The sequence below is a fragment of the Arthrobacter sp. H35-D1 genome (assembly GCF_030063185.1).
In the GTDB taxonomy this organism is placed as follows: Bacteria; Actinomycetota; Actinomycetes; order Actinomycetales; family Micrococcaceae; genus Specibacter.
The window spans coordinates 446534-561876 of record NZ_JASISP010000001.1 but is presented as its reverse complement, the minus strand read 5'-3'; the positions used below and the strand labels follow the sequence as shown (position 1 = coordinate 561876).

Annotated in this window: 88 protein-coding genes, 3 tRNA genes, 1 rRNA gene and 1 pseudogene (1 of these 93 cut by a window edge); 52 read left to right on the top strand and 41 right to left on the bottom strand. The window is 60.1% G+C overall.

The window, feature by feature from the left end:
* The 3 genes from QMG25_RS02540 to QMG25_RS02530 all read left to right on the top strand — a co-directional run.
* Positions 1 to 80 carry the final stretch of an HAD family hydrolase gene (locus QMG25_RS02540; protein ID WP_283457002.1) on the top strand. Its footprint begins 727 nt before the window's first position, so the window shows 80 of its 807 coding nt (coding positions 728–807); its start codon lies off the left edge, out of view; its stop codon occupies positions 78 to 80.
* A 165-nt stretch (positions 81 to 245) separates the two neighbouring features.
* Positions 246 to 1391, top strand: a complete 1146-nt coding sequence (locus tag QMG25_RS02535) for a GmrSD restriction endonuclease domain-containing protein (protein WP_283456999.1) — start codon at positions 246 to 248, stop codon at positions 1389 to 1391.
* Positions 1392 to 1456: 65 nt separating this feature from the next.
* Positions 1457 to 1864 carry a hypothetical protein gene (locus QMG25_RS02530; RefSeq protein ID WP_283456998.1) on the top strand — a complete coding sequence of 136 codons (408 nt, stop codon included), beginning with the start codon at positions 1457 to 1459 and terminating at the stop codon, positions 1862 to 1864.
* 281 nt (positions 1865 to 2145) lie between these two features.
* Here the strand turns inward: QMG25_RS02530 and QMG25_RS02525 are convergent, their stop codons facing one another.
* Positions 2146 to 3351: a MalY/PatB family protein gene (locus tag QMG25_RS02525; protein WP_283456996.1), complete on the bottom strand. Its 1206-nt coding sequence runs from the start codon at positions 3349 to 3351 to the stop codon at positions 2146 to 2148.
* A 115-nt stretch (positions 3352 to 3466) separates the two neighbouring features.
* Between QMG25_RS02525 and QMG25_RS02520 the strand changes: the two genes are divergently transcribed.
* Complete coding sequence (locus tag QMG25_RS02520; RefSeq protein WP_283456994.1) at positions 3467 to 4819, top strand: MFS transporter; 1353 nt, start codon at positions 3467 to 3469, stop codon at positions 4817 to 4819.
* A 224-nt stretch (positions 4820 to 5043) separates the two neighbouring features.
* Here QMG25_RS02520 and QMG25_RS02515 read toward each other — a convergent pair whose 3' ends face one another.
* The gene (locus tag QMG25_RS02515) at positions 5044 to 6750 is read right to left on the bottom strand and encodes an IS1634 family transposase (RefSeq protein ID WP_283456992.1); all 1707 of its coding nucleotides are present in this window, start codon (positions 6748 to 6750) and stop codon (positions 5044 to 5046) included.
* Between the two features lie 146 nt (positions 6751 to 6896).
* Here QMG25_RS02515 and QMG25_RS02510 point away from each other — a divergent pair.
* The 4 genes and pseudogenes from QMG25_RS02510 to QMG25_RS02495 form a co-directional block, all read left to right on the top strand.
* A pseudogene (locus QMG25_RS02510) lies at positions 6897 to 7070 on the top strand (transposase family protein); the annotation flags it as partial.
* A gap of 177 nt (positions 7071 to 7247) precedes the next feature.
* Positions 7248 to 8153: a helix-turn-helix domain-containing protein gene (locus tag QMG25_RS02505; protein ID WP_283457366.1), complete on the top strand. Its 906-nt coding sequence runs from the start codon at positions 7248 to 7250 to the stop codon at positions 8151 to 8153.
* Between the two features lie 65 nt (positions 8154 to 8218).
* Entirely contained in the window at positions 8219 to 9259 is a 1041-nt protein-coding gene (locus QMG25_RS02500) for an NAD(P)-dependent alcohol dehydrogenase (protein WP_283456990.1), read from the top strand.
* A gap of 780 nt (positions 9260 to 10039) precedes the next feature.
* On the top strand, positions 10040 to 10741 hold the full coding sequence (locus QMG25_RS02495) for a type 1 glutamine amidotransferase domain-containing protein (protein WP_283456988.1): 702 nt from the start codon (positions 10040 to 10042) through the stop codon (positions 10739 to 10741).
* Between the two features lie 759 nt (positions 10742 to 11500).
* Here the strand turns inward: QMG25_RS02495 and QMG25_RS02490 are convergent.
* Positions 11501 to 12391, bottom strand: a complete 891-nt coding sequence (locus QMG25_RS02490; protein WP_283456985.1) for a LysR family transcriptional regulator — start codon at positions 12389 to 12391, stop codon at positions 11501 to 11503.
* A gap of 81 nt (positions 12392 to 12472) precedes the next feature.
* Here QMG25_RS02490 and QMG25_RS02485 point away from each other — a divergent pair, with 81 nt between their 5' ends.
* A complete protein-coding gene (locus QMG25_RS02485) occupies positions 12473 to 13735 on the top strand; it encodes an MFS transporter (protein ID WP_283456983.1) in 1263 nt (420 codons plus the stop codon).
* 573 nt (positions 13736 to 14308) lie between these two features.
* Positions 14309 to 15682, top strand: coding sequence for an IS1182 family transposase (locus QMG25_RS02480; RefSeq protein ID WP_502866337.1), 1374 nt, complete (start codon positions 14309 to 14311; stop codon positions 15680 to 15682).
* A 318-nt stretch (positions 15683 to 16000) separates the two neighbouring features.
* On the opposite strand, the gene QMG25_RS02475 is transcribed toward QMG25_RS02480, so the two are convergent.
* Positions 16001 to 17119: a DUF2855 family protein gene (locus QMG25_RS02475; RefSeq protein WP_283456979.1), complete on the bottom strand. Its 1119-nt coding sequence runs from the start codon at positions 17117 to 17119 to the stop codon at positions 16001 to 16003.
* 202 nt (positions 17120 to 17321) lie between these two features.
* On the opposite strand from QMG25_RS02475, the gene QMG25_RS20475 reads away from it, so the two are divergent.
* Entirely contained in the window at positions 17322 to 17699 is a 378-nt protein-coding gene (locus tag QMG25_RS20475) for a pyridoxamine 5'-phosphate oxidase family protein (protein ID WP_502866336.1), read from the top strand.
* 269 nt (positions 17700 to 17968) lie between these two features.
* On the opposite strand, the gene QMG25_RS02470 is transcribed toward QMG25_RS20475, so the two are convergent.
* Positions 17969 to 19444 carry a TIGR01777 family oxidoreductase gene (locus QMG25_RS02470; RefSeq protein WP_283456978.1) on the bottom strand — a complete coding sequence of 492 codons (1476 nt, stop codon included), beginning with the start codon at positions 19442 to 19444 and terminating at the stop codon, positions 17969 to 17971.
* Positions 19445 to 19554: 110 nt separating this feature from the next.
* Between QMG25_RS02470 and QMG25_RS02465 the strand changes: the two genes are divergently transcribed.
* Complete coding sequence (locus QMG25_RS02465) at positions 19555 to 23253, top strand: TM0106 family RecB-like putative nuclease (RefSeq protein WP_283457365.1); 3699 nt, start codon at positions 19555 to 19557, stop codon at positions 23251 to 23253.
* Positions 23254 to 23260: 7 nt separating this feature from the next.
* Complete coding sequence (locus tag QMG25_RS02460) at positions 23261 to 23911, top strand: DUF1345 domain-containing protein (protein ID WP_283456975.1); 651 nt, start codon at positions 23261 to 23263, stop codon at positions 23909 to 23911.
* A gap of 8 nt (positions 23912 to 23919) precedes the next feature.
* Here the strand turns inward: QMG25_RS02460 and QMG25_RS02455 are convergent, their stop codons facing one another.
* Genes QMG25_RS02455 through QMG25_RS02435 form a run of 5 tightly spaced genes read right to left on the bottom strand, consistent with a single transcriptional unit; the run spans position 23920 to position 29163 of the window.
* A complete protein-coding gene (locus tag QMG25_RS02455) occupies positions 23920 to 25233 on the bottom strand; it encodes a M18 family aminopeptidase (protein ID WP_283456973.1) in 1314 nt (437 codons plus the stop codon).
* A gap of 22 nt (positions 25234 to 25255) precedes the next feature.
* Complete coding sequence (locus QMG25_RS02450; protein WP_502866327.1) at positions 25256 to 25954, bottom strand: response regulator; 699 nt, start codon at positions 25952 to 25954, stop codon at positions 25256 to 25258.
* A gap of 22 nt (positions 25955 to 25976) precedes the next feature.
* Positions 25977 to 27263, bottom strand: coding sequence for a sensor histidine kinase (locus QMG25_RS02445; protein ID WP_283456971.1), 1287 nt, complete (start codon positions 27261 to 27263; stop codon positions 25977 to 25979).
* 35 nt (positions 27264 to 27298) lie between these two features.
* The gene (locus QMG25_RS02440) at positions 27299 to 28213 is read right to left on the bottom strand and encodes an ABC transporter permease (protein WP_283456969.1); all 915 of its coding nucleotides are present in this window, start codon (positions 28211 to 28213) and stop codon (positions 27299 to 27301) included.
* Entirely contained in the window at positions 28210 to 29163 is a 954-nt protein-coding gene (locus tag QMG25_RS02435) for an ABC transporter ATP-binding protein (RefSeq protein ID WP_283456967.1), read from the bottom strand. Before QMG25_RS02435 ends, QMG25_RS02440 begins: the two co-directional genes overlap by 4 nt.
* Positions 29164 to 29393: 230 nt before the next feature.
* Between QMG25_RS02435 and QMG25_RS02430 the strand changes: the two genes are divergently transcribed.
* Positions 29394 to 29852, top strand: a complete 459-nt coding sequence (locus QMG25_RS02430; RefSeq protein ID WP_283456965.1) for a hypothetical protein — start codon at positions 29394 to 29396, stop codon at positions 29850 to 29852.
* A gap of 58 nt (positions 29853 to 29910) precedes the next feature.
* On the opposite strand, the gene QMG25_RS02425 is transcribed toward QMG25_RS02430, so the two are convergent.
* The 3 genes from QMG25_RS02425 to QMG25_RS02415 are packed head-to-tail and all read right to left on the bottom strand — an operon-like array spanning position 29911 to position 32648.
* A complete protein-coding gene (locus QMG25_RS02425) occupies positions 29911 to 31230 on the bottom strand; it encodes an MFS transporter (RefSeq protein ID WP_349307100.1) in 1320 nt (439 codons plus the stop codon).
* Positions 31190 to 31882: a phosphonatase-like hydrolase gene (locus QMG25_RS02420; protein WP_283456961.1), complete on the bottom strand. Its 693-nt coding sequence runs from the start codon at positions 31880 to 31882 to the stop codon at positions 31190 to 31192. Before QMG25_RS02420 ends, QMG25_RS02425 begins: the two co-directional genes overlap by 41 nt.
* 13 nt (positions 31883 to 31895) lie before the next feature.
* On the bottom strand, positions 31896 to 32648 hold the full coding sequence (locus tag QMG25_RS02415; RefSeq protein ID WP_283456959.1) for a GntR family transcriptional regulator: 753 nt from the start codon (positions 32646 to 32648) through the stop codon (positions 31896 to 31898).
* Between the two features lie 165 nt (positions 32649 to 32813).
* On the opposite strand from QMG25_RS02415, the gene QMG25_RS02410 reads away from it, so the two are divergent.
* The 5 genes from QMG25_RS02410 (at position 32814) to QMG25_RS02390 (ending at position 38104) form a co-directional block, all read left to right on the top strand.
* The gene (locus tag QMG25_RS02410; protein ID WP_283456956.1) at positions 32814 to 33992 is read left to right on the top strand and encodes a TIGR03364 family FAD-dependent oxidoreductase; all 1179 of its coding nucleotides are present in this window, start codon (positions 32814 to 32816) and stop codon (positions 33990 to 33992) included.
* A 10-nt stretch (positions 33993 to 34002) separates the two neighbouring features.
* Positions 34003 to 35052, top strand: a complete 1050-nt coding sequence (locus QMG25_RS02405; RefSeq protein ID WP_283456954.1) for a 2-aminoethylphosphonate ABC transporter substrate-binding protein — start codon at positions 34003 to 34005, stop codon at positions 35050 to 35052.
* 181 nt (positions 35053 to 35233) lie between these two features.
* Positions 35234 to 36424: an ABC transporter ATP-binding protein gene (locus QMG25_RS02400; protein ID WP_283456952.1), complete on the top strand. Its 1191-nt coding sequence runs from the start codon at positions 35234 to 35236 to the stop codon at positions 36422 to 36424.
* The gene (locus QMG25_RS02395) at positions 36421 to 37317 is read left to right on the top strand and encodes a 2-aminoethylphosphonate ABC transporter permease subunit (protein WP_283456951.1); all 897 of its coding nucleotides are present in this window, start codon (positions 36421 to 36423) and stop codon (positions 37315 to 37317) included. Before QMG25_RS02400 ends, QMG25_RS02395 begins: the two co-directional genes overlap by 4 nt.
* Positions 37301 to 38104, top strand: coding sequence for an ABC transporter permease (locus tag QMG25_RS02390; protein ID WP_283456949.1), 804 nt, complete (start codon positions 37301 to 37303; stop codon positions 38102 to 38104). Before QMG25_RS02395 ends, QMG25_RS02390 begins: the two co-directional genes overlap by 17 nt.
* 89 nt (positions 38105 to 38193) lie before the next feature.
* On the opposite strand, the gene QMG25_RS02385 is transcribed toward QMG25_RS02390, so the two are convergent.
* The 5 genes from QMG25_RS02385 to QMG25_RS02365 form a co-directional block, all read right to left on the bottom strand.
* Complete coding sequence (locus tag QMG25_RS02385; RefSeq protein ID WP_283456947.1) at positions 38194 to 39876, bottom strand: ABC-F family ATP-binding cassette domain-containing protein; 1683 nt, start codon at positions 39874 to 39876, stop codon at positions 38194 to 38196.
* Between the two features lie 614 nt (positions 39877 to 40490).
* Positions 40491 to 45455: an NPCBM/NEW2 domain-containing protein gene (locus QMG25_RS02380; RefSeq protein ID WP_283456945.1), complete on the bottom strand. Its 4965-nt coding sequence runs from the start codon at positions 45453 to 45455 to the stop codon at positions 40491 to 40493.
* Positions 45456 to 46001: 546 nt separating this feature from the next.
* Positions 46002 to 47219, bottom strand: coding sequence for a C40 family peptidase (locus QMG25_RS02375; protein ID WP_283456944.1), 1218 nt, complete (start codon positions 47217 to 47219; stop codon positions 46002 to 46004).
* A 197-nt stretch (positions 47220 to 47416) separates the two neighbouring features.
* Entirely contained in the window at positions 47417 to 48067 is a 651-nt protein-coding gene (locus QMG25_RS02370; protein WP_283456942.1) for a response regulator, read from the bottom strand.
* Positions 48064 to 49353, bottom strand: coding sequence for a sensor histidine kinase (locus QMG25_RS02365; protein ID WP_283456940.1), 1290 nt, complete (start codon positions 49351 to 49353; stop codon positions 48064 to 48066). Before QMG25_RS02365 ends, QMG25_RS02370 begins: the two co-directional genes overlap by 4 nt.
* A gap of 186 nt (positions 49354 to 49539) precedes the next feature.
* Between QMG25_RS02365 and QMG25_RS02360 the strand changes: the two genes are divergently transcribed.
* From QMG25_RS02360 to QMG25_RS02350, 3 genes are all read left to right on the top strand, one after another.
* Positions 49540 to 50670, top strand: a complete 1131-nt coding sequence (locus tag QMG25_RS02360; RefSeq protein ID WP_283456938.1) for an ABC transporter permease — start codon at positions 49540 to 49542, stop codon at positions 50668 to 50670.
* A gap of 151 nt (positions 50671 to 50821) precedes the next feature.
* Positions 50822 to 51526 (top strand): ABC transporter ATP-binding protein, encoded by a 705-nt coding sequence (locus tag QMG25_RS02355; protein WP_283456937.1) that lies wholly within the window; start codon positions 50822 to 50824, stop codon positions 51524 to 51526.
* A gap of 121 nt (positions 51527 to 51647) precedes the next feature.
* Positions 51648 to 52031: an META domain-containing protein gene (locus tag QMG25_RS02350; RefSeq protein ID WP_283456935.1), complete on the top strand. Its 384-nt coding sequence runs from the start codon at positions 51648 to 51650 to the stop codon at positions 52029 to 52031.
* A 90-nt stretch (positions 52032 to 52121) separates the two neighbouring features.
* On the opposite strand, the gene QMG25_RS02345 is transcribed toward QMG25_RS02350, so the two are convergent.
* The 4 genes from QMG25_RS02345 to QMG25_RS02330 form a co-directional block, all read right to left on the bottom strand.
* Positions 52122 to 53570: a phytoene desaturase family protein gene (locus QMG25_RS02345; RefSeq protein ID WP_283456933.1), complete on the bottom strand. Its 1449-nt coding sequence runs from the start codon at positions 53568 to 53570 to the stop codon at positions 52122 to 52124.
* Position 53571: 1 nt separating this feature from the next.
* Positions 53572 to 55071, bottom strand: coding sequence for a glycosyltransferase 87 family protein (locus QMG25_RS02340; protein ID WP_283456931.1), 1500 nt, complete (start codon positions 55069 to 55071; stop codon positions 53572 to 53574).
* A 53-nt stretch (positions 55072 to 55124) separates the two neighbouring features.
* Positions 55125 to 55748: a histidine phosphatase family protein gene (locus tag QMG25_RS02335; protein ID WP_283456929.1), complete on the bottom strand. Its 624-nt coding sequence runs from the start codon at positions 55746 to 55748 to the stop codon at positions 55125 to 55127.
* Between the two features lie 66 nt (positions 55749 to 55814).
* Complete coding sequence (locus tag QMG25_RS02330; protein ID WP_283456927.1) at positions 55815 to 57308, bottom strand: CCA tRNA nucleotidyltransferase; 1494 nt, start codon at positions 57306 to 57308, stop codon at positions 55815 to 55817.
* Positions 57309 to 57435: 127 nt separating this feature from the next.
* Here QMG25_RS02330 and QMG25_RS02325 point away from each other — a divergent pair, with 127 nt between their 5' ends.
* From QMG25_RS02325 to trxA, 5 genes are all read left to right on the top strand, one after another.
* Positions 57436 to 57975, top strand: coding sequence for an NUDIX hydrolase (locus QMG25_RS02325; RefSeq protein ID WP_283456925.1), 540 nt, complete (start codon positions 57436 to 57438; stop codon positions 57973 to 57975).
* Positions 57976 to 58046: 71 nt separating this feature from the next.
* Complete coding sequence (gene murJ, locus QMG25_RS02320; RefSeq protein ID WP_283456923.1) at positions 58047 to 59897, top strand: murein biosynthesis integral membrane protein MurJ; 1851 nt, start codon at positions 58047 to 58049, stop codon at positions 59895 to 59897.
* A 171-nt stretch (positions 59898 to 60068) separates the two neighbouring features.
* Entirely contained in the window at positions 60069 to 61544 is a 1476-nt protein-coding gene (locus tag QMG25_RS02315) for a hypothetical protein (protein ID WP_283456921.1), read from the top strand.
* 126 nt (positions 61545 to 61670) lie between these two features.
* Positions 61671 to 62627, top strand: coding sequence for a thioredoxin-disulfide reductase (trxB, locus tag QMG25_RS02310; RefSeq protein ID WP_283456920.1), 957 nt, complete (start codon positions 61671 to 61673; stop codon positions 62625 to 62627).
* Positions 62628 to 62643: 16 nt separating this feature from the next.
* The gene (trxA, locus tag QMG25_RS02305) at positions 62644 to 62970 is read left to right on the top strand and encodes a thioredoxin (RefSeq protein WP_283456918.1); all 327 of its coding nucleotides are present in this window, start codon (positions 62644 to 62646) and stop codon (positions 62968 to 62970) included.
* A gap of 201 nt (positions 62971 to 63171) precedes the next feature.
* Here the strand turns inward: trxA and QMG25_RS02300 are convergent, their stop codons facing one another.
* Positions 63172 to 63348 (bottom strand): hypothetical protein, encoded by a 177-nt coding sequence (locus QMG25_RS02300; protein WP_283456917.1) that lies wholly within the window; start codon positions 63346 to 63348, stop codon positions 63172 to 63174.
* 518 nt (positions 63349 to 63866) lie between these two features.
* Between QMG25_RS02300 and QMG25_RS02295 the strand changes: the two genes are divergently transcribed.
* Positions 63867 to 66047, top strand: a complete 2181-nt coding sequence (locus QMG25_RS02295; RefSeq protein WP_283456916.1) for an HNH endonuclease signature motif containing protein — start codon at positions 63867 to 63869, stop codon at positions 66045 to 66047.
* A 4627-nt stretch (positions 66048 to 70674) separates the two neighbouring features.
* Here the strand turns inward: QMG25_RS02295 and QMG25_RS02290 are convergent.
* The 8 genes from QMG25_RS02290 to rpmH form a co-directional block, all read right to left on the bottom strand.
* A complete protein-coding gene (locus tag QMG25_RS02290) occupies positions 70675 to 71706 on the bottom strand; it encodes a ParB/RepB/Spo0J family partition protein (protein WP_283456915.1) in 1032 nt (343 codons plus the stop codon).
* A gap of 87 nt (positions 71707 to 71793) precedes the next feature.
* Positions 71794 to 72849: a ParA family protein gene (locus tag QMG25_RS02285; RefSeq protein WP_283456913.1), complete on the bottom strand. Its 1056-nt coding sequence runs from the start codon at positions 72847 to 72849 to the stop codon at positions 71794 to 71796.
* A 74-nt stretch (positions 72850 to 72923) separates the two neighbouring features.
* Complete coding sequence (rsmG, locus tag QMG25_RS02280; RefSeq protein ID WP_283456911.1) at positions 72924 to 73562, bottom strand: 16S rRNA (guanine(527)-N(7))-methyltransferase RsmG; 639 nt, start codon at positions 73560 to 73562, stop codon at positions 72924 to 72926.
* Between the two features lie 85 nt (positions 73563 to 73647).
* Positions 73648 to 74175, bottom strand: coding sequence for a Jag family protein (locus tag QMG25_RS02275; RefSeq protein WP_283456908.1), 528 nt, complete (start codon positions 74173 to 74175; stop codon positions 73648 to 73650).
* Positions 74175 to 75140, bottom strand: a complete 966-nt coding sequence (gene yidC, locus QMG25_RS02270) for a membrane protein insertase YidC (protein WP_283456907.1) — start codon at positions 75138 to 75140, stop codon at positions 74175 to 74177. The genes QMG25_RS02275 and yidC overlap by 1 nt, the downstream gene beginning before the upstream one ends.
* A gap of 18 nt (positions 75141 to 75158) precedes the next feature.
* Positions 75159 to 75554: a membrane protein insertion efficiency factor YidD gene (gene yidD / locus QMG25_RS02265; RefSeq protein WP_283456905.1), complete on the bottom strand. Its 396-nt coding sequence runs from the start codon at positions 75552 to 75554 to the stop codon at positions 75159 to 75161.
* Entirely contained in the window at positions 75551 to 75976 is a 426-nt protein-coding gene (gene rnpA / locus QMG25_RS02260; RefSeq protein ID WP_283456903.1) for a ribonuclease P protein component, read from the bottom strand. Before rnpA ends, yidD begins: the two co-directional genes overlap by 4 nt.
* 55 nt (positions 75977 to 76031) lie before the next feature.
* On the bottom strand, positions 76032 to 76169 hold the full coding sequence (gene rpmH / locus QMG25_RS02255) for a 50S ribosomal protein L34 (RefSeq protein WP_283456901.1): 138 nt from the start codon (positions 76167 to 76169) through the stop codon (positions 76032 to 76034).
* Between the two features lie 567 nt (positions 76170 to 76736).
* On the opposite strand from rpmH, the gene dnaA reads away from it, so the two are divergent.
* The 12 genes from dnaA to QMG25_RS02195 all read left to right on the top strand — a co-directional run bounded on the left by dnaA (position 76737) and on the right by QMG25_RS02195 (position 89788).
* Positions 76737 to 78266 (top strand): chromosomal replication initiator protein DnaA, encoded by a 1530-nt coding sequence (dnaA, locus tag QMG25_RS02250; RefSeq protein ID WP_283456899.1) that lies wholly within the window; start codon positions 76737 to 76739, stop codon positions 78264 to 78266.
* 458 nt (positions 78267 to 78724) lie between these two features.
* Positions 78725 to 79849 carry a DNA polymerase III subunit beta gene (gene dnaN / locus QMG25_RS02245; protein ID WP_283456897.1) on the top strand — a complete coding sequence of 375 codons (1125 nt, stop codon included), beginning with the start codon at positions 78725 to 78727 and terminating at the stop codon, positions 79847 to 79849.
* Positions 79850 to 79920: 71 nt separating this feature from the next.
* Positions 79921 to 80808 carry a phosphogluconate dehydrogenase (NAD(+)-dependent, decarboxylating) gene (gene gnd / locus QMG25_RS02240; protein ID WP_283456895.1) on the top strand — a complete coding sequence of 296 codons (888 nt, stop codon included), beginning with the start codon at positions 79921 to 79923 and terminating at the stop codon, positions 80806 to 80808.
* A gap of 21 nt (positions 80809 to 80829) precedes the next feature.
* Positions 80830 to 82059: a DNA replication/repair protein RecF gene (gene recF, locus QMG25_RS02235; RefSeq protein WP_283456892.1), complete on the top strand. Its 1230-nt coding sequence runs from the start codon at positions 80830 to 80832 to the stop codon at positions 82057 to 82059.
* Positions 82052 to 82642, top strand: coding sequence for a DciA family protein (locus tag QMG25_RS02230; protein WP_283456890.1), 591 nt, complete (start codon positions 82052 to 82054; stop codon positions 82640 to 82642). Before recF ends, QMG25_RS02230 begins: the two co-directional genes overlap by 8 nt.
* A gap of 327 nt (positions 82643 to 82969) precedes the next feature.
* Positions 82970 to 85066 carry a DNA topoisomerase (ATP-hydrolyzing) subunit B gene (gyrB, locus tag QMG25_RS02225; RefSeq protein ID WP_283456888.1) on the top strand — a complete coding sequence of 699 codons (2097 nt, stop codon included), beginning with the start codon at positions 82970 to 82972 and terminating at the stop codon, positions 85064 to 85066.
* Positions 85067 to 85135: 69 nt separating this feature from the next.
* On the top strand, positions 85136 to 87781 hold the full coding sequence (gyrA, locus tag QMG25_RS02220; protein WP_283456886.1) for a DNA gyrase subunit A: 2646 nt from the start codon (positions 85136 to 85138) through the stop codon (positions 87779 to 87781).
* Complete coding sequence (locus QMG25_RS02215) at positions 87778 to 88341, top strand: DUF3566 domain-containing protein (RefSeq protein ID WP_283456884.1); 564 nt, start codon at positions 87778 to 87780, stop codon at positions 88339 to 88341. The genes gyrA and QMG25_RS02215 overlap by 4 nt, the downstream gene beginning before the upstream one ends.
* Positions 88342 to 88480: 139 nt before the next feature.
* Positions 88481 to 88554 (top strand) — tRNA-Ile (locus tag QMG25_RS02210).
* A gap of 37 nt (positions 88555 to 88591) precedes the next feature.
* Positions 88592 to 88711, top strand: coding sequence for a DLW-39 family protein (locus tag QMG25_RS02205; protein ID WP_283456882.1), 120 nt, complete (start codon positions 88592 to 88594; stop codon positions 88709 to 88711).
* Positions 88712 to 88751: 40 nt separating this feature from the next.
* Positions 88752 to 88827, top strand: a tRNA-Ala gene (locus QMG25_RS02200).
* A gap of 94 nt (positions 88828 to 88921) precedes the next feature.
* Entirely contained in the window at positions 88922 to 89788 is an 867-nt protein-coding gene (locus tag QMG25_RS02195) for a DMT family transporter (protein ID WP_283456880.1), read from the top strand.
* A 129-nt stretch (positions 89789 to 89917) separates the two neighbouring features.
* Here QMG25_RS02195 and QMG25_RS02190 read toward each other — a convergent pair whose 3' ends face one another.
* Positions 89918 to 90898 carry a hypothetical protein gene (locus tag QMG25_RS02190; RefSeq protein WP_283456878.1) on the bottom strand — a complete coding sequence of 327 codons (981 nt, stop codon included), beginning with the start codon at positions 90896 to 90898 and terminating at the stop codon, positions 89918 to 89920.
* 110 nt (positions 90899 to 91008) lie between these two features.
* Here QMG25_RS02190 and QMG25_RS02185 point away from each other — a divergent pair, with 110 nt between their 5' ends.
* Both QMG25_RS02185 and QMG25_RS02180 read left to right on the top strand, forming a co-directional pair.
* Entirely contained in the window at positions 91009 to 91551 is a 543-nt protein-coding gene (locus QMG25_RS02185; protein ID WP_283456876.1) for a peptidylprolyl isomerase, read from the top strand.
* Positions 91552 to 91895: 344 nt separating this feature from the next.
* The gene (locus tag QMG25_RS02180) at positions 91896 to 92507 is read left to right on the top strand and encodes a rhomboid family intramembrane serine protease (RefSeq protein ID WP_349307099.1); all 612 of its coding nucleotides are present in this window, start codon (positions 91896 to 91898) and stop codon (positions 92505 to 92507) included.
* A gap of 122 nt (positions 92508 to 92629) precedes the next feature.
* On the opposite strand, the gene QMG25_RS02175 is transcribed toward QMG25_RS02180, so the two are convergent.
* Positions 92630 to 93181, bottom strand: coding sequence for a flavin reductase family protein (locus QMG25_RS02175; RefSeq protein WP_283456873.1), 552 nt, complete (start codon positions 93179 to 93181; stop codon positions 92630 to 92632).
* Positions 93182 to 93651: 470 nt separating this feature from the next.
* Between QMG25_RS02175 and QMG25_RS02170 the strand changes: the two genes are divergently transcribed.
* The 3 genes from QMG25_RS02170 (at position 93652) to QMG25_RS02160 (ending at position 97779) form a co-directional block, all read left to right on the top strand.
* Positions 93652 to 94194 (top strand): GrpB family protein, encoded by a 543-nt coding sequence (locus tag QMG25_RS02170; protein WP_283456871.1) that lies wholly within the window; start codon positions 93652 to 93654, stop codon positions 94192 to 94194.
* Positions 94195 to 94429: 235 nt separating this feature from the next.
* Entirely contained in the window at positions 94430 to 97102 is a 2673-nt protein-coding gene (locus QMG25_RS02165; protein WP_283456869.1) for a LuxR C-terminal-related transcriptional regulator, read from the top strand.
* A gap of 398 nt (positions 97103 to 97500) precedes the next feature.
* On the top strand, positions 97501 to 97779 hold the full coding sequence (locus tag QMG25_RS02160) for a hypothetical protein (RefSeq protein WP_283456867.1): 279 nt from the start codon (positions 97501 to 97503) through the stop codon (positions 97777 to 97779).
* Here the strand turns inward: QMG25_RS02160 and QMG25_RS02155 are convergent.
* Positions 97776 to 98030 carry a cell division protein CrgA gene (locus QMG25_RS02155; protein WP_283456865.1) on the bottom strand — a complete coding sequence of 85 codons (255 nt, stop codon included), beginning with the start codon at positions 98028 to 98030 and terminating at the stop codon, positions 97776 to 97778. The two genes, QMG25_RS02160 and QMG25_RS02155, sit on opposite strands and share 4 nt — an antisense overlap.
* A gap of 156 nt (positions 98031 to 98186) precedes the next feature.
* Between QMG25_RS02155 and QMG25_RS02150 the strand changes: the two genes are divergently transcribed.
* Positions 98187 to 99071 carry a class E sortase gene (locus tag QMG25_RS02150; protein WP_283456863.1) on the top strand — a complete coding sequence of 295 codons (885 nt, stop codon included), beginning with the start codon at positions 98187 to 98189 and terminating at the stop codon, positions 99069 to 99071.
* A gap of 168 nt (positions 99072 to 99239) precedes the next feature.
* On the top strand, positions 99240 to 99878 hold the full coding sequence (locus tag QMG25_RS02145; protein WP_283456861.1) for an anthranilate synthase component II: 639 nt from the start codon (positions 99240 to 99242) through the stop codon (positions 99876 to 99878).
* Between the two features lie 36 nt (positions 99879 to 99914).
* Here QMG25_RS02145 and pknB read toward each other — a convergent pair whose 3' ends face one another.
* The 7 genes from pknB to QMG25_RS02110 all read right to left on the bottom strand — a co-directional run bounded on the left by pknB (position 99915) and on the right by QMG25_RS02110 (position 109648).
* Positions 99915 to 101861 carry a Stk1 family PASTA domain-containing Ser/Thr kinase gene (gene pknB, locus QMG25_RS02140; RefSeq protein ID WP_283456859.1) on the bottom strand — a complete coding sequence of 649 codons (1947 nt, stop codon included), beginning with the start codon at positions 101859 to 101861 and terminating at the stop codon, positions 99915 to 99917.
* A 70-nt stretch (positions 101862 to 101931) separates the two neighbouring features.
* Entirely contained in the window at positions 101932 to 103749 is a 1818-nt protein-coding gene (locus tag QMG25_RS02135; RefSeq protein ID WP_283456857.1) for a protein kinase domain-containing protein, read from the bottom strand.
* Entirely contained in the window at positions 103746 to 105200 is a 1455-nt protein-coding gene (locus QMG25_RS02130; RefSeq protein WP_283456855.1) for a penicillin-binding transpeptidase domain-containing protein, read from the bottom strand. Before QMG25_RS02130 ends, QMG25_RS02135 begins: the two co-directional genes overlap by 4 nt.
* Complete coding sequence (locus tag QMG25_RS02125; protein WP_283456853.1) at positions 105197 to 106591, bottom strand: FtsW/RodA/SpoVE family cell cycle protein; 1395 nt, start codon at positions 106589 to 106591, stop codon at positions 105197 to 105199. The genes QMG25_RS02130 and QMG25_RS02125 overlap by 4 nt, the downstream gene beginning before the upstream one ends.
* The gene (locus QMG25_RS02120; RefSeq protein WP_283457363.1) at positions 106588 to 108345 is read right to left on the bottom strand and encodes a PP2C family protein-serine/threonine phosphatase; all 1758 of its coding nucleotides are present in this window, start codon (positions 108343 to 108345) and stop codon (positions 106588 to 106590) included. The genes QMG25_RS02125 and QMG25_RS02120 overlap by 4 nt, the downstream gene beginning before the upstream one ends.
* A gap of 2 nt (positions 108346 to 108347) precedes the next feature.
* The gene (locus tag QMG25_RS02115; protein ID WP_283456851.1) at positions 108348 to 108833 is read right to left on the bottom strand and encodes an FHA domain-containing protein FhaB/FipA; all 486 of its coding nucleotides are present in this window, start codon (positions 108831 to 108833) and stop codon (positions 108348 to 108350) included.
* The gene (locus QMG25_RS02110) at positions 108830 to 109648 is read right to left on the bottom strand and encodes an FHA domain-containing protein (protein ID WP_283456849.1); all 819 of its coding nucleotides are present in this window, start codon (positions 109646 to 109648) and stop codon (positions 108830 to 108832) included. The genes QMG25_RS02115 and QMG25_RS02110 overlap by 4 nt, the downstream gene beginning before the upstream one ends.
* A 444-nt stretch (positions 109649 to 110092) precedes the next feature.
* Here QMG25_RS02110 and QMG25_RS02105 point away from each other — a divergent pair.
* From QMG25_RS02105 to QMG25_RS02085, 5 genes are all read left to right on the top strand, one after another.
* Positions 110093 to 110175, top strand: a tRNA-Leu gene (locus QMG25_RS02105).
* A 1668-nt stretch (positions 110176 to 111843) separates the two neighbouring features.
* Positions 111844 to 112095, top strand: coding sequence for a hypothetical protein (locus QMG25_RS02100; protein ID WP_283456847.1), 252 nt, complete (start codon positions 111844 to 111846; stop codon positions 112093 to 112095).
* A gap of 286 nt (positions 112096 to 112381) precedes the next feature.
* On the top strand, positions 112382 to 112537 hold the full coding sequence (locus QMG25_RS02095; RefSeq protein ID WP_283456845.1) for a hypothetical protein: 156 nt from the start codon (positions 112382 to 112384) through the stop codon (positions 112535 to 112537).
* Between the two features lie 164 nt (positions 112538 to 112701).
* The gene (locus QMG25_RS02090; protein ID WP_283456843.1) at positions 112702 to 113076 is read left to right on the top strand and encodes a phage holin family protein; all 375 of its coding nucleotides are present in this window, start codon (positions 112702 to 112704) and stop codon (positions 113074 to 113076) included.
* A gap of 473 nt (positions 113077 to 113549) precedes the next feature.
* A 16S ribosomal RNA gene (locus QMG25_RS02085) occupies positions 113550 to 115082 on the top strand.
* The last annotated feature ends 261 nt before the right edge of the window (positions 115083 to 115343 follow it).

Below are 115343 nucleotides of genomic sequence, written 5' to 3'. Positions count from 1 at the left end.
CCCATCTTCGCCTCACCTCGGTGCGCGGGGTCATGGCGGGCGAAGAAATCCTGCGCCGCATCCTGGCCGAGATCCGCTGAGAGGACCGCACCCGGGTTGAGCCCCGGCACACAGCTGTCTTGATGCATCGGGTACTCAACTTATGCGCCGGATTCGCTGTCGGATGATAGAAGGATTGGTCAGCGCAGGGGCCCTCTCCCGCCGTCACCGCTTGTCAGTGGCTGGCGATAGGCTGGAAGCTCACCATGAACCGCTATCCCGGGGAGATCTCCGTCTTGTCGCCTGCTCGCAGCACCCGCTCTTTCGGAGCCACCGATTTCATCATGGCAACAGTGTTTGCCTCCGTCCTTGTGGCGACCACGGCGTGCGGTGGCGCCCCGGCACCCGAGGCGGCTCCGGCGTCGGACCTGGCCACGCACACTAGTGCACCAAGCAGTCCCGCACCAACGCCAAGCCCCACGGTTGCCATCATGGCACCCGTGGACGGCGATGACGCTTCCGACGCTGATGGCGCCGACCTGGCCGCGAACGCGCAGTCCCCTGTGGCGGACAAGGCGCTGGAGGTCCTGAAGACCATTCCCGTCAAGGGCAGGGCACCCAAAACGGGGTACAGCCGCGAAGAGTTCGGCCCGGCATGGTCGGACGTGGACCGCAACGGCTGCGACACTCGCAATGACATCCTGGAGCGCGACCTGACGGCGAAGACGTTCAAGCCGGGCACCCGCGATTGCGTGGTGCTGACCGGGGTGCTGTCGGATCCCTACACGGCCGGCACCATCTCATTTGTGCGCGGCCCCGACAGCGCAAAGGTCCAGATCGACCACGTCGTGGCGCTGAACGACGCCTGGCAAAAGGGAGCCCAACAGCTGGCGCCGGATCGACGCAAGGCCTTTGCCAACGATCCGCTGAACTTGTTGGCCGTTGACGGTCCCAGCAACCAAAGGAAGGGCGCCGGCGATGCCGCCACGTGGCTGCCGCCGAACAAGGCCTACCGTTGCGAGTATGTGGCCCGGCAGGTCGCGGTCAAGGCCGACTACGAGCTGTGGGTGACCCAGGCAGAACATGACGCCATGGCCACGGTCCTCGGGAACTGCGCGGGTGTTGACGTGCCAAGCGAGCAGATACCTCCCGCGGCCGAGCCCAAGCAGCCAGCTGTTGTGCCGCCTGCTGCCCCAGTGCCCGCGGAAGCAGCGGATGATGCCGCGCCGCAGCCGGCACAGCCGGCACCACCAGCTGCTCCCCCTGCTCCGGTGGTTCAGCCGCCGGCAACTGATGTCTTCTACCAAAACTGCTCAGCCGTTCGGGCCGCGGGGGCGGCCCCCATTCGCGCGGGCCAGCCCGGCTTCGAGCCCAAGTTCGACCGCGACGGCGACGGGGTTGGCTGCGAATAGCGCCATGGCGCACTGGCTCGGACTTCGCCCCTTCCAACTGACTCGGCTATCGCTAACATTGAAGTGTGGGCTTTCATAGCGACCAACCTTTGGTCCCAGCAGTGTGGCAACGCCATGACACGGAGATCTTGCCGTTGTGGCGGGAACGGCTCTGCGCGGCAATGGGACCGACGGCAGCGAGCCGCTACGCCGCCGGGCTCTTTTTTGAAGACCGTCGCAGGCCTATTGCCCAGTGGTTCAACCCGGCCTTGAACGCGGCGTTGTTGGTGGGCATTGAAACGTCGGCAGAATGGCCGGTCCAGCGCTTTGGGTTGTTCTATGCCGCTGCCGACGGCGGGGTGATCAAGGTCCGCACCACCACGCACGAGTGGTACACCCGAACCCCGAAGCAGTCCCCCACCGAAGAGGAATCCTTCGCCGCGGCCATCATTTCCGCCGAGTCGTTTCTGCAGGTGGAGATGGATTTCATCTAGCACTCCTGCTCCACGCCGCCCGCGTCACCGCGTCTCGCCCGCATGCCCGCGACTGAGCCGCGAGCCAGCGGTTGGGCAACCGCGGGCTCGCGGCCAAGACGCGGTTTCCAGCAATATGGTGCACGGCGGGCGCAACGCAGAAGCGGCCAAGGCGCGGTCTCGAGAACTATGGTGCGGGCAGGCAAGGTGCAGGCGCGGTCTCGGAACGGGGCCTGCGGTTGCGGCGCGATCTCGACCCACACCACGCGCCACGACTCGCGGCGCAACCGCACCGGCAGGGGTCATCCCGCCAGCGACGCACCCATTTGTTCCACGATCCGGCGCAGAATCGGTGCGGGAGTGGCAAAGTTCAGCCGCACCCAGCCGGCTCCGACATCGCCGCACAAACCGCCTTCGGTCAGCGTGACCCGGGCGTGTTCGGCGAAGAATTCAGTGGGCGTGCCAGCAAAATCCCCGAAATCAAGTTCCGTGCAATCGATGAACGCCAAATACGTTCCCTCGGGCATCACCCAGCGGGCCTGCGGCAGGTGCTCCTGCAGCAGGCCCTCGAGCAGCCTCCGGTTGCCGTCCAGGTAGTCAATCACCCCATCAAGCCACGGCGTCCCCTCCGTGTAGGCGGCAATGTTCGCCACGACCCCCAGAGTGCTGGCGCTGTGCTCAGCAGCGGTTCCCTCCACGGACCACAACTCATAATCTGCGGCATTGGAAAAGATGATTTGTGCCGCCTTGAGCCCGGCCAGGTTCCAGGCCTTCGACGCGGATGTGGCCGTCACGGTGTGCCGGGCGGCGGCGTCGCTGACCGAAGCGTACGGAACGTGGGTGGCGCCGTCGTACACCAATGGCGCATGGATCTCATCGGAAAACACCCTGGCCCCGCTCACCTCCACAATGGCGCTGAGCCGCAGCAGTTCCCGGCGTGTGTACACCTTCCCAATCGGATTGTGCGGATTGCACAGCACCAGCAGATCGCCGGCTGCGAGTGACGCTTCCAGGGCGTCGAAGTCAAGCTCCCAGGACGCTTCTGCGCGGATCATGGGGACCTGCACAAGTTCGCGCCCGTACGCAGCCGGGAGCGTGATGAAGGGCATGTACGCCGGGGTCGGGACAACCATGCGCCCGTGACCGGGGGTGAAATGCTTGACCGTGGCTTCCAAGGCGCTGAGGACGTCGGCTACGGGACGGATCCACTCGGCGGGGATATCCCAGCCGTGGCGCGTTGCCAGAAAGTCCCGGCACGCCTGCCCCAGGGCCTGGACCAGATGGCCGGGCAGGTACCCCACCTGCGCGGTGGCCACCGAATCGCGCAGCCGCTCGGCGACGGGGCCGGCCAGGCCAAAGTCCATCTCGGCCACCCAGGCTGGCAGCTGCCCGGGGAAGGCAGACCACTTCAAACTGCCCGTGGCGCGCAAATCCGTCTCCGTCACGGTGTCAAAGGTAGCTGTCCCGGGAAAATTGCCCTGGAGAGTTTGTATGTGTTCGATTGCCATGCTCGGGTGCTCCTCTGTCAGACTGGTGACGTCTGCTTCCACCTTAAGCCACTCCCACGGGACGGCCGTCGGCGCAGTTTCCACGCCATGAATCTGCCACTCTTAGGACTTTCCAATGAGCACCGCCTCTCTCCAACGCCGCAACCAAACCGTGCTTGTGGCGGGCCAGCTGTTGTCGGGGGTGGGCGTGGCCTCGGGCATTGCCGTGGGAGGCATCCTGGCGGCCGAGCTGGCAGGCACGACGGCGGCATCCGGTTTTGTGCAAACGGCGTCCGCCTTGGGTGCCGGGCTGGTGGCCGTCCCGCTGGCGAACTTGGCCGTCCGGGCGGGCCGGCGCTGGGCGCTGAGCACCGGGTTGGTCCTGGGTGCCGTGGGTGCTGCCCTAGTTTTGCTTGCAGCGAGCCTTGGTCAGTTCTGGCTCATGGCCGCTGGCATGCTGTTCTTTGGTTCGGCGACGGCGGCGGGCCTGCAAGCGCGGTACGCAGCGGTCGACGGCGCCTCCCCTGCCACCGCCGGCCGGGCCATGGCAATCGTCATTTGGGCGACGACTGTCGGCTCGGTGGCCGGCCCCAACCTCTCCGAACCAGGCCGTTTGTTGGGCATCCGGCTGGACATGGTGCCGTTGGCTGGTCCCTTCGTGTTCTCGCTCATTGCCTTTCTCACCGCTGCCCTGGTCATCGCCGTGTTCTTTCTGGCCCCTCCGGCGCAACCACACGCCGTGGGTGCGCCCGGGGAAGCTTCCGCGGACGCGTCCGTGGAAACGATAGTTGAAACGACGGGCCTGCCCGGCGGGGTGGCCCCCGTGCACCCCCAAAGACCCGCCAAACCCGCCAAGCGGCACGGTGCCTGGCAGGCCCTGCGCCTTGCCAGCCACAATCCGCACGCACTCTTCGCCTTGGTCGCGGTCACTGGCGGGCACGCGATCATGGTGGGCGTCATGGTCATGACCCCTGTCGCCATGAATGAGCATGGCCACGCACTGGAGATGATCGGCATTGTCATCAGCCTGCACATTTTGGGCATGTATGCGGCCAGCCCGATGTTTGGTTGGCTTGTGGACAAGCTGGGCAGCGTGCCCGTCGTATTCATCGGCTACGGCATTTTCCTGGCGGCCATCACCATTGGCGCTATCGTCTCGGACAGCAGCGACCCCCTGCCCATGTCCATTGCCTTGAGCACGCTGGGCTTGGGCTGGTCGGCGTGCCTGATCGGCGGCTCGTCCCTGCTCAACGAGTCGGCACCAGACCACCTGCGCGTCCCCCTCCAAGGCGCCAATGACATGATGATGAACTTCGGGGCCGCCGGCCTGGCTGCCTTGGCCGGCCCCGTCCTGGCCGTGGGCGGCTTCTTCTGGGTCAACATGATGGCCCTGGCCGTGCTGGTCGTCATGGTGTTTTTTGGCCTGCGTGCCGTGCGTCCGACGCACGAAGCCGCCACGCCCGAAAGCGTCACCGGCAGGGTCGGATAGCTGGGGCCGGCCGGCACCGGGACCCGGATCTTTTTGGCAACTGAACGGTCCGGAGCTTCCGGTCACCGGTGAAACGCGCCGACCTGCCGCGATGCACTGGCTCAGGTAACCGGAATTCTCAATGTCGTGTCACTTCCCTGCTAGCGGGAGTTTCCTGGCCAAGTGCTTCGAGACTTGTATCGGTGCAGCTCAGAGGTGCCTTTTTATGTCTGGGGGTGTATGACCTAACTTTTCTTGGGCGCCCATTTTGTGAGGTTGAAGACGGCGGTGAGCTTGTCTTGGGTTGCGGTGGTTTCGGTGAGCATGCGCCGGATTTTGGGACGTCCTCCGGTGGAGGGATAGATCATCACGGTTTCCTGGATCCCGGCGAGCTGGTCCAGGAGTTCACGCACGGAGAGGTGTTCCCCTGCGTGTTCGGCTTCGCGGCGCATGAGGTGCGCGATTTGCAGGGCTAGCACGCAGGTGAAGGTGTGCACCCGGATGTTGTGCTCGGTCCAGTGGTGCATGGGTGAGAACGAGACCACGTGGGGGTCCTTGAGTTGGCGGAACCCGAATTCGGCATCGGATTGGGAGCGGTAGGCGGCGACCACGTCCGCGATCGGCCAGTGTTCCTGGGTGGTGACCAGGACCCGCTTGCCAAACACCTCGTCCTCGAGTTCCTCTTTCGCTGTATCGGTGACGATGACGGTGAGTTTGTGGGTGGCCGGGGTGTCCCCGGTCAGTTCGCAAACCAGGACGCGGCGTAGCCAGGAATCGCGGGTGATCGCCTTGATGTGCTCGGTGAGCTGATCGGTGGTGCGCCGGGTCTTGCCGCGGGCCAGGGACTCGGTGAGCTCGGCGAGTTTCGCCTGGGCCTTGGCCAGGGTTTGGGCGAACCCGGCGACCTGCGCGGCGTGCAGGGTGGGTGAGTGGGTGAGGATGACCCGGCGCTCGGTGCCGTAAACCACCCGCCGGGTCTCAACCGCGGTAAGACCGGCAAACCGTTCCTTGTCCACGATGGTGCGGTCGGCGGCGGGGAGTTGGAGCAGGTCCGCGACATGGGAGGGCGGGATGGAACAGACGAACGCGAGGCCGGTGTCGGTGACGCGGGTGAAGTTGGTTGCCGAGTTCTGCCCGGCGTCAAAGACCACAGTCACCTCCGGCTTCTCACCGGTCCCGGTCGTTTCGGCGAGTTTGCGGTGCCGGGCGCCGAGTTCATCGATCATGAGGGGAAACTGGGTGACGTCAGGCTTGTTCCCCGGGTAGGTATGGGCGAGCAGGGGAATCCCTCCGTCACGGGTGATCACCAGGCCCAGGCCAACCAGGGAAGGCACGGTGCGCTTTTGCTTGGCCTTGCCGCGTTGGGCAATCGGGGCGTTCTCGTTGGCCGAATCAATGTAGGTGGCGAAGTTCGCCATGTCCAGCGCCAGGGCCGAGACATCGAGGTTGAATTCGCTGATCATCGCCACCGCGATGCGTTCCTCGACCTCCGCGAGCTGTTTCAGGGACAGGGCGTGCATCGCGTCCCAGAATTTGCGGTGGTCCAACACGGAGGCGGGGATCTTGGCGAACCTGTCCGCCGCCGTGGTCTTCCACCAGTCGGCGAACCCGAGCTTGGAAGTTGGCGCCACGACCCGGTTCAACGCGGCCAACGCCAGGTAGGTGCCCACCGACGCGCCAGCGTCCGCCCGCCGCGCGCCAGCCACCTCGTCAATGATCCCGGCCACGTCCAGGCGGGCCAGGACGCTCCAGGCCGCGGCACTGTCCCCGAACCCCAGATGCCGGGTTTTCGCCGGAAGCGTCGCAGATTCCTTGGCGTCCAGGAGCTTTTCGATGTCCTCAGCAGTACCCAGATAACGTTCCGAGACCATCTTCGGCTTCCCGTCCACCCGCGCCATCTCCCGCAGGTACCAATAGGGTTTCCCGCTGATCATCTTCTTGTACAAAGCCATGCTCAAATCATACTTTAGGTCATACATATTTAGGATACAAGAAGGCTCCAACACGCCGGAACTTCCGCGGAAGATTCTCGATCGGGGCTCTCAAAAGCGGAATAGCCGGCTCTGAGGTATTCATCTGACCGGACTAAACTAGAGGCGTGGATGAATTCCGGCCTCGGGCCGGCATCGATTACCCTCGCTCGCTCGGAGCGTTCCGGTCCTGGTTTGCAACCGATGCCGCTTGCCTGGATTATTTGGATTGGCTGCGTTGGCCCGATGGCTTCGTTTGCCCGCGCTGCTCGCAGTCTGGCGGGTGGTCGTTGGGAGACGGAGACCTGCTCTTTGCTCGCTTCCAATCCCAGCGTGGCGGCAGTTCCCTGACCGTGTCCGGGGATCCGCTTGCATGCGAGCCCCGGGGCTCCAGATTTTCCTGCCACTATCCGTGTTCCCGCTCACAGACCCTGACAGGGCCTCCCACAGAACCGGACGGTGGACGTAACGTAGTTGCTATGAACAACCGCAGCGAGATTCGTGAGTTCCTTGCCTCCCGGCGGGCGAAGCTGACACCACAACAAGTAGGGTTGCCAACTTTTGGCGGAATCCGGCGAGTCCCCGGGCTGCGCCGCGAAGAAGTATCTATGTTGGCGGGCGTGAGTGTTGAGTACTACACCCGAATGGAGCGAGGCAGCTTGGCAGGAGCCTCCGATTCCGTCTTGGACTCCATCTCCCGCGCTCTGCGGCTCAACGAGGCTGAACACCAGCACCTGCTCAACCTTGCCCGGACCGCAGGCCCCGCAAGTCGTACGCGGCGCCAGCCCGCCAAGGAAATAGACGCCAGTATCCAGCACATCCTCGACGGCATGGTGGGGATCCCTGCGTTCGTGCAGAACGGACATCTGGACGTTGTCGCGGTCAACGACCTCGGACGCGCCTTGTATTCCGAGGCTTACAAAGACCAGACGCACCAGCTCAACTACGCCCGGTTCGTCTTCTTCAATCCCCGCTCACAATCCCTGTATACGGACTGGGACCAGGCCGCCGACACGGTGGTGGCAATGCTGCATGCGGAAGCCGGACGAGACCCCTTTGACCGGTCTCTGACGGATCTAGTGGGAGAGCTATCCACTCGAAGTGACGAATTCCGCAGGCGCTGGGCCCAACACGATGTCCGTCACCACCGAAGCGGGGCCAAAACCATCCGCCACCCAGCGGTGGGAGACCTTGAGCTGAATTTCAACGCGCTGGAGCTCGCAGCTACCCCAGGCCTGACGATGTTCGCCTACAGTGCCGAGCCTGGGTCCTCCTCTGCTGACGGCCTGCGGCTACTGGCCAGTTGGGCCGCAACCAACAAGGCCGCACAGCTACACCACGGCGTCGAGGCTGAACCCACTGTCAAGGATGCCCTGCGGCGTTAGCCGAGCGCGCATCCACTTACATATCCCCCCACATCGATTCCTTCCCATCAACACAGGAGTAAATTATGTCTACAGTCAAGGCTTACGCAGCACCATCGGCCACCGAAGATCTCATTCCTACGACCATTGAACGCCGGGACGTCGGCGCTCATGACGTATTGATCGACATCAAGTTCGCCGGTATTTGCCATTCCGACATCCATACCGTTCGCGGCGACTGGGGCCCGCAGCAGTACCCGCTGGCCCCCGGTCACGAGATCGCTGGCATCGTCACCGAAGTTGGCTCGGATGTCACCAAGCACAAGGTCGGGGACCGTGTAGGGGTTGGTTGCATGGTCAACTCCTGCGGCGAATGTGCCAACTGCCAGGCCGGCGAAGAGCAGTACTGCCTCAAGGGCAACACCGGAACCTACGGCGCAATGGACCGCGACGGAACCATCACCCAGGGTGGCTACTCAAGCCATGTTGTCGTGACCGAGGACTTCGTAGTGAACATCCCGGACGGCTTGGGGCTCGACGTCGCCGCGCCGCTGCTATGCGCCGGCATCACCACGTTCTCCCCCCTGCATCACTGGGGTGCGGGCCCCGGCAAGAACGTCGCCGTCGTTGGCTTGGGTGGGCTCGGCCACATGGCCGTGAAGATCGCTCACGCCATGGGTGCAACCGTCACCGTCCTTTCTCAGTCGCTGAAGAAGAAGGAAGACGGCCTGCGTCTGGGCGCCGATCAATACTACGCCACCAGTGATGAGAACACGTTTTCGGATCTTGCCGGAAGCTTCGACCTGATCATCAACACCGTCAGCGCCGTCATCGACATCAACGCCTTCCTCCAGCTGCTCAAGCTCGACGGCGCACTAGTCAGCGTGGGTGCCCCTGCCGAGCCTCTGCCCGTGCAGGCGTTCTCCTTGATCGGGGCACGGCGCACGTTCGCCGGCTCGGCGATCGGCGGCATCAAGGAAACGCAGGAAATGCTCAATTTCTGCGCCGAGCACGGCATCGGTGCCGAGATCGAGGTCATCCCTGCCAGCAAGATTAATGAGGCATACGAGCGCGTCTTGGCATCCGATGTCCGCTACCGCTTCGTCATTGACACCGCCACCCTCTAAGACAAGGTGAACAGGGCAGGGACCACAACGTGCATGAGTAGGTCCCTGCCTGTTCCTTCGGACGGGCTAGTCCACGGTTACTGCCCCGCCACTATTTAGCGCGGATGACGGCATCCGAAAAAGGAACAGATCAGTACGCTCATGTACAAGATGCGGACTCGATTGACGGCGAAGCGTTCCTGGCCGCGAATTCTCCGCGGCCAGACTGCCTCGACCCAACGGTAGTCCCAGAGAACTGCTAGACATGTTGCCGAATCTGCTGCACAAGTGCAGGCCCGAAGGCTGAGCCCTCTGGCTGGCCAATGTTGCCGAACTGAATATGTGCGTGACGTTCCTCAGAGTCTCCACGACGCAGAACCACACTGAGCTTTCTGACCACGGCTCTGACGTTGTAGCGGAGATGGCACCAAGAGCGGTATGGGCTGCATACTCGAGGCAAGGTGCATGCCCCGATCTAGTTAGCCGGGCAGTTTGCGTGAGGTCGTCGATAAGACATTATGGACGACGACGACGCAGCTCGCCCTAGCATGCCTGCCACGCCGCAGTCACACAATAAATGCCAGTCATCGGCATCGGCTCGGTACGGCGACCAAAAAGAAAATATGGCCACCCGCGAGTTGGAACACGCCCCTCCAGCTACGCGGACCACGCGGTCACCCGTTTGGCCCCGCGACCGCATTATCATACGGTTCCCGGTATTCACATACTGCGGAATACTCTTGCCCATCATTTACCCCACCACAACAGACCGCCGGAAGCGACGGCTGATAGGAGAACAACATGGCAAAGATCCTCATGGTCGTTTCGGCCGCAGATTCACTCACGATGCGCGATGGTAGCAAGCACCCTACCGGCTACTGGGCCGAAGAGCTGGTAGCCTCCCACCACACCTTGATTAACGCCGGGCATACCGTGGATATCGCCACTCCGGGCGGAGTGAAGCCCACTGTCGATCAGGTCAGTCTGGCCGTTGAGTCGGCCGGGAGCATTGAAAATGCGGATCGCTTCCGCGCCTACATCGCAGCCATCGACGACGAACTATCCCACCCACTGGTATTGGCCGACGTCACGGTCGCCGACTACGAAGCCGTCGTTATGCCTGGCGGCCACGGACCCATGGCGGATCTCGCCACGGATTCGGATCTGGGCAAGATCCTCATCGAATCCGACAAGGCCGGTCGCATCATTGCTCCGTTCTGCCACGCTCCCGCCGGCCTGCTCAGCGCCATCGACGAAGAGGGCAAATTCGCCTTCGCGGGCCGCAACCTCACGGTCTTTACCGACGAGGAGGAATTGAACGGCGGCACCGGCCCCAACACACCTTGGTTCGTCGAAACGGTCCTGCGGGACAAGGGAGCCATTGTGGAATCCGGGCCGGCATGGAACAGCCACGTGATCCGCGACCGCAACCTCATCACCGGCCAGAACCCCCAGTCCAGCGAGGATGTAGCTAAAGAAGTCATCGCAGCTCTGGCTGAGTAGTCCGGTTTACCGAGTCTCACCTCATGGGCGGTTGCTCCAGCCTGCGGCTGATAGGAGCCACCACAGCCTTAGAGCCAAGGAGGGTCTTGCCCGATACGTCGCCGCTATCCGACGCCTGGATGTACTGCCCACGCACGTTGCCTACACAGCGCGTGGCTGAGTGAGGACAAGAGGGCCTCTGGGTGAGGTGGTGCTTGCGAGAGCGATCACGACCACCCGGAGGTCTCCTTCATGTCACACGTAAAGACCATTCGATGAGGGTCCACGTCAGCATCAAAAATTCTGGGCGTATCTTTAGACACCGACGGGCAGCCGGACACATACCGTGGAGCTGGCATCACAAAAAATCAGGCTGGAAGCAAAACGATGTCCAGACCACCCCCAAAGCACTAGGATGCGGTCGATGCCTACTTATATCTGGCCGACACTGTCTCGCGGACCACTCCAGCACACCCTCATTTATCACCCCCAAAAATGATAGTGAACGGGTCTCGGTGCCGCGGGTGGGCGCCGTGGCACACTTAAGGGTCCGCACTTGCCGCTGCGATCCAGGAGACCTCTGCGGCGGGTACTTTCCGTGCCAGAGTTGTGGTTCACATTGCCTTGAATGCATACGTCCCTGCCCTAGCCAGGGGCGACTCGGAACGACCGTCACCGTCATCTTTGACGCTATTCGAAGCGGTTTGAGCCGTGGCTCGTTTTCTGGCTTCGCTATCAACTTCCAGTGATTCTGGTCGGTATGCGGCCGCATGCTTCCCCCTAGTCGATCTCGCTCCGGGTCTGGCGCAATTCATCGATGAGGACCTGCTCGGCGGCTGTGGGTTGACGGGTCCTGGCGCGGGCCACCTGAATGTGCCACACCAGCGGAGTCTGGATGGCGCGAATGCCTTGCCCGTGACCATTTTCTAGTGCTGAGGCAGGCATGAAGGCGACACCCAGCCCTGCCCGAACTAAGTCCAAGGCCATGGTGACGGACACTACCTCGGTATGAACGCTGCGGCTCAGTCCCGCCGCAGCGAAAGCTGTGTCCACGGTGGCCCGAATACCCCAGCCTTCGGGAAAGTCGACGAAAGATCCATCGGCAATCTCGGACAGGCTCACGCGCTTCCTGCCAGCGAGTCGGTGGGAATCGGGGCACACAAAAACAATGCCTTCAGTATGCAGCGAGAAAAGCTCGACGCCGGGCGTTGCCCCCTCGGGAACAGACACCAAAGCCAGGTCCAAGGTGCCTGAGCGGATATCGGCAAGGCTGCTACGAGTTCCTAGGACGGTTTGGCGGAGCTTGATGACGATGGCCGGGAAATCGCGGCGGACCGTCTGCATTATCCGCAGCAGGTCAACGTTCCCGGTATGAGCCAACGTGCCCAGAGTCACGGTTCCGCGCACAGTGCCACGGATGTCATCAACGGCGTCCCTCGCAGCCTGGACGTCGGCAAGTATGGTGCGGGCGCGCGGGAGCAATGCCTCCCCCGCAGGAGCAAGGCGGATGGTGCGGCCCTGCCGAATGAACAACTCCGAGCCGAGCTCGTGCTCAAGCTGGCGGATGCCCGCCGAAACTGCGGACTGGACGATGTTGATCCTTCGGGCGGCGCCGGTAAAGCTCATCGACTCAGACACCGCTATGAAATACTCGATCTGAAAAAGCTGCATCCATCTATTATCGCCAACGGCGATGGGTATTAGCACTAATTAGCGTTGGACGCGATCTACATTGCAGCCGATACTTGATGAATGCCGCAAACCTCAACCATGCCCGCCCTCCACGCGAACACCCAGCAGCAAGCGCATCAGCGCCGGCACGGGCGCGGGTTCTGGATCGTCACCTTCGTCTTCATGATCACGATGGCTTTCGCCGCAGCACCGGCCCCCCTTTACGTCCTTTATCAGCAGCGAAGCGGATTCAGCGCCCTCACCATCACCTTCATCTTTGCCGCCTATGCCGTCGGCGTGGTCGTCAGCCTGTTTCTGGCAGGGCACATTTCAGACCGATTTGGCCGTCGCAGAGTGATTGCCCCGGCCATCCTTCTCAACGTCGTGGCGGCATTGCTTTTCATGGTTTGGCCTGATCTTCCGGGTCTGCTTCTGGCACGCTTCATCTCAGGCCTGGGCATCGGCATGCTGACGGCCACCGCCACCGCCCACATGACGGAGCTCCACAGCGCCGCGCACCCCGGCGCCGGGTCCCGGCGCGCGGAGGTCGTCTCGACCGCCGCAAACATTGGCGGGCTCGGCCTTGGCCCGCTCATTACTGGCTTCCTAGCCGAGTATGCGCCGCTCCCCCTCTACACTCCTTATGTGGTCTTCGCATTTCTATTACTGTCGGGACTACTGCTTATCGTGACGGTCCCAGAAACAGTCAACAAGGTCGAAGAAAACTGGGTGTACCGGCCGCAGCGAGTGGTGGTTCCCCCGGCCGCCCGCGGACAGTACGCGGGCGCGGCCATGATGGCATTCGTCGGCTTCGCCATGTTCGGCTTCTTCACCTCGCTGGCACCTTCGTTCGTTTCCGGGCAGCTAGGCATCAAGTCCCACGTGGCGGCTGGCGTCTTGGCATTCGTAGTCTTCGCAGCCTCTGCAGCGTTCCAGATGTTTTCCGCCCACTGGGCACGGACCATGCAACTCGTTGTCGGGCTGAGCCTCTTGGTCGCCGGATTGATCCTCGTCATTGTGTCCATCACCGATTCGTCACTGCCGTTGCTGATCGCCGGTGGACTTTTCGCCGGATCGGGCGTAGGCGTAACGTTCAAGTCGGCTATTGGCACTGCCATCGCCGTATCCGCTCCGGAAGCCCGTGGAGAGGCTCTGGCTGGGCTATTCCTCTTTGCCTACATTGGGATGGCTCTGCCCGTCGTACTACTGGGGCTGATCCTGCAGTCGACGCCCCTGGCCACTGCCGTCATCGAGTTCGGTGTGTTCATGCTGGCGCTGATTGCAGTTACCGCAGTCACGCTGGCCCGCACACAGCGCAGTACTCATGAGAACACGAACGACTAAATACCTAGAGTTGGCAAGGTCTAGTGGTCGAGGCGAGCCTTGACACGGTTCTTGCCACGGCTACGGCACGGTGCTTCGTAACGTAACTCGACGCCGAAAGCGCTAAGTAGCTCCGAGACTGTGTGGCCCACTTTCACTGCGATGCTTCGTAGCTTCGGTTTCTTTAATGCGATGTCCCCTCGGGTTAGTGATACTTCCACATCAAGGAATTGTGATGGGCCGGCGGATCCAACGTTGCCGGGGCCTCTTCTAAGCGTTGGTCTTCTCACTGCCATCCCCATCTCAGTGGCAGATCCCCGGATCCATGGTTGGTTCCGGGACACGAAGCCATGCAGTGACGGCTAGACCGACCATTCTCTGGTCCTCGTCTAGTGTGTGGGTCAATAGTCGGGAATGGCAATGACCCGATAATGCTTTAAAACGCCGGTGGATTAGCAGGGATTCCGTGCCAGTGCTGGGATAATTGGGGGTATGGATACTTTTTCTTCCCACCTGTCTGATGGTCTTTTTGATGCTGGGTTGGTCGAGCGGGTGGAGGCCCCGGCTGATGGTCGGATGGATGCCAATGGTGGGGTGAGGAAGCGGTTCAAGGATTTTGAGCCGGATGCGGTGATGTTGGTGCCGCCGTCTTTGGAGGAGTGGCTGCCTGAAGGGCATTTGGCCCGGTTCATTGCCGAATTGGTGGAGAACGAACTCGATCTGACTTTCTTCTATAAGTCGTATGCGAAGGCGAAGGGCCAGCCTCCGTATGATCCGCGGTTGATGTTGCGGGTCCTGATTTACGGGTACTGCACCGGGGTTCGTTCCTCCCGTGCGATTGAGCGGGCTTGTACTGACATGGTCTCCTTTAGGTGGTTGTCGGCGCAGCAGGGACCGGACTTCCGCTCCATCGGGCGCTTTCGCGAACGCCACCTGGCGGCGTTCGCGAACGTGTTCTTGCAGGCCTTGGAACTGTGCCAGGCCGCGGGCATGGTGAAGCTGGGGAAAGTCGCCCTGGACGGGACGAAGGTGCGGGCGAATGCTTCCAAGCACAAGGCGATGTCCTATGCGAGGATGAGCGAGAAGCAGAAGGTGTTGGCCCAGGAAATCAGTGACTTGATGGCCGAAGCCAAAACCGTCGATGCCAATGAGGACGCGAAGTTCGGGCCGGGCACGCGTGGGGATGAGTTGCCGGTGGAACTGGCCAACCGGCGGGCACGGGCCGCAGCGATGGCCGCCGCCAAGGCCTCGATTGAGGAAGAAGCCGCGGCGAAGGCACGTACGGACGCTGAGGAGAAGGCCACCAAGCGCGGGGACGATGATGATGACATCACCGCTGCCGGGGACAAGGCCGCTGCAGAAGCAGAACCGAAACCCACGGCGCAGCGGAACTTCACCGATCCGGACGCGCGGATCATGAAGCGCGCCGATGGCTCGTTTTCCTACAACTACAACGGCCAGGCCGCCGTTGACGGGTACCGGCAGGTCATTGTGGCCGCGGAGATGAATCAGGGCACCAATGACTACGGGCAACTGGTTCCCATGGTTGAACAAACACTTCAGAACCTGGGCCAGATGCCCCGGCAGTGGCTGGCGGATACCGGGTACTGCTCGACAGCGAACCTCGACCACGCCCGGGAACTGGAGACCGTGCATGGCACGGAGTTCTTCATTTCCACCGGGCGCATGAAGCACTCGACCCCGATCCCGGAATCGCCGCGGGGCAGGATCCCGGCCACCACGACCGTGGTCGGGCGGATGGCCCGAAAGCTGAAAACCAAGCCGGGGAAGAAAGCCTACGCCAGACGCAAAGCGATCGTGGAACCGGTCTTCGGACAAATCCACACCCGGCAAGGCAAACACTTACTGCTGCGCGGGCTGGAGAAAGCACAGCTTGAATGGAAACTGCTCGCTGCCTGCCACAACCTCATGAAACTCCGCAGCTACCGGGCAGAAACGGCCACATAGGCCGAAGCCAGGGAAGGAGCTGCACTACACAAAGGCCCCGCCAACGCCCCGAGAGGAGTCGTAACAGGGCCTGGAGCCCTCTTTGACCGCTCCTGGCCGGCAGTTAGACCAAAACCGTCAAATCCAACAAAAATTCCTGCCCACACCACCCCACCCTTCAAAACGCTACTGACCCACACACCTAGTGGACAGTTGACGCCCCAGACGTGCTATTTACGGGCCAAGTCCAAACTCAGCCTGGATTCGGGTTTTTGGTTCAACTGTGGTGAGCCGGGACACCGGCTTTTATTGCCGTGCCGTCCAGGCCCTACATCGGGCCTAGGGCGCCACAACAATCGCATGGCCGGGAGTCAGTGATCCATCCCGAACCATGGCATATTTCGCAGCCAAGCCCTCAAGTCCCTGCACGGATTCGATCGTGAGCCAGTCTCGGCTCTCGGCAAAGGATCTCAGCAGAAAATCCTGGGTTACCCGGTCAAATTCCGCAGCCCCCCACTGCTTCATCCGTTCCTGGATGACGCCGGGGACGAAGAACATCTCGCTGCGCTCACGGATGATGTCCTGCCCACCACTGGCCTCGTCCCAGTGGGTCAGGCCCACGTTGATCGAGTGCAGCATCGCTTCGCCGAGGTGGTGGTGCACTCGTCCGAGCACTGCCCCGCTACCTGCCATGTCGACCACCACGCTGGGCCGTTGGGAAAGCGTGCTCTCGATCTCGTCGTAGGTCACAACCTGATCATAGAGACCGAGCCCGATGACGAAGTCGCGGTTCTTCGGCGCAGTGATCCCAACGGTCTTCGGGGAACTCTGATCCCGCTTCAGCGCACTGGCAAGGCCGAGGCCGGTCTTGGAGGACGCCGATACGATAACAACCTGCTCCGCAGAGAACCATGCCGCTTCCCGCAGGGCCTCCCAGAGCGCCCAAGCGGTCGTCTGCAACGGGTTCAGTAACATTCGCAGATCGTCGTCGCCCGGATCGTAGCCCGGTTCCTGCAACACCCGCTGGTAGGTGTTGTAGGTGGGCGGAAGATCTGCCCGATGTGCAGACGCGTCCACAAGGGGGCTCTGTGCCGATCGTGAGGCGTCGGGGTGCATCACGAGATGCGTTGCCGGCGGGAAGTAGCCGAACAGTCGCTCCCCCACCTCGAGATTGGCGCATCGAGACTCAACCACATCTGCGAACCCCCACACCGGCATCACGCCCCACTCGTGGTCGCCCTCATCACCGTCATCTGGCCCATGGGCGGCGGTAAAGAACTGCCAGTAGCCCAAGCGATCGCCCAGCACCACGTAGGTGATGTTGTTGGAGGACAGGCCGAACCGGTCGACTCGCACCAGGGCATCGCCCTCACCCATGCTCGCCGCATAGTCCGCCGGAGTCACATCGATGAGCCGAGTGCGTGCCGGGTCAGTCTTGCTGATCTGAAACTGGGTCATGGGGCACACTCTTCCACGACTGCCCGCCGTGTCAACCCCCGCCGCCATGTGCTGCTGGCGCACCCGCTAACGAGCGCTTGAGAAGCCAGTGCTTGGCGGCACGAATCAGTAGCGTGCCGCACCTGCGACCCGTCTTGCGGTCACAGAGTCAGCAGTTCGAGCCCCGCGTGCTAATCGTCAAGGACGTGGCCGGGACTGCGGCATCAAGATCGCCACGGGCGGCGAATCGGCGAAAGGGCGCCAACTGTTGACGAATCCGAACTGTTCCCTGAGGTTATACTGGAGTTCGTTCGCCAGAGCGGTGCGGGTCCGTGGAGTCGCTCAGCGAGCTACCGAAGCAGAGTCAGCGAAGGACTTCCTTGCACGCCATCCAAAAGCCCGTGCGATTGCTTTGGCAGGCCAGCAGAGTCCCATCTTTTCGACTGATGCCACCAGAGATGAACTGATCTCGCAAGCCGCGGCGGCCGCTGAAGTCGATGCCGGGATCGTTTCTCCACATTTGACGGCCTGGACAGTCGTACCAAACTCAGTTGAATTTTGGCAGGACGATCCAAGTCGTCATCACCAACGCCTCAGCTAAATGCGGACCGAGACCGCATGGGACAAGCAGCGCTTATGGCCGTGCGGTGCCGCAGCAATTTACTATCCGTCCTGCATAAGGTTCCCGTTACGGAACCACCAGCTCTATTCGGTCCGGACCCGGCAGGCGGCACATGTGATGGGTGCCGGTGATATGAATCCCGGATTGGTAACACGCAGGCGACATGAGCCGAGGCGGACTGACCTGCAGGACCGGGACCTACCACAACCTGCGGTTTGGGCGGGCGCCGGGCCTTCTGGCTGCCCCGGCTACGCGCCCAGGATGTGGCGCAGAGCCGTTTCAAGCTCAGCGTGCCTGAAGCTGTAACCGCTGGCCTGGACCTTGTCCGCGGAGACCCGCTGGTTGGCCAGCGCCAATTCGTTGGCTCCCTGGGCTCCCAGCAGCAGCTTGGGCCCCAATTCCGGGACCTTGAATCCGGCAGGGCGGTTCAGCACCCTGCCCAAGACACGCGCAAAATCACCAGCCGTCACCGGATGCGGGGCCACGCCGTTCAAGGGCCCGGACACACTGTCCGTCAGTGCCGCATGGGCAAAGATGCCGGAAATGTCGTCAATCCCCACCCAACTCTGGAACTGTTCCTGCCCCAGGGGGCCTCCCGCGCCCGCCAAATACAGGGGCAACAGCCGCTGCAAAACTCCTCCGGCTGCCGAGAGCACCAGGCCCGTGCGAACGTTCACCACCCGCACGCCCGCTTGCGCCGCCGGATCACAAGCAGCCTCCCAATCCCGGCAGACGGTGGCCAGGAAATCAGTACCTGCCGGGTCTCGTTCCACGAGCGGGCGCGGAGTTGCCCCCGCTCCGGCCTCCGGATGGGCGCCGTAGTAGCCCACTGCGGAACCGGACACCAGGGTGCGCTGCACGCCGTCGGACGCCAGCTCCGCCAAGGCCCGAGCCAGCAACCCGGTGCCGCGAATCCGGCTTTGGTGGATGGCTTCCTTGTTGGCGTCGGTGAACCTCCCGCCAATGGGGTGCCCGGCTAGGTGCACCACCGCTTGGCATTGAGCCAGGGCTGCCGAGTCCAGCAAGCCGGCGTCGGGATCCCAAAAGATCTCATCTGCAGCCTGCGGCGCCCGGCGCACCAGCTTCAGCACCGTGTGTCCGCCGCCGCCCAACAGTGCGCACACTTGCCGGCCAATCAGGCCCGATGCCCCGGAGACGGCAATCGTCAACGGTCCGGCGGAGTGCTCGTGGTGGAAGGACAAGTCCGCCAGCAGCTGCCGTCCCCGAAACGCGAACATGCGCTCAAGCTCTGCATTCATTCGCTTGTAGGCCCATTGGCTGCGAGCCAACGCGGGCAGCTCGTAATGCACCTCGTCCACCATGACAGTGCTGCCAGGCTCCGGCCCGTCGCTGAATTTGTGGGTGTGCGTCCACGACGCCAGCGGCCCCTTGTCCATGACGTCGGTAAAGCTGGATCCGGGCACCAGGACGGTGTGCAGGGCATCCCATCTCAGCTCCGGCTTCGTCCAACGCTTTCCCGCCAACGCTGTCGGGAGCATGCCGCGCACGCTGCCTGCGGCCGATCCCAGCCACATCCCCATGCCCCCGGGGGCGCCCACGCCCATGGCCGCCGTCGAGCCGACGTTGATGCCGTTGCTCGGTTCGGCCAACACTGCCCCAAAGAACGACGGCGTGAGCCTCACCAGCGCGCCTGGCCGGGTGAACCAGTCAAACACCTCCTCGCGTGGAAGGGGAATGGATGTAGTGCAGTGAAAAACGGCCATGGCAACCTCCAAAGTGGATTTGACTACCATCCTGCCCCATGGAGGGGACAAAGTGTCAGTGCCACTTGCTAGATTCAAGGTGCTGCACAACTCGTATGGAAGGCAAGACCATGTTTCTGCTCGATTCCCCCGCCGGCGGCGAGGCCCCGCTGATCTTTTCGGCGTCGGACCTTGTCACAGCCAGCGAGTGCCAGTACAAGACACTTCGCATCCTTGACGAGAAGCTGGGGAGGATGCCGAAACCTGGTTTTGCCAAGGACGAAATGATGGAGCGTGCCGCCAAACTCGGTGACGCATTCGAACACAAAATTCTCGATGAGTATGAGGCCAAGTTCGGGGTATGGAACAAATCCACGGGCACAGGTGTGAAGGTCGTGGAGCGCGGCAAGGGCCCCTTAACGTGGGCCAGCCTGGAAGCCAAGCGCGAAGAAACCCTAGAGGCGTTGCGGATCGGGGCCGACGTGGTTTTCCAGGCCACATTCTTTGACGGCTCGCTCGTGGGGTTTGCAGATTTCCTCGTGCGGCAGCCGGATGGCTCCTATTCCGTTTACGACACCAAGCTGGCCCGGCACGCGAAGGTCAGTGCGCTGCTGCAGCTGGCTGCCTACGGGGACCAACTGCAGCAGTATGGCATTCCACTGGCACCAGTCACGAAGCTGGTTCTGGGCAACCGCAAGGAAAGCCCGCATTCCATGGCGGACCTGCTCCCGGTGTTCCGTGAGCGCCGCGATAATTTCCTGGGCTTCACGGCAGCACACAGGGCACAACCGAAGCCCGTCGCGTGGCTGCAAGAAGGTGTCAGTTACTGCGGACGTTGCGACTATTGCGCCGAGCAGGTCAAGGAAACCGGCGACTTGTTGCTCGTCAACGGCATGACGAGTTCCCAGCGCCGCAAGCTCATGGCCGACGGCATCACCACGATCGACGCGCTGGCCGCCATGCCGGAAGCCAAGGCAACGGGCCCGCTGACGAGACTGCGCGACCAGGCCCGCATGCAGCTCGGGTTGGAGCCTGGTGTCAAGACTGTCACTGCGGGCACGGGCCCCGACGGGCATGAGATCAGTTACAAGGTGCTGGCGACTGTCAGCACACTTCCTGCACCCAGCCCCGGCGACATTTTCTTTGATTTCGAAGGCGATCCGCTCTGGCAGGATCCTGACAGTGACACAAAGTGGGGCATAGAGTACCTGTTCGGCTCCATTGAGGCCCCCGCCCCCGGTGCTCCCGCTGGCACGCCGGAGACTTTTGTGCCGTTTTGGGCACATTCGCGGGTGCAGGAACGCGAGGCGTTCCTGAGATTTTTGGCCTACGTTGAAGCCCGGCGTGCTCACCAACCGGACATGCATGTCTACCACTACGCCCCCTACGAAAAATCGGCGCTGCGCAATCTCGCCATCCTGCACGGCGACAAGGCTGCCGAGGACACCGTGGACCACTGGCTGCGCAGCGGCCTGCTCGTTGACCTGCTCGACACCGTGCGCCAATCCGTACGCATCTCCGAGTCCTCGTATTCCATCAAGAAGTTGGAGCCGTTTTACATGCCCTCCGGCCGCGTGGGCGATGTGACGAATGCCGGCGCCTCCGTGGTGGCCTACGCCGACTACTGCAAGGCGCGCGACGCCGGACTAGCCGGGGATGCTGCCAAGGCCGCCGAAGCGGAGGTCATCTTGGCATCCATTTCCGCGTACAACGAATACGACTGCCTCTCCACGCTGCGTCTGCGCGATTGGCTGCTCGAGATCAAGGCAGCAAAGATGGTGGACAGTTGGAGCGAAGGCAGCGGAAAACTGCCACAACCGGAAGAATCGACGCCCAAGCCGAGCAGCTGGGAGCCCAGCGAGGGCGAACTCAAGCTGGACGCCTACATTGCCGGGCTCCAAGCGCAGAACGCCTCCCACAAGCCGACGAACGACGAGAACGCCATTGCCATGGTCTCCGCGGCCGCCAGCTACCACCGTCGCGAAGACAAGCAGTTCTGGTGGGGCCACTTTGACAGGTTGGAGAAGGGTCCGCAATCGTGGGCCGAGGAGCGGAACATGCTCCTCGTCCAGAACGTTGCCGTGCTCGAGGACTGGGCAAAAGCGACGCCAAGGGCCAGAACTGAAACCCGGACGCTGAAGATCACCGGCACCGCAACCGAAGGTTCGGACTTCCGCCCGGGCACGTCCTGGTTTGGCATGATCGCCGCCCCGCTTCCCGACGGGTTGGGCGGAGACTCGGAAGACCCGCAGCTGCGGGACGGGCTCTTCAACATCACCGTCGAAGAAGATGTGTCGGATCCTGCCACGCCCGAGCTCACAACCCTTGTCGTGAAGGACAAGTCCTCCATGAAGGTGCCCGCCTACACCCAATGGCCCATGGCACTGACCCCGGACAAGCCAATCGCCACCAAGAGCATCCGCGAAGCCCTGGCCACGCTGGCCGATACCGTTGGCAACAACCTCCCTCATCTGCCCCAGCACCCGGGCATCGAGATCCTGCGCAAGGCGGCGCCGAGGCTGGCCGACGGCGGCACGCTTCCGTCCGCCGTCGTGCATGGCGACGGCCATAGCGTGCATGGCGACGGCCATAGCGTGCAGGAACACGACTACATAGGCGCCATCACTGCTGCCGTGCAGAAACTGGAGCATTCCTACCTTGCAGTCCAAGGCCCGCCCGGGACGGGAAAGACGCACGTGGGCTCGCACGTCATCGCGAACCTGATGAAGCAGGGCTGGAAGGTTGGAGTGGTGGGACAGTCGCATGCAGTCGTGGAGAACATGCTGCGTGCCGCTATTGAAAAGGCCGGTGTGGATCCGGAACGGGTGGGCAAGAAGCTCTCCGCTCCACATGAAGTGCCGTGGAAGATCACCGACGACAAGCAGTTCGGCAAGCTTTTGGGCTCCGCGGAGGGTGCGCTGATCGGTGGAACCGCGTGGACCATGACAGGAGCCAGTGTGCCGGCCGGTTCCCTGGACCTGCTCGTGATTGACGAGGCAGGGCAGTACTCCTTGGCCAACACGCTGGCTGTGGCCCAGTCCGCCAAGCGCCTGTTGCTGTTGGGCGATCCGCAGCAATTGCCGCAGGTCACCCAAGGTTCCCACCCTGTTCCCGTGGATGAATCCGCATTGGGCTGGCTTTCGGCCGGGCATGCGACGCTGCCCGAAGAATTGGGGTACTTCCTTGCCGATTCCTGGCGCATGCATCCAGAGTTGTGTGGGGCGGTCTCGAGGCTCAGCTACGAGGGCAAGCTGAAGTCTGCGCCTGCTGCGCAAGAACGGCATCTCCAAGGCAAGGACCCCGGCGTGGAAACCGTCTTTATCCAACAGGCCGCGGGCAGCGACAAGGAGAACAAGCAGTCCTCCCCCGAGGAAGCAGCAGAGGTGGTCAGGCAGGTCAAGGCTCACGTCGGCCTGTTGTGGACGCCCGGTACCGGCGAAACACCGCGCCAGCTGGGTCAGGAAGACCTTCTGGTGGTCGCCGCCTACAACGCCCAAGTGCACCTGGTGCGCGGTGTTTTGGACAGCGCCGGACTGTCAGGTGTCCGGGTGGGCACTGTCGATAAATTCCAGGGCCAGGAAGCCCCTGTCGTCCTTGTGACCATGGCGTGCGCGGACCCCACGGGGGCTCCGCGCGGCATGGAGTTCCTGCTGAACCGCAACCGCATCAACGTCGCTGTTTCCCGAGGCCAATGGCGGGCTGTCATCATCCGCTCTCCTCAGCTGACCAACTTCATGCCCGGAAAGCCGGCGGGCATGGCAGAACTGGGCGCGTTCATTGGCTTGTGCACAGGCGGGGCTGGCGCAGGGAAGGAACGCATCGTGGCATGATCTCAGCATGAACCAACGCAGCTTCAACCGGACCCGGCACCGGCAGGTGCGCATCGCCGGCATGGTGGTGTGTGGTGCCATGGGAATAGTACTAACGGGACTGCTGGGTGAGTGGGCCTACGCCCCTGCAGTCGGCTGGACTGTCGCCGCACTGATTTACAACGCCTCCGTGTGGTTCACAATTGCGCCCATGGATGCCGCACAAACGGCTGCCCACGCCGTCGAAGAAGACCCGGGGCTGCGCATCTCGGATCTGCTGATTTTGCTGGCAGCGGTGGCTTCGCTGGCCGCCGTCGCGCTTGTCATGGTGGGTAGCAAGGACGTGCCGGGGACGGGGAGGCTGTTGCTGGCCTTGCTTGCCCTGAGCTGCACTGCAATGTCGTGGCTCATGGTGCACACCCTGTTCACGTTGCGCTACGCCGAGGTCTATTACAGCGGCGAACCCGGCGGCATCGGCTTCAACCAGCAAGAGCTGCCGCAATACACCGACATTGCGTACATGGCGTTCAGTGTAGGCATGACCTACCAGGTCTCCGACACTTTCATCACCACGCGGGCCATGCGTTCGGCAGTGTTGCGACACAGTCTGCTCGCCTTTGTCTTTGGCACGGGCATTTTGGCCACCACCATCAACCTCGTCGTCAGCCTCGTGACATAGAGAATTGCTTAGACGGCAGTGCCGAAGAACGTCTCCGAGATGCGCGCCAAGTGGTAGGGATCGGCCACGCCGCACAGCTCCCTGGCCGAGTGCATCGACAGCAGCGGCGTTCCCACGTCGAGAGTGCGAATGCCCAGGCGAGTGGCTGTCAGCGGGCCAATGGTGGATCCGCAGGGGACATCGTTGTTGGAGACAAATTCCTGGTACGGCGCCCCGGCAGCCGCGCACAGCTTGGCCCACACCGCAGCACCCACGGCGTCCGTGGCGTAGCGCTGGTTGGCATTGATTTTTAGCAGCGGGCCACCGTTGAGGACCGGGTGGTTTGCCGGATCGTGGCGCTCGGAGTAGTTGGGGTGGACCGCGTGGCCGGCATCGGCAGAAATGCACAGCGAGTTCGCAAAGGCGCGACGGCGGTCGCTGACACTGGCGCCCAAGGAATCGGACACCCGGACAAGTATGTCCTCAAGAATGGGACCGCACGCACCCGAGCGGGACCCGGAACCAATTTCCTCATGGTCAAAAGCAGCCAGCACGGGGATCGCCGGCAGCTGGGCTCCTTTCGTGCCGGCGGCGCCTGTGCCCGCGGCGTCGGCGGCAGCGGCGGCAGAAATGAGCCCCACCAGCCCGGCGTGGACGGACGTCAGGTTGTCCATCCGCCCGGACGCAAAGAACTCGTCATTGGCACCGAATATCTGACCGGGGGCAGTGTCGGCCACCACAATGTCATAGCCGCCAATACTCTCCGCCTGCACGCCTGCCCTGCTGGCCAACAGGCCCAGAAGGTCTTCATCGGCGGCATTGCCCTGTCCCCAAATCGGGTTCATGTGACCTTGGCGTTCAAGCTTCAGCCCGTCGTTGGCGCTTCGGTCAAGGTGGATGGCGAGTTGCGGAAAGCGCAGCAGCGGTCCCGTCGCCACGAGAGTCTCCGTACCATCCAAATCCACCAGCCGGCCGGCCAACTGAAGTTCCCGATCCAGCCACGAGTTCAGCAGTGGTCCGCCATAGACCTCAACCCCTGCCTGCAACCACCCGAAGCGGCCCGTCGTGGGTTTTGGCTTGAGCTTGAAGGAGGGCGAGTCCGTGTGCGCGCCAAGAATGTTGAAACCGGTGGTGGCCGTCGCCGTCTCCGGCGCCACCCAGGCGATGATGGCGCCGTCGCGGATGACAAAGAACTTGCCGTGGGACGGCCAAGACTCATCTTCGGCCAGCTGGGTGAACCCGGCCTGGCTCAGGCGCCGTCCGGTCTCGTGCGCCGCATGAAAACTCGATGGTGAAGCGGCAATGAAGTCGCGGAGGTCCAGGACGTGCTCAACGGAGGTCATGACTCGATTCAACCATGAAGCGTTAGTAGTCGGGGTTGCTGGGGACCACCAGGCCCGTTTCATAGGCGTACACCACCACCTGCACTCTGTCGCGCAGATGCAATTTCGTCAAGATCCGCCGCACATGGGTCTTGACCGTCGCTTCTGAGAGAAAGAGCTGGTGGGCAATTTCCGCGTTCGAATGCCCTTGGGCAATGCATTGGGCCACCTCGAGTTCGCGCGGAGTCAGCTCCCTGAGCAACGGGTCCGGGGGCTGCGCCGGGCGGGACGGGCTGTTGCGAACAAAGTTCTCCAGCAACCGCTGCGTGACTCGCGGGGCCACCACCGCGTCACCGCTGGCAACCAGCCGCACAGCTTGCACCAACTCCGAGGGCGCAACATCCTTGAGCAGGAACGCACTGGCACCGGCCTGCAAGCCGGCAAATGCGTATTCGTCAAGATCAAACGTGGTCAAGATGATGATCCGAGCCGCCGATAGGGACGCGCTGATGGCACGCGTCGCGGCAATGCCGTCCATGACTGGCATGCGAACATCCATGAGCACCACATCAGGATCCAGCTGCTCCACAGTCTCGAGTGCATCACGTCCATTGGTGGCCTCGCCCACCACCTGGAAGTCGGCTTCACCTTCAAGGATCAGCCTGAACCCCATGCGCAGCAGTGGTTGGTCGTCGACAAGCAAAACCTTGATCACGTCGCCGTTCACAGCATTTGTCCCCACGGGTTCTCTCCTAAAAGTTCACTCACGACGTGCCAATGCCTGGATGCAGCACTGCCACGACTCTCCAGCCGCCCTGCGCCGCCGGGCCGGCGTCGACCGTTCCGGCATAAATTCCTGCACGTTCACGCATCCCGGCAATGCCATTGCCCGACCCCATGGACGCATTCACCGAACCATGCCCGTCATCATTGATCCGCACGGAGAGCTTGTCGCGGTCAAGGTCGTTCTCGATTTCCACCTGAACCCGGGACACTGCCGTGCCATGGCGCAAGACATTTGTCAGTGATTCCTGCACGATCCGGTACACCGTCAGGGCCAGGGCCGGGTCCTGCGGCATCGGTGGCCCGGACTGGGCGAACGTCAGGGACATTCCCGCCTGTCGAAAACCTTCGATCAAGGCGCCCATGTCGCTCTCGTGGGGTTGGGGGGTCCGCCTGGTGCCGCCCTCGGCTCGCAGCACACCCAAAACCCTGCGCATGTCGGACAGCGCCGTACGCCCGGTTTGGGACAGCTGGGACAGCACCTCAGCCGCCTTGGCCGGGTCGCGTTTGACGACGACAGCGGCCCCGTCCGACAGTGCCACCATGACAGTAAGGGAGTGGGCCACCACGTCATGCATTTCGCGGGCAATCCTGTTCCGCTCAGCCACCGAGGCAAGCTGGGCGTTCCTGATGGCCCACTGGCGCAGTTCGGAATCATGCTGGCGCGCACTTCGCACGGAAGCGCCAATTCCGGCGGCAATGATGTTTGCCAAAAGCATCATGATGGCGGAAATGATCTTTGTTTGGTTGGCCGTGGGCCCGTCGGAAAGGACATATTCGCTGGGAAACTGATAAAAGAAGAAGGTAAAAAGCGCCAGCGGAAGACTCGATGCCACAGCGAGGGGAACGCTTACGATCGGGCGGTAGCGAACCGCCGCCGAATACAACGCAAACCAGATGCCAACGCCAATATTTCCCGAACCTGGCACCAACAAAATGTTCATTAGTTCAGAAATGGAAACGATGACAAGCACGGCCAGCGGCCTGTCCCGGCGGAACATGAGCACCGTAGCGATCGCGAGCACCAAAACAAAGTGGACGCCGAGGTTGGCGACCGACCAGGCGGCATTGACGAGGCTGCTGGAACTGACGAGCAGGTAGCTGAGGACCACCACCGCGTCCATGATGCGGGGATGGTTGTAAAAGTATGTCCGGACAGCCCCGCGGCGGCGGGCCGCAAACTCCTCGGCCCGCCGCTCGGCGGATGGTGATTCGGCGGGGGGCGTGGCCGTTCGCTGCCCGTCCCCCGCCTGGCTTTGCGTGCGCACGTCCCGGTCCTTAGCGGTCCGGTGCCGTGTTGGTTTTAGATGTCACGGGTCTTCAGCGAGATAGCGGCCGGCACAGTGATCACAACAATCCAGGCCAGGAAGATCAGCCCGCCGGACAGCGGGCTGATGAAGGCCGCCTTGTCTCCAATTTCCAGCATCCGCCCGCCAGCCACGCTGGGAACGTACTGGCCCACGTACTTCCAGAAATCTCCGGGGATCAGGCTCAGCAGCGAGGTGGCGATTTCCAAGAGGAAGAACAGGGCCACCAAGACCACGACGCCGCCGGCCGCGCTGCGGATCAGCGTGCCCAGCGACAGGCCAATTACGGCCACTCCGGCAACATAGACCCCGCCCAACAAAATGCTGCTCAGTACACCGTCCATGCCCAATGACAACTTGATTCCGTAGATGTTCAGGAGAGGCATTGAAACAAAGAAACTGACAATGGCTGCTGCCAACGTCAGAACGTAGGAGACGACCGCAAGGACAATGGCCTTGGCAAAGAACACTGGCAGGCGTTTGGGTACGGCTGTCATGGTGGAGCGAATCATTCCAGTGCCAAATTCAGAGGCCATGAAAATCACGGCCAAGGCACCCAGCACCAGGATGCCCAGTTGCAGCCCGGCGATGGGCGTTCCATAGACGTTCAGGCCCTGCTCATTGGCTGACGCGATGGCCTGGTCCATGGTCATTGTGGTTTGACCTGTTGGCGGCGTGTCGGGCCCGGTCGGACCGGCGGCACCACCAAGAGCCATCATGCCCTCAACGAACATGCCGCGCACCCAGGCGGCAAAGGCGGCCACACCCACCACGGCCACGAAGGTAAACGCCAGCAGCAGTTGGGTGGATCGCAGTGAACGGAACTTGATCCACTCGCTGCGCAGCGCCCCCATGAATGTTAGTGAACCACCGGCAATGTGCGCTGGCGCGGAAGACTTGGTGGTGCTCATCCTTGGTACTCCTTCACAGCGGCGGGTGCCGACGCGTCGTCGGAAAATTCCTGCGAGTGGTACTCCACTGAGTCCTTGGTGAGGTTGAAGTACGCTTCTTCCAACGACGTTGTCAACGGCGTCAGTTCGTAGACAAGCACTCGGTTTTCCAAGGCGGCGGCGGCAATCTGACGGGAGTCGAGACCCGTCACTTCGAGTGTTTCGTTTTCATGACATTCGACACGGACACCATTGTTGCCCATCAATTGGCTCAGCTTGGTGACTTCCGGGGTGCGCACACGAACTTTGGCCTGTTGGGTGCCGGCCAGGATTTCGGCGATGGGGGCGTCGGCAATGATTTGCCCGCGGCCAATGACGATGAGGCGGTCGGCCGTTAGTGCCATTTCGCTCATCAAGTGCGATGAAAGAAACACGGTTTTTCCCTGACCGGCCAGGTGCTTGGCCAAGTTGCGCACCCACAGCACGCCCTCGGGATCCAGACCGTTCACCGGCTCGTCCAAAATCAGCGTCTGCGGGTCGCCCAATAGCGCCGAGGCAATGCCCAGCCGCTGCCCCATGCCAAGAGAGAACCCGCCGGCTTTCTTCTTGGCGACGGCTGCCAGCCCCGTCATGTCAATGACTTCGTTGACGCGACTGGTGGGGATGTTGGCCGTGGCGGCAAGGGCCAACAGGTGGTTGTAGGCGCTGCGAGAGGTGTGCACTGCCTTGGCGTCAAGGAGCGCCCCCACTTGGTGCAACGGATCGCGGTGGTCCGCATATTTTTTCCCGTTGACGGTGGCGGTCCCCGCTGTGGGTTTGTCCAGGCCCACGATCATGCGCATGGTGGTGGACTTGCCGGCGCCGTTGGGGCCAAGGAAACCTGTCACCAGACCAGGCTCGACAGTGAAGGAGACACCCCCAACAGCCACTGTGGCCCCATAGCGCTTGGCCAGATTTGTTGCCTCAATCATGCGGACTTCCCCTTTTGTGTGATTGCTGGGCTTTGTGTGGCCCTCGTGGCGAATCTATACCAACCGTACGCAATGTTGGCGCTGTTTTCTTCTATCTAAGGGATGAATCAGGGTCCGTTCAGGGTAGTCCGAATGGATGACCCTGCCGTGTCGCCTGCAGTTCCGCACCCAGTCATGGCCGAATACCCACATATCCGTAAAGCCACGGCATTAGACCCCCTGGCCGTCTCGTGCACAGAGCCCCGCTCTGGGTCTCGCTCACGGCCTCGGCCATCATGCTCGCCGGTGCCGGCGCGCCGCTGCTGACGGTCAACAACCCGGCGTTCTTTGCGTTCGACGACGCCTGGTACCGCCTGATGCTTTCGTCCCGCATCCCTTGGCTCGCCCCGGCAAACCGCGTCCTGGATTTCGCTGTCAATGCCGGAATGGTCATTTACTGCGTGCTGCTGCTCCTTGCCCTACTGCCCAGGCTCGAAGGCCAGCTGGTGCATGCGGATTCTGGCGCATACCCTTCCGGGCATGTACGCGCCACCGCGGCGGCCGTGGTAGTGACAGCCATGGTGTTCGGAAAACTATGGATTTGGATCAGCGGTGCCATCCCCAACATGGCCCTGACGTACAGCCGCACGTGTCCAGGCGCCCACTGGCTCTCGGACACGATCCCCGGTGCACCGCTGGGAGGGGGTTGACACTCTTAGTATGATCCGCAGTTAAGAATATATACCTTGAACGGTATGAGTTGTCTCATTAGACTCTGGCTCGTTCAAACTCTGATTCCGGCAAGGGTCTAGCCGCCGGCGCGGTGAGGATCGAGGCCACAATGGCCACGGCAATGGTCAACAGCGCCCAGCGGATGGTGACGTGGTCACCGAGGAAACCAAGCAGAGGCGGGCCTGCCAGGAATGCGACATACCCGATCGTTGAAACCACGGACACCCGCGCGGCTGCCCTGGCAGGATCATCGGCGGCCGCCGACATTCCCATGGGGAAGCCCATGGCGGATCCGGCACCCCAGAAAACCGCGCCGACGCCGGCAAGCAGCATGGTAGGTGCCATAACAAACACGATCAGACCCACCAGTGCCGAACCGAGGCTGGCGTACAGCACAGACACACGGCCAAACTTGTCGATGAACCAGCCGCCAAAGAACCTGAATAGGGTCATGGCCGCCACGAAGACAGCAAACATGAGGGCGCCACCGGATTCCGTGGCGTCCATTCCGTCAACACTTGCCTTGGCAATCCAGTCGTTGGCAGCACCTTCGGTCAGCGCTGCCCCAAGAACAACCAAGCCGACCAACAGCGTACGTTTTTCAGTCCAGGCACTGCGCCCGCGGGACACCTTGGCCGCAGGTGCTTGTCTGCTACCGCTTGTGGGAGTCTCGGGCAGGAAGAATCGAGGCACAAACAGCATGGCCGCGGCAACGATCGCCACAATGGCCAGCAGGTGCAGCGACATGCTCACATTCAGGGCAGAAAGGCCTGCCCCAAACAGTGCACCGACGAGTGCCCCACCGCTGAACCCGGCATGGAATTGGGGCATGACGGTCCGGCTCAAATGCCGTTCAACGTCTGAACCTTCAATATTCTGGGCAACATCCCACAAGCCAATGCCCACACCAAAGAAGAACAACCCCGTCGCCGTCAACGGTACGGCGTGCTGTGCCAACGCGATGGCAATGACGACCCCGCCCAAGGCGGCCGTGAAACCACCAGCACGGATAGTGCTTGCTGTGCCAAACCGCCCCACAACAGTCCCCGCCAGCGGCAGTGCGATGATCGAGCCCACGGCAATCGCGAGCAGCAGCAAGCCCATTTCTCCGGCCGTCAGCTTAAGGATGCGGGTGACAGCCGGGATCCGGGCAGCCCAACTGGCAAAAACAAAACCATTGATGGCGAACACTGCAAAGGTGGCTACGGCCGCGCGGCGGACCTCTTGCTGGGTCATGGTCAAAAGCTCTTTACTGCTGGTGTGTTGAAAGGGGTATCTCCACTCTAGTGGCGCCTCTTGTGCCCTTGCGTTGCTTCTATGCCGGGGGCCGTGTTTGTGCCAAGGCGGGAATATCAACAACTCCGGCCAGGATGTAGTCGTGCGGGTGGGCTGTAAGTTGTTCGTGTGTCAGCTTCCCCGTCAGGACGCCCACCGAGATACCGCCGGCGTTGTACCCGGCCTGAACATCCACGGCAGTGTCTCCTGCTGCGAGCACGTTGCGGACGTTGTGAATCCCCGTCTTTTCCATGGCCCGGTGAATCATGAACGGCGCTGGACGCCCCTGCACAACATCTGAGGTAGTGACAACCGCGTCAACTGTGCTGCCAACACCGGCGCCAATCCCCCAGCCCAATGATTCCAGCAGGGGGTATGCCACGGCGTCGTCAAAACCTGTGGTCAAGGCGACCTTGATGCCGCGGCCCCGCAGTGCGCTGATGGCCGCCTCCACCCCTGGCAATGCTACGGGCGGAGTCGCCGTGTAACGCACCGCCAAGATTTCACGAAAGCGCGCAAAGGCGGCGGCCACCCGTTCCTCGGTGGGCGCCTCCCCGCCGAGTTCCATCAAGGCGGAGATGGCGGAGACTTTGTCGGCCCCCATCCACTCCTGCAGGTGCGCTGTGGCAACCGTGGCACCGGTTTCCTCAACCGCATCTTGCAGTGCGAGATAGACAATCCCATGGTCATCAATAGTGGTTCCGGCCATGTCAAAGACGGCAAGTTCAATCATGGTGTTCTTTTCCTTAAGACGTTGTGGTGCTTTGGACACGGGCCACGGGAGCCCTTCCATGCAAGGTGTTGCTGATCATGAAATTGGCAAGCTCTGGCCGGTACCTGTCATCGGCATATTCCAAAGGGTCGCCGTTGCGGGAGAACGTCACGCGGCGTTCACGCAGCAGGGGCGCCCCTGCAGCGATCCCCAACAAGGCCGCATCCGGGGCGTCGGCGGCAACGGCATCAATAATGTGCCGGGCACTGTGCAGGTCAACGCCGGCTCCCAAAAGGTAGCGGAACGTCGATCCGGAATCGGTGTCAAAGTCAAAGAGCGGCGCTCCGGCTTTGGGCACAAAGTGGGAGCGCTCCACCATGGCGGGTTCGCCATCCAACAATCGCAACCTTAAAAGTGCCACCACGGGATCTTCACTCCCCATGCCCAACTGCTCGCCGACGATTGGGCCCGCAGCCCGCTTGGCGATCTCCACCGTTTTTTGGCCCGGTATCTTGCCCATCGTCTCCGCCCAGTCGGTAAAAGACATGAACGTCTCCACCGACTGGGAGACCACCGCCGGACGAACCACTGGGGGCTTGCCCCGTCCACCAGCAATCAGGCCCTCGGAACGCAGCGCCGCCAGCGCCTGGCGGACGGGGCCGCGCGAGGCGCCAAACTCGCGGCACAACTCCGCTTCCGAAGGCACAGGGATGCCTTCAGGCCACAGGCCGGCGTCGATCCTGTGCCGAAGTTCGTCTCGGAGTTGTTCATGCAAGGCCAGTTTCATGAGTTGAGTATACAAGCGCAATGGCCGTGAAACCCGCCAGATTTCGGGAAGATAACTGAACAACAGGTAAACAGACGGGGCGCTAAATGAACCGTCTTGGAACTTGTCTATACATCTACTGTTTTGGCTTGAATTGTCCGTGCCCACCACGGCACAGTCATTGCCATGAGCGAATCAATTTCACCTTTCCACGACACTGACGTGCTGATTGTGGGTGCCGGAATCATCGGTCTGGCCCATGCAGCCGAAGCCGTGGCACGCGGGCTGAGCGTACGCATTATCGATCGGGACGCCCGGGCCGTTGGCGCTTCCATCCGCAACTTTGGGCACTGCTGTGTCACCGCACAATCCGGGGAACTGCTCGAGTTGGCCACCGTGGCCCGCGAAGGCTGGTTGCGTCACAGCAAGCTGGCAGGCTTTTCCTCCTTGGCCTCCGGCGGCTTGGCCGTGGCCCGCAACAGCCAGGAAGTTGCGGTGCTGGAGGAACTCTGCGCAAGCCGCGGTGCCGATCAGGTGCAACTGATCACTGCCGCTGCTGCGCATGATCAGCTTGGGGGCCTTGGCGACGCGGCGATCATGGCCGGTGCGTTGCTCCGTGACGACATCCGAGTTGATCCCCGGGAGGCGGTCGCAAAGTTGGCCAACTGGCTGGCCCGCTCGCCACAGGTCACCTTCTCGTGGCAAACCTCCTACTTCGGCACGGACGACGACGGCGCGCAGCGCAGCACGGTCCGCACCTCCCGCGGCAGCTTCCGTGCCTCCCGGGTGATCGTGTGTGTGGGGCATGACCTTGACTACGTCCACCCGGAGCTGGCCGAGTCCTTTGCGGTCAACCGCTGCGCTTTGCAGATGGCCTTGGTCCGCCCGCCGGCGTCGCTGCGGATCACGCCCGCCGTTCTCACCGGCACCTCGATGCTGCGCTACCCGGCCTTCGCAGAAACGGCCGCTGCCGCAGAGCTAAAGCAGGAACTGGCGGCCAAGAGCCCGGAGCTGCTGGCCATCGACGCGAACCTCATGCTGACCCAGCGCCCCGACGGCACGTTGATCATTGGTGACAGCCACCACACCGAGAGCACCGTGGACCCGTTCCTGTCCGAGGACACCCAAGACACGCTCCTTCGCGCCGCTGCGCAACTGTTAGGGACCGGAGACCTTCAGGTCCTGCAGCGCTGGCAGGGCGTGTACGCCTCAAGCCCGCACCAAAACTTCCTCATCAAAGATGTCCAGGCCAATGTCTCGGCAGTGTCGGTGACGTCCGGAATTGGGATGACCATCTCCTTTGGTTTGGCCCGCAAAACGTTTGACCAGCTTGAAAATGCTCCCGTACTCTCGAAAATCTCCTAAGGAAACCGCCATGAAAAAGCCCTTCCGTCTCGCCTCCCTCCTCGCCGCCACCACGGCCGGCGCCATCTTGATGACCGGTTGCGGCGGCACCGCCACCTCGGCCGATAACAACGGTGCCGAACAGCAGATCACCGTCTACAGTGCCGACGGCCTGGCCGATTGGTACGGCACCACCTTTGCCGGCTTCACCAAGGACACCGGTATCAAGGTCAACGTCATCGAGGCAGGCTCCGGTGAAGTGGTGTCCCGCGCCGAGAAGGAAAAGTCGAACCCGCAGGCCGATCTGATCATCACCCTTCCCCCGTTCATCCAGCAGGCGCAAAAGAATGGGCTCCTGCAAAAGAACGCAGCGGACGTTTCCGGCATCCCCGCCGAGGCGCAGTCCAAGGACGGCATGTACGTCTCCGTCGTCAACAACTACGCGGCCATGATCCGCAACACCTCGGCCCCGGACAAGCCCGACACCTGGGCGGAGCTGCTGGATGCGAAATACCAGGGCAAGATCCAGTACTCCACCCCCGGCCAGGCTGGCGACGGCACTGCTGTGCTGCTCCTGCTCCAACACCTCAAGGGCAAGGACGGGGCCCTGAGCTACCTCAAGGACTTGCAAAAGAACAACGTTGGCCCCAGCGCCTCCACCGGCAAGCTGGGCCCAAAGGTTTCCAAGGGTGAACTCAGTGTTGCCAACAGCGATGTGCAGATGGCGTTGCAGTCCATCAAGGCCGACAAGTCCGGCTTTGAGGTGTTCTTCCCCAAGAACGACGACGGGTCCCGCGTCACGCTGGCCCTGCCCTATGTCATGGGGCTGGCAGCCAACGCGCCCCACCAGGACAACGCCACGAAGTTGATGAGCTACCTGCTCTCCAAGCCGGTCCAGGAAACCATTTCCAGCTCCGCCCTGGGCTTGCCGGTCCGTTCCGATGTCACCCCCACCGATGAGAACTACACGGCCTTGAAGAAGACCATGGACGGGGTCACCATCTGGCAACCCGTCTGGGACCACGTCCTGAGCAATCTGGACGCCGATCTCAAGGCGTACAACACCGCCACCGGCCAGTAAGTAGCTGATTCAGCCGCCCTGGCTGGTCCCACCTCTGGCGGCGGACCGGCATTCCCTCGCCCGCTATCCGGCCCGTCGGCCGCGGGCGGCCTTGCGGACTTCCTTGACGCGGGCTATGGAAACACCGGCTCCGCCGCCTTTTTCGGTAAATGTTCCCCCACAACCTCCAACCAGGAGCACCATGTTGTCCACCAAGAAGAAGCCCCGCCGCACCCACGCTGCACCTTTGCGCCCAACACAAGGGTCCGGCGTCGTGCCTGATCACCCGCCGAACGCGGTGGAACTGCGCAACGTCTCGGTCACGTACGGCACCACCACGGCTTTGGCCGGGCTGGATTTGGTTGTGGCATGCGGAGAAACGGTGGCGCTGCTGGGCCCTTCCGGTTCGGGGAAGTCCACTGCGCTGAAAGCCATCGCCGGCTTTGAGCAACCCTCCGGCGGGCGGATCCTGCTCGACGGCGAAGACGTCACCGGCACCTCGCCAGCGCAACGCGGCATCGGGGTGGTGGTGCAGTCGTACGCCTTGTTCCCCCATATGCGCATTGACGCCAACGTGGCGTATGGGCTCAAGGCGCGCAAGCTGCCCAAGGCCCAGATCGCTGCCCGGGTGAAGTTGATGTTGGAGATGGTGGGCATGGAAGACCACGCCCACAAGTTGCCGCGCCAGCTCTCCGGCGGGCAGCAGCAGCGGGTGGCCATTGCCAGGGCACTGGCTATCAAGCCGCGGGTTTTGTTACTGGATGAACCGTTGTCCGCGCTGGATGCTTCACTGCGCGCCGAGATGCTCATTGAACTTCAGGCGCTGCGCGTGGAACTACCTGAGATCGCCATGGTTTACGTCACGCACGACCAGTCCGAGGCGCTGACGCTGGCCGACAGGATTGCCGTCATGCGCAACGCGCGGCTCGAAGAGATCGGCACGGCAGCGCAACTGTACGACCGGCCCGCCAGTGCGTTTACGGCAAAGTTCCTGGGCGGAGCCTCGTTGCTGCCGGCGGTGTCCACCACTGTCGTGTCCGGGGCGGGCACCCTCGCCTCCGTCATGGTGGGGGCGCACCGGATGCGGGCTGTGGCGCCGTTTGCGCTGTTTCCCGGTGACAGGGCCAAGGTGGCGGTACGCCCTCATGCGTGGCAAGTGCTTCCCGGTTCCCCGGAAATATCCGCGTCCACTGTGAACAGCTTGCCCGGCCGGGTGGAGTCTGTGCAATGGCGTGGGGCCGGGCACCGTCTCCAGGTGGACCTGATCGGGATTGCCGAACGTGTCACCGTGGATGTGCCGGCACTGTCGCCAGTTCCGACGCCGGGGGACTTGGTGGTCCTCAGCGCCGATCCGGCGCATGTTGTGTTGGTTCCGGCCGGAGATACGCCGTGAGCGCCGCAGTTCTTGACAAGCCGGCCCCGTCACCCCCCGTGCGGGCTGCCGCCGCTTGGCGGGCCTGGTTGTGGCTGGCCGTTCCCTTGCTTTTCGTAGCTGCGTTCTTTGTCTACCCGCTGGTGCAGATCGGTGCGCAGTCCTTCCTGGACAAGTCCGGGGCGCCAGTGGGGCTGGAAAACTGGCGCTACGAGCTCGCCTCCTCCGCCGTGCAGACGGCCATCGTCAGCACGGTCAAAATCGCGGCCATCTCGACCCTGGGCGCACTGGTCCTAGGCACCTTCATTGCCTTGGCGCTCTCCTTCGTGCCATTTCGTGGTGCAGGGTTCATCACCCGGCTCATCGAAACCGTGGTCTCATTCCCCTCCTTTTTGATCCCGTTGGCTTTTAGCATCCTGTACGGACGCACGGGCGTGGTGAACTCGGTCATGGAGTCGGTGGCCCCCGGCGTGCCGCCGCTGAACTTTGTCAATGACGTCCCGGGCGTGGTGCTGGCGGAGATCGCGTTTTACACGCCGTTCGTGGTCCGGCCCTTGTTGGCCGTCTTTTCCCAGGTTCCGCGCGAACTCATCGATGTCGCCGGAAGCCTGGGCAGCAGTCCCTGGGCGATTGTCCGCACAGTCATCCTGCCCGCCGCCGTGCCGGCGTTGGCTGCGGCCACCGGGCTGACATTCCTGCTGACCATGAACGAGTTTGGCATCATCCTTTTCACCGGCGCCAAAAACGTCATGACACTGCCCATGCTGATCTACACGCGCAGCATCGTCACCTTTGACATCCCCTCAGCCGCCGTCATCGCCTGCCTTCAGGTGGCCCTGTCGCTGTGCGTATATTGCCTCTACCGCTGGATCACCAAGAAACTTTCCGGAGCCCACCATGCTGCTGCACGCTAAATCCACCCGGCTCACCGTCTGGGGCTTTCTGGCCGTGGCCTTGCTGCTGTTGGTGGGCGCCCCGTTGTTGGTCACGTTCATGGCAGCCTTTGCCGGGAGCTGGAACGGTGTCCTGCCTTCCAACCCCACCCTCGGCCACTTGGGCGGAGCCCTGGCTGCGGACAACCTTTCGGCCTTGATTGTCAGCCTGCAAACGGCACTTTTTGCCAGCCTTTTGGCAGTTTTCCTGGGCACGTGGGCGGCCTTGTGCGCGGCGTCCGCGCCAGCGAGCTCTACCGTTTCCAAGGTGAGCGACGCCGTGTTTCACCTTCCGGCGGCAGTGCCCTCCGTCGTCGTCGGCCTGGGGTTGCTGACGGCATTTAGCAAGCCGCCGCTGTTGCTCAACGGCACTGTCAGCATCGTGATTTTGGCACAAACGCTGCTGGTTCTGGCGTTTTCCTACAGCACGGTGTCGGCCGCCGCGCGTGGCGCAGATCCGCTGATCCCCTTGGCCGCGGCAAGTTTGGGGGCCTCGCGGCTTCGGGTTCTGCTCACCATCCGCCTGCCCCTGCTGCTGCCGGCCATCGTGGCGGCGACGGGCCTGGCCTTGGCCTTGTGCATGGGCGAGTTGGGAGCCACCGTCATGGTGTACCCGGCCAGTTGGCGCACCTTGCCGGTGACGATCTTCACGCTGACGGACCGTGGCGCCTTGTTCGACGCGTCCGCCAACACCCTGGTCCTGATTGCCGTGACCGTGGCCGTCCTGGCCGTCATTGCGAAGGTCAAAGGCAGGACCACCCTCAGGTAGCGAACTGCCGAGTGGCCGGGTTCGCGAGGTAGACGGGGCCGCGGCCCGTGCTTAAAAAGACGGTGCCGAAACGGCCCGTGCCCAAACGGCTACCGGGCACGCTCGACCCGCTTTTCATCCCACACTGGCTCGTCGGATTCGTAGACCTTGCCATCGGAGCCAAAGACCAGGAAGCGGTCAAAGGAGCGGGCAAACCAACGGTCATGGGTCACGGCCAGGACGGTTCCTTCGAAGGAATCAATGGCCTTTTCCAGCGCCTCGGCCGAGTGCAGGTCCAGGTTGTCGGTCGGCTCGTCCAGCAGCAGCAGCGTGGCTCCGGAAAGTTCCAGCAGCAGAATCTGGAACCGCGCCTGCTGTCCGCCTGAGAGGGAATCATATTTTTGTTCCGAGCTGGACGCCAGGCCGTAGCGGTCCAAAGCACCGGCGGCAGCTTCACGGCCCAGCCCGGAACGGTGCTCGTCGCCGCGGTGCAGAATATCAAGCAAAGTCCGGGTCAACAGGTCCGGCCGGGCGTGGGTCTGGGCAAAGAAGCCCGGGCGGATGCGGGCACCAAGTTTCACTGATCCCTCGTGCGGCACAGGGGCGATTTGGACGTCTGACACCGGCTCGTGTTCCTTGTCCGGGTCCGAGCCGCCTGCCGCCAAGAGGCGCAGGAAGTGTGACTTTCCGGAGCCGTTGGAACCCAGGACCCCAACCCTGTCACCAAACCACACCTCGGTGCTGAAGGGTTTCATCAGCCCCGTCAACTCAAGTTTGGTGGCGATGACTGCCCGCTTCGCAGTGCGGCCGCCCTTCAAACGCATTTTGACATTCTGCTCGATGGGCAGGGCCTCCGGTGGGCCTTGTTCCAAAAATTGCGCCAGTCTCGACTGGGCCGCTTGGTACCGGTTGGCCATGTCGGAGCGGAACGCCGCCTTGTTCTTGTACATGTTGACGAGTTCCTTGAGCTTGACGTGCTCCTCGTCCCAGCGCTTCCGCAGCTCCTCGAAACGGGCATTGCGGTCCTCGCGGGCCTTTACATAGGACTCGAAGCCGCCACCGTGCGTCCAGCTCGAGGCACCGTTGATGCCCGGTTCAAGAGTGACGATTCTGTCCGCGGCGTTGGCCAGCAACTCGCGGTCGTGGCTGACAAACAGCACAGATTTGTTCGACTCGGCCATCTTGGCTTCAAGCCAGCGCTTTCCCGGCACGTCAAGGTAGTTGTCCGGCTCATCGAGCAGCAGCACCTCGTCGGGACCGGCAAACAGGGCCTCAAGGACCAAACGCTTTTGCTCGCCCCCACTGAGGGAGGCTGCCTTGCGGTACTGGGCAGTGTAGAAATCCAGGCCCATGGCTGCCATGGTCACCTCGTCCCAGGTGGTTTCCATCTCGTAGCCGCCCACGTCGCCCCAGTCGGCAATGGCTTGGGCGTAGGCCATTTGGCTGGGTTCGTCGTCTCGCTCCACCATGGCCAGTTCGGCGTCGTCCACAGCCTTGCCCGCCGTGGCGATGTTCGCCGAGGCGACGGAGAGCAGTAGGTCGCGAACGCTGCTTTCATCGCGGACCTGGCCCACGAACTGGCGCATGACGCCCATGCTCCCTGAACGGGACACGGCGCCTTCGTCAGCCTTGATGTCCTGGCAGATGATGCGCAGCAGGGTGGTCTTGCCGGTCCCGTTGGGGCCGATCAGGGCCGTTTTGGTGCCGTCGGAGACGCGGAAGTTCACCCCATTCAGCAACTGCCGGCCGTCGGAGAGAAAGTAGTCAATGTTTGCAACGTCAATATGTCCCACACAGCAATTCTCCCATCCTTGGCACCCGCCACGCACCGCACCGCTGGCTTTGCCCCAGCACCCGGGGCAGGATGGGGAAAACCCCACCTGGAGCCGGCCTGCTGGAATGATGGTTCCAGCACCCCTCGGCGGCAAGGGTTGAAGCATGTTCACTTCCGAAATTGTCCGTCCCGCATACTCCTGGTCCAATTTCCGACGTGTCACATAGAGGCAGGCCGGAGCTGACCTGGCCTACATCCTGCCCGGCTTCTTCACGGCCCTGGCTTCTTTTGTCGCCTTGGTTGTGTTGTTCACGCCGGGAATCTCCACCATCGTTTTTTGGGTGCGCCTGCCGGTTTTGAGGGCGACCATGTCAACCGCAGGTTCTTTGCCAACGTCAACAGGGCTGTGCGCTGCTGGGCCGGGGCCATCCCTCCGGTGTATTACCTGCCCGCGCCTAAACATACAATTTTCGGCATGTTCAAGAGCCTCGCCGATCCCAGGTGTGGCGGGACTTGGTGCATGGCATGGCGGTTGCTTTCGCCTACTGCACAGCCCCCTCTGGACCGACGAGGGCCCCTTCCGCTGCTCAAGGAAGGGGCCCTCGTTTTCATGGCCTTGTTTACACTGCTTTCCTATGCACGACGCCGGCGGGTGACGACCAGCGCCACGCCACCTCCCAGCACCAGCAGCAAGGCGATCCCTGCCGGAAGCAGGACCTTGGCACCGGTGCTGGCCAGGTCGCCGTTCTGGTCGGCATTGTTGCCGTCAGCGTTGTTGCTGCCAGCATTGTTGCCGCCGCTGTTATTGCTTCCGTTGTTGCCGTTGTTGCCGGCCGAGTCACTCGGCTTGGCCGGGTCGCTCGGTTTGGCCGTTTCCGTCGGCTTGGGCGTCTCGGTCGGGTCGGGTGTTTCGGTGACGGGCGGATCGACCGTTGCAGCCGTGACCACAATCGCCGTCCTGGCCACAACACTGCCTTCACGCTCCAATGTCAGCTCATGCGCACCGGCGGCAAATGCTGCCGGAATGGTGGCCTTCACTGAGGCCGTGCCATCCACGCCTGCCTTCACTGTTGCCAGCTTGACCGGATCCGAATGAATCCACAGCTCATAGGACTCACCCACCACCAGATCCTTGACGTCAACGGTGAACTCAGCACCAACAACCACCGAAGCCGGCGCCGACAAGCCCGGAACAGCAGGCTCCGTAGTCTCCACCGGAGCAATAACGGCATCAACCGTTGAGGCCGCAATCAGACCAGCCTTGTCCGTGGCACGGTAGGCAACTGACACCCCGTCGTCCCCCGCCTCGATCGCAGCAGTATAGGCCTGCCACGTGGTTCCACCATCAGTGGAATACTCCACCGTGGCAACACCGGAACCCGAATCAGCAGCTTCCACCGCAATGGTGCGCGCATCAGCATCAACAACCGCTGAAACGGTGGGCACCTGCGTATCCACCTTGAACTCGGCCGTGGACTTGTCTTCTTCGATGTTGCCCGCGTCGTCGCTGGAGCGGTACGTGAAGCCGTTCTCTCCTTCAGGGAGGGTGACCGCTTCGGTGTACTCCGTCCAGGGGCCGGCACCGATCTTGTACTGGGTCTTGGCAACACCGACGTTGTCGGTGGCGCTCAAGGACACGCTCGGAGCCGTGGTGTACCAGCCCGAATCAGCCGGAGCTGTCGGGTCGATGGTTGCCGTGGTGACGGGGTCGGCCTCATCAGCCGGAGCATCCGCCTCGCAGGAGACCTTGGCATTGCCCCAAACACCGTGGGCACCACCGATGGCACCTTCCGAGATCGGGTCCACATGCAGCTCCAGATAGGAAACGCCGCTCAGGTCGACATCCACTTCTTCAGGGGCGAAGCCGGAGACAAACGTCCGGCTCTGGTAAAGCTGCTTGCCGTCGCCAACAACGGTGAAGATGATCTTGCCGGCAAAGTCGCCTTCCAAGCCGATGTCGCTGGTGAAGCGGCTGCACTGCCCGCCCGTGTAGTAGCTGACATTGGAAGGTGCATGAACGCCCAACCCCTTGTCATATTCGCGGGTAACCGGGTCAGCACCTGTCTTGTCAACGACAGTCAACGGTACGTCGGGGGAATCCGCAGCATCCTTGTTCGCCACGTCCTTGCCAATGACGCCGTAGCCGTTGCTCGCCGAGACCCAATCCAGGTCTGAGACAAAGGCGTCGGCGCTGGGCGCATCCGGCAGCGGGAAATCCACTACCTGCCAGTCGAAGAGCTTGACCGAGTCGACGACCGGAAGTGTCACCGACGCCAGCTGCTTGGCGGGAAGCAGCCGCAAAGTGCCCGAGTAGATCTGGTAGCCGTAGTCGGTGTATTCAGGGTTGACTTCCGTGTTTTGGTTGTTGCGCCCCATGGACTTGATGGCAACCTTGGCACCCTGGACGTCCCCTTGCGGGAGCCAGTTGGGGAAGTAGACGGACTGCTTCTGCACGGTGCCGTCGGTGTAGGTGATGGTGAACTCCGGGGATGCCCCTTGTCCGCTATTCGACGATCCAAGGACGGCCAAATCCGTACCCTGTCCTGACAGGGCAATGGTTTGCCCGTTCAAGACAACCGCGTTCTTCTTGTCCGGGCCAACCTCGGGCCAGGTGTAGTTGATCTCCGTGGGCAGACCGGCATCAACGCTCACAGTTGACCCGGGGGTGACGCCGCCGGCCGGGACCGGGGCCTTCTTCATTTGCTCACTGCTGAAGGAAGCCTTGCCGCCGTCAAAATTACCGAGCTTGTCGGCAAAGGCACCGTCGGCCGTTGTGACGGAGATGTTGTTGAATGCCCCGGCCAAAGAACCGTAGGCAACGTACATCTGGTTCGCCCCGGAGACTTCCTGGCCGGCGTTCTTGGAGTCCTTGTAGCTTGCCTTTGCTCCGATGGTTTGAATGCCGGCAGCTGCGCCGGCTCCTGGGACAAGGTCAAAGGTGGCCTGGATCGTGGCGCCTGCTGCCACCGAAGCGACTGTTGCGCCCTGATCGTTGCTGACGGTCCAGCCGTCGGGGAGCTCGGGGGAGATGACAACGTCGGTCTTGGCGTTGCTGCCGGTGTTGCTGAAGGAAGCCGAGGCTGTGGTCTTCTGGCCTTGGAACACCCTGTCTTCCAGGCTCACGGCAACTTCTGCCGCTTTTGCGTCGGAGTCGGTTCCGCCAACGGCGGAGGCGCCCTTCAAGGTCACTGTTGCCGTCGCGGAGGAAGCGATTTCGCCTGCCTTCACGTGTACCGTGCCACCTGCATCAGTGCCGTCGTAGTACCAACCGGTCGAGGCTGACTTGAACGCTTCAGCATCGGCAAGCTTCGTCAGCTCGGTGGCACCCACGGTCACGGCCGTGGGCTGTGATCCGCTGTGGACTTCCAGCTTGTACGGGCGGGTGGCAGCCTTGCCGGCGTAGTCGCCGTCGCGCTTGCCAATGGTGACTGCGACGTCGCCGCCGTTCTTGGCAGGGGCTGTGACGTTGAATTCCTGGGTGCTTGACTGGCCGTTCTTGTATTCCCGGGTGACTTTGTCGTCCTCGTTCATGGTGAAGGACGAGTTGCCGGAGGGGTACACGTCCACGGTGATTGCCGAGTCTTCCGGGATCAAGGATGCGTTGCGGGCAAGTTCTCCCTGCGGAACCACTGAACCGGCACGGACAAACATGGGCAGCGTTTCCAGCGGGGCTTCGTAGCCGTTGATGACTTGGCCGCCCTGGTAGATGGTGCCCGTCCAGTAGTCCACCCACTGGCTGCCTGTTGGCAGGACAATACCGTTGCGCACGTCGCTGTTCGTGGAAACCGGTGCCACCAAGTAGTCGGAGCCGAGCATGAACTGCGTCTCTGCTTCCTTGGTGTAGGAAAGCTCGTCCGCGGGGAACTCCAAGGGCATGCTGCGCATCATGCCCACGCCTGTGTTGTGGGCGTCAACAGCCAACGAGTAGATGTAAGGCATAAGTTCCTGGCGCATCTGCAGGTACTTGCGGTTGATCTCGGTGGCAGTATCGCCGTAGAGCCAGGGCCGCTTGTCCGTGGGGGCCCAGCCGCTCATGGAGTACAGTTCCGGGGCAAAAGCCTTCCACTGCAAGTCGCGGACGTAGCTTTCGGTGCTGCCGCCAAAGATTCCGTCCACGTCGGACGTGGTGAACGCTTGGCCCGAGTTCGTGGCACCGGCCAGCGCAGGCACTCCCCAGCGGGCCTGGTCCAGGTTTCCGGAGTGGTCGCCCGTCCATTGCACGCCGCAGCGCTGGGAACCGGCCCAACCTTCGACCATCAGCGTGTTGGCGCGGCCGGTTGAGTAGTCTTCGATGCCGGACTTGGCAGATTCACATCCTGTGAGGGCCAGGCGGTAGCCTTCTCCGACCCACGCAACATCAAGCTTGCGCATGGCAATGCCGTCCTCGCCGACCTCCGTTGCCTGGTTGGTCAGGGAGCGCTGGGTCCACAGGCCGGTCTTGAGGTTCGCCTCGGCCTTGATTGCCTTGACTGTCCCACCGAGGCCCTTGTCCGGATTGTCGGGATCATAGGGGGCGTCTTTGTCATAACCGACAGGGTCCGGGGTGTACTCGCAACCGTAACCGTCGTTGATGATCATCCAGCCCGCAGGCATGTCATGCGCCTTGAATTCCTTGGCGGTGGTCACCGCGTCGAAAGTGACGTCCTTGGGTGTTGACGGGCTGGTGTAGCCGGAGGAGGAGTAATCAGGGTTGGAGCGGTTGTAGCAATCCGCGTCGCCATACTCCAAGCCGTACACGGGAGGCAGGTTCGGACGTCCTGTCAGCTTCGTGTAGCCGTCCAAGTTCTCCTTGTAGTCTCCAACAAAGTAGTAGGCGTCAAAGCGCTTTTCTTTGTGGGTGGTGGTTTCATCGGCTGTAAAGGTATAGGAACCGGGTGCGAAAGTATTCCGCATGACACCGTAACCGGCACTTGTCATGTAGTAGGGAACAGCATTGGGGTGCCCACCATCGGCCCAGTTGTAGTTGTTGGAAATATTGATCGTCGAGCCGGTGTGCACCACTCGGCCGTTCTGCATGCCGCCGCCGAGGAACTCCTCGCCGTCAAGGGGCGTCAGGTGCTGGGTTGTGGTGTTGGCGCCAAAGGTCAGTGCCTGGGACTCCTGCCACACGACGGAACCGTCGGCGCGCTTCAGCGTAAAGGCTCCCGAGGACTTGTTGACCTCGAGCTTGACCTTGGCCGTGGCCATCGTGACGACAGCGCCTGCCTCGGTCACAGTGACCGCGCCTGCCTGAAAGTCGTCTTCGCCCACCACAATGTTCGCGGAGCGTTGCACATCCGCCGGTGACGCCGGCGTGTTCGCCGGGTCCTTGAATTCTCCCGTTGGGGTGGCTTCCAACCGGAAGTTCCCGTCATCAAGGAAAGTTGCCCGAATGGCTCCCGTGGCCGGAACCAAGGTGACCACATTGCCTTCCTGGCTGTAGGAACTGATGGCGCCCAGCGTGGTGCCGTCGGCGTCCACAGCAATTTCCGGTTTGATATTGGAGGCTGAAATGGGTGTTCCGGGATCGGCCACTGCGGCTTGGGACAATGCCAGCGCAGGCAGCGTACCCACCGCAAGCAGCCCGGCGACGGCAACTGCCGTGGCACGTTTGCCCAACCTTTGCCTGTTCGGGGGTTTTGCCGGCGACCTTGCCGGTTCCTTTACGTGTTGCAACGACATTCAAACTCGCTTTCAAGCATTGACGATGTTTCATGACTGGATCTCTAATCAAACGATCATTACCAATCACCCGCAAAAGTGACGTGGCTCCATCATAGATGATTATGTGATCCATAACACTAGCCATTTGGGCACAAATTGGAATCGATTCTGCAGCACATTTCGACGCCGCCGTTCGGTTATGTTCGCCATCACATCGGCGTACCGCAATTGCCACAGGAACAACCGGATGCGGGGAAGCGACTGCGGGCATGGGGTGGGGCCAGTAATTCGATCCAGCCCGGTGCAGCAGAAGTATTTCGCGAAGCACACCAACCTGGTCGGCGCTTCCAGTGAAGCGCGCGCAGAAGCATTGTCTTGGCAATCCTGGGGACCCAACCCGTCCCGCGTACCCGAAGGGCCCGCCCTTAAGTGCAGGGGCGGCCCGGGAGTGAAGAAGGAAGTGCTTGCCTACCGCCTAAGGTGCGTCACCCCAGCAGGACTTCAGTCACCCGGCACAGTCGTCTCGGCTGACTTCGCCGCGGGTGGTGTGGTCCCAGACGCTGGCGTGGCGCGCGGCGTCGTTCCGGGCGCCGTCGTGCCAGGTTCAGCCGTTGGCGTCACAGAAGGCGTGGGCTTGGGTGTTGGCGCAACTGAAGATGTTGGACTAGCCGTGGGCGTGACGGAAGGTGTGGGACTAACCGTTGGCGTACTTGGCTGCGTGGTTCCGGGCGTCGTCGCCGGGGTCGTACCAGGCGTCGTCGTTCCCGGCTTTACCGGCGTGGGCTTTGTGGCTGGCTTCGTGGTTCCGGGATTGGTGGTTCCGGGTTTTGTTGTTCCAGGTTTCGTCGTCGCGGGCTTGGTACCGGGCTTCGAGCTCGGCGAGATGTTGCCAGCAGGCTGGAGGCTGGGCTTGTCCTTCGCCGCCTTGTCCTTGGCTGCCTTGTCCTTCGCCTTTGCATCGGCTGAGGCAAAGCCCGGCATGGTGAAATACGTGGACGAGGAGCTGACGTCACCCGGGGCATGGATGAACGTGCCCACAGACGGGTTCAAGGCGCTGATCATCTTCCCATTGCCTATGTAGATGCCTATGTGCGACCAGTGGTTGGGGCCGTCGGGGTTCTGGACCACGATGTCCCCCGGCTGGGGATTCGCGGTTTCAACCATCGGCATCCACTGCTCGGTGCGCGGCAGGCCAACACCAGCCTGGGCATACGCCCACTGGACAAAGCCGGAACAGTCCCATCCGTGTTCAAAGCTGGTGCCACCCCAAACATAAGGGTGACCCAGGCCCTGATAGGCGGCGGAGAGAATGTCTTTGCGCACTTGGGAGATAAGCTCCGCGGAGAGTTCCGGGACGGATCCCCGCATTGCATTCACGGAGCGGGCAAGGTGGGGCGTGTTGCCATTGGGGTCTGTCAGATCAAGAGTGTCCGTCAGATCAATAATTTGTTTTGCTGCCGGCTTCCTGGCTTGGATCAAGGTATTGGCGAAGGACAGCTTCACCCCGACTCCCTGGGCGGCAAAGGCCTCGAATCCGACTGGCGGAGCCTCTGCTCCAGCGGTGGAAACCCGTACGCTTTCCTGAAAACTGAGCGCCGCGGCGTCGGCCATGGATGTGTCGGCATATCCGGCTGCAACAAACCCCCCTGAGGCGAGCACCGTGCAGACCACCGCCATGCTCAACTGGTAGGGCCGTGATTTACCTCGTGAAACCGTCACCGAACTATCCCCCTGCTTCCTTGCACGCGGTACTGACGAGCCTACGACATTTTCCCGAAATTTCATGTCATTTTTTCAAATGAACACAAAGTTTCAAAACCGCACCGGGCTTCGCACCATACCCAACAGATGTTATCCATATCACAGTGTAGGGGATGAAAGCCTCGGCTGCACCCCCATGACGCAACCTGTTTCAGCTAACCCGCGCTGCGGATGATCCTGCGTGCCACAGCCACCGAAATGGCGGCAGTTCTGTTGTCAACGCCCAACTTGTCATAAATGTGCACAAGGTGTGTTTTAACCGTTGCTTCGGAGATAAACAGCTGCTTGGCGATCGCCTTGTTCCCCATTCCGGTGGCCAGCAGCTCCACGAGTTCAACTTCGCGGGCTGAGAGCACCGGAGCCGGATTCCGGATCCGGCCCATGAGGCGGGCAGCCACCTCGGGTGCCAAGGCCGTCTGCCCGGCGGCCGCCGACTGCACTGCTGCACGGATCTGCTCCGGGGGCGCGTCCTTGAGCATATAGCCGCTGGCACCGGCTTCAACCGCTGCCAGGATGTCGGCATCCGTGTCATACGTCGTCAAGATAAGCACCGGCGGGGCGTCCGGCAACTCCTTGATGGCCTTGGTGGCGCTCACCCCGTCCATGCCTGCACCCATTTGCAAGTCCATGAGCACCAGGTCCGCCGGCTCGCCCAGGGCGTGCAAACGCTGCACCTCCTTGATCGCGGAACCACCCTCAGGCGCCTCGGCCACCACCGTAAAACCCTCAAATTCAGTAAGCATGGCGCGCAGTCCTGCCCGCACCACCGGGTGGTCATCCACCAATAGAATCCGAATTTCGTTCATGCCTTCTCCCCTTGCACTGCACTGGAACCCAGCTCCAGCGGCAGCCGGATGGCCACCACTGTCCCTTCACCCGGGGCCGACTCGATGGTCAGCGTCCCGCCCTGGGCCAGCACCCGCTCCTGCAGCGACCGCAGGCCAAAGCCGCTCCCGTCCACCCTCCCCGCCAACGTGTCGGTGAGTTTTTCAGGCTCAAAGCCGCGTCCGTCGTCGAACACGTCAAGGGTCACCTCGCTGCCCAAAAACGCCAGACTGACGACGGCGGACTCCGCCTTGGCGTGCAACCAGACATTGGCCAGGCTCGCCTGGGCAGCACGCAGCAGCGTCACCTTGTAGGGCTGCGGCAAGTCGGCGGGCTCCCCATCGAGCCGGAAACTGCACCGCAATGAGCCGCCACGCGCGCCGGCCTCACCCTGGGTCCTGGCACACAGCCGGGACAAGCTCTCCACGAGGGAGGCCTCGGAAAGGGCCGGGGTGGAAAGCCCCCGTACAAAATTCCGGGCCTCGGCCAAATTCTCCGCAGCCGTCGCCTCAATCATGTCGAGACTCTCTCGGGCTGATTCCACATCCCTGGAATCCAGGCTGCGCAAGACAGCCCGGGACACCAGGATGATGGAGGAAAAGCCCTGGGCCAAGGTGTCGTGGATTTCCCGCGCCAGCCTTGCTCGCTCGGCCAGCACCCCCGATTCATGCTGCGTGGCAGCCAATTCCGCTCGGGTGCGGCGCAATTCGTCGGCGGCTTGACGCTGAATTTCGCTTTCCTGGTACAGCAGCCGGTAGGCCTTTGACGTCACCACTGCGAAGGCTGCACCAAAAACAGGTCCCACAATGACAGGCAGTGGAGGGACGCTGGCACCCGAGGATGCCCACTGCGCAGCGATCACTCCCGCCGTCATGAGCACCACCATGACAGGACCGGCCCAGCGCGGAAGCAGGTGCAAATGCAAAAAGAACAACGGGAAAACCAGCCAAGAAAAATCAACTGAGCCCAGCATGAGGACAGCCCACATGAGCGTGATCAGGGCCAGCCAAAGCATCGCGAATCGACGCGGATTCTTTTCCAAGGCTCCGGCTGAATAGCGGTTCTCCGCCACGGTGCCCAGCAGGTAGACCACCGCCAACAGGATGGACAAGACAATAAAAAAATAGCGTCCGCCCCGCCCCTCCGGTTCCAGCAGAAGGCGCAGAACCCCTACTGCCAGCAGCCCCGCAAAGCCGACATGCAAGGTGACGCGCAGGAATCGAAGGATCGTGCCACTCGTCACGGGCGAGGCATCCACGGCAGACATGCCACCAGCTTATGCGGTGGCGACCCCCGGGCGGATCAACCAAATGGTTGAGTGACGGTTCAACCCTTTCGCGGCAGTCGGATCAACCAACCCCGCGATGGATTCAACACCGATTCACGGGATCGTGGAATTACTTGTTCGTCCACCCGGAACACAACCCGTTCCGGCTCATGAAAGTAGCTGCACATGTTCCTCGCGATCCGAGACATCCGCTTTGCCAAAGGACGGTTTGCCCTCATGGGCTCCGTTGTGGCCTTGATCAGCCTGCTGCTTGTGCTGCTGTCGGGGTTGACGGCCGGGCTGGGCAACCAGTCCACCTCGGCAGTGGCTCAGCTCGGCGGGGCCTCCGAGGCTCCCGTGAGCCAAATGGTCTTCGGTGCCCCGGCCGCAAACGACGCCAAGGTCTCCTTCACTGAAAGCCAGGTCACCCGGAAACAACTCGACACGTGGGCTGGCGAACCTGGCGTGGCCTCGGCCGTGCCGCTGGGCATTAGCCAAAGCCGTTTCCAGGCCGCCGGCGACAGCAAGGGCATCGCCAACGTGGCAGTCTTTGGCGTCGGCGAGTCGGCTGTCGGCGAGTCGGGGACAGGGGCCGGGATCGCGCCGTCGGACATCAGTGATTCAACTGTTGTCATTGGTGAAAGCATCGCCAAGGAACTTTCCGTTTCCACCGGCGATGCCGTAACGATTGCCGGGACCGAGCTGAGCGTCGGCGCAGTGGTGCCCGACCAGTGGTATTCACACAGCTCCGTGGTGTGGACAACCCTTCCCACATGGAAAAAGACGGCCCACCTCAGCGACCCGGACCAGCTGGCAACAGTGCTCGCCGTGACCTTCGACAACGGCGCCTCGGTGGACACCGGGCAGGCCAACGCAGCCGCCGGCACGGTCAGCACCACACGCAGCGGCTCGTTCCAGGGCCTGGGCGGATACAAGAGCGAAAACGGTTCATTGCTGATGATGCAGGCCTTCCTTTACGGAATTTCCGCCCTGGTGATCGTCGCATTCCTGACCGTCTGGACCGTCCAGCGAACTCGCGACATCGCCGTGCTCAAGGCCCTGGGCGCCTCCGGCAGCTACCTCCTTCGCGACGCCCTGACCCAAGCCGCCCTCGTGCTGCTGGCAGGGGCGGGCCTCGGCGGACTGGTCGGTGTGGCCGGCGGTCTCGTCGCCGCACAAGCAGCCCCCTTCCTGCTCACGCCGGCAACCACGATTCTGCCCGTCGCCGGAATCTTCCTCCTTGGTTTGGCCGGTGCAGCGCTGGCCGTTCGAAAAGTCACACGCGTCGACGCCATGATCGCCCTGGGCGGGAATTAGTCCCCACGCCCTCCCTACGCTCGCAAGCTCTCGCCGGGGCCCCTCGCAGGCGTGGGCCCAACCACCTGATCCGAATTTGCGGGGCCCCACCCACGCCCTCCCTTCTGTTTCCCACACCCTTCCCGCTCCCAAAATTGCTAAGGAATCAACCATGACTGCACTGAACTTGATCAACGTGACGCTGCAATACCCTGACGGCGAGGGTGTGATGACGGCATTGGACGCCGTGAATCTTTCGGTCCACCCGGGACAGTTTGTTTCCCTGGTTGGTCCCTCAGGGTCGGGAAAGTCAAGCCTTTTGGCGGTGGCCGCGACCCTGGTCAAGCCCACCTCCGGACTGGTGATGATCGACGGCGTCGACGCCACTGCACTGTCCGAGAAGGAACTCGCAACGCTGCGCCGTGACAAGGTGGGCATCATTTTTCAACAGCCCAACCTGTTGGCATCCCTGACGGCTACCGAGCAGCTCTTGATCACCGACCACCTGCGCGGGAAGTCGTTGCGAGATGCTTCCACCAGGGCCGCCGAGTTGCTGGAGTTGGTGGGTCTTGCCGATTCAGCCGGCAAGCGTCCCCACCAGCTGTCCGGGGGACAGCGCCAGCGCGTCAACATTGCCCGGGCACTGATGGCCCAGCCCAAGGTTTTGTTGGTCGACGAGCCAACGGCCGCGCTCGACCACGACCGCAGCGGCTCGATCGTGCGTTTGCTGCGCGAAGTTTGCGACGAGTTCAACGTTGCCACCGTCATGGTCACCCACGACACGGAATTCGTCCCCCTCACCGACGCCGTGGCCACCATGCGCGACGGGGTCCTAACGGCCCCTGTCCCAGCTGCTGCGGGTGTCGGGGCGCACTAGGACCTCGTCGCCTCGGCGATCGCCACGGCGCCCCGCCGACGCGAAGGGTTGGAATCCCCGCCCATGCAATAACATAAGGGAAACGCACGTCTACACCAGCGCGATCGGAGCCACCCTCACCATGAAACGCATTGCAGCCCTTGCCGGCGGCCTTCTCCTTGCTTTGTCCATTTCTTCCTGCGGAGCCGCAACTGGCCCTGTGGGCACATGGGGCGAGGGATACAACACGGACAAGCAACCCTATTTGGAGTTGGCCTTGGGCCAGGAACAGGACGCCAACCAGGCCGGCTTCCTCACAGGCAGCGACGGATGCAACCGGCTGTCCGGGCAGTGGCTCATGGTGGAGGGGGAACTCACGTTCCCGCAGCTCGGCGGCACCCAGATGAAGTGTGCCGATACAGACTCGTGGCTGTCCCGGGCCACCGGCGGCAGCGTTTCCGGGGACGTCCTGACCGTCACCGACACCAGCGGTGCCGTCATTGGCACGCTGGACCGCCGCAACTAAGGCTCCAACTAGAAAAGCTGCCCGGTCCCTTTCACGGGGGCCGGGCAGCTTTTCTTTGAATCACTCCCCACGCAATCCCAAACCAAGCAGTCACAAACCAAGGTACGGCGCGGGCAGGCCGAAGGTGTTTTTCAACGCCGATCGGGCAGCAAGCCAGCCCCCCATGCCATGCACAGCGGGTCCAGGCGGGGTTGAGGCAGAGCCCAAATAGAGCCCCTGTGAAGGGGTCCGCCACGGATCGGTGGCAATGACAGGCCGCTTGAGCAATTGCATCAGCGTGACGGCGCCTGAGCTGATGTCCCCGTCAATGTAGTTGGCGTTGTAATCACCCACGTCGCGGGCGGTTTGTGCACTGCTGGCCAGGATCAGGTCCCGGAAACCCGGCGCATGACGCTCCACCGAGCGGACAATGTCCTCGGTGCAGTCCCGTGTTGAACCTGCCGGGACATGGGTATAGGCCCACAACGTGTGGTGTCCTGCCGGGGCACGGCTTCCGTCAACCACGCCGGCCTGCACTGCCAGCACGTAGGGATTCTTCGGGTGCCGTCCGGCGAGCACCTCACCTTCGGCAAAAGCTATGGACTTCCTCGAACCGCCCAAGTGCAAGGTCGGCGCGTTGGCCAGTTCAGCTGCCGTCCATGGCACAGGGCCTGACAGCGCAAAGTCAACCTTGCAGACGCCGGCACCGTACTTAAAGGATTCCAGTTTGCGTATATATCGAGTTGGTAATTCATTTTTTGCCATCCCCGCCAGGGCCCGCGGCGTTGTATTGCAAATGACGGCCTTGGCGCCCGTCGCTGCCTTCAGCTCCGCGATGCTCTCTATGCGCTGCCCCACTTCAATCCGCCCGCCATGGGCCGTGAGATCATCGGCAAGGGCCTGGGCAATCGCTTGGGAGCCGCCTCTCGGCACGGGCCAGCCTTGTGCATGGGCCAGCACGCCCAGCAGCAGTCCTGCCCCCGAGGTGGCCAGCGAGGGCAGGCGTCCAATGGCGTGCGCGCCCACGCCTGTCAGCATGGCAGGGGCAACCTCCCCCTTGAAACCAAGGTTCCAGGCGGGCGTTCCCTGCGCAAGTGTCCGCAAGGCGTAGCGCAGGACTGCCAAAGGGTCTTGCGGGATGCGCAGCAGCCCGCCCTGCGTGAAGTCAACCACCCCCTCGAGCCGGCGCAGCAACGGTTCCATCAGGGCGCGCCAAGCGCGGCCGTCGACACCGAGCCCGGCCACCGTGCGGTCCAGATCCCGATAAGCGATCCCGGCCCGTCCTCCGTCGAGCGGGTGCCCGTAGGAAACCTCCGGCACCAGCAGCTCAATCCTGCGGTCCAGCTCAAAGGCCTTGAAAAATGGTGAGGCTAGCGCCATCGGATGCACGGCAGCACAGACGTCGTGGCGATATCCCGGCAGGGTCAGTTCCGCCGTTCGGGTCCCCCCGCCAATCGAGTCTGCGGCTTCAAAAACGTGCACCGAAAGGCCCGCTCGCGCCATGGTGACGGCGGCAGACAGGCCATTGGGTCCGGAACCAACAACAGCAACATCGCTCATGCTAATTCTCGATCACGGTCTTCACGTGGTCCCCGCCCGCTTCGCCGCCGGGTGCCGCCGCTTTGCCCGAGGACGCAGCTTCATCAAGGAGCGCGATACGGGGGTCTGCCGGCGGTCCCAGCAAATCACCGCCCTGCGGGTCCTCAACGCTTCCGCGGCGCACCACATCGAGTCCAGGTTTGAACATCTCGCGCACTGTCAACGCAATCAGCACGCAGGTCGCCGCGCCTGCTGTCATGGCGGCCAGCATGAAATACGGGGTGTCAATGGCATGCTGGTTGCTGATGCCACCCAATACCTTGCTGCGGAAAAGCATCAAGGCGATAAAGTGCGCAATCACGGCGGCCTGCCATAGGAGCACGGGTCGCCAGCGGGGCAAGGCCAAGGCGAGCAACGGTAGCAGCCAGACGGCATGCCACGGTTCGGTGTTTTTGCCAAGCACCACAAACCCTGCAACAGCCACGAAGACCAGCTGCGCCACGCGCGGGCGGCGAGGCGCATACAGGGCCAGGGCGGCAATGCCCAGCAGCAAAACAGCCAACAGAATTGCTGCGGCCGCATTGCTCGCGGAGGCGTCCAAGGCGGGCCAGCCCATTCGCTCGGCCACAAGATTCCATCCGCCATACAAGGAGGACTCCGACGGTTCGGCGGCCAGCAAATCCGTCACATGGGCGGGGAAAGCGCTCGGGTTCACGGCCATCACCGGTGCCAGGACCAGCAGCCACGCAATCAAGGCGGCTCCGAACATTTCAAGCATTTTAGTGACCCGGCGGGCCCTAATCCCCAAGAAGACCAACGCCAGCAGGACAAGGACCGGGTAGGGTGCGGCCATGCTGGCAACACCCAGCACTGCACCTGCCCAAAGTGTCCGGCGGCGGGCAAAAAAGTACAGGGCCAGGCTCACCAGGGCGGCAGCCCAGAAGTCCCAACTGACATAGGCCACGAGCATCAACAGGGGGCTGGCGGCCACGAGTGCGGCATCCCAGATGCGGCGCCCGGCCGTGCGGGCGACAACGATGACGGTCAAGATCCAAACGACGGCAATCAGGGCCGCGTTCAAGTCGAAGAATGCTAGCTGGCGCAGGGCGCCGTCGCCGGATCCACTGGTCAGCGCGGCGGTGATGCCAGCCACCCAGCCGGCCACCACCGAGTGCTCAAAGGGGGAACCCTGGCTCAAGAACGGGAACAGGGTGCCCAGTTTGTCGTCCACGAACGAGTTGGGGAACTCCGACCAGCACACAGTTGACTGCTGGTCGGGAGTGGCCCAGCCCGAGGTGCGGCAATGGGACTTTGTCATGATGGCGATAATCGCCGACACCGCCGTCATCAAAACCAGCACTCGTTCCACAGTGAAGAATCCGGGGTTCACCGCCCCGGGCGCTGCCCGTTTTCCCAACGGGCCGCCCACCGGCTCCGTCATGCTGCGCAAAAGCGGATCGCTGCGTGAGGGCACAACAATGAGATGCCGGGTCGAAGTCCCCGTAGCGTGAGTTTCCTGCATGCCCACGAGCTTACCGGTTCACCACCCGCCAGCCTGATTGCATCACATGGACGCTACAGGCCCCACTGTTCGACAGCCGGAGTCTTCTTGTCCCATCCCAACGTGCAAACCTTGGCGGTGCCCAAGACGAAGTGGCGGCCTTCACCTGCCGGCAGTCCCAGCCAGCGGGCGGTGAGGATGCGAAGGAAGTGGCCGTGGGCCACCAACAAGATGTTCGCTGGTGTACCGTCGGCGCGCTGCACGGCGCGCACGCGGGCAACGATCCTGTCGGCACGCGCCGCGACCTCTTCCAACGTCTCGCCGTTGGGCACGCCATTGTCCCAGATCAAGTACCCGGGGTTTTCCGCCCGAACCACGGCGCTGTTGATGCCCTCGTAATCGCCGTAGTCCCATTCCACGGCGTTGGGCTCCACTTCAGCCGCTGGAAAGCCCGCCAGCGTCGCCGTTAGGTGGGCACGCTGCAGCGGCGACGTCAGGACCAGGTCAAAGTCGACGTCGGACACGGCAGCCTGTGCCGAGCGGGCCTGTGCTTCCCCGGCCTCGGTCAACGGCATGTCCGTCAGGCCCGTGTATTGGCCGCTGCGGGACCACTCGGTCTCACCATGGCGCAGCAGCCAAAGCTTGGGCCCGCCCGGGACAGGTGGGGCCGGGGTGTTCTCTGTCTGGCTCTGGCTCACGGTATTATATTCCAATCAACGAATGTTTCCCGGGTGGGTTTGGACTCCAACTTGGTCCTCAGCAACTTATTCTTCAGTGGCCGCGCTGGCAACAGCAGCAGGTGGCCCCTCGGGCTCGGGCTCCGGCTGCGCCTCGGGCTGCTCGGCCCACCATTTCAGCAATTCAACTTCCGCCTTCCCCGCACCAAGGGGCCCGTGCTCCATGCGCAGTTCAAGCAGGAAGTTGTAGGCGCGTCCCACGACGCGGCTCGGCTTGATCCCCAGCAGGGTCATGATGGCTTCGCCGTCAAGGTCCGGGCGGATGGAATCGAGCTCTTCCTGCTCAGCCAGCACGGCAATGCGCTGTTCAAGGTCGTCATAGGCGAAGGCGAGCCGCTCGGCCTTGCGTTGGTTGCGGGTGGTGACGTCGGAGCGGGTCAGCCGGTGCAAACGCTGCAGGAGGTCTCCGGCGTCGGTCACGTAGCGGCGCACGGCCGAATCGCTCCAGCCAGCTTCGCCATACCCGTAAAAACGCATGTGCAGTTCAACCAGTCGTGAAACGGCCTTGATGGATTCGTTGTCAAAGCGCAGGGCCTTCATCCGCTTGGCCGTCAGCTTCGCCCCGGCCAAGTCGTGGTGCCTGAAGCTGACCGCGCCGCCGGGTTCAAAACGGCGGGTCTTGGGCTTCCCGACGTCGTGCATCAGCGCCGCAAAACGCAACACAAAGTCGGGGCCGGGAACAGGACCATCCGGCCCGCTCTCGAGCTCCGCCGCCTGTTCCAAGACTTGCAGGGAGTGTTGGTAGACGTCCTTGTGGCGGTGGTGTTCATCCGTTTCCAGCTTCAGCGCTGGGATTTCCGGCAGCACCAACGCGGCCAGGCCCGAATCCACAAGAATGTCCACACCGGCGCGCGGATGCGGCCCGCAAATCAGCTTCACGAGTTCATCGCGGACACGCTCTGCGGAAATAATGCTGATCCGTTCCGCCATGTCGGTCATGGCGGCAACGACGTCCGGGGCCAGCGCAAAACCGAGCTGGGAGGCAAACCGGGCTGCGCGCATCATCCGCAGGGGGTCGTCCGAGAAGGAATCCTCGGCCGTGCCGGGGGTGCGCAACAACCCGGCAGCCAGGTCCTTGGCCCCGCCAAAGGGGTCGACAAGTTCCATGCCGGGCAGTCGCAGGGCCATGGCATTGACGCTGAAGTCGCGCCGCTGCAAATCATCGACAAGGGAGGTGCCAAAGGCCACCACGGGCTTGCGCGACTCGGGGTCGTACGCCTCCGCCCGGTAGGTGGTGACCTCAATGAGCATCACCTCTTTGTTGCGGTTGCGCTTGCGGAAGCCAATGGTGCCAAAATCCCGGCCCATCTCCCAATGCGAATCCGCCCACTTCTTTGCCACTGACAGAATTTCATCAGGGGTGGCATTCGTGGTGAAGTCCAAGTCCGGGGAAGCACGGCCCAGGAACAAGTCACGGACAGGCCCGCCGACAAGGGAAAGTTCGTAGCCGGCGTCGGCAAAGAGCCGCCCCAGTTCGAGAACCACTGGGTCAAATTTTGAAGTATCGGGCACTAAATCCATGGTTCCTTAACAATGCCAGACTTTTGCAGCTGCACGCGTGCCCCGCCGGCGACGCACGCGGTGACACCCCCAAAACTACGCTTCGCCCTGTCATCATCCCTGGGCAAAGATAGCTAGAGTGGACTTCATGGTTCACCCCGTGCCCCGCGCGCCGAAGAAGAACCCGTTGCCGTCGGCAATGGGGCGCTCGACCGTGCCCGCAGCACCCAGTGCGCCAAGCCAGCTGCCCACCGTGGAGGAAATCTCCGCCGGCGGCGTGGTTGTTGAAATGCACGACGACGGACCCCGGGTTGCGATCATCGCCCGCATCAATCGCGGTGGTCGGCTTGAGTGGTGCCTGCCGAAAGGCCACCCCGAAGGCGTGGAAACCCATGCCGAAGCCGCCGTGCGTGAGATTGAGGAAGAAACCGGCATCGCCGGAGACGTGTTGGCCCCCTTGGGCAGCATTGACTACTGGTTTACCGTCAGCGGCCACCGGGTCCATAAGACAGTTCACCACTTCCTGCTGTGCGCCACCGGCGGTTTCCTCACCATTGAAAACGATCCAGACCATGAAGCAGTCGACGTCGCCTGGGTGCCCATCGACGTACTGGCAAAGAAGCTTTCCTTCCCCAACGAGCGACGCATCAGCGACCTCGCGCGGGACTTGCTGCCGGAACACTTCTAGCAACTTCCCTTGTCTGCCGTTGCGTTCCATTGCCAGCAGCCACCAAGACAGCAGTGAGATGATGGGACACAATGTCTAACGATGAACGGCTCCGCATCCCGCCGAAACCCGCTGCAGCCCCGCGCCTGGCTGCCCCGCCCCCCAGTACCAAGGCGCACCCCGTGACCGTCGCCTCGAGCCGCGGCCAAACGCCGTCGGCCGTAGCTGGCTCCGTCGCATTGGACCCCGGCGCACCCGTGCCGGGTGGAACGGGATCCACCGTTCCCAAACCCGGCACACCGGTACCGAGCAGTGCCCGGTCCAGCGCAACCATGGCCATAGGCACCCTGGCGTCGCGCATCCTAGGCTTCATCAAGGCCATGGTGCTCGGCATTGCCATTGCAGGCACTGCCATCGCCACGATCTTTGAGGGCTCCAACTACCTTCCGAACCTGATTTTCCTGCTCCTTGCCGGCGGCGTGTTCAATGCCGTGCTGATCCCGCAGATCGCCAAGGCCAGCAAACAGCCGGACAAGGGCACCGACTTCATCTCGCGGCTGCTGACCCTGGGTGTTGTGGGCCTGCTGGTGATCACCGCCATAGTGATGCTGCTGGTGGGGCCGATCTTGGGGCTTTTCACCTCCTTCAGTGGAAGCGAATTGCAGCTGTCCATCACTTTTGGCTTGTTCCTGTTGCCGCAGATCTTCTTCTACGGGCTGTTTTCGTTATTGGGCCAGGTCCTCAACGCCCACAATGCCTTCAGGGCCTACGCATGGGCACCAGTCGTCAACAACGTGGTGGCCATTGCCGGGCTGCTGGTGTTCATTGTCATTTCCGGCAGTGCCGTCTCCAACCCCCACACGGTGGAGAATTGGACTACCGGTCAGACCTGGATGCTGGCTGGCACCGCCACGTTGGGCATTGTGGCGCAATCGGCCGCGCTCATCATTCCCGTCCACCGGCTCGGCCTGAACCTGCGGCCCAAGTTCGGATTGAAGGGCACCGGGTTGGGGGCCACCGTCAAGGTTGCCGGCTGGACCATGGGCACCATGATCATTGGCAACCTGACTTTCCTTGTCATCCTGCGCGTTTCCACCATTCCTCTCGGCGGCAGCTCAGGCGGGGACCCGGGAATACCTGACGTTTACGTTTTGAACCGGGCAACCGAGTTGTACATCATGCCCCACTCGATTATCGCCCTGTCCATTGCCACGGTGATGTTTACGGCCATGGCCCATGCGGCAGCAAGCAAGGACATGTCCGGCCTGCGCATCTCGCTGGCGGGTGCCTTGCGCACCACAGGCATGGCCACAGTGTTTGCCGCGGTCGCCCTCGTGGTGCTTTCAGGTCCCTTGGGAATGCTCTTTAGCGGCAATCAGGAAACAGTGGGACGTCATGTGGCAATCACGCTGGCAATTCTGGCTGTCGGGGCACCTTTCTTCAGCATCAACTTCATCCTCAACAGGGTCTTCTACGCACAGGAAGATGCCCGCACGCCGTTCGTCATCCAGTGCATCATGGTGGGGCTGGGTCTCACCACAGCCCTGCTCGCAAGCCTGCTGCCCCAGGAATGGATCATTTACGGCCTGGCGGCCAGCTACACCCTTAGCAACGTTGTGGCCCCCATCGTCAGCCACTTTTTCCTGAAGCGTAAGCTTGGAAACTATGGCGGCGGGCTGATCCTGCGCGCACACATGCGCTTCCTTGTGGCAGCCCTGGTCGCCGGAGTGGTCGGGGAGCTGATACTGCGTCTATTTGGCAGTTCCTCAAGCGAAGGGTTCATGTGGACGTCCATTTCCGCTTCGGCGCTGACCTTGGCTGTCGTCGGAACGCTAATGGCCGTCATCTATATCGTGATCCTCAAGCGCTTGCGCGTTGAGGAGGTGGATGCCCTGCTGAATCCTCTGCTGGCAAAACTCCGCAATCGCCTCCCCATCCGCTAAATACGACCGCCAGTTCTGCAGCCTGACCACCGCGGACAACAATTTGGAAGCTGTGCTCCACCGCTGCCGCGGCAACCATGGAACTCGCAGCATTTTCCTATAGAATCAGTCAACATATGGCTTCGTGTGCATGACCTGCACGGGCCCCCATGCATGTAAGAGGAGGATTTGGTGCCACAACCCATCGATGTGGGCTCCATCCTGGGCGGTCGCTACAAAGTGACCGGCCGCATCTTGGCCTCCGCCGAGAACGACGTCATTTTGGACGGTCTTGACCAAGTCCTGAACCGGCCTGTCAGCATTCTCGCTTCCGCCGTTGAAAATTCGGCTAATTTGACCCAAAGTGCCCGCGAAGTTGCCACCGGAGCGCGGATTTCCAACGTCTCCATCTTGGACCTTGGTGTCCAGGACAATGCCACGTACCTCATTGCTGCCCGGACGTCCCCCGCAGACCTGCTCGACCTGGTGGTCCCCACCGAACCGCAAGAAGACGTCTACCAGGAGCCGTTCTTCACCGATACACTCGGGACTGAAATTTTTGGCAGGACCCGTGACGCCGCACCGGTCGGTGGTCCTTACATCTATGACGACAATTCCCCGCTGACCCCGGCGCACCCGCTGCCCCGCGTGGGCCAGGGCGCGGTGCCCTTGTACACGCCGCCGACACAGGCCCCGGCAGCCCCAGCACCGGCGACCCAAGCGCAGGCAACCCCAGCTCAGGCAACATCGGATGCCGGCCTGGGTGCCGCCGTCGTGCCTCCGGCACCACAAGCCGAGCCGCAAGCTCCTGCATCCAAGGTGACATTGTGGGACGAGGAAGATTACGGCCTCGACGAAGAGGTCCCCCATGACGAAACTGCAGACGCCCGCCGCCCCGGCATCTTCCCTGCAGAATTGCGCGGTGCCGACGAAGGCTCCAACCTAGCCTCCAGTCAAGAGGAGGAATACCCGGAGCAGGATGATCTGCTGGACGACGACGAAGAGAACTCCCCGCGCGCCGGCGGACGCTGGCTGACAGGGGCAATCGTGGGTGTCTTGCTCATTGGCGCCCTCTTTTTTGCGACCCAACACATTGGTGGACTGTTCAACGGTACTGACAACCAGGCTGGTCCGGCGACCTCCGCCGCCCAGTCGCCGCAGGCCAGTGACAAGCCTGCCGCCACGGATGCCCCACCCGCACCGGCAGTGGTGGCGCCCGTAATCACTGGCCTGACCGACATCACTACGTTCGCCCCTGGCGTTCAAAACTATGCCGAGAGGTATACGTCCCGTCTGACGGACGCCATCGACGGGAACAAGGGCACCTATTGGCCCACAGTGGAATACTCCGCTGCCGATTTCGCCAATCTCAACGAAGGCATCGATTTGGTCGTCGCATTGAAAGAGGAAGCCACGATCGGCTCAGTGAGCATCAGTCAGTTGGCCGGTTCCGGCGGGCAGTTCAATATCCTGACCAACTCCAAGCCGGAGCTGCAGGGCGCCACGAAGATCGGCAGCGGATCCTTCAGCGCCCCTGAATTTACGCTGACCGCAGCTCCGGGCATCAAGGCCAAATACGTGATCATCAACTTCACACAGGCTCCCAAACTTCAGCCCTTCGTGACGTATCCCTATGGCTTAAAGATCACCGAAATCGTAGTCAAGTAACTCCCAACCATTCCTCCCCGCTCGCGTGGTAGGAATATCCACACAGTTGATGCAGTTGTGGATAGCGAAGGTCCAAACGAGCCGCATCGCCGCGGACACTCAATGTAGGAAGAGGAACACTTACCCGTGAGCACGCAAGCAACCCCCGCAAGCGACGTCCGTGATGTCATCATCATAGGTTCGGGCCCGGCAGGATACACCGCAGCAATCTACTCCGCTCGCGCCGACCTGAAGCCATTGATGATCGCCGGTTCTGTCACCGCTGGTGGAGAACTCATGAACACCACCGATGTAGAGAACTTCCCCGGTTTCCCGGAGGGCATCATGGGTCCCGATCTCATGGAGAACTTGGGCCAGCAGGCTGAGCGGTTCGGCACCGAAATAATGTACGACGACGTCACTTCCGTTGAGCTCGAAGGTGCCGTCAAGACGGTAACCTTGGCCGACGGACAGGAGTTCAAGGCCCGAACCGTCATCATTTCCACCGGTTCCGCCTACCGTGAGTTGGGTGTCGAGGGCGAAAAGCGCCTTGTGGGCCACGGCGTTAGTTCTTGTGCCACGTGTGACGGATTTTTCTTCAAGGGCCACGATATTGCGGTCATTGGAGGTGGCGATTCGGCCATGGAGGAAGCGATCTTCCTGACGAAGTTTGCCGAGTCCGTGACGGTGGTGCACCGCAGGGATACCCTGCGTGCCTCCAAGATTATGGCAGACCGAGCGCTCAACCACCCGAAGATCAAGTTCATCTGGGACAGCGAGGTCGAGACCGTCGAGGGTGATGCAAAGGTCAGCGGGATTCGGCTCAACAACTTGGTCACCGGCGAGAAGAGCGAGCTTGCCGTGACGGGTGTATTTGTTGCCATAGGCAACGATCCTCGCGTTGATCTGGTCAAGGGCGTCCTTGAGCTCACAGCTGCCGGAACCATTGCCGTTGAAGGTCGCACGTCAAGGACCACCCTGCCCGGCGTTTTTGCAGCCGGCGACGTCGTGGACCCGACCTACCGCCAGGCCATCACTGCGGCCGGTTCAGGATGTGTAGCCGCATTGGATGTAGAGCACTTCCTGGCCGACCAGAATTCCTAAGAGAAAGTAGTTCACTATGAGCAACGCCAAGAGCGCAACAGATGCAACATTCAGTGCTGATGTCTTAAACTCCGAAAAACCTGTCATCGTGGATTTTTGGGCCGAGTGGTGTGGCCCCTGCCGCAAACTCGGACCCATCCTCGACGAGATCTCCGTGGAGTACGCCGACAAGGTCGACGTGGTCAAGGTTGACGTCGATGCCAACCCGGCTATCTCTGCCAAGTATGGAATCACCTCCATTCCTGCCGTCTATCTTTTCCAGGGTGGTGAAGTTCGGGGTACCGTCGTGGGTGCACGGCCCAAGCAGTATTTCGAGAAAGAATTTGCTGAGTTCCTCAAGTAGGACGCTCAAATTGATTTAGCGGGTGTGGACCGGACATTGTCCGGTCCACACCTGTTTAATATCAGCTGAGGATTCTCCCAGATCGATCCTAAGCAACTATTTCAGGGTGTTACTTCTGAGAAAATCGAAGTCAGGATCACTTCAGAGCATGTTTTTGGGATCCATGGTGCAGTCGAGATCAAGTCTTCGTTTCACGTGAAACTAAATGACCAGGCGGTCCCACAGCTCCAAGAATGCGAGAGCTGCTCCCAGTGCGGCAGGACTGCGAGTAGTTGAGTCCCGGCCAAAGTCCTTCAACAACATCTTCCGCAGTTCCCGGTCGCTACGAATTTGAAACAGTCCTACGTATCGAGTCGCACCGAACTTATCAGTGGTCATAGTTCACTGCCCGTATTCCCTGGGACGTCGGCTCCACCAGGACGCCTCACGGGAGGACTACTTCCCCTCGAGTAAGCACAGCTTTCACATAGGGGCTTGACCGTGGACTTTGACCTCCGTGAGCGCCAGCGCCAAGGATGCCGCACACGCTTCGAAATGCGGTGGCATGATCGCATGCGCACGGACACTCACCCCGTCACGAACAACAAGCAAGTGACCTGCATGCGGGACGCGGCAACCACGGCCCACTGCGCGTGCATGACGATCAACGTTCCAGCACCTCATGTCATCTTTCGGGGGGCCGGACAGCATCCAACCAACAAAATGACGGCCCCTTCTCGCCCGGCTGATCCGGAAAGCTGCGGACACTATCAGCATCTAGAACCGACCCTCCGTTGTTCTGGTCGAGGGATAAACAACCCGGCCGGCAATGAGCGGGCAGTCTGGAGATAGAATATATCTTTGGGAATTAAGATGAATCTATAGCATGGATCAGACAAGTGATCTATACTTGTGGTATGGGCGGTTCAGTGAATTTCCCTCGGGAAGAGGATGATTCATCCGCCACAGTCACTGTGGTGGAGCTGATTGCCGGGCTGGTGTTTCCCTCCCTTGAACCCTTGGACACGGGCATTGCCGGTTTCTCTTCCCTGCCGCCGCTGCCCTCTCCGGGCGAGTTCCATCCCGGTGCCGCCGCTGGTGCTGCGGGTGGTGGTGGGTCGCAATTGGAATCGGTGCAGTTGTTGTTGGAGGGGTGCGTCGATGCTGTGGACGCGTTGCGGGTCCATCAGAACCGGGGTGCCGGGCTGGCCGCGGTGTTGATCGAGCGCTGTGCGTCCGTGGCCGCGGTGGAAGACGGGTTGTTGTCCTTTGATGCGTGGCAGCGCCAGCAGTCCTTTGCCAGCCTGCGTGCTGAACTGGCCGGGATACTGCGGTTGTCCGCGGGCGCCACGGCACGCTTGATGGAACACTCCACCGTGCTGGTCCGCCGGCTTCCCGCGACCCTTCAGGCACTGTGCACCGGGGTGTTGGGGTGGGACTTCGCGGTGATCATCACCGAGGAAACCACCGTACTGGCCGAAGCCGGCGTGGCCCAAGACCTCATCGACGCCTATGAACGCATCTTGCTCGGCAAGGCCGCCCAAGGCACGGTGACGGGCTTCAGGGAAAAAGCCAGGCGGTTGCGGGAACGTTCCTATCCCGAAACACTGGACGTACGAACCCGGAAAGCCTACGCCGACCGGCACATGCGCATCAGCAGGGACCGCGACGGGATGTCCTGGCTGAGCCTGTACGCCCCGTCTCCCACGATCGAGGGCATCTGGGACCAATGCACCCTGAGCGCCCAAGCAGCCCAAGGCCCCCACGAAGACAGGACCCTGACCCAACTCCGTGCCGATGTCGCCGCCGCCTTGCTATTGAACCAATCCATGGCCCACAACGCCATTCACACCCCACCAACCCCCACCAGCACCACACCCACCACCCCAGGAACCAACACAGCCAGCCACAACAGCGGCAGTGGTGGTGGGGTGGGTGCTGTGGCGGTTCCCGGTCACGAGTTGGTGCCGTTCTTTGCCCCGGTCGAGCCTGATCCCTGTGCCGGCGCCCCGATACCGGACCCGGACCCGGACCGGCACCAGTTTTCACCGGGTGCGGTCCCGGTCTTTGACGATCCCGACTACCAGAGCCCGTCGTTCAAGGACCCCGATCATCGCAACGATCCTGAATGGCTGCCCACCGCGAGACCGCCAACACTGACCCCGGCTCCCCACAAGCCCGGAACCGGTGTTGAGGGCAGAGCTGGGCCCGGAACCGGTTCCTCGGTGGCATGGCCTCCATTGCCGAGGGTATTGCCGGTGGTGGTGATCCCGGCTTTGTCGTTGTTGGGGGCCACGAACGAGCCGGCCTGGATGGAAGGAGCCGGGCCGATCAGTATCGAGGTCGCCCGGAAACTCCTCGGAGATGCTTCCTGCTTTTATCGGGTCTTGACCGATCCAGTCACGAACACGCCCTTGGATTCAGCCCCGCAGCAGTACCGGTTGACCCAAGCGATGCGCCTGATGCTGGGGATCAGGGATGAATACTGTCAATTCCCCGGCTGCCTCGCCCACGCCGTCAGCTGCCAAACAGACCACGTCAAAGCCTTCGAGCACGGTGGCCCCACGATCCTGGGCAACCTGGAAATCCTGTGCCGCGCCCATCACCTCCTGAAGCACTTCAAGGACGACAGAACCCGCACCGGGGACTGCCGCCTGGATCAGAGCCCGGAACGAGCCGCAGTACGCCTGCGCGGCTGGACCCCGTCAATGACAGCACAGAACGGCGTGGCCTGGACCTCGCCCCGCGGACGCTACTACCCGCCCGAAACAGCCGAAATCCACGCCCCGGCCTACCCCAAGTGGCTCAAAAAACGCCTCACTGAAAACCTCAACCCAGCACGCCCCGACCCACAAAACCCCCAGTACGAGCAGAACACCCAGCACAACCCGGCACGCGCCGCCTTCACCGAAGAACACGACCAAGACTGCGCCTTCGAAGACGACTGCGACTGCGGCTGCGAAGGAATTCACACCGCACAGCAACTCCCTGAACCACCCCCAGGCACCTTCCCCGACGACCCGGAATTCAACACCATGCACTGGGACAACCTCATCCAACGAGGACTCGAAAACCCCACCCTCGGCCTCCCCAAGTAGCTAAAGTCCCTGCCCCTTGGCGACAAAGACTCAGTTTGTGCCGTCCGCGTGACCTAGCCATAAACCTTCGCCGTTTCACGTGAAACAGGCAGAGCGACCATAGCCCAATACCGGGAGGTCACTTCCCACCAGCCCGAAGACCCTCTCAGCCCCATTAATGAGACGTGCCACATCAAAGCGTGGCACACGTTCCTCCGTTCCTTGGCTCACGGTCTTGGCAAAAGTTGAACTTCTGCCAACTGTTCGCTGGATACCCATTAGGAAGTTGAATCCATGGGACTCAATCACCATCGTTCCTCTACACACTCATAGCAGGGGCAAGGCGCATGACGACAGCCAACTGGCCGTAGAAACACTCAGGATGAATCCATGAGTTTCCGGACATAGTCGTGGTTACACGCACCCGCACAAACAGCAACTTCCCTCTCTGACCGCAAACGTGGGGACAATCCGTGATTCAAAAACTATCCGGGTCTACGCGTTTCTAGCTATTCGAAAAGCCCACTCATTCAGGGAAGTATTCGAGAAGCTAATGCGGTTACTTTTGACCGACTACTGGTGCCTTCTGGGTCGTTTCCGCTAGTGTACGATGACCATCACAACTGCTACCTACCTGCCGAGCACCTAATCGAGATTGACGATGATGAGGATGTTCTCAAGTGGGATCACAAAGCGAACGGTCTTGCCAGGATATCTCGGCCCATACAACAAACGGTGGAAGGTTCCCGGAGACATGACGATTCTGGAGATCAATGAGACTTCGGCGCACGAGCAAGCGTAGAAGATCCTAGGAGAACGTAGATTGGAAGGGCACAGCTCCACATGCTCAGATACTGAGTTGATGGCTTGGGAACCTATTCAGCTACATCTCGGTGGTCACCGTCGGTGACATATGCGGGCATGATCTCTACACAACCCACATAGATTGCGCCTTACGAACCACGAACGACTCTTGATGGTTACGCTGGATTTCTTCGCGGACTAGGCTCTGAAAAACTGCATAGCGTTCGTGGCGGCAAGCCTGTCGTTGATAAGCGCAACTCCGTCCTACCCGTCCCTGGGGGCTCTGCAAGCACGTACAAGCCCACTGCTTTGTCCCGTGCAGAACGGATGGGGGTACTTGAAGAAATCTAAGGCCGCATTAGTACATACGATGCGATCCGACCCTCGATTGGCATTCATAGTGAAGACTTAGACGCAATCTCTGCTATTTCTCTTACGCGACTGGCCACTGTGAGGAGCACTACGAAGCCCCGCCCAACCTCCAGATGCCTCGTCCTGACACGCTGACTGAAACCTGCATCACCGATGATGGAACATCTTCCAAGGGGCCTGTCTCCCAATTCGATCGAGCCCTCGGCGCAATACTCGGACTCTTTGGTTTGCTCCCCAAACGAGGACCTGAAAGCACGAGTGCAACCTCTCGCCCTCAGAGTAGTTACGCATACTTTCCAAGGATCTGGATGACTCTTGCGTTCTAGCCTAAAGTGGATGAGCTACTCCCTATTATGCGAGTCTGATCCGAAGCTAGGGTGGCCCGGTCCGTCGATCTAACGGGAACAGTTCAGACCATCATCAATTCTGCCGCTACCCTTCTCCAAGAATGGATGATGGTGAACGTGTATGCCGAATACGCCGAGAACGTTGTCACGAGGTAGTTCGTCACGCTGGGGTATCCTCACTTCGAAGCCATGTGTTCCTGCTACATCTTCCCTCTACATCACATCACCCAAACATGCGCACAAACGGACCCCAGGGAACTGCATCCGTCTGAGCAACTCCACGCTCACCCAGGGAGCCTAGATTGGCGCCCAGCGACTCAGCGCTAGCATCGGGGCTCTCCGCAGCAGCATCTTCCATCGACATAGCCGTGCCTACGCCTGCTGGCGGAAGAACGAGTCGAGTTCTGACGAACTCGAAACCCACCAGTGAAACCCCGGTTCCACGGTGAGTTGAAAGAATACTTAATGAAGTTCAGTGGGTATGCGACTTTCTCCTCTCCCACTACACGACATGATCCGTAGTAAACGCCGGGGAATCTAGTGAGTCCGCTCTCATTCTCAGCCGCATACAGACTTCGGGCAGCGCTACGATTATTGGTCGGGCCGTAGTTTGTTCCGGCCTACCTAAGCCCCGATAAAGCGTTGTCCAGACACTACTGGAAGCCACCCACCGTAGTCCGGACCCCCCAAGCATCGCTCCTGGGCTCAGCAAAAAGGGGGTGTGTTGACGCCCTACTGACCCTTCGGGGAACTTTCTTAGTCACGGGTTGCCAGACCTGCGAACAGTCCCTCTTTTTTCTTAAAGAACATACCGCGGAGTGTGTGTCACGGCGTAAGCATGGCAATTCTGTTTCACGTGAAACCAGATGTGTAGGGGTTTGTTTCACGTGAAACAGAGAGACCACCACGGACCGCCTCTTCGTCAACGGAACTTCCTGTTTCTGCTGGAAACGCCATATTGTGAGTACAATCTGCCTAGATCACCTTGCAAAGGAAAAAGCGAGTGCCATTCAGCCGCACCATTTCCAGTCATACGCTGACTCAGCTTCATGGTCAGGCATGAGAGGGGAGCGAAACTCCATGGTCTACTACGGTAGATACAGGCAAGAAAGAACGTTTTCCATGTAGTGATGGGCGCATTGTCGTTCTTTGCAGTCTTGCGTAGGTTTGCTGACGCAAACAGGTCTGCTGAGGTGTTGCTGTGCCGCCCTTTCCTCAGACCCTCTTACCCAGCACCCACCTCGACCACATCGTGAGACTCAGTTGTGGGCTCTGAACGCTCTAAGCCAACTTCATGGCCACGCTGTGGAGAATCATCAATGATGCTTAGCGACACCGCAAGGACCGGTACCAGCGGCTGCCTCCAGCGAACTCGGGAACTGATGCAGACTGGCATAGCCCTTTACTTCATACCTGCAAAACCGTCCAGAACTGTTTCGACAATCGAAGGAGGGCACAGTGGCAAATGAGGTTCCCCTGGCCTGTCACCAAATGCGGGCCAAGTACCACGTTCACCCATCCATAGGCGCAAGCGTTGATGCCCAGCCCCAACCTTGGCAAGTACTGCTCCTATCAGCGCCTTGGCGCTCAGTCTAAATTGGCATAGGCGAAACACGTACATCCTCACCTTGACTACTCAATCGATACGTCAACCACGGAAGAGCAATCCCCTACCAGATCGAGGCGTTGACTTTTCAGCGCTCCATGTGCCAACGGAGCACCCGCCAACTCTCACTAGCACCAGCCTCAGAGTCGGCTGTTAGTATTCTGATCACCGACCATCTCTGCAATCCAGGTCCTTGGACGAATGCTTCCGAGACCACAGGTTGAATGGCGCACGGGAACTGCCAGCCCAAGGGATGCTGGATACTCCTGCCGACGTCCATGGCGAGCTCGCCGGCGTCTCCAGTTCAGTCACATCGCTGGACAACACCCAACGCGGCACGCAATTGATGGTCTCCAAGGTCCATGCATTCACATGAGGACTACTACTATGCCGTCCTTGTCATAGACAAGCGGACTCGTCTTCGCAGACCATCCGCACATACACTCATGGCACGCAAGGACCATACACGGTCCTCAGCGGTGCTCTCGTGGCCTTTGGCGGTGATCCGGGACATATGGAGGCGCGGGCAGTTGCCCCGACGCCCACAGCACCTTCAGTGCCCTCCTGGAGTATGCACACTGCGAGGCACGTCCACACCCCCGATGTGGGTGCTCCCCTGCTCACTCAGCCCATATTTCCCCCGCGCTCTGCCCCCACTCCTTGTTCAAGGCCGAATACATTGACCTTGTTTCGTCACCCCCCTCCTGATTATTCGACGCTTTGGGGACCGCCCATGTTCGGTGCGATGTCGTGAGACAACACCTGTCAACGCTAAAGCTGTCGTTTAGTTGACGTGAGTTGGGTTTCATTGATTCAGGCAACCCCACATGTCCGGTTGCGCGTTCGCGGCAGCAATGGCAAGAAACAGAATCGGATACTCTCCCGCACGCCACTGTCGATGGCACCAGTTGCCTTCAATAAGGAATTAGCTTCACTCTTCTCGCGTCTAGAGGCCAACCATCGGGACAGATGCGGCAGCTTTAGCGCAAACTGGCCTACGGATCACAACTACTCCATAGTGTTGCTACGACAGATCCACTGGGCAGCAACGAACCATCTGATTCAGTGAGCGAAGGGTGCACTAGCGAGACGTCGTTGTTTCTGAAATAATTGTCTGCCTCACATCACTACATTTCAGCTTCCGAGGCCAGAGCGACACCGAATCGGGGCATTCCCGTTTCTACTGGCCAACTTACTCACCTGAGAGAATGACGGTAGTCGCTATCAATCCCCGTTAGTCGACTGAATCCAACGTGCAGGAGAACATCGATACCAGTGACTTGCGCCTATTCCGGACTCACAATTATCAGCTCCGGTGAATTGCCCCATCGGCGTAAGCGCCCATACGATTCACGTGAAACATCTCCGTGACACATGAAAACGTCGGTTGAGCCATTAACTGGAAGAGCCCAAAACCTCGTGTCTCCAAAATAGACTCTTAGGATTGTTCTTGACGAAACCCTTAGAAATGATTTCGGCGGTGTTTCACGTGAAACACCGCCGAAAGTCATGTCTAAAACTAGCTGCTACCTGGACTCAGAACGTCCATGATCCTATTCAAGTCCTCCACAGACGCGAACTCGATACTCACTTTCCCTTTCCGGGCACCCAGGGAAATCTTCACGTTTGTATCCAACCGATCAGCCAAAGAGCCGGCAAGAAAATCCAGTCTTTCATGACGGGGGCTCGGTGCCTTGGTGGCTGGCTTCTGTCCAGCCAAAGGTGGATGGTACAACTGAACGGCTTCCTCGGTCGCTCTGACCGACATGCCCTCGGCCACAATCTTCTGTGCCAAAAGTTCCATAGCCTCGGATTCCGGCAACGCCAGCAACGCACGGGCATGACCAGCCGAAAGCACTCCAGCGGCAACTCGGCGCTGAACGACAGGGGGAAGCTTCAACAAACGCAGTGTATTGGAAACCTGGGGCCTCGACCGGCCAATCTTGTCCGCCAACTGCTCATGGGTAGTACCAAAGTCTTCCAGCAGTTGCTGATAGGCTGCCGCTTCTTCCAAGGGGTTGAGCTGGCTTCTATGCAGATTTTCCAGCAAAGCATCTCTAAGGAGATTATCGTCCGTTGTTTCCCGAACGATTACCGGAATAGTCTCCAAACCGGCTCGCTGGCTCGCACGCCAGCGCCGCTCACCCATGACCAACTCATAGGGCTGGTCACCCTTTTCCGTCGACTTTCGTACAACAATGGGTTGCAGGACACCGATTTCACGGACTGAATGAACCAGTTCAGCCATGTCGTCTTCATCGAAGACAGTACGCGGCTGCTTGCGGTTCGGATGAATCTGACCAACCGGGAGTTCCATAAACGTTGCTCCCGGAACTTCAACGAGTTCCGGTGCTGACTGGCTAGGAGTCTTCTTTGCTGCCTTGGCCTTGGTCGTCTGCACTGGTGGTATCGCAGCGGAATTACGGTCCTTGGGCTCAGGAAAGAACAAATCCACTGGGCGTGTTGGCTGGGATGATCCGCTCTCGTCACCAGAAGAATTGGGAATCAAAGCTCCCAAACCACGACCAAGTCCCCTGCGCTTGTCAGTCATTGAGACATCCTCCGTTGAATGAACCCCAACAGCGTGGGGATCTGATGAATTTCATTGAAAACTTCAAAGTAGCCTGTTCGCTACCTACTATGTGCGGGGTCGCTCTGCGAGTTCAGCCGCAGCCTCAAGATATGACAGAGCACCCGTTGAAGACCGATCGTACGTCATGACTGTCTGTTGATAGCTGGGAGCCTCAGAAATTCTCACAGATCGTGGAATCATGGCCCGCAGTACTTGTTTGGGAAAGTGTTCCCTAACGTCCGCAGCAACATGGGCAGCCAGATTAGTTCGGCCGTCATACATAGTCAACAGAATGGTAGAAACCACAAGGTCGGAGTTCAAGTGCTTTTGAATCATCTCAATGTTCTTCAAAAGTTGACTCAAGCCTTCCAAGGCATAGTATTCACACTGGATGGGGATCATGACCTCATTGGCGGCGCAGAACGCGTTGACGGTCAGAAGCCCGAGACTTGGCGGGCAATCAATAAAAATGAAATCCAAGCGTTCCAAGTTGTTGTTCTCGCGGTATTTCACGTATGTATCGATGGCTCGTCGAAGTCTCTGCTCACGTGCAACGAGCGAAACGAGTTCAATTTCTGCGCCGGCGAGGTGGATTGTGGCCGGAACACAGTACAACTTGTCGATGTCGGGGCACGTCGCCACAACTTCCGCCATAGGAACATCATTGATCAGGACATCATAGATACTATCGATTTCCGCATGGTGGGGTACACCCAAAGCTGTCGATGCATTACCCTGTGGATCATTGTCAATTACCAAAACGTTGAGTCCGGCCGACGCTAGTGCTGCCGCGATGTTGACAGTTGTCGTGGTCTTGCCAACTCCGCCCTTTTGGTTCGCCACAGCTAGAATTCGAGTATGCTTCGGTCGCGGCAGGCTGCGGCCCAGTAGTTTTTCGCGTCGCCTTGTCTCGCTCACGAGCTGGCTGGCGATGGGGCTGTTGTCATCGAAATCATCATCCATCGCGCCAACCGTTATGTCCTTTGTTTCACGTGAAACAGCACCAGGCGTTTCCTGATTCGATCGAACAACCATTTTTGGTTGATTTATAACATTAGAGCGTGCCGACCCCAATGTCATGAACGGAGGGATCCGTTGCGAAGCTGCTTCGCTACTGGTCACGCTGACACTCTCACTTTCCTGTGGCGATGGTTGCCAAACTCTAGCCTATCGGTTCCGACCCACGGCAGTGGGGATCAGCGCCGCTTCACCTGAACACGGACCACTGTTGTGGGCTCCTCCAAGACGCCGTGGCCGGCAGTCAACACCTCGGTAGAGACGCCCCCTAGCTCCTTCAGCGTCTTCGCCGCCTTTCCAATCTCTTCCTCGGCACTGCGGCCCTTGATCGCCAGCAGTACTCCTTCACCACCCAAGAGCGGGATGGTCAAAGGCGCAAGAGTATTCAAAGCAGAAACTGCGCGTGCAGTGACAACGCTGCACTCGACTTTTCCGATGGCCGATTCAGCCCGCGAGCGGATGATCTCCACATTCGAAAGACCAAGATCCATGACCACTTCTTCCAGCCAGATAACCCGGCGTTCCAAAGGCTCAATGAGGGTCAGATAGAGATCAGGCCTAGCAATGGCCAAACACAAACCTGGAAGACCGGCGCCACTTCCCACATCTGCAACCTTCGCGCCGTTTTCAATCAACTCGGCAACTACTGCACAATTCAGGACATGCCGACTCCACAAACGAGGAACTTCCCGCGGGCCAATCAAGCCGCGTTCGATTCCCGACGTTGCCAAGTGCTCCACATAGCGTTTGGCCAGATCAAGGTGATCACCAAAAATATGCTCCGCAGCAACGGCTTCTTGCGCAGTAAGTTCCACCACTATTTGTGTCCTCTAAACTCCAGTTCCCGGCCACTACCATCAGGCAGTAGCCGGGACCATTTGGAAACTCTCTTTGCAGCCGCCCCTAGTGGGCGGCTGTCACCACAATGTGACGCTTGGGGCCTTCACCCTCCGATTCGGACTCAAGGCCCAATTCAGCAATCGTGTCGTGAACAATTTTTCGCTCATAGGCACCCATGGGATCCAGTGCCACGGAATCGCTCCCAGCCTTGATCTCTTCGGCCGCATCCTGGGCAATCTTGGCCAGTTCTACATTGCGGCGATCACGGTACCCGGAAATGTCCAGCACCAACCGTGACCGGCTGTCCGTGGCAGAGAGGACGCTCAAGCGCGTCAATTCCTGGAGTGCTTCGAGAACTTCACCATCTTGGCCGACAAGCCCTTGCAATGAGCCGGATTCCTCGTCGGCAACGATGGAAATGTACGTGCGACCATTTCGCACTTCAATGTCAATATCCCCATCGATATCGGCAATATCCAGAAGCTCTTCAAGGTAGTCGGCTGCAATGTCGCCTTCCTCTTCCAAACGGCTGACACCAGTACCCGCAGGGACGGTTTCTTCCTCAGGGACAATCTGCGTTTCTTCAGACATTATCTCTTCTTCCTGTTCTTACGTTGTGGCTGGACCCGCTGGATCTTGGGTTCAGGAATCACTTCGACAGCTTCTTCTTCGGTCTTCTTCTTGGAAGTCCCCAACAGCGGCAAACCCTTGGCCTCGCGGCGCTTCTGGTATTCCCTATAAGCCGGTGATCCCGGCGTGGGCATGCGTCGAATGACGAAGAACTGCTGTCCCATGGTCCACAGGTTGGTAGTTGTCCAGTAGATCAACACACCGATGGGGAAGTTGATACCGCCAATACCGAAGACCAAAGGCAGCACATACAGCATCATCTTCTGCTGCTTCATGAATGGGCCTTGCATGGCCTCTTCCGACATGTTCTTGGACATGATCTGCTTCTGCGTGATGAACTGCGAGGCAATCATTGCAAGGATCATGACAATCGACAGCGTCGCAATGGCGAAAGTTAGATTCCCGCCCTGGAATGAGGGCAGGAGCGCGTCAGAGAGCTGGGCACCAAAGATAGTGGCGTTGTCGAACTGCATGACCTGCTCAGCACTCATGGCCCCAATGGTGGTGCCATTGCTTGCAGCCTTGGAGACTCCAGAAAGCACCTGGAACAGGGAGAAGAAGAACGGCATCTGAATCAGCATGGGCAGGCACGCGGAGAACGGGTTGGTACCGTGTTCCTTGTACAGCGCCATCTGTTCCTGGCCCATGGCTTGGCGGGAGAGCTGGTCGGTCTTGCCCTTGTACTTGGCCTGCAACTTCTTCATGTCCGGCTGCAATGCCTGCATGCCACGCTGGGCCTTGATCTGCTTCACAAAAACAGGAATCAACGCGGCACGGATCACCAGCACCAGTCCGATGATGGACAGTGTCCAGGTGATGCCGGAAACGGGATCCATTCCCAGGAAGCTCAGCACATCATGGAAGGTAACCATGATCCATGAGACGATCCACTTGAAGGGGAACAGAATTGTATTGAAGAAGCCCATATTTCTCTATCTATCTCCTCAAGCCGCGTCGCGACTTTGCGTTTCCTGTTGTTTAGCCAGAAATACATCCGGGTGATTCAGCTGGACAATCAAAGGCACAGTGGATGGATCATCCCAATCAGCGTGGGCCGGCGTGGGAACAGGGTCCAAGCCTCCCGAGCTCCAGGGATGGCAGCGCACAACCCTGCGCGCAGCCATCCAAGTGCCCTTGACAGCGCCGTGAACAGTCACGGCTTCCAAAGCATAAGCCGAACATGACGGAAAAAACCGGCACACCTGCCCATACATGGGTGAGATGACGCGCCGGTACAGTTTTAAAACGATAATAAGTATGTTGCTGGGAAGATGCCAAAGAAAACGCGCGACGGCGGCGAGCCACTTGGAAGCACGCCGTTGGGTTTGTGAGGGGCTCACAAAGCATCATCTCCTTTAGACACGCGAACCTTGTCTACTGCAGGTGCCAGTGTCAGCGGCGAAGAGTCTCCCACTTTTCCCTGCATGCGGGATGAAGCAGTGGAAAATGCCTTGCGATAGTCCGTGACAAGGTCACTGAAGGAAGCGTGTGCGGAAACGGGCAGGGCCCGCACCACGACATTCATCCCATAGGGATGCTGCTTGACTGTTTCGACAACAATCTCCCTCAGTCTCCTCTTAACGAGATTGCGGGTCACAGCGTTCCCAACAGTCTTCGCCACGATGAACCCGATTTGGCTGGGTGCATCCGAAGAAGTGGACACCATATATAACACTAAGTTCCGGCGTCCATTGCGGACGCCGGAACGAACAGTATGTGAGAAGTTGGCGGAAGTCCGCATTCTATTCTTGGTGGCTAGCACCCTGCGATCATCCGCTACTTCACTAAGGCTCGACGAATCGTCAAGCAGTTTTTGTTTAGGCCGACAGCTCTATGCGACCCTTGGTGCGACGTGCTGCCAGGATGGCGCGGCCGGCACGGGTGCGCATGCGCAGACGGAAGCCGTGCTTCTTGGCACGACGGCGGTTGTTCGGCTGAAAAGTCCGCTTGCTCACGGTAGTTACTCCAAGACAATAAAAGATGCGCCTTGCCCGTAGCTAACAGGTGAGAAAGGGGTCGACGCTAAGTAAATGGATGCCTGCTCGGATCACTTCCCAATTACTAGAAGTGCACGCACGAGCGCAAAGCAGACACATGGGACTTCACAACGTTAGGTCATCCAAGGTGCTGCAGTCAAACGGGGACATCCAGTGCAGAACGGCAGTTCGTCCCTTTTCTTCACTACTGCCTCCCCGACGGAAAGGGATCACGGCACAATCCGTACTCTTCCACAGCTGTGTACAACCTGGGGGTCAAAGTCTGTGGACGACAGTCAAGCACGGGCATGCTTGTGACATTTATCCACAAGCAGTTTCCCTCGCTATCTTCTGACGTTTTCATCCTCTAGGCTTGGCCCGTGGCAAGTTATCCACGGATGTGTATAACTCTGTGGATTACCCCGATCGGATGCCCATCAACACGGGCGCACAACACATCCGCAATGTGTAGCGGAAGTCATATGTGGCATGCACGCAAACAGAGGCATTTCGGCAAACCAGCCGAAGACAAGGACGGATCGATCAATGAGCGCTGAAGATTTCAATGACGTTGGTAGCTCCTGGCGGCGAGTCATCAGGATTCTTGAGCAGGATGAGCGTGTTTCCCCGCGCCAGCGCGGTTTCGTTGTTCTCACACAGCCCCAGGGCCTCATTGGAAATACTCTTTTGGTGGCTGTTCCCAATGAGCTCACCCGGGAGGTCCTCCAGAATCAGCTCAACAAGGCTTTGAATGACGCGTTGGTCCAAGTATTTTCAGAGGAAATCAGCTGCGCCTTCAGCGTCAACGCAGATCTGGTGCCCCCGGCCAAGGAAGAAGAGCCTGTGCCGGCCACGGTCCGCCCCGAGCGTGGCGACAATAACGATCGCGGTGAGCGTGCCGAGCATAGCGACCGTAGCGACCACAAAGAACGTGCTGACCGCATTGACCGCAACGAACGTATTGGCCGGCTAAGCCACAATGACAGGATCGATCAGCCGTCCAAGCCATCGCCGACGCTGCCCAGCACTTCCCACGAGTTTGGTCGGCTCAACCCAAAGTACGTTTTTGACTCCTTTGTGATTGGCTCCTCCAACCGTTTTGCCCATGCAGCAGCGGTGGCTGTCGCCGAAGCACCCGCCAAGGCGTACAACCCCCTATTCATTTACGGCGATTCCGGCCTGGGTAAAACCCATCTGCTGCACGCCATTGGGCACTATGCCCGCCGCCTGTACACGGGCATCCGGGTGCGTTACGTAAATTCTGAAGAGTTCACCAATGATTTCATCAACTCCATCCGAGATGATGAAGGCGCCAGTTTTAAGCAGCTGTACCGCAATGTGGACATCCTGCTCATTGACGACATCCAATTCCTGGCAAACAAGGACGCCACCCAAGAAGAGTTCTTCCACACGTTCAATGCTCTTCACAACCACAACAAGCAGGTTGTGATCACCTCCGATCTTCCTCCCAAGCGGCTGCAGGGTTTTGAAGAACGCATGCGTTCACGATTTGAGTGGGGTTTGCTCACGGATGTGCAACCTCCCGAGCTCGAGACGCGCATCGCCATTTTGCGCAAGAAGGCCATCGGGGAAGGCCTTTCCGCCCCGGATGATGCCCTTGAATACATTGCCTCGAAAATTTCCACCAATATTCGTGAGCTTGAGGGTGCGTTGATTCGTGTCACGGCCTTCGCCAGCTTGAACCGTCAACCGGTCGACGTCGGCTTGGCTGAACTCGTGTTGAAGGACCTCATCACTGACGACGGCGCACAAGAGATCACCTCGACCGCCATTCTTGGACAGACGGCGGCCTACTTCAATATTTCCTTGGAGGAGCTGTGCAGCAAATCCCGTACGCGAACCCTGGTAACTGCACGACAGATTGCCATGTACCTGTGCCGCGAGCTGACGGACATGTCCCTGCCCAAGATTGGCCAGGAGTTTGGCGGCAGGGACCACACAACTGTCATGCACGCAGACAGAAAGATTCGCGAACTGATGGCAGAACGTCGTGCCATCTACAACCAGGTCACCGAGTTGACCAACAAGATCAAGCAGCAGCAGCGTGAAGGTTAGTCCGCGCAGCGGCGAAAATTCTTGGAACTAGCAGCTGTGGATAAAACTGTGGATGGAGAGGTGTACAACTACACTTTCCCTGCGGATAAACCCCACAGTCCCTGTGGACCAATAAATCCGGCAAAAAAGTTCTCCCCTGATCCTCACAGCCCCACCCGACGCAGCCTCACAAACTGCACACAGGCAAATTTGGTGCAACCACGTGGCCCAGCGGACTTATCCACAGTATCCACAGGACTTATTAACACTACTAACTACAAGAAATATGCATTTCAAACAACATTTTCCTTTGCCCTTCCGACGTCCTCTCGATCATCAACTCCGATGCCCAAATGGGTTGGCCAAGGGGCTAAGCTGTCTGCAAGCATGTAATTCCACCCTTGCTCCCTGCCTACGCTGGGAACAAAGATCAAAAGCATCAATCAACTTTTTCGCACCATGAAAGGCGGCACCCTTCCGTGAAGTTCCGAGTCGAACGGGATGTTCTGACCGAAGCAGTCAGCTGGGCCGCGCGTTCCTTGTCACCACGCCCTCCAGTGCCAGTGCTTTCAGGCCTGATGTTCAAAGCTGAAGCAGGAACACTGAGCCTCTCCAGCTTTGATTATGAAATCTCGGCGCGCCTGCAAATTCCAGCTGACATTTCCGAAGAAGGAAGCGTCCTGGTCTCCGGCCGTTTGATGGCAGATATTTGCCGCAGTCTGCCCGCTGCACCGGTGGATGTAGAAACCGACGGAAGCAAAGTCACGTTGACGTGCCGGAGCAGCCGCTTTCATTTGGCCACCATGCCTGTCAACGACTACCCCGAACTTCCAGCCTTGCCTGAACTCAGTGGAACTGTTGACGGCGAAGCTTTCGCGCAGGCAGTATCCCAAGTCATCATTGCCGCCAGCAAAGACGACACTTTGCCCATTCTCACTGGTGTGAAAATGGAAATTGAAGGTGACCTCATCACTTTGTTGGCCACGGACAGATACCGCTTGGCACTGCGGGAAATCAGGTGGAATCCCACCAATGCCAACATTTCCACAGGCGCTCTGGTCAAGGCCAAAACACTAAGCGAAGTGGCCAAGTCACTGGGCAGTTCAGGCAACATCAACATCGCCCTTTCTGAGAACAATGAGCTCATTGGCTTTGAAAGTGGTGGCCGCCGAACCACATCACTGTTGGTAGACGGCGATTACCCCAAGATCCGCTCCCTGTTCCCTGACACCACGCCCATCCATGCAACGGTGGAGACCACTTCCCTGGCCGAAGCAGTGCGCCGGGTTTCTTTGGTCGCCGAACGCAACACTCCGGTTCGTTTGATCTTCACGGATGGCCAGCTAACCTTGGACGCCGGCACTGGTGAAGATGCACAGGCTTCTGAAAACCTGGACGCTACTCTGGTCGGCGATGAAATTACCGTAGCTTTTAATCCGCACTATCTCAGCGAAGGCTTGAGCGCCTTTGACAGCAAGTATGTGCGCTTCTCATTCACCTCTGCCCCAAAACCGGCCATGCTTTGCGCGCAGGACGACATCGATGGTGAACGTCGGGATGAGTATCGCTACCTGGTCATGCCGGTGAGGCTGCCCAGCCAATAAGTCTCCACCTACGCCGCCAAACCCGGTGGTATGTCCTGCCACCAACCAGCCCACGGAAGAGAGATACGAACGTGCATATTGGCCTTGTAGGACTTGGAAAAATGGGCTTCAACATGAGGGAGCGACTGCGGGCAGCAAACATTGACGTGACGGGATTTGATCAGAATCCCGATGTCACCGATGTCCCTTCCCTGCCGGAACTGGTCGCAGCCATTCCTGCTCCGAGACTTGTCTGGGTGATGGTGCCCTCTGGTCCCATTACCGAGTCCGTCATCACTGCCTTGTCCGCTTTGCTTGAACCCGGGGATTTGCTGGTTGACGGCGGTAACTCGCGATTCACTGAGGACCAAAAGCACGGTGAAATGCTCGGTGCCAGGAATATTGCTTTCATGGATGTTGGTGTTTCAGGCGGAGTTTGGGGCTTGGAAAACGGCTATGGCTTGATGGCCGGCGGCGCTGCCGAAGACGTGGCACGGGCGCTGCCTGTTTTGGATGCCCTTCGTCCCGCAGGCGAACGGGAAGACAGCTTCGTCCATGTCGGTGGAGTTGGCGCCGGCCACTACGCCAAGATGGTGCACAATGGCATCGAATACGGGTTGATGCAGGCTTATGCCGAAGGCTATGAACTTCTGGCCAAGAAAGACATCATTCAGGATTTGCCCGGTACCTTCCGAGCATGGCAAAAAGGCACAGTTGTTCGTTCCTGGTTGCTTGACCTCATGGTGAAGGCCCTTGATGAAGATCCCGGATTGGAGACCATCGACGATTACGTCGAGGATTCCGGCGAAGGGCGTTGGACTGTGGAGGAAGCCATTGCCAACGCTGTGCCTGCCCCAGCCATCACGGCTGCACTTTTTGCCCGATTCTCATCACGGGAAGACAACTCTCCTGCCATGAAGATGGTTTCTGCGCTGCGTCACCAATTTGGCGGTCACGCCACAAAACCTTCAGGTTCCTAGTCGTGGGCACACTGTAATTCCATGTATCTTGAGCATCTTTCACTGACTGATTTCCGCAGTTACACCCAAGTCGATCTCACCCTTGCCCCCGGCGTGACGGTGCTTGTGGGCTCCAATGGCTTGGGTAAAACCAATCTTGTGGAATCGATTGGCTACTTGTCGACGCTGTCTTCGCACCGCGTCAGCCAGGATGGCCCCTTGCTGCGTTTTGGCACGGACCGCGCGCTGATCAGGGCCCAATTGGTGCGGGGGGAACAAAAAGTGATGGTGGAAGTTGAAATCAACGCTTCCCGTGCCAATCGTGCGCGCATCAACCGCGCAAATCCTGTGAGGGCACGGGATATTTTGGGGCTTTGCCGCACCGTCTTGTTCGCACCGGAAGACTTGGCCCTGGTGAAGGGAGATCCCGGCAACCGCCGTCGTTTCCTGGATGATTTGCTGGTAGTGCTGTTACCCAAGCATGCAGGAACCCGCAGCGACTATGACAGGGTGCTGAAGCAGCGCAACGCCCTTCTGAAATCCGCTCGATCGCAGCACTTTTCGCGCTCCGGAGTGTCCGAGGCAAACCTGTCAACACTGGATGTTTGGGATGAGCATTTGGCTGCAGCAGCGGCACAGTTGCTTGCCGCACGGCTGGACCTGCTCACCCGCCTACGCCCCCACGTGGGTGAGGCCTATGCACAGCTCACCGACGGATCCAAGCTTTTGCGCGCTGTTTATCGCAGCAGTCTTGAACCAGGGGAGATGCACGATGGCCCCTCCCCCGACATTGCCGGCGAATCTGTCGTTGGAGGTGTTGGAGGTGAAGAAGACGGTGATGTCCTTTCGCTTTGCACCGTGGCCGAATTGACGGAAAAGTACCGGACAGAGCTACTGCGCTCAAGAACACGCGAATTGGAGCGGGGCATGTCGCTGACTGGTCCGCACCGGGACGAATTGGATTTGCTCTTGGGTACGGCCCCAGCGCGCGGCTATGCATCCCACGGGGAGTCCTGGTCGATTGCTTTGGCGTTGCGACTGGCTGCCTTCCATGTTCTTGACGAGGACAAGCATGTGGCCGGCAACCAGCCAATTCTGATCCTTGACGATGTTTTTGCCGAGTTGGACACACAGCGACGCCGGAAGCTGGCCTTGATGGTTGCGTCTGCGGAGCAGGTCCTTGTGACTGCGGCAGTCGGCGCGGATATTCCCGAGGAGCTGGCCGGCTCAACCATCCACGTCATTCCCGGCGGCGTGGCAGCAGATGAGTGAGCCGCCTTTTGGCTCGCCAAATGATGATCCGACCGGTGAAAAGCACCGCAAAAATGCGGCTGCCAGCGATCACACAACAGAAATCGATGCCGCCCAAGCGGCCTTGAACCGCATGCGCAGGATCGCCAAGAGTCGCGGAGAACTGAGAATCCCACGCAGCCGCCTAGGCGAGAAGACTGCCCCCAAAAGCAAGCGGCAACCATTTCTGGATGCAAAATATGGTGGCGGCAGGGACCCGCTGGGACTAGGCAACGTAGTGAACCGGCTGATTTCCGAGCGTGGGTGGAGCTCGCCGCTGGCCGTGGGTTCAGTCATGGCGCAGTGGGATGCCCTGGTGGGACCTGAAATTGCTGCACATTGCCAACCGGAGAGTTTTGAAGCCACAACTCTTCATGTCAGGTGCGACTCCACAAGCTGGGCCACCCAACTCCGCTTGCTTGCCTCCTCACTGCTGGCCAAATTTGATACGGAATTGGGCCGTGGTGTCGTCACGAAAATTCAGGTTCTCGGACCTGCTGCGCCAAGCTGGCGCAAGGGGTTCCGCAATGTAAAAGGACGAGGCCCTCGGGACACGTACGGGTAGTTCCAGCAGCAGTCCGGAGAAAGTGCCAAGGCGCTGCAGGGCCATTCAAACTGTGGTCGGCGCATAGCTCCTTAAAGGACTAGCAACAATTGCCTTCTAAGCCGGTTTTCTCGCGTTTTAGGGCACTTTAAGACCCCATATGGTCCTGTCGCAAGGTAGAATTGCAGGACGACCGTCTCTCAGCGGCGCTGTGGAAGGTATCTCGGTTTCGTTGAGAACGGTATTTATCTGCCTTCCAAGAGGAAACGTTGTACGTACACATGAGTGTTGTGTGCACTTTCCCATGCTGGCAATCGAGCTGAACAACAAAAGGGGTCGAACGCGCCTGTGACGACGAATAATTCGGATAGTGCCGTGAATCCAGAACCGGAAAATGCGCAGTCAGGCGCGGCGCCAAGCACTGAAACATCTGCCACACGGGCGAACAACAGCCATTACGATGCCAGTGACATTACTGTTTTGGAGGGCTTGGAAGCCGTCCGAAAACGCCCTGGCATGTACATTGGCTCCACGGGCCCGCGCGGGCTCCACCACTTGGTGTACGAAGTCGTGGACAACTCCGTGGATGAGGCCCTTGCCGGTTATTGCGACCACATTGAAATTACACTCACGGCCGACGGCGGTGTGCGTGTTGTTGACAACGGTCGCGGCATTCCCGTGGATATTCACCCCACCGAGCACAAACCCACCGTTGAAGTGGTGATGACCATCCTGCACGCCGGCGGAAAGTTCGGTGGCAGCGGCTATGCGGTTTCCGGGGGCCTTCACGGAGTCGGAATTTCGGTTGTCAACGCCCTCTCTTGCAGAGTTGACACAGAAATTCGTCGCAAGGGATTCGTCTGGCGCATGAGTTTTGCCGACGGGGGCAAGCCGCAGGGCACCCTGGTCAAGGGCGAAGCCACCACCGAAACGGGAACCACCCAGACTTTCTACCCCGACGCGGATATTTTCGACTCGGTCGACTTCGATTTCGAAACCCTGCGGGCCCGATTCCAGCAGATGTCGTTCCTGAACAAGGGACTGAAAATCACGCTTTCCGACGAGCGAGAAGTACTCGCTGTTCCCGACGAAGATCCCGACTTGGATGCCATCCCCGAGGGCAAGGACGTTGTCACGGGCAAGCGGGTTGTTGTCTACCAATACATGGACGGATTGCTCGACTACGTCAAGCACCTGAACACTTCCAAGAAGTATGAACCCGTCCACGAAGACGTCATTGCCTTTGAAACTGAGGATGCGGCACGCAGCATGGCCGTTGAAATCGCCATGCAGTGGACCACTTCGTTCTCGGAGAGCGTCCATACTTACGCGAACACCATCAACACGCATGAGGGAGGAACCCACGAAGAGGGTTTCCGTGCAGCCATGACGTCCTTGATGAACCGTTACGCCCGCGAGAAGAACATCATCAGGGAGAAGGACGACAACCTCACGGGTGACGATATTCGCGAAGGGCTCACAGCTGTCATTTCCGTGAAACTCTCTGAACCCCAATTTGAGGGCCAGACGAAGACCAAGCTCGGCAACTCCGAGGTCAAGGGCTTTGTACAACGTGTTGTAACGGATGGTCTCGGCGATTGGCTGGAGCGCAACCCGGGCCCCGCCAAGGACATTATTCGCAAGTCTATTCAGGCTTCCATGGCTCGGTTGGCCGCCCGCAAGGCACGCGAAAACACCCGGCGCAAGGGTTTGCTGGAATCGGGCGGCATGCCTGGGAAGCTCAAGGACTGCCAGTCCAAGGATCCTGCCCTGTCGGAAATTTACATTGTGGAGGGTGACTCCGCTGGAGGTTCCGCCGTGCGAGGAAGGAACCCAACCACGCAGGCAATCCTGCCGCTGCGTGGAAAAATCCTCAACGTCGAACGTGCCCGCCTTGATCGTGCTTTGGGAAATGCTGAAGTCCAGGCCATGATCACGGCATTTGGTGCTGGCATTGGCGAGGACTTTGATGTTGAAAAGGCCCGCTACCACAAGATTGTATTGATGGCCGATGCCGACGTTGACGGCCAGCACATCACAACGTTGTTGCTGACGCTGCTGTTCCGCTACATGCGTCCATTGATTGAACACGGTTATGTGTACTTGGCCCAGCCTCCGCTCTACAGGATCAAGTGGTCCAACGCGCCGCATGACTACGTGTTCAGCGACAAGGAACGCGATGCAGCGCTGGCCGCCGGCGCAGCCTCGGGCCGCCGCATCCCCAAGGACAATGGCATCCAGCGTTACAAGGGCCTGGGCGAAATGGACTACACGGAGCTGTGGGACACCACCATGGACCCGGCACACCGCACGTTGCTGCGGGTCACCATGGACGACGCCGCGGAAGCAGACCAAATTTTCTCCATCCTCATGGGTGAAGACGTCGAATCACGACGAAACTTCATCCAGCAAAACGCCAAGGATGTGCGGTTCCTCGACATCTAGACCATGCATGCATGGCCAACTAGACATAGAGCGAATCTGACATATATTGGGAATGGAATATAAAAGATCATGAGTGACGAAACACCCCAGAACCCTGAAGAACCCACCGTGGAAACCACGGGAGATGACGTTCTTGAAGGCAGCTTGATGCACGACAAAGTTGAGCAAATTGATCTCCAGGAGGAGATGAAGCGCTCGTATCTGGACTATGCCATGGCCGTGATCGTCGGCCGTGCGCTTCCGGATGTTCGCGACGGGCTCAAGCCTGTGCATCGCCGAGTGTTGTATGCCATGTTCGACGGCGGCTACCGCCCGGAGCGCTCGTTTAACAAGTGTGCCCGCGTGGTGGGCGAGGTCATGGGTCAATACCACCCTCATGGTGACTCGGCGATCTACGATGCGCTGGTGCGCTTGATCCAAGACTGGACCATGCGTTATCCGCTGGCCCTTGGACAGGGCAATTTTGGCTCGCCGGGCAACGATGGTGCTGCCGCACCGCGTTACACGGAAACCAAAATGGCGCCGTTGGCCATGGAAATGGTTCGGGACATAGACGAGGAAACCGTTGATTTCCAGGACAACTACGACGGCAAAAACCAGGAACCGACCATCCTGCCTTCACGGTTCCCGAACCTATTGGTCAATGGTTCCTCAGGCATCGCCGTTGGCATGGCTACGAACATTCCCCCGCACAATCTGCGTGAAGTCGCTGAAGGCGTCCAGTGGTATCTGGCCAACCCCACCGTGGGGCGCGAAGAGCTCCTGGAAGCCCTCATTGAGCGCATCAAGGGCCCGGACTTTCCCACCGGCGCCCAAATTTTGGGACGCAAGGGCATCGAGGACGCCTACCGCACAGGCCGCGGCTCCATCACCATGCGTGCGGTTGTCAACGTCGAGGAAATTCAAGGTCGCACGTGCCTGGTCGTGACGGAACTGCCGTACCAGGCAAACCCCGACAACTTGGCCATCAAGATCGCGGATCTCGTCAAGGACGGCAAGATTGCCGGCATCGCAGACCTTCGTGATGAGACGTCGGGACGCACCGGCCAGCGGCTTGTCGTTGTGCTTAAGCGGGACGCAGTGGCCAAGGTGGTCCTGAACAACCTGTACAAGCACACACAGTTGCAAGAGAATTTCAGCGCCAACATGCTGGCCATTGTGGACGGTGTGCCGCGCACGCTGCCCCTGGATGCGTTCATTCGCCACTGGGTGACCCATCAGATGGATGTCATTGTCCGCCGCACGCAGTTCCGACTGCGCAAAGCCGAGGAAGAAGCACATATTCAGCGCGCGTTGCTGAAGGCTTTGGATGCGCTGGACGAGGTCATTGCCTTGATCCGCCGGTCATCCACCACTGAGGAGGCCCGCGAAGGTCTCATGCAGTTGCTCAGTATCGACGAGACTCAGGCCAAGGCCATTCTCGACATGCAGTTGCGCCGCTTGGCCGCCTTGGAGCACCAGAAAATCCAGGACCGTCATGACGTGCTGGAAACCATGATCACCGAATTCAACCGGATTCTGTCAGATCCGGAAATTCAGCGCGGCATTGTCAGCGACGAACTCGCCGAGATCACGTCCCGCTACGGTGACGATCGCCGCACCGAAATCATGATGGGCTACGACCCCAATATGAGCATGGAAGACCTCATTCCCGAAGAGGAAATGGTGGTCACCATTACCCGCGGAGGCTACGTAAAACGTACTCGTAGCGACAACTACCGGTCCCAACACCGCGGAGGCAAGGGAATCAAGGGTGCAGCGTTGCGCGGGGACGACGTCGTCGAGCACTTCTTCGTCACGACTACCCACCACTGGCTGCTTTTCTTCACCAACCTGGGCCGTGTTTACCGCGCCAAGGCCTATGAACTCGCCGAGGCCGGCCGGGATGCAAAGGGCCAGCACGTCGCCAACCTGTTGGCCTTCCAGCCTGATGAGAAAATCGCCCAAGTCATGGAGCTGCGGGACTACCAGCAGTCCCCGTATCTTGTGCTGGCCACCAAGAACGGGCTAGTCAAAAAGACCTCATTGGAGGACTATGACACCAACCGTTCAGCCGGCGTCATTGCCATCAATTTGCGCGACGGCGACGAACTTGTATCTGCACAGCTGGTCTCTGACACGGATGACCTCTTGCTAGTTTCCCGCAAGGGCCAGTCGATCAGGTTCACTGCCACCAACGAGGCGCTGCGCCCCATGGGGCGGGCCACCTCGGGTGTTACCGGGATGAAGTTCCGTGACTTTGACGAACTGCTGTCAGCCAACGTGGTCACCGAAGACTCATTCGTGTTCATTGTGACCGAAGGCGGCTATGCCAAGCGCACGGCGGTCGGAGAATACCGGTTGCAAGGACGTGGCGGCCTGGGTATCAAGGTTGCCAAGCTCGTGGAAGACCGCGGCGATCTCATCGGGGCACTGATTGTTCGGGAAGACGATGAAGTCCTGGTGGTCATGGGCGGAGGCAAGGTGGTCCGTTCGGATGTATCCGAGGTTCCGGCCAAGGGACGCGACACCATGGGCGTCATTTTTGCCAAACCGGACAAGAACGACCGCATCATCGGCATTGCCCGCAATAGCGAACGCGGTCTCGAAGAGGAGCTCGAAGCGGCTGAGTCCGAGGCGCCTGAGGGGACCCCTGTGGCTGAGCTGGACGGCAAGCAGCAGATTGATGAAGTACCGTTAAATGGTAATGACGGAACAACTGGAGGTACCGAGTGAGCACCAACAACCCGATTCCGCGGCCTGGCTCCGCACCAAGGGTAGGTACCCCGGCCCGCCCGACACAGCGCCCAAGCAGCGCTTCCGCGGCTGCCGGAGCAACTGCAACTAAGAAGCCGGCACCCAAGACCGGGCCCAAGACGGCTCCCCCCAAGGGGCCTCCGGCTTTGGTCAAGCCGGCGCCGAAAGCCAAGGCACGCCGTGCACGCCTGCTGGTTAGCAAGGTGGATCCGTGGTCTGTTCTCAAAATGGCTTTCCTGCTGTCCGTGGCACTGGGCATTGTCACGGTTGTCGCGTCCATCGTGCTGTGGTCGCTGCTTGATGCCATTGGCCTGTTCGACACAGTCAACGCCTTTGTCAATGAGATCCAAGGTAAGGAGGGCGGTGCACCCTTTGACCTTCTCAGCATCGCCTCGTTGGGTCAGGTTGCCTCGTTCTCAACCATTGTTGCCGTCGTCAATGTTGTGTTGTTGACCACACTTTCGGTACTTTCTGCTTGGCTCTACAACATTTCCGCCACCCTGGTGGGCGGAATTGGTGTCACCTTGACCGACGACTGAGCAGCCAACGCCATATTTGGCGTTGCATAATCCTTGGAAATCCTTGAATCGGCGGGCCCAAAAAGCCCGAAGGCCCGCCGATTTTGGACTTTGGGAATCTGTGGGGTAAAGTTTTGTCTCGGCCCGGTGCGGTCAATGAGGGCGTATAGCTCAGGCGGTTAGAGCGCTTCGCTGATAACGAAGAGGTCCCTGGTTCAAGTCCAGGTACGCCCACGGAACCAGTTGGTTCTTGTTTGAAGGATGGTGTGCAGTGAAGAAGTTGCTGATATTCGTCGCAGCTTTAGGAGCTGTCATGTTTGCGAACAAGAAGTGGCGGGAATCCAAAGTTGTGAAGACAACGTGGAGCAAAGCGACAGATTCAGTAAATTGAATCTTTGGCAACTGTTCCATATATACTGAATCAGCCTCATGGGGGCATGGCGCAATTGGTAGCGCACCTGCTTTGCAAGCAGGGGGTTCGGGGTTCGAGTCCCCGTGCCTCCACCATGAAAACAACCCCGGTCCGCGGACCGGGGTTGTTTTGTTTAAGTCTGAATGTTTCGCGGTTTGTCGGTCATATGGGGTGTCTTACGCTAGGACAATGATATTCATTCTGGCCGTCGTGGGGATTCTGGGTGTTTCCGCCTCAGGGCCCATCATGGCGGCCACCATGGCCCCGGCACTGACCATTGCCCTGTGGCGCAATGTGTTTGGTGCCGTTGTCCTTGGCCCCCCGGCGCTCATGGGAAACGCTGGAGCGTTCAAGTCCTTGAACCGCGACGAGCTGAAATACACGATGATCGCCGCAACTGCGTTGGCGCTGCATTTCGCCTGCTTTGTCACGTCGGTGAAGCTGACAAGCGTGGCAGCGGCCACTGCCCTTGTATGCCTGCAGGCGGCATGGATAGCGCTGTACCAGTGGATCCGGGGCAGAAGGCCCTCGCGGCCAGTGATGCTCGGGCTGGGAGCAGCGCTGCTGGGTGTTGTGGTGATTACAGGCTTCGACATGGGCCTCTCAAGGCAGGCGCTGTTGGGTGACGTACTGGCCATCCTTGGAGGGGCTCTGGCAGCCATTTACACGCTCGCCGGCGCCAGAACACGCAGAACCCTTTCAACGAGTGTTTACTCAAGTATTTGTTATGCCCTGTGTTCGCTGATTTTGCTTGCCTTGTGCCTGCTCTTCCGCCAACCGCTGATCAATATTCCGGCCGAAGCCTGGTGGGGAATTGTGGCTGTGACAGTGGCCTCTCAACTATTTGGGCACACGATCTTCAACTACCTGTTGGCCACCATATCCCCGCTGGTGGTGTCGATGATGATTTTGGTGGAGATTCCAGGGGCTGCACTCCTGGCCGGCGTTTTCCTGGGCCAATCGCTGCCTGCTGGAATCTATGCAGGATTGGGATTGATCCTTGCGGGCCTTGCCGTGGTCATTGTCCGCCAGGGCCGCAGCGGCATTCAGCAATAGCCCACGCAGCAAGCGCACTGACACACAACAAGGACGCAAATGGGGGCCAAGATCAACTGATCTTGGCCCCCACCGGAAGCTACCAACCGCCGGTCACGGCGGTGTCCTCAATGCTTGTGCAATTGGGGCCTATTTCTTGGGGTCTGCAGGCTTCGGTACTGCATTCTTCACTGCCTTGACTGCGGCGTCTTTGGCATCCTTTACATCGTCTGCGGCCTCGGCGAGGGGTTCCTTCGCATCTGCAACGGTCTCGGCAACCTTGTCCTTTACGCTCTCAACTGTGTCCTTTACCTTCTCCTGCACAGTGTCGGCGACGTCCTTCACACCCTTGTGTGCGCCGTCATCCGCGGGTACGGGCGCAGGCACAGCTGGCTCGGATGAGGTGTTCGTCGTAGGGGTTGCAGTCGGAGCCACCGGAGCGGGAGTCTTCCAAGGATCGGCCACAGGTTTGGAAGCCTTCCAGACGGCCACGCCCGCGGCGGTTGCAGCAACAACAATGCCTACAACAATCCACCCTTTCCCGGACTTCTTTTTCTTGGACGCCTTCTTCAGCTTGGCCGCCAGATCCTTGGCAGATTTGGCGGCAGCCTTTTTGGCCTTGGCCACGGCTTTTTTGTTGCCCGTCAATTTGGCAGCGGTGATTTCCACTTGGTGGGCTGCCTTGGAACTGTCCAAGGCAGCGCCGACAGCGTTGGCTGCGTCCCCGAGCCTGTCCGCGAACAGCGGAATGAAGTCATCGACAACTTTGTCCTTGGCCGTGGTGATGGCCGGTGCTGTCTTGTCCAAGGCTTCCTTGATGTGGGGAGTTGCACCGTCCACGGCATCTGAAATGCGGGGGGCAAGTCTTCCCAGGCCGTCTTGGATCTTCGGCGTTACGGAAGCAACGCCATCCGCAGTGTACTTGGCAGCCTTGCGGAGGCCGTCCTGCACGATCGGGGATGCCTGCTCGATGCCTTTTTCAATGCGTGGCGCGGCCCAGCCCCATGCAGCTTCCACGCGGGGAGTTGTCCAGTCCTTGGCGTTCTCCACCCCAGTGTTGAGTGAGTCTTCCAAACCTTGGGTTAAGCGGTCAACCTTCTTCACGTTTCCTCCAGATGTCAGCAGTTTCATGGTTCAGCCTACGTCCACAAGCGCGGTCTCGCTATCATTTGGCAGTTCGCCGGGCGCGGAATGAACACGCCTGTCAGAAATTTCCCACGTTGTCGTGGCAGAATATCGCCATGACTGCTATTCCAACTGCAAAAGCAACTATCAGCACAAGCCTTGGCGACATCGTGGTGGACCTCTTTGGAAACCACGCCCCCAAGACCGTGGAGAACTTCGTCGGACTCGCCACCGGCACCACCGAGTGGACACACCCTGGAACCGGCGAGAAGACCAACACCCCGCTGTACAACGGAACCATCTTTCACCGCATCATCAAGGACTTCATGATTCAGGCTGGAGACCCCTTGGGCCGCGGGATTGGCGGACCGGGCTACCAGTTCGACGACGAAATCAACCCCGACCTGAACTTCAACGACCCTTACAAGTTCGCCATGGCCAATGCCGGCACCCAGGGTGGCCGTGGAACCAACGGTTCACAATTCTTCATCACCACCGTCAATACAAGCTGGCTGCAGGGCAAGCACACCATCTTCGGTGAGGTCGCCGACGAGGACTCACGAGCAGTTGTGGACGCCATTGAGGCTGTTGCAACCGGTGCAGGCGACAAGCCGCGCGAAGACGTCGTCATCAATTCGGTGACGGTCGAACAGCTCTAACAACGGCGTTTCAATTTCATGGCTTTGGTCGCCGGGTCCTGCGTGGATCCGGCGGCTGAAGCCTTCCTTGTATTATTCCCAAGAGGAACCAACCCATGAGTTCTGCTTTCCCGGCTCGGGGATCCGCCACAGGAGCCCCTGTCTGTCCGCGTCACCCAGACCGTGTCTCGTATGTGAGCTGCCAACGGTGTGGCCGGCCAACGTGCCCGGATTGCCAGCGCAGCGCAGCCGTGGGAGTGCAGTGTGTGGACTGCGTGCGTGAGTCGAGCAAGGCGGTTCCTTCACGCCGGACCATATTTGGCGGTGTGGCCCGTGCCGGGCGCCCAGTGGTCACAATAACGATGATGGCCATCTGCGCAGTGGCCTTCGCTCTTGATTGGGCCATCCCGAAGGATTTCGTGTTTCAGAACTTCGCCTATGCTCCGTTTCTTACGGAAACCGAACCGTGGCGAATGGTGAGTTCAGCGTTCCTGCACTCCAAGAACATCATGCATATTGCATTCAACATGTACGCGCTGTGGATTCTAGGCAACGCTCTGGAGCCGGCCTTTGGCCGCGCCCGCTTCCTTGCCGTTTATCTTGTCAGCGCCCTCGCGGGCTCGGTCGGCGTGTTGCTGATTGCCCCCATCGACACAGTGGTTGTGGGAGCATCCGGGGCAGTCTTCGGCTTGTTCGGGGCACTCTTTGTGGTGCAAAAGAAGCGTGGCGGCGATCTCCGGCAGATCATCGTGTTGCTGCTCATCAATGCTGCCATTGGGTTCATCGTCCCCAACATTGCCTGGCAGGCCCACCTGGGCGGCTTGATTGCAGGAGTGCTGTGCACAGTCGCCATCGCGTATGCACCGGCAAAGAACCGGGTGCTGGTTCAATGGGGCGGGATTGCCGCGGTAGCGGCGCTTCTGGTTGTACTGACCATGTACAAGGTCTCCACCTTTCCTGCTTTTCTCTTGGGCTAAACAACCGCGCGCAGTCGCAGGGTCGATCAATCGAACGTGCAAGCTGCAGATGGACCAAGCCACAGGGAGCACGGGGCATGGACGGGCAGCCCCGTGCAACGACCGCAAAAACTCCGCCTTTTCTACGGCTTGAGACGGCGGTAGTCACCGCCATAGTGAATCAAGGGTGACAAGTCCCTGGTCCATGGGGCATCTTCACCCATGGAAACCACATTTCCCACCACCAAGAGGTGGGTTGCCGCTTCATGAATGGCCGTGGTCTCGACTTCGAAATAGGCCAGCGCACCCGCCATCACCGCGTTTCCGGTGACTGGACCGCGCCTAAAATCTATTTGCTTGAGCAGCCCTTCGATGGGGGTGCCCGGACTGGCCAGCCAATTCGCCAGGCCACGCTGCTCTGCTGTCAATAATGAGAGTGCCCACGAGCCAGACTCTGCCACGGCAAGAGCGATCCTGGACTCTGCATAAAGGCTGACAAGCAATGTCGGAGGGTCATAGGACACTGACACGTAGGCGCTCACTGTTGCTGCATAGTCGTGGTTGCGCAGCGTCGTGCTAATAATGGCGACGCCGCAGCCCTGTTCTGCGCTGAGCCGACGATATTCATCGGTTTGTTCTTGGGTCGCTTCCTGTGGGAAAACTCTGTGGACATCAAGGTTGTCAGCTAGTTCCATGCGTTCATCGTTGCATGTATCCACAGTTGTCCACAGTACTGTCCACAACTGGGCATAACTTACAGTGCTGTAGTTCTAGTAGATGGAGACTAGTCGTACGTATGGTTTTCCCCAGTCTTATGCACATATGTACAAGTTACACACATGTAATTCCACAGCTGTGGATTACTTAGTTTCTGGAGTTTCGCAGTGCCAGGGCCAAAATTCCAGAAAAGTTATCCACTTCTGTGGATAACTTTGTGAACAACTAGGGATAACCACTTTTTCGAAGACGGGGTGTGGATAGTTCGAATAACTTGTCAACGCCAGTGGACAACCCTGTGGCTTGTGGGGAAAAGTTATCCACAGTGTGGACAACTATGGGGATAGTGCGCTATGTCGCAATTGCGTGCGGCCGGGACGGTCTGCTGTGACGGCACTGGCCGGGGTAGTGACATGATGAGTTCCTGGCCGCAGTATCAGGTGAGCACTTGGACGCCGTTTTAATAGGGGGCCAAGAGGAACGTCCAATCGTCATCGTCGACTACGACTCTGTTTGGCCTCAGTTTTTCGATCAATTGGCTTCGGTCATCAAAGAGGCAGTTGGGGACGGCGCTCTGTCCATCGAGCACATCGGATCGACGTCGGTCCCAGGATTGGCAGCGAAACCGATTATCGACATTCTGCTGACAGTCAAAGACGTTGCGGACGAGGATGACTATCTTGGCATGCTTGAGGACGCCGGATTCGTGCTCCGTGTGCGGGAAGCTGGCCACCACATGATGAGGTCGCCGTCCAAGGATGTTCACATTCATGTTTTTTCCGCCGGCGATGCTGTTGTTACCAATTATCTGGATCTTCGTGACTGGCTTCGTGCGGACGAGTCGGACCGCACCCTCTATGCCACAACTAAAAGGCGTCTCGCCCAACAACGGTGGTCCGACATGAACTACTACGCGGAGGCAAAAACGGATGTCATCTCACAAATCCTCTCCCGCGCCCGCACGCGGCGCGAGGGCAGGACAGCAACTTGAAACGGCAGCTGGCGCGCGCTGAACGCCCAGCCCCGATGCAGTTCGGACGGACTGTGGGATGCCTGAATGCCACGCGGCCCAAAACATGATGAATTCGCGTAACATGCCCCTTCCATCGACACAATCACTGCCACGAAACTAGAATGAAAATAGTTGTAGCGGTTTGCGGCGGAGTGTTGCCGGGCAACAGGGGGTGTCGCAGAATATTGCGGCCAACACGGAAGCTGCAGTTTTTATGAAATGGGGAAGAGTGGCCCGCCGGGCAAACGTTGGGGACATTGTTAAGCAGCTGACAAGCAGCTCGTCGCGAGGCGTGCTCATTGTCGGCTCCCGTGGAGCGGGAAAAACCTGGATGTTGGGCCAGATTCACGCAGCGCTGGGTCCTGAAACCGTCACGATCAGGCTTTCTGCCAGCAAGGCCCTGGCCTCCATCCCCTTTGGTGCCGTCAATGCCCGGGTTGGTGCCAACCTGATCCGCAGCAACGACTACTACGAAGTTCTCAATGGTCTGCTGGGACAAATCAGCGCCGCCGCTGCGGGGGGCGGACGCGTCTTCTTGATGGTGGACAATGCAGATCATCTTGACAGTCAAAGTGCTGCCATCATTCTTCAAGTGGTCATGTCTTCAGAAGCAAAACTGATTCTTGTGGACCAGCCCGGTGGCCACAATACCTACCTGCGGGATCTGTGGCGGGACGGGCATCTGACTCGTTTTGAATTGGCCCCGCTACAGTCGACGGACGTCCAAACCTTTTTGGAAGAGGTTCTAGGTGGCAAGGTGGCCGGACCTGCTGCTGAATACCTGGCCAGCCGGTCCGACGGCAATCCCTTGGTGCTTCAAGGGTTGGTGGCCGGTGCGCAGGAGGAAGGATCCCTGCGCAAGGCCAACAACGTGTGGGTGTTGGACCACCCTGCAGATCTTCTGGGGACGGAATCCTGGGAGTTCCTGCAGATGGATTTGGACCACCTGCCGACGGAATCCCGGCGCATCATAGAAATCCTCGCTCTTGCCGGACCGCTGCCGTTGGACATGCTGCTTGACTTGACCATTCCGGAGGCTGTCGATGACATCCAGCAGCGGGAATTGGTGGAGATTGTTTCCGGGACTGCGATGTCAATGCGGCTGGCCCGCCAGGCAACTGCGCCTGCCATCCGGGCGATGGTTCCCGTGGGGCGCAGCCGCAAACTCTTGGCCGAAGTGTCGGAAGTCCTTTCAGTGGAAGAACAAACTGACCCTGAAGCAATCATCAACTTCACCCGTTGGTTTCTGGACTGCGGGCTGACAGTCAGTGAGAACCGAATTTTGGAGGCAACAAGCTGGGCCAATCAGCTGATGCGCCCGCACGAAGCCCTGCAATTGAGCAACAATGGAGTGGACGGCAAGCACTTCGCGGCGTTGCTTGCCGAGCGTTCCATTGCGCACCTCAACCAAAACCGTCCCGAAGAAGCTCGCACACTTGCCCTGCAATCACTTGAGCTGGCCCCATCCCCCGAAGCTGCGGCCAGGGCCATGCGTGCTGTGCATCTGAGCCACTTTGCGGAGATGGATTACGAAGCGCGCTTCAAGGAGGCATTGGCTCGGCATGAAAGCCGCTTCGGACAGGCGGTCTTGGGAGAGTCCTCCAGCAGTGCCGACATTGAAATTTTGATGGTCCGGGCCATGAGTGATGTTTCCCTGGGCAAAGTCGAACAGGCTACGGCGAACATTCAGTCACTTCTTTGTCATCCACTAACGGCGAGTGTTGGCGACCAAGTCCACCTGAAGTCACTGTTGTGCGAGATGTTTTGGGTAACCGGCCAGATGAACAAGTCGGTGGGCATGGCCATGGAAGTCATTGCCAAGTTGGAGGATCCGGCCGGCTTCCCACGTCCTGACATTGCCATTTTGGCGTACTCCCGCTCGGTTGCAGCGCTAATTTACGACGGCGCATGGGCCCACGTGCGGATCGCGTTGGAGCCTGCAACGTTTGTCAATCCCGATCTCTTGCTTTATGCCGGTGGTCTGCGGGACTTGGCCAGTGCCATGATGCACAGCAGACGCGGTTACATCGAGGAAGCTTTGACGGCATTGGAATCGGCGGTGGGAGCACTCAATGACTATGACCCATGGTCAGTGTTGGGCACGGCTCTGGGGTTGAAGGCCTACTGCCTGATGATGCGAGGGGATCTGGCGGGGTCACAGGAATGCCAAAAGCAGCTGGCGGGGCTGGCCCGGCGGAGCGGCAAATTTTACGAATTGGAAGGCGCAGCTTATGCCGCTGCCGCCCAATACATGAGCGGACAATCCGAACCGGGGCTGGCACGCCTGCGCAGTGTGCAGCACCAATGCCTTGACAAGGGGTACCTGGGAATTGAACTGACGGTACTTTCCCTGATGGTGCGGGTTGGCGATTCCGACGCGGTCGTGAGGTTGGCCGAGGTGGCAACACTGCTGGAATCCGGCAGTAAAGAATTCTTCGTGAACTGGGCGGAGGCTCTGCGCTCCCAAGATCCGGCAAGTCTTGACCGGGCCAGTGCGATCGCCATGGACTACGGCTTTGAGCTGATCGCCGTGGAGCTTGCCACGCTGGCACTTAAAAAGTTCCATGACAGCGGAAAAGTTCACAAGAGCCGCAAAACCGCAAGCAAGGTTGTGGCCATGCGTGAGCATCTGCCCGGGCTTGTCTCACCAGTTTTTCAATCCATTGACCAACCCAAGATGACACGTCGTGAACATCAGATTGCGCTGCTGGTTGCCCAAGGGGAATCCAATAACTCCATCGCTGCCAGGCTGCACGTTTCATTGCGCACCATCGAAGGTCATCTGTACAGGACATTCATTAAATTGGACATCCAATCCCGCGAACAACTGGCAGTGCTCATGAACGGTGAAGCGTCAACTGATAGTGCCAGTGCCCGCCGGTCATAAACGCTCGAGGACAAAAGTGAATGGCGACTGCTGAAAAATGGTTCTGCTGCAGACCTGGAATCCGGCACCCTGCGGACGGCCAAGAAGCTCGGCCCCAAGTAAACCCAGGCCCAGGACCCCGACGTGTGTGGGCAGCCGCCGTCGGGGAAGCAAATCCTGGACGGGTTCTTGAACCGCAGGGAAGATCCAACCGTCTGTCCCCCGGCGAGGCTGACGGTTGGAGCGAACCTGCCCCTGCCAGCCCCGGCAGGGGCCTTGGTGGTGAGCTTCGGAGGACGGCCGCCACCCCCTGTCCAGAAGTCCGGCGGCGGCATAAACTGGAGACAAGATTGAACAAGGACATGCCCGCTTCCAATTGGCCAAGGTTGGCGCGGCGCTGAGGAAGGCGAGGAACCACCATGAACGAGGAACAAGAAGACCGCGGACGATACGTCGAGGGTTCCTACGGCAAAGCCGGATCGGAAAAAGGGCACAAGGCCGAAGACCTTGAGGGCCGCTATATCGAAGGCGACTACGGGCGCGCAGGCGAGGAAGCAGCCACGCCGAAAACAACCAGCGGAAGATTCGTCGAAGCCGACTACGGCACGGCCGGTGACGTACCTGGCCATGCCGCAAAGGATCCCCAGGGCCGCTACGTGCAAAAAGAGCAGCGGGAAGAAAAGGACGCCCGAGGCTAGCTGCGCCAGCGCGTAGTCATCATGAATCCGGCCAGTGCTATGGCGAAGCCAATGCCGATGTTCCAGTTCCCGATGTTGGGAATCGGGAACATTCCGTCAGAGATGTAGTAGGTGATGATCCACACCAAGCCCAGCAGCATCAAAGTGACCATGACGGGAAGAAACCATGCGGCATTGGGCTGCTGTGTTTTGCTTGATGGCGTCTGGGCTGGTCCCTTGGTGGGACGGCGACGCGATTTTGACTCGGGCACAGGAGCTCCTTGACATTGTGGCCAGCGTAACTGCCAGCTCGTTGAGTGGAACGGCAGTTCATTGGCGGTGATGTTGCTGGGTGAATTGTTCCAAGGTGGGGAACTGCCGGTATTGTTGACGTAATTCTAGCTGCATTTAGCGCAGTCGGAGATTGCATGACACAACCGCTCAACTTCAGTCAGGAGACCCGCGTGGTTCAATCGCCCGGCCATGTCGAAACAGGCGTGGGTGTTGACGAGTTGCTCTCCGGAAATGAGAAGGTGCGCAATCAACGCAAACGCGCCGCACGCCGCCAGCGGGAGCAACGGCCCAAGCAGGGCTTCTTTCGCACGCTAGTTCAGGTGCTTGGTGAGCTTCTCATTACCTGCGGTGTCATCTTGCTGTTGTTTGTCGTGTGGGAACTATGGTGGACAAACATTGAAGCCAATTCCGCTCAACAAGCGGCGGTTTCCGAGTTTTCCCAAGACCTGCAGGGGCCGGTCACGCCAGCGGCGCCGCATGCTCCCGCAGACTTTGGCGAACCCAAGGTCATGGGAGCCCCGGAAGCCCCCAGCACGGTCTTTGGCGTCGTCTACATTCCCCGGTTTGGTGCCAACTACAGTCGCCCCCTTGTGGAGGGCGTCGGCACAGCCCAGCTGGACACCCTGGGACTTGGCCGGTACGACAGTTCGACCATGCCTGGCGGAGTTGGAAATTTTGCCATCGCCGGCCACAGGCAAACCCACGGCGCTGTTTTGGACGCCATCCACACCTTGGTGCCGGGGGACAAGATTTATGCCCAGACCAAGGACGGCTATTACACCTACGTATTTCGCAACAACCAAATTGTGCTGCCCACCCGTGCAGATGTGCTGTTGCCCGTGCCAACCCAGCCGGACGCCAAACCCACCGAGCGCTTCCTCACCATGACAAGTTGCAACCCTCGCTTTGGCGCCGAGGAACGCATCATTGCCTACTCAGTCCTTGAGTCGTGGCAGCCGGCCAGTGCAGGCCCGCCCGCCGCCATTGCGGCCCAAGTTGCAGCAAACCAGAAAGGCTGAGCATGTACGGCTGGATCTTTAGAAACCTTCCGGGCCCCCTGTGGTTCCGCATCATCACGAGCGTCCTATTCCTGGTCGCGGCAGTGCTGCTGCTGATGCAATTTGTGTTCCCGTGGCTCTCCCAATTCAATCCCCTGAATGATTCGACAATTGGCGGTGGAGTCTGACATGGGCGTGCGAATTCTTGTCATTGACAACTACGACAGCTTTGTTTACACCCTGGTGGGTTATTTGCAGCAGCTCGGTGCCGAAACAACCGTTGTCCGCAACGACGACGTCACGCTCGCCGAGGCCATTGAACTTGCGGCCGCGCGCGACGGCGTCCTCGTCTCCCCCGGCCCCGGCACGCCCGCCGAGGCCGGCGTGTGCATCGAATTGATCAAGTGGTGCGGCGACAACGCGAAACCCATGCTCGGAGTCTGTCTGGGGCATCAGGCACTTGCTGAGGCCTATGGCGGTGTTGTCACCCACGCTGAGCAGCTGATGCATGGCAAGACCAGTGATGTGATCCACCACGGCACCAGCGTGTTTGCGGGGCTGCCCAGCCCGGTCACCGCCACGAGGTACCACTCGCTGGCTGCCGTGCCCTCGACCATCCCGGACATCCTTGAAGTGACGGCTGAAACGGCCGACGGCGTGATCATGGGTTTGGCGCACAAGTCCGCCCCCTTGTGCGGGGTGCAGTTCCATCCGGAATCCGTGCTCACCGAGGGCGGCTACACCATGTTGGGAAACTGGCTTGAATCATTGGGCTTGGCTGGTGCTGCCGCCAAGGCATCCACGTTGAGCCCCTTGATCAACAGCTAGCTGGCACTAACAACCGCCAGCAGGGGCGCCGGCTGATTACGGTGCGGGTGTTTCCTTGGGCGTTGCCGACGGCGAGGCTTTCGCCGTCTTGGTGGGCTTCGGTGTTGGCGTTGGTGTGGGCTCCGCAGGCTCGGGCGCTTTGGCGAGGGTCACCACAACGGTGGTGTGCTGAGCCACCGCGGTCTCTGCCGAGATCGACTGGTTTGTCACCATGCCAGGGGTGACAACGGTGTTCTCCGCTTCCTCAAAGGTGACATCCAGGTGCGGGGAGACTTTTTTCAGCTCGGCTGTCACAGCTTCCTCCACCTTGTCGGGGTCCTTGGTCAAGTCAAACAAGGAAGGCATCAAGACCTGCCCGGTGGAGATTCTCAGTGTGATGCCGGAATTCACGGGAACGGTCTCGCCCGGGGCTGGGTCCGTTGTGACAACAAAAGTGGCCGGAATGATCCCGTCATTGACTAGTTCGTTGTTGTTGAACGTCAAATTCAGTGCGCGCAAGTCGTCCCGGACCTCGGATTCAGTCTTGCCGGCAAGGTCTTTGGGAATGGTTACCTGCGAGGGCCCCTTTGAGACAAACAGTTCAATGGCAGAGCCGGGGTTCAGCATGGTGCCCGAGCCTGGCTGTGTTCGGATCACATCGCCTGCCGCCACTGACTTCGAGTATTCATCGGTGACATGGGGCTCAAGATCCAAGTTGCGGAGCTGGGTCAGTGCCTCGTCTTGGGGGGAACCATCCAGGGATGGGATGGATACTTGCACCACTGCCGCAGGCTCGGCATTGAGCATGTTGTAGCCAACCATGGCACCGCCTCCAAGAACAATGACCAGCCCGAGGAAGAGGGTGATCATCCATGCCCGTCGGCGTCGGTTGTCGGCAGGGGGAACATCCGCCGCTTGCTCAGCGCCGCCGTCGTCGGTTGTCAGCGCACCCCCGGCGAGAACTTTCGCCATCGCACGGGTGGATGGGCCGCCGTCGTCCACTGCCTGCACAGGCCCCGTGGCATCCTCGGCGGCAGGCAGGGGCAGCAGGGCCGGGGCGGCCACGGGTCCGGACACGGCGAGGGCGGCCACGGCAGCAGGTGAGCAGTCAGCGGGGGACGCGGCAGCGGTGGGCATGACACCAGTGCGCGCGGCACGCAGGGCGCGGCGGAAGGAGGCTGCATCCTGGAAGCGGTGTGCCCGGTCCTTTTGCAGGGCGCGCAGCAGGAGCGCGTCAAGGGCTGGCGACAGCTCAGTGTTGTAAATGCTGGGCAGGGGCGGATTTTCACGCACATGCTGGTACGCCACTGAAACAGGGGAATCGCCGATGAACGGCGGCCGACCGGCAAGCATTTCATAGAGCAAGCAGGCGGCGGAGTACAGGTCGCTTCGGGCGTCGACACTCTCCCCGCGGGCTTGTTCGGGTGACAGATACTGTGCCGTGCCCATGACTGTCTGAGTCTGGGTCATGGTGGCGGCCGAATCCGAAATGGTCCTGGCAATGCCGAAGTCCATCACCTTGACCTGGCCCAGGGCCCCGTGCTCGTCCTCGGTCACCATGACGTTGGCAGGCTTGATATCGCGGTGGACAATGCCGGAACGATGGCTGTAATCGAGGGCAGAGAGCACCCCCAAGGTGTAGTCGACGGACTGGTCAATGGTGAGGCTCTTGCTGCGAATCAAGTCGCGCAGCGTTTTGCCATGGACGTACTCCATGACGATGTAGGGGACATGGGAGCTGTCGTGCCCTTGGTTCGTGACAACGTGTTCACCGGTGTCGTAGACGGCCACGATGAACGGATTGTTGAGTCCTGCCACAGCTTGTGCCTCGCGGCGGAAGCGAGCCTGCAGCTGGGAGTCGCGGGCAACATCTGCCCGCAGCATTTTGATGGCCACGGAGCGGCCCAGCCGAATGTCCCTGGCTTTATACACGTCGGCCATGCCGCCGCGGCCGAGCAGTTCCCCAATCTCATACCTGTCACTCAGGACGCGCGGAACACTCATGGGTACCTGGGGTCCTTCCGGTATCAGTGTGTGGGAGATTGGGGAATTGCTTGGTTGTTGGAGACAAACGCTACTGGCCGTCCCCGGCGGCAGGAGGCACTGATGGGGCCGCGGCTGGAGGTGGCGTTGTGGCGGTGGGTGTTGGTGCGTCCTCCGGGCCCGTGGAGACGTAATAGGTTACGACAGAACCCTTGTCGGCCTGTGTGCCTGCTGTCGGGTCGGTGCGAATGACGACTCCCTTTGCCACCGATACTGATGGTTCCTCGACGCGGGCCGGAATGAAACCAGCCGCAACCAAGGCCTGGTCATAAGAATCGCCGTTCTGGCCTGACGAGGAAGGAACAGCAGCCGCAGTAGGTTCCTGTGGTTCCCTGCCCTTGGAGACGGTGACTGTGATGGTCGAACCCGCAGCTACGAGGCCAGTGGGATTGACACTTATGACGGTCCCTTCTGTGACCTTGTCACTAAACTCGTCCGCGGCACGGTCCACCTGCAGTCCTTGACCGGTCAGTAGCGACTCGACGTCGGCAAACGGCTTGCCGACCAGCTGGTTGCTGATGACATCAACGTCGGCGGGCGCCTCCGATGTGGGCTGATCCTCCGTGGGGGTGGGCTCCTCGGAGGCTGTGGTTGGGCTCGCGCTCGTGGCCGACGGAGTCTGGCTCGCCGCGGTCGGTGGCGTCGCCGGTTTGTCGCCAAAGAACCCGTTGTTCTGCAGGAGCAGGGCGCCAACGGCAAAAACCAAAAGGACGAGCAACGCAATCAGTGGCCAAGTCCAGGGGCTGCGGCCCTTCTTTTTAGTCTCGTCAGGGGACGCATCCTCGTCCTCCAACGCCTGTTCGTCATCTTCCGCAGACCAAGCGCGCTCTGCAGCGAGAACCTCAGCGCGAGTCGGGGCCGCGGTTCCTTCGTCGTCCGTGACAGCAGGGAGAGCAGTGGTCGAAGGCTCGGCAATATTTCCAACCACGGACGTGGGAGCTGTTCCATTGACATCGACGGGTGCGGTGATGGGCCCGGTGCTTGCTTCAAAGAGCAGCATGCCCGGCACTGCTGCGTGGGCAGCCTTGATGTTGCCCACCCGAATGGCTTCGGCAGCTTCGGCCAGTTTCATGGCGTTCGCCGGCCGGTTGGTCGGATCTTTCGCCAGCATGGACATCAACAAGGCACGCACGGGAGTGGGCAATGTGTCAGGCAGCGGAGGCGGTGCATCATTGACCTGGGCCAGTGCAATGGCGATCTGTGATTCGCCGGAGAACGGGCGGTGTCCGGTGATGCACTCATAACCTATGATGCCCAGGGAATATATGTCACTCGACCCCGTCGCCACCTGTCCCGTTGCCTGCTCCGGGGCCAGATATTGGGCGGTGCCCATCACTTGCCCTGTTTGGGTCAGGGGCACCTGGTCGGCAAGGCGGGCGATGCCGAAATCGGTGATCTTGACCTTGTCGTCGGGTGTGATCAACAGATTGCCGGGCTTCACGTCGCGGTGCACAAGTCCCTGTGCATGTGCCACGGCCAGGGCGCGCGCCGTTTGGGCGATCATTGACAGCGTCCAGTCCGCAGTGAGGACGTGCTCACGTTCGATTAGAGTTGAAAGCGGCTCGCCGGGGACAAGTTCCATCACCAGGTAGGCGGAACCGTCTTCCTCGCCGTAGTCAAACACGTTCGCGATGCCGTCATGGTTGAGCAGTGCCGTGTGCTTGGCCTCTGCCCGGAACCTGGCCCGGAAACCGGGATCCCCTGTGTATTCGTCCTTGAGGATCTTAATGGCAACTATGCGGCCCAGGACCAAGTCCTCCGCCTTCCACACCTCACCCATGCCGCCAATGGCAATGCGTGATGTGAGTTTGAACCTGCCGCCTAAGGTGATACCAGAAGTAGGCCTCACTTTTTCAACACCGCCTTGAAGAGTTTGCTTGCATTGGGACTTGTAAATTGTGCGCCGGTGGCCACATCAACCTCTGGCATGACAATGGTGACGACCACCTCCGGGTCGTTGGCCGGTGCAAAGCCGGTAAACCATGAGTTGTTCAATCCATCTCCAAGCTCTGCGGTTCCTGTCTTGCCTGCCACTTCAACACCGGGAACGGCCGCGGCCGAAGCAATGCCGTTGTCAACCACACTGACCATCCAATCAGTAATCTGGGCCGCAATTTCCGGCGTTGTCGACTGACGCAAAACCTCGGGTTTGAGGCTCGAGACAGTTTTTAGTTCCGGGGTGCGCACGGTTTGTACTAGATTCGGTGCCATTTGCTTGCCACCGTTGGCAATGGCGGCAGTCATCATGGCGATCTCCAAGGGGGTGCTGAGGACATCGCGCTGGCCGATGGCACTTTGCGCCAAGGCCGGGGCATCCAATTTGCCTTCGCTGCCAGGAAAACGGCTGCCGACCACCGAATCCGGTAAAGTCAGCGAATTGTCGTTGAAACCGAATTTCTCGGCTTGGGCCGTAATGGCATCCTGTCCCAAATCCAGGGCAATGCTGGCAAACGGCGTATTGCAGGAGTTCTCCAAGGCGAAGGCGAAGGACGCCTTGTCTTGGGTGTAGCACTGGCCGTTCGCGTAGTTGGGCAAGGTGTACTCGATGCCAGGGAAGGTCAACTGTGCGGGATTGGGAAGAATGCTGTCCTTCTTATACTTGCCCGACTCCAGCGCGGCGGCCGTATCGATGATCTTGAAGACCGAGCCGGGTGCGTACAACTGCTTGTAAGCGGAGGAACCAAACAAGTTGATTCCGGGGATGCCCACAAGGCTTGCCATCGACTCATCGAAGTCCGCCTTGTTGTGGGTCGCCAACAGGTTGGTGTCGTAGGACGGCTTCGACACCATGGCGATGATGGCGCCGGTCTTGGGGTTCATGACCACAATGGAACCGCCGATGCCATCGGGGATTGAATCGTAGGCGAGCTTTTGAATTTTCGAATCAACTGTCAGCTCCACGGAGCGACCCTGCGGCTGCGCACCGGTGAAAGCCTGGGCGATGCGGTCAAACAAAGCGCTGTCGGAAGTGCCCGTGAGCTCGTCCTTCATGGCTGATTCCACGCCGTACTGTCCGGAGTACTTGCTGAAGAAGCCTGTCAGTCCCGCGTAGAGCAGAGGATCGTTGTACTTGCGCTGGAACTTGCAGTCGGTTTTTGTGGCAACCGATTCGGCAATGGCTTGACCGTCGACCAGGATGGGGCCGCGGTTGCCGCAGAAATTCATCTCCAGCTGACGGTTGTTGTTGGGATTGGCATTGAGTGAATCCACGGCAAAGAACTGCACGTAGGAAATTGAGCCAAAGAGCAAGGCAAACAAGGCGATGGCGACGATCCATGAATTGCGGATTGCTTGGTTCATGGTGCGGGCACCTCCTTCTGTGTCGGCTCAATGGTTGGCGGGGTTTCACTGGATGGTGGCATGGCAGAAACGTCAATGGGACGCCGTGCGGCATCTGAAATTTTCAGCAGCAGCGCCAGGATGATCCAGTTGGCCAACAATGAAGAACCACCAGCTGCCAGGAAGGGCGTTGTGAGACCCGTCAGAGGGATGAGCCGGGTCACGCCACCGATGATGACAAAGCACTGCAGTGCAAAGGCAAACGACAATCCCACGGCCAGGAGCTTTCCGAAGGCGTCTCGCGTGCCGAGGGCTGCGCGGAATCCTCGGGCGATGAAGAGGGCGTAAAGCGAGATGACAGCAAACAAGCCCACAAGGCCCAGCTCCTCACCAATGCTGGCGATGATCATGTCACTATTTGCCAGGGGCACATTGTCGGGGGAACCTTGGCCGAAACCGGTTCCCATGAGCCCGCCGTTGGCCAGGCCAAACAGCCCTTCGACTACTTGGAAACTCCCGCCGGCAGCACCGATGTATTCGGGATTCAGGGCGTGGACCCAGACGTCGATGCGTCGGGTCACGTGGGGAAACAATTGATACGCGGCAACTCCGCCGACGGCAATCAACGCCAGGCCGATGAAGATCCAGCTGATGCGGCTGGTCGCGACGTAGATCATGACCATGAACAGGCCAAAGAACAGGATAGATGTGCCCAGGTCGCGCTGAAAAACCAGCACGCCAACACTGGCCAGCCACGCCACGATCATGGGGGCAAGGTCCTGGGCGCGCGGAAGCTGAAGTGGACCAATCTTCTTTCCGGCCAGAAGGATCAAGTCGCGGTTGGAAGATAGGTACCCGGCAAAGAACATGGCCAAGGTGATTTTCGCTATCTCACCTGGTTGGAACGTAAACGGACCAATCGCAATCCAGACCGTCGCACCATTGACGTTGCCCGCGCTAATCCCGGGAACGAGGGGAAGAATCAGCAGAATCACCGAGGCCAGCAGGGATATGTAGGTGTAGCGGCGCAGAATTCGATGGTCGCGCAGGAACCAGACCACGGCGATGGCGGCGATGGCGGCAAGGCTTGTCCACATCCATTGCCGTGTTCCGGCAGTGTCCCCGGAAGCGATGTCCAAGCGGTGGATGACAGCCAGACCGAGGCCGTTCAGGGCCACGACCACGGGCAACATTACCGGATCGGCATATTTCGCCTTGAAGCGCAAAACCACGTGGAAACCAACAGACAACACGGTCAGAATTGCTATCTGGATGTAGAAGTCGTTGTCGAAGCTGCGGCCCAGGTTCAAGTTCACCAAACCATTGGCCATGGCTGACATGGCCAATGCCAGCACCAGCAGGAGCAGTTCGGTGTTCCGGCGTGGCTTGGAGACGGTCAGTAGCTGGCTCAATTTCCACCTCCGGGAATGCATGTAGGGGGTGCTGCAGGCGTTGCCGTCTTGCTTGCCGCGGTGCTGGGGCTTGCCTTCGCCGTGCTGCCGACAGCCGAGCCGGCCGAAGCGGAGCTTGGGGTTGGCACAGGGGTGCCCTTGGCCGTGGAGGATTGGGTCCCCGTCGGCGAACTGGTGGGCGCCGAACTGGTGCTCGGCGACGGCACAAGGTCGCATGGGGGCAGGCTCGTGCCCGTGCCCAGTTGCAAGTCGCTGATGATTTGCTCGGCACCGCTGAGCGTGGAAACCGGCATTGTCGCAGCGACCAGCTGTTGCGAATAGTCGGGCAGGGAGTGAACCTCAACGCTGGTTTCCCGATAGAGATGCGAGAGTGAGACGGGGCCGAGCGATTGTGAAACACCCTTGAAGATGGCCACGTTTCCATGCGAAACGCCCACAAAGAACTGTGTTTGAGTCCAAGCGTAGGCGGCCCAGGAACCCGCCACAATGACAAGGGCTGCCAGGAAGCCGAGGATGGCCAGTACCAAGGGCCGCTGACGCAGTCTCGGGAGCGACACCTCGGTGTCCTCCACCATGGTCGGTGCAGCTTCGGGTTTGTGCGTGAGGACAGTTGCGGCGCGCTGCGCAGCGGGATGGTGTGGAAGCAGCGGGATCTTGCCATCGGCATTGGCAGTCAGCGCTGCACCCACGAGTTCATGTGATCGTCCGGCCAGTTCTTTCCGGATGGCAGCTTCGCGAATATTGGCGTCCAGCGCCTCGGAGTCGGAATCGTCCGCTTCATCGGGATCGTCTGGGTCGTTGGCCTCGGCAGGGGCAACGCTGTCGGTGTCCGTGGCCGGGTGTTCGTCTTCCGGATTCGCATCCGTGTGCCCGGACGGCTCACGCCCGGCAGGAGTCCCGCCGTCGTGCATGTCAGCCTGGGTCGTGGCCGGTACAGCGGTCTGAGGTGGAAGATCGGATTCATCGGAGACGGAGGTGTCGGGCTTGACGGTCTCCAGGGCAGCTGTGCGGGTCTGCTCGGGGGTGGCTTCGACAACGTCAAAGACAACCACGGTGACGTTGTCGGGCGAGCCTGCGGCCAGGGTCAGCTCAATGAGCGTGTCGGCGGCCGTGGCAAGGGATTTCGTGTGCCGGATGACTTCTTCAATGACGCCATGACGCACAAAGTTCAGTCCGTCCGAGCACAACAGCCAGCGTTCGCCCGGGCTGGCATCGAAGTGCTTCAGATCCAGTTCGGGCGAGGCATCAACATCACCCAGAACGCGCATGAGCACGTTTTTGTGGGGGTGAACGTCGGCTTCGGCTTCGGTCATGCGACCCGCCTCGATCATGCGCTGGACAAAGGTATGGTCCGTGCTCAGCTGTTCAAAGGCTCCATCCTTGAGCCGGTAGGCGCGGGAATCACCAATGTGGGCGTAGGCCAGGCGTTCCCCGGAGAGCAGCAGGGCAGTCACGGTGGTGCCCATGCCAGCCAATTTAGGATTGACATGCACCAGTTCGGAAAGCAGCGAATTTGCGCTTTGGATTTCATCGGCCAGGCGCGTCCCTGCGTCGTCATTGTGGTGGTTGTGGTCCAAATGCACCAAGTCAAGGACAGTGGAGGCGCTGGCCACGTCACCGCCTGCGTGTCCACCCATGCCGTCGGCGACAACGGCCAAATACTTCCCCGCATAGGCGGAATCGTCGTTTTTGGCCCTGACCATGCCCACATGGGATCTGGCGGCGTAGCGCAGGATGAGCGGATATTCGGCCATGTTCACGGCCTCAATTCGATGACCGTTTTGCCGATCCGCACAGGAACACCGAGTTCCACGGGAAGGGCGCGAGTCAACGCCGTGCCACCGAGGAATGTTCCATTGGTGGAGCCTAAATCTTCAATGAACCAGCGAGTGCCCTGCGGGAAAAGGCGTGCATGGCGTCCGGAGGCGTAGTCGTCCTCAAGCACCAGCGTGGCTTCCTGTGCGCGTCCCAGCAAAATGGGCATGCCGGCAAGTTCCAGAGTGGTCCCTTGGAGGGGGCCCTCGGTCACAACAAGTTGGTGGGCCTGTGGCTTGGCTTGTGGGGCCACTTCAATCAATTCCGGATGCTTGCGGGCCTCCCTGGCAGTGAGTTCGCCCACCTTGGCTTTGCGTCCGATCACCAGGTCTCGGCGCATGGCCGCCACAACACTGAACACCATGATCCACATCAAGACCAGAAAGCCAAAGCGCAAAATGGTGACAACGAGGCTGAGATCGTTCATCGCCGACCACCGCCCCGTGCCGGGAGGATGCGGAAGGTTATTTGGGTGTGTCCCATGGTGATGCTCGATCCGTCGTGCAGGGCTGCCGTGCCTTGAACGCGGTGGCCATCCACGTAGCTGCCGTTGGTCGACCCAAGGTCAACGGCCGTGGTGGCTCCGTCCCGGGCACGAATTTCCAGGTGCTTGCGTGACACGCCTGTGTCGTCGATCAAAATATCGGCTTCCGAAGACCTGCCGAGAATGATGGAGGAAGCGTTGAGGGAGTATCGCTGACCGTCAATGTCCAGCACGGGCTGGCCCTGAGGGGCGGCAGCCGGGGACGACGGCGGTGGCTGGCGTTTGTAGACCGGCGCCGGGGGGGCTTGGGCAACTCCAGGATTCTGGCTGGGACGGGCGGGGGGTCGCGGGGTGTTGTGGGCTCCTACATCCAGCGACGGCGCGGCATTTTCCTTCTCTGTGGCGGAAGCGACATCAAAATGGCCAGCACGGAGGTCAGCGTGGTGGTTGAACGCAACACGCACGGGGCCTTGCAAGACGTAACCTTGGCTGCGGGAGTGGTTGATGACAACATCGCACAGTTCTTCAGCCAGTGTCACGCCCCAGGCTTGGGCGCGTTCGAAGTCGGCATCGCCAAGTTCGATATTGAAAATATTGGGAGCGAGGGTCCGTCCGGCATCCAAAGTCATTGCTTTGTCATCCAGTTCCCTGCGCAGGGAACTGGCCAGTTCCACAGGCTGCACCGTCTTGGAACCTATCGAGAAGGCGCCACGGACTGCCTTTTCAATGCCTTTTTCAACGTTGTCAAACAAACCCATCTACTCTCCTTTCCTTAGGTGCTGCTGAATGGTACTGCTTACTTGTTACTTGCTGGATGGTCCTGGAGTAGCTGAAGTGTGCGGGCAGGTTGCCTGGAAACCGGTGCACAGGCTGTGTCGCAAAGGGCACCAAACCAGCGTCGTCCGCATCGCGCACAACTCTACCCATGCTCGATACTACTGCCGCAGCCTTTGAATATACCTGTTGGGTGAGCCGGATGTGGCAAACTTCCTACAACGGCAGGGCACTGCAGGGAAGCGGCGGCAGGTGGAAAGATCCATGTGAAATCAAGGATCGGGATTGCTTTGCAGGACTGAAATTGGCTCAGTCAGCAGCTGTGGAACAGCTCGTTTAGGTAAATCGGTACAGTGTCCTATATGCTTGATCTCGCTGTTCCACTGAGAGACGAAATTACTTCGACCCTTCGGTGAGACAAGAAAAACGCGCGAGTGGCGGAACGGCAGACGCGCTGGCTTCAGGTGCCAGTGTCCGAAAGGGCGTGGGGGTTCAAATCCCCCCTCGCGCACGTTTTTGAGAATCCCCGGTGAAACCAATGGTTTCGCCGGGGATTTTTGTATCTTTTGGGGATCCACGGCGGTTGCTCCTGTCGAAATCCGGCAGTGGATGGTCCCGCAGTGTATTGACAAGACTTCGCAAAGCCCCATGTTCTCAACAAACTGGAGCTTGTGCCACGGGATGCGTCGAACTAGCGGGGTAAATGTGCCACAGGATTGTCAGGGCGATCCTTCAGCGGAAGATGGTCCGTGCCTCAAAGCTGCTGCTCCTGTTGCTGCACGGCGGGGTCCCGGTGCAATCATGGTTCGTGTTCTGCCAACAAGGGCTCCTGACAGCATCGTCCTGCTCTTGGAAGATGTGGGTGCCCTCTTTTTCTCCTTCCATGAACAGAACAGCGAAGTAAGAAGTCTTCCTGCAGGACCGGGTCCTACTGACGTGATCCTCCAACAAGAACTCGGACAGGGCACAGAAGACCAGCATGGGGTTTTGCGCCCGCCGCGTCTACGGTTTGATCGCCACACTGCCCGAAGGCAGCGGCGAAGAGTCCCTGCGGTAGGACCGAGACCCAGGGCCCAGCATGTTTTGTTGACCGCGCCGGCTTGCGGTTGAGGCGGATGCGGTCCTGGCAGACAATCGTGACGGTGCCACTGCAGGCGAACTTCAATGGGGCCACCTGGGTAAATGATGTCGAAGCTGACCCGAGAGCGACGACGCGCTTCGATGTCCATCTCCAGGCCTTGTCGAAGGCGCTGCTTCAGAAGGCACTGCCTCGGACCTCCCTTTCAACGTGGGGCAAAGGCTCCGTGGTGCAGGATCCAGTTCCTTTGCGCGGGGAAGCGAGGGTGCTTATGCCCCGGATACAGCCATAAGTGAAACTGAAAATGGCAACAACGCCCGGTTGCACGTTTTGACGCCACTACTGGGATGGAGGTGGAGCCCGGCCTAGGCATATTGTTTGTCAGTGCCGCTGGAGCCCGGACCAATCGGGTTGCTGAAACAGCGCAGGCCGGGGTCCCGCCGTCGTTCGATAAAGTGCGGAAGCAGGCTAAAGCCGGCTGGAGCGTGGAACGGATGCGGCGGGAAACTGGTGCCTCTCCTGAACAACGCAAGATCTTCTACTTACAGTTGTACAAGGCTCTGTTCTGACCGAGCATCGGCAGCGACGTGAACGACCAGCACAAGGGCAAGGATGAAAAATGCACACTGCTGACGGCTTGAGTTGCTACAAATTTTCCCCCTCGGGGGCACCTGCCTCACGCAAGCAACATTCCGTGCCCTGTTTGCCAGGGAGCGCAATGGCGGTACCAGTGGACGGCCGAACAGGTCGTGGTCGGACTGCAGGAGCTCATCGACGGACGTGACGACTTCCTCGAGCACCTCGACTATTACTGCAACATTCCCGTGTGCAGCACAACTCCGGAGTTTCACCGGCCGCGCGGGCCAGAGCGGCAGCGACAACTATCGCAGCCGTGGCGGCAAGTCCGGGAACGAGTCAATGATGATGAATCCATAGCCATGCAACTTCGTGGGCCACAACTAGTGAAGTCTTGGCACTGAAATTGAAGCGTTTTCCCAACATGTAAGGCGGCGATGGGGGCAATGAAGACCTCGGCACGCCGTGCGCCTGAGACGTCATGGCCGCCCTCGGCATCCAGCCCATGCTCCCGGCTCGGGCATCGTGGTTCTGAACACACCCAAGGTCAAGGCCGCGACGATGGGCCCGGAAAATGGGAAGACGCTGCAGATCAATACAACAGAAGCCCAAGAAAACCAGCCCAGCCACTTCAGGTCGGTCTCCATTGGCGGGGACCCACACTCTGTAGCCGGGGTGGATGTCGAAAAGCAACAAGCTGGCGGTGTCCTGGGCTTTGAGCTACCAAACACCTCCGAAGGACGCGACTGGGAAACGGTGAGGAAGACTGGACACTGAGTGCCTCTACCCCGAGCACCGCCACCGCCGTTTTCGATCCGACCGCGGGTCTTCAGGCAAAGGCCGAAGTGGAAACAACTCTCGACCTGGGAGCACTGGTGTTGACCGGAGCAACAGCGGGAGCAGCCGCAGGTTGTGGGGCCGGAACCAAGCGACATCTCGGCTCCGAGTCACACCCAAACGGCTAAGTCCACGGACACTTCTAGGGGCCCGGGGCCCGGGCAGGTCCTCCGCAGAGACAACATCGGTGCCGACCGGAACGGCTGCCCGTGTTCCCGAAGCAAACATGAGCGAGGGAAGCAAGGACGCGTCCGACTTGGCGAACACCGGAGTAGCCCCTCTTCTGCCGGGACTGTTGATCACCGGGATTGCAGCACTTGCCCTGGGAACGGTTGTCTTCAGCAGAAGACGGCGCGCCAGGGATTGGGTGCAGACGTACTGAATCGGCGCTGAAGGAACTCCCCAGTGGAATAACTACAACAACTGGGCCCATGAAAGGAGCTGTTGTGGCCGGAGAATACGGCGGCAACAGCTCCTTGCTGCGTCAAGGCAACGGTTCTCTGGAGAATGCTGACCTAGCCATCCCCTTCCGCATAGGATCGAGGCATGAAGAAACTAATGGTCCATGTCGGAGTTCAGCTGGGCAGTTCAGCAGTGGCGATTATCTTGGCTGCCCTGATCCTGCCTCGATTCAGCTTGGGCCTGGTCGGCTTCCTCACAGCAATCGTCGTCTTTACCGTTGCCCAGTCACTCTTGGAGGGAGTTGTAGCCAAGTTGGCAAACAAGTACACGCCAGCGTTGGCCGGAGCAGCTTCCCTTGTCTCGACTTGGTTGGCATTGATCATTGCCACCCTGTCGTTTGGCGGCATCAGAATTCATGGCTTCTTCACCTGGATACTTGCGGCCCTTCTTGTTTGGGCCATCGCGGGGCTCTGTTCCGTACTTGCGCACAAATACGTTCTGGAAGGATCCAAGAAGTAGGAGCGAATGGACCACTAAGCGACTGATAGTCGGGGCGGGTTGGTGGATTTGCGTGTTGTTTGAAAGGTGTGTATTGTTTTTCGAGTTGCTCCGGTTGATGGGGGAACGGTATTGCTTGAGTTGATGTGGCTGGTTTTGCTGGTTGTGTTGGCGTGTTGTGGTGTGGTTGGTCTGCTTGTTTGAGTGGATTTGCTTTGCTGGGACTTTGTGGGTAAGCTTGAAAAGTTGCCTCGGTGCTGATCATTGCGAATGAACGTGTGTTTGTTTGGGTGTGTGGCTGGGTGTGTTTGTTGTTTGAGAACTCAATAGTGTGCCAAGTTTTATTGATACCAATTTATTTATATGGATTGGTTATTTGGTTTTGTTGTTGCCGCCCCTGTGGTGATGGCAGGACTGTTTAGCTGGTTTCGAATTTAGTGCATGTGTTCATTGCCTTTTTCCGGTGTGGATGTGTGTGTCTGTTTGTTTAGTTATTAACGGAGAGTTTGATCCTGGCTCAGGATGAACGCTGGCGGCGTGCTTAACACATGCAAGTCGAACGATGAACCTCACTTGTGGGGGGATTAGTGGCGAACGGGTGAGTAACACGTGAGTAACCTGCCCTTAACTCTGGGATAAGCCTTGGAAACGAGGTCTAATACTGGATATTGACTTTTCACCGCATGGTGTTTGGTTGAAAGATTTATTGGTTTTGGATGGACTCGCGGCCTATCAGCTTGTTGGTGAGGTAATGGCTTACCAAGGCGACGACGGGTAGCCGGCCTGAGAGGGTGACCGGCCACACTGGGACTGAGACACGGCCCAGACTCCTACGGGAGGCAGCAGTGGGGAATATTGCACAATGGGCGAAAGCCTGATGCAGCGACGCCGCGTGAGGGATGACGGCCTTCGGGTTGTAAACCTCTTTCAGTAGGGAACAAGGCCACATTTTGTGTGGTTGAGGGTACTTGCAGAAGAAGCGCCGGCTAACTACGTGCCAGCAGCCGCGGTAATACGTAGGGCGCAAGCGTTATCCGGAATTATTGGGCGTAAAGAGCTCGTAGGCGGTTTGTCGCGTCTGCCGTGAAAGTCCGGGGCTCAACTCCGGATCTGCGGTGGGTACGGGCAGACTAGAGTGATGTAGGGGAGACTGGAATTCCTGGTGTAGCGGTGAAATGCGCAGATATCAGGAGGAACACCGATGGCGAAGGCAGGTCTCTGGGCATTAACTGACGCTGAGGAGCGAAAGCATGGGGAGCGAACAGGATTAGATACCCTGGTAGTCCATGCCGTAAACGTTGGGCACTAGGTGTGGGGGACATTCCACGTTTTCCGCGCCGTAGCTAACGCATTAAGTGCCCCGCCTGGGGAGTACGGCCGCAAGGCTAAAACTCAAAGGAATTGACGGGGGCCCGCACAAGCGGCGGAGCATGCGGATTAATTCGATGCAACGCGAAGAACCTTACCAAGGCTTGACATGAACTGGAAACGCTTGGAAACAAGTGCCCCGCTTGCGGTCGGTTTACAGGTGGTGCATGGTTGTCGTCAGCTCGTGTCGTGAGATGTTGGGTTAAGTCCCGCAACGAGCGCAACCCTCGTTCTATGTTGCCAGCACGTAGTGGTGGGGACTCATAGGAGACTGCCGGGGTCAACTCGGAGGAAGGTGAGGACGACGTCAAATCATCATGCCCCTTATGTCTTGGGCTTCACGCATGCTACAATGGCCGGTACAATGGGTTGCGATACTGTGAGGTGGAGCTAATCCCAAAAAGCCGGTCTCAGTTCGGATTGGGGTCTGCAACTCGACCCCATGAAGTCGGAGTCGCTAGTAATCGCAGATCAGCAACGCTGCGGTGAATACGTTCCCGGGCCTTGTACACACCGCCCGTCAAGTCACGAAAGTTGGTAACACCCGAAGCCCATGGCCCAACCCGCAAGGGAGGGAGTGGTCGAAGGTGGGACTGGCGATTGGGACTAAGTCGTAACAAGGTAGCCGTACCGGAAGGTGCGGCTGGATCACCTCCTTTCTAAGGAGCACCAAACACCACGAGAACGACCGCATGGTTGTTGTTGGTGGTGTGAGGAGTAAAGACTCATTGCCAGAACGCATGTTTCTGGGTGAGTTGCTCAAGGGTGGAATATCAATGAAATAGGTGCCTGCCGGCACGAGGCAATCCGATCCAAGTACAACATCTGCTTTTGTGGATGTGGGGAACAGGTCATCAAGGGTTGTGTTCGTGGGGTGGGTGGTGTTTGGCACACTGTTGGGTCCTGGAACAACAAAATCC

What these genes read in the sequence shown, in the direction of transcription:
- QMG25_RS02535 (WP_283456999.1), top strand. Translation starts at nt 246, where the DNA reads ATGAACCGCTATCCCGGGGAGATCTCCGTCTTGTCGCCTGCTCGCAGC.
- QMG25_RS02525 (WP_283456996.1), bottom strand. Translation starts at nt 3,351, where the DNA reads ATGGCAATCGAACACATACAAACTCTCCAGGGCAATTTTCCCGGGACA.
- QMG25_RS02520 (WP_283456994.1), top strand. Translation starts at nt 3,467, where the DNA reads ATGAGCACCGCCTCTCTCCAACGCCGCAACCAAACCGTGCTTGTGGCG.
- QMG25_RS02515 (WP_283456992.1), bottom strand. Translation starts at nt 6,750, where the DNA reads ATGGCTTTGTACAAGAAGATGATCAGCGGGAAACCCTATTGGTACCTG.
- QMG25_RS02505 (WP_283457366.1), top strand. Translation starts at nt 7,248, where the DNA reads ATGAACAACCGCAGCGAGATTCGTGAGTTCCTTGCCTCCCGGCGGGCG.
- QMG25_RS02500 (WP_283456990.1), top strand. Translation starts at nt 8,219, where the DNA reads ATGTCTACAGTCAAGGCTTACGCAGCACCATCGGCCACCGAAGATCTC.
- QMG25_RS02495 (WP_283456988.1), top strand. Translation starts at nt 10,040, where the DNA reads ATGGCAAAGATCCTCATGGTCGTTTCGGCCGCAGATTCACTCACGATG.
- QMG25_RS02490 (WP_283456985.1), bottom strand. Translation starts at nt 12,391, where the DNA reads ATGCAGCTTTTTCAGATCGAGTATTTCATAGCGGTGTCTGAGTCGATG.
- QMG25_RS02485 (WP_283456983.1), top strand. Translation starts at nt 12,473, where the DNA reads ATGCCGCAAACCTCAACCATGCCCGCCCTCCACGCGAACACCCAGCAG.
- QMG25_RS02475 (WP_283456979.1), bottom strand. Translation starts at nt 17,119, where the DNA reads ATGACCCAGTTTCAGATCAGCAAGACTGACCCGGCACGCACTCGGCTC.
- QMG25_RS02470 (WP_283456978.1), bottom strand. Translation starts at nt 19,444, where the DNA reads ATGGCCGTTTTTCACTGCACTACATCCATTCCCCTTCCACGCGAGGAG.
- QMG25_RS02465 (WP_283457365.1), top strand. Translation starts at nt 19,555, where the DNA reads ATGTTTCTGCTCGATTCCCCCGCCGGCGGCGAGGCCCCGCTGATCTTT.
- QMG25_RS02460 (WP_283456975.1), top strand. Translation starts at nt 23,261, where the DNA reads ATGAACCAACGCAGCTTCAACCGGACCCGGCACCGGCAGGTGCGCATC.
- QMG25_RS02455 (WP_283456973.1), bottom strand. Translation starts at nt 25,233, where the DNA reads ATGACCTCCGTTGAGCACGTCCTGGACCTCCGCGACTTCATTGCCGCT.
- QMG25_RS02440 (WP_283456969.1), bottom strand. Translation starts at nt 28,213, where the DNA reads ATGAGCACCACCAAGTCTTCCGCGCCAGCGCACATTGCCGGTGGTTCA.
- QMG25_RS02435 (WP_283456967.1), bottom strand. Translation starts at nt 29,163, where the DNA reads ATGATTGAGGCAACAAATCTGGCCAAGCGCTATGGGGCCACAGTGGCT.
- QMG25_RS02420 (WP_283456961.1), bottom strand. Translation starts at nt 31,882, where the DNA reads ATGATTGAACTTGCCGTCTTTGACATGGCCGGAACCACTATTGATGAC.
- QMG25_RS02415 (WP_283456959.1), bottom strand. Translation starts at nt 32,648, where the DNA reads ATGAAACTGGCCTTGCATGAACAACTCCGAGACGAACTTCGGCACAGG.
- QMG25_RS02410 (WP_283456956.1), top strand. Translation starts at nt 32,814, where the DNA reads ATGAGCGAATCAATTTCACCTTTCCACGACACTGACGTGCTGATTGTG.
- QMG25_RS02405 (WP_283456954.1), top strand. Translation starts at nt 34,003, where the DNA reads ATGAAAAAGCCCTTCCGTCTCGCCTCCCTCCTCGCCGCCACCACGGCC.
- QMG25_RS02400 (WP_283456952.1), top strand. Translation starts at nt 35,234, where the DNA reads ATGTTGTCCACCAAGAAGAAGCCCCGCCGCACCCACGCTGCACCTTTG.
- QMG25_RS02390 (WP_283456949.1), top strand. Translation starts at nt 37,301, where the DNA reads ATGCTGCTGCACGCTAAATCCACCCGGCTCACCGTCTGGGGCTTTCTG.
- QMG25_RS02370 (WP_283456942.1), bottom strand. Translation starts at nt 48,067, where the DNA reads ATGAACGAAATTCGGATTCTATTGGTGGATGACCACCCGGTGGTGCGG.
- QMG25_RS02365 (WP_283456940.1), bottom strand. Translation starts at nt 49,353, where the DNA reads ATGTCTGCCGTGGATGCCTCGCCCGTGACGAGTGGCACGATCCTTCGA.
- QMG25_RS02360 (WP_283456938.1), top strand. Translation starts at nt 49,540, where the DNA reads ATGTTCCTCGCGATCCGAGACATCCGCTTTGCCAAAGGACGGTTTGCC.
- QMG25_RS02355 (WP_283456937.1), top strand. Translation starts at nt 50,822, where the DNA reads ATGACTGCACTGAACTTGATCAACGTGACGCTGCAATACCCTGACGGC.
- QMG25_RS02350 (WP_283456935.1), top strand. Translation starts at nt 51,648, where the DNA reads ATGAAACGCATTGCAGCCCTTGCCGGCGGCCTTCTCCTTGCTTTGTCC.
- QMG25_RS02345 (WP_283456933.1), bottom strand. Translation starts at nt 53,570, where the DNA reads ATGAGCGATGTTGCTGTTGTTGGTTCCGGACCCAATGGCCTGTCTGCC.
- QMG25_RS02340 (WP_283456931.1), bottom strand. Translation starts at nt 55,071, where the DNA reads ATGCAGGAAACTCACGCTACGGGGACTTCGACCCGGCATCTCATTGTT.
- QMG25_RS02330 (WP_283456927.1), bottom strand. Translation starts at nt 57,308, where the DNA reads ATGGATTTAGTGCCCGATACTTCAAAATTTGACCCAGTGGTTCTCGAA.
- QMG25_RS02325 (WP_283456925.1), top strand. Translation starts at nt 57,436, where the DNA reads ATGGTTCACCCCGTGCCCCGCGCGCCGAAGAAGAACCCGTTGCCGTCG.
- murJ (WP_283456923.1), top strand. Translation starts at nt 58,047, where the DNA reads ATGTCTAACGATGAACGGCTCCGCATCCCGCCGAAACCCGCTGCAGCC.
- trxA (WP_283456918.1), top strand. Translation starts at nt 62,644, where the DNA reads ATGAGCAACGCCAAGAGCGCAACAGATGCAACATTCAGTGCTGATGTC.
- QMG25_RS02300 (WP_283456917.1), bottom strand. Translation starts at nt 63,348, where the DNA reads ATGACCACTGATAAGTTCGGTGCGACTCGATACGTAGGACTGTTTCAA.
- QMG25_RS02295 (WP_283456916.1), top strand. Translation starts at nt 63,867, where the DNA reads ATGGGCGGTTCAGTGAATTTCCCTCGGGAAGAGGATGATTCATCCGCC.
- QMG25_RS02290 (WP_283456915.1), bottom strand. Translation starts at nt 71,706, where the DNA reads ATGACTGACAAGCGCAGGGGACTTGGTCGTGGTTTGGGAGCTTTGATT.
- QMG25_RS02275 (WP_283456908.1), bottom strand. Translation starts at nt 74,175, where the DNA reads ATGTCTGAAGAAACGCAGATTGTCCCTGAGGAAGAAACCGTCCCTGCG.
- yidC (WP_283456907.1), bottom strand. Translation starts at nt 75,140, where the DNA reads ATGGGCTTCTTCAATACAATTCTGTTCCCCTTCAAGTGGATCGTCTCA.
- dnaA (WP_283456899.1), top strand. Translation starts at nt 76,737, where the DNA reads ATGAGCGCTGAAGATTTCAATGACGTTGGTAGCTCCTGGCGGCGAGTC.
- recF (WP_283456892.1), top strand. Translation starts at nt 80,830, where the DNA reads ATGTATCTTGAGCATCTTTCACTGACTGATTTCCGCAGTTACACCCAA.
- QMG25_RS02230 (WP_283456890.1), top strand. Translation starts at nt 82,052, where the DNA reads ATGAGTGAGCCGCCTTTTGGCTCGCCAAATGATGATCCGACCGGTGAA.
- gyrA (WP_283456886.1), top strand. Translation starts at nt 85,136, where the DNA reads ATGAGTGACGAAACACCCCAGAACCCTGAAGAACCCACCGTGGAAACC.
- QMG25_RS02195 (WP_283456880.1), top strand. Translation starts at nt 88,922, where the DNA reads ATGATATTCATTCTGGCCGTCGTGGGGATTCTGGGTGTTTCCGCCTCA.
- QMG25_RS02190 (WP_283456878.1), bottom strand. Translation starts at nt 90,898, where the DNA reads ATGAAACTGCTGACATCTGGAGGAAACGTGAAGAAGGTTGACCGCTTA.
- QMG25_RS02185 (WP_283456876.1), top strand. Translation starts at nt 91,009, where the DNA reads ATGACTGCTATTCCAACTGCAAAAGCAACTATCAGCACAAGCCTTGGC.
- QMG25_RS02180 (WP_349307099.1), top strand. Translation starts at nt 91,896, where the DNA reads ATGGCCATCTGCGCAGTGGCCTTCGCTCTTGATTGGGCCATCCCGAAG.
- QMG25_RS02175 (WP_283456873.1), bottom strand. Translation starts at nt 93,181, where the DNA reads ATGGAACTAGCTGACAACCTTGATGTCCACAGAGTTTTCCCACAGGAA.
- QMG25_RS02165 (WP_283456869.1), top strand. Translation starts at nt 94,430, where the DNA reads ATGAAATGGGGAAGAGTGGCCCGCCGGGCAAACGTTGGGGACATTGTT.
- QMG25_RS02160 (WP_283456867.1), top strand. Translation starts at nt 97,501, where the DNA reads ATGAACGAGGAACAAGAAGACCGCGGACGATACGTCGAGGGTTCCTAC.
- QMG25_RS02150 (WP_283456863.1), top strand. Translation starts at nt 98,187, where the DNA reads ATGACACAACCGCTCAACTTCAGTCAGGAGACCCGCGTGGTTCAATCG.
- QMG25_RS02145 (WP_283456861.1), top strand. Translation starts at nt 99,240, where the DNA reads ATGGGCGTGCGAATTCTTGTCATTGACAACTACGACAGCTTTGTTTAC.
- pknB (WP_283456859.1), bottom strand. Translation starts at nt 101,861, where the DNA reads ATGAGTGTTCCGCGCGTCCTGAGTGACAGGTATGAGATTGGGGAACTG.
- QMG25_RS02130 (WP_283456855.1), bottom strand. Translation starts at nt 105,200, where the DNA reads ATGAACCAAGCAATCCGCAATTCATGGATCGTCGCCATCGCCTTGTTT.
- QMG25_RS02120 (WP_283457363.1), bottom strand. Translation starts at nt 108,345, where the DNA reads ATGGCCGAATATCCGCTCATCCTGCGCTACGCCGCCAGATCCCATGTG.
- QMG25_RS02115 (WP_283456851.1), bottom strand. Translation starts at nt 108,833, where the DNA reads ATGAACGATCTCAGCCTCGTTGTCACCATTTTGCGCTTTGGCTTTCTG.
- QMG25_RS02110 (WP_283456849.1), bottom strand. Translation starts at nt 109,648, where the DNA reads ATGGGTTTGTTTGACAACGTTGAAAAAGGCATTGAAAAGGCAGTCCGT.
- QMG25_RS02095 (WP_283456845.1), top strand. Translation starts at nt 112,382, where the DNA reads ATGAGCGAGGGAAGCAAGGACGCGTCCGACTTGGCGAACACCGGAGTA.
- QMG25_RS02090 (WP_283456843.1), top strand. Translation starts at nt 112,702, where the DNA reads ATGAAGAAACTAATGGTCCATGTCGGAGTTCAGCTGGGCAGTTCAGCA.